Genomic DNA, 111,259 nt, shown 5'->3' with positions numbered 1-111,259 from the left:
GGTCCGAGCTGGAGGCCTATGTCGGGGACATGCTGCACACCGGGGTGATCGACGCCTTCGACGAGGTGCGCTGGGACGTCCGCCCCTCGCCACGCTTCGGCACCATCGAGGCTCGGATCTGCGACGGCTCCCCCACCCTGATGGAGGTCACCGCGCTGGCCGCACTGACGCACTGCCTGGTCGAGCACTTCTCCACCCTGCTGGATGGCGGCCACCCCCTGCCGACCATCCCGCCGTGGTTCGCGCAGGAGAACAAGTGGCGCTCGGCCCGATACGGCATGGACGCGATCATCATCACCAACGCCGCCGGTGATGAGGAGCTGGTCACGGATGCCGTCGCCCGCTTGCTGACCGAGCTGGCCCCGGTGGCCGAGCGCCTCGGCTGCGCTCAGGAGCTGGACTCCGTGCGGGTGATCCTGCGCAAGGGCGCGTCCTACCAGCGCCAGCGCGCGGTGGCCCGGCGGCACGGGGGCGAGCTGGACGCTGTGGTGGCCTCGCTGGTGGCCGAGATGCGAGCCGGGCGGCCGCTGTAGGTCACTAGTTGGCAATACCTAATAGCAGGCATTACCCTCATCGGCATGCCCGCTTCCCGCGACAGCCAACTCCTCAAGGGCGTGCTGCCCATGGTGGTGCTGGCCGCCCTCACCGAGCAGGAGTCCTACGGCTACCAATTGGTGGACCGGCTGCGTGACGCAGGCCTCACCGAGCTGACGACCGGAACCGTGTACCCCGTGCTCAACCGGTTGGAACGCGAGGGTCTGATCCAGTCACGTCTGGTGCCCTCCGCCAGCGGCCCTGCGCGCAAGTACTACCGCCCCACCGACGACGGCACCGATGACCTGTGGGCCTCCGCCGAATCCTGGTCCGCCCTGGACCGGACCGTGCGCACCCTGCTGGCCACCGCCCGCACCTCGAAGGAGTCCTGATGACTACCCTGCGTGACCACCTCCGCCGCGATCTGGTCGTCACCCGCTTCTCCTGGGCCGTGCAAGACCATCCGCAGTCGCGGCGACTGACCCGGGAGCTGCGCCGCGAACTCAAGGCCACTGCGGCCGAGGTCGGGTGGGCGCGCGCGCTCGACGATCTCGGCAGCCCCACCGCCCTCGCCCGGGGCTACCTCGCCGAGTACGACCGTCCGATCCCGCGCTGGGCCACCGGCGCGGTGTGGGGCGGGATCGTCCTGGCCTTCCTGCTCTACACCGGGATGGCCTACGGCTTCGGCACCCTGGACACGCTCAGCGACCTGGCGGTCGACGGCCCGCTGAGCGTCGAGCGCGGCATGCTCGGGGCGACCTTCACCTACACCGGCGGACCGGATGAGCTGTCGACCAGCGCGGCCCTGAGTTGGGGCTGGTTCGCCCTGCACGCAGTCGCCTTCACGGTGCCGTTCCTACTGGGTGCCCGGATCTGGCGGCTGTGGCTCAGACGGTGACCGTCTCCAGCGGCATCGCCGAGTCCACTCCGATGTCGAGTGCACTGGGCGCGATGCCACGGCGCACCACCGCCGCGCCCAGCGCCGCGATCATCGCGCCGTTGTCGGTGCAGTAGCGAATCGGCGGGATGCGCAGGTCGATCCCGGCATCGGCGCACCGCTCGGCGGCCATGTCGCGCAGCTGGGAGTTGGCGCTGAACCCACCGCCGATCACCAGGGTGTTCACCCCGTGCCTGCGGCACGCGGCGATGGTCTTGGCAGTCAGCACATCGGCCACCGCCGCGGCGAAGCTGGCCGAGACATCCGCCAGCGGGATCTCCTCCCCCGCATCCCGCCGAGCCTCCACCCACCGGGCCACCGCGGTCTTCAGCCCGGAGAAGGAGAAGTCATAGGCGTGCTTCTCCTGGTCCTTCGCGGCGGTCAGGCCGCGTGGGAACCGGATCGCCTCCGGGTTGCCCTCCCGCGCCAGTCGATCGATGTGCGGCCCACCCGGGTAGGGCAGCCCGAGTAGACGACCGACCTTGTCGAAGGCCTCACCGGCGGCATCGTCCAGCGTGGAGCCCAGCTCATGCACCCCGGTCACCACGTCGTCGATCAGCAGCAGCGAGGAGTGCCCACCGGAGACCACCAGGGCCATCACCCGCTCCGGGAACAGCCCGTCGACCAGCTCGTCCACCGCGGCGTGCCCGATCACGTGGTTCACGCCGTACAGCGGCTTGCCCAGCCCGAAGGCCAGTGCCTTGGCCGCAGCGGCACCCACCGTGAGCGAGCCGACCAGCCCTGGGCCAGCAGTGACCGCCACCGCGTCGATATCCGCCAACGTCACCCCGGCAGTGTCCAGCGAGCGCTGGATGGTCGGCAGCATCGCCTCCAGGTGCGCCCGGGACGCGATCTCCGGGATGATCCCGCCGAACCGGGCGTGCTCGTCCATCGACGAGGCGACGGTGTCGACCAGAAGTTCGCTGCGATCAGGGTGCGCGCGGACCAAGGCCACGCCGGTCTCATCGCAGGACGTCTCGATCCCCAGGACCAGGGGTGCATCAGGCATGCGGACAGGATAAGCAGCCGCGACCATGTGATGGCGCTCACGGCAATCATCTGGAACACCACACGTTCCGTCAGGTGTTCAGCACACATGACCACTGACACCGCTGCCTCCTCCGTGCATGTGCCGGAGGAGGTCACCGACCTCCTGTTCCGCTCCGCACGCACGGTGAACACCTTTGCCGAGGGCGAGGTCACCGACGATCAGATCCGCGCCGTCTGGGATGTGGTCCGCTGGGGCCCCACCGCGATGAACTCCCTGCCGCTGCGCATGTTGCTGGTCCGCACCCCGGCCGGGCGCGAGCGCCTGGTGGCGCACATGAACGACGGCAACAAGGCCAAGACCGCGCGTGCTCCGCTGTCCATCGTGGTGGCCGCCGATGTGGACTTCCACGAGAACATGCCCCGCCTGGCCCCGCACATGCCTGGCATGCGGGAGAACCTGCACCCGAACGAGGCCGCCCGCGCGGCGATGGCCCGGGACAATGCGTTCCTGCAGCTCGGCTACTTCATCCTCGGCCTGCGCGCCGAAGGCCTGCAGGTCGGCGCGATGACCGGACTGGACGCGGCCGGCCTCGACGCGGAGTTCTTCGCCGGGACCGGCTGGCGGTCACTGGCCGTGCTGAACGTCGGCCACGCCCCGGCGGATATCGAGGACTTCGGGATGCCGGCCAGCTGGCCGCGGCAGACCCGGCTCGACTTCGAGGATGTCGCCCAGACCGTCTGACACCCACGAGGGCCCGGTCACTGCACTGCGGTGGCCGGGCCCTCGTGCAGGTGCTTGCGCATCGTCCAGGCGTCGACATTCTCCGGCTGGTAGTACCGCTTGCGCAGGCCCAACTGCTCGAATCCCGCCCGGCGGTACAGCTCCAGCGCGGGCTCGTTGTCCACCCGCACCTCCAGCAGCATCGACACCGCACCCAGCTCCCGTGCGCGGGCGAGCAACGCGTCCAGCAGCATCCGGCCGATCCCACACCGCTGCGCATCCGGTCGGGTGCCCAGCGTCATCACCTGGGCGTCCACCCCGTCGAACCACAGCCCGGCGTAGCCGACCAGCTCACCGGTCGACTCCGCGCCGACGTACCAGCGCCCCGGACCCTCGATCTCCTCCGCCAGCGCGAACCGCGACCACGCACCCGGACCGAACAGGGTGTGCTCCATCGCCTCCAGGGCGTCCAGGTCGTCGGGCCCCAGCGGTCGTAGGAGCACTGTCACGCGGAGGCCCGCTTGGCCGCCGCCGACGGGACCGCATCCGGGCGGCGCAGGTAGAGCGGTTCGGTGGGCAGCAGCACCGCGGACTCCGGCACGCCGACAGCCGCCGCCAATCGGGCCTGAGCGACCCGGGCCAGATCCGCGCTGTCCACCCCGGCGACCGCGCGCGGGTCGGAGTCGACCTCGACCCCGACCTCGGCCAGCTCCGCCGCGTACAGCGCAGTACCCGGACCGACCGCCAGGCAGTCGCCCAGCTCCGCGGGCACGAGGTCCGCAGCGGGTCCGACTGCCGGACCGGCCAGCACCTCGACCGAGGGCTGCGCGCCCGCACCCACGACTGGGCGGTAGGTCGCCCAGTACACCTCGCGGCGACGCGCATCCGTCACGACCAGCACCGAGCGCTCAGCCAGGTCCGTCCGGTCGGACAGCCCGCGGTCGACCGCCGCCAACGCCAGCGCATCCAGCGACGACACCCCGTGCACCGGGATATCCAGCGCCAGGCCCAGGGTCCGGGCGGTGACCAGACCGACCCGCAGGCCGGTGAAGGGCGCGGGCCCGGTGCCGACCACGATGCCGGTCAGTTCGGCACGGTCCACCCCGGCCTCAACGAGCACCTGCTCGATCAGCGGGGTCAGCAGCTCCGCATGGCGGCGCGGTTCATCGGAAGAACGGGACGCCAGAGTCCGGCCGTCATCGTCCACAACGGCGGCAGACGCGGCGGACGAGGTGTCCAGGGCAAGCAGCGGCACGGTCTTCTCCTCAGGCGGGAACGGTGGGCAGCGGGACGTCGCGCCAGCGCTCGCCCACCGGGGTGATGGTCAGTCGTCGGGTGCCGGATGAGGCGTCCTCAGCCAGCGGATCACCGCCGTGTGGGCGAGCCAGCGAGATCTCCAACCGGTCCTGTGCCAGCTGCTCCACCAGCCCCTCGCCCCACTCGACGATGGTCACCGACTCCTCCAACGAGGTGTCCAGATCCAGGGCGTCGACCTCGTCCAGCGAACCCAGCCGGTACGCGTCCACATGCACCAGCGCCGGCCCGTCGGTCAATGACGGGTGCACCCGGGCGATGATGAACGTCGGCGAGGCCACCGTGCCGCGCACCCCCAGCCCGGTGCCGATCCCCTGGGTCAGCGTGGTCTTACCCGCGCCCAAGTCACCGGTCAGCACCACCAGGTCACCGGCGCGCAGCAGCGCCGCCAAGGACTCGCCGTACGCCCGGGTGCTGTCGGCGTCCGGGAGTTCGACCGTCTGCGGGGTCATGCGTCGCCCTTCTCGGAATCGATGTACACCCGGGGCACCCTGGCCCCGAGTCGGGTCACGATCTCATAGCTGATGGTGTCCGCCGCGCGCGCCCAGTCCTCCGCGGACGGCCCGCCCCGACCGAAGAGCACCACGGTGTCCCCCGCTACCTCCGTGGCCTGCGGACCCAGATCCACCATGAACTGGTCCATGCAGACCCGGCCCGCGATGGTCAACGCCCGACCGGAGACCCCCACCGGTGCGCCCGGTGCCCCGTCCTTCCCCGAGGCGTGCCGCGGGATTCCGTCGCCGTAGCCCAGCGGCACGACACCGACCGTGGTGTCGGTCGAGGTGACGTAGTGGTGCGCATAGGACATGCCGTGCCCGGCGGGCAGCCGCTTCACCGTGGCCAGCTCGGCCTCCACGGTCATCGCCGGGACCAGCCCGAAGTGCGCGGGATCGCCTACCTGCGGCACCGGGCTCACTCCGTAGAGCGCCAGACCGGGCCGGACCAGATCCAGGTGCAGCTCCGGGGCGGTCAGGGTGGCGGCCGACGCGGCAAGGTGGCGCAGCTCCGGCTCGACCCCCCGCGACCGGGCTACCGCCACGCAGTCGTGCAGCAGCGCCAGTTGCCGCGCCGATGTCGGATGCCCCGGAGTATCGGCGAACGCCAGGTGGGAGAAGATCCCGACCACCCGCAGCACCCCCTGCTCCTGCAACCGGGCCGCCGCATCCAGCACCGGCGGCAGCTCCGCGGGGGTCAGCCCGTTGCGGCCCAGTCCGGTGTCCACCTTCAGATGCACGCGCGCGGTTCGCCCCGTGGCTCGAGCAGCCTGGGCGACCTCGTCCAGCGCCCAGCGCGCGGCCACCGCCAGATCGATGTCCGCGGCCACCGCCAGCTCCAACGGCGCACCCGGCGCATACAGCCAGGTCAGCACCCGGGCGTCGATCCCGGCCTCCCGCAACGCCAACGCCTCGGTCAGCTGCGCGGCACCCAACCACGTGGCACCGCCCTCGACCGCCGCCCGGGCCACCGGGACCAGGCCGTGCCCGTAGGCGTCGGCCTTCACCACGGCCATCACGGCGGCACCATCGGCGATCCGACACAGGGTGCGCGCATTGGCGCGGATCGCCCCCAGGTCGACCACGGCACGTGCGGGATACAGACTCACCGAGACAGTTTCGCACCCGCGCCTCTCGGCTTCACACCATCCGCACCACCCGGTCCGCGAGCGCCGCCGTGCCCGTCACCAGCTCGGCATTGCGCTGATCGGGCCCGAGCGCCCACCGCCGTGCCGCCTCCGGGTCCTTCCCGGTGTCGATGTGCCGCCGGGTCAGCCGTTCCAGCCGCACCGCCTCGTCCAGGTCGACGAACCAACACTCATCCAGCAGCGCCCGCACCGGCCCGAAGCCGTGATGATCGAGCAGGAGGTAGTTTCCCTCCGTGATCACCAGGGGCACCTGCGCGGGCACCGGGATCGCGCCGGCGACCGCGTTGTGCAGATCCCGCCGGTACTCCGGGGCGTACACGGTGTCCTGTGCCGCACGCAGTCGACGCAGCAGCGCCACGTACCCCGCCGCGTCGAAGGTGTCCGGTGCGCCCTTGCGGTCCGCGCGCCCGAGGCGTTCCAGCTCGGACTGCGCCAGGTGGAAGCCATCCATCGGGACCACCACACACTGTCCGGGGAAGGCCGCCAGCAGCGCGGCGGACAGGGTGGACTTGCCCGCACCGGGCGCACCCGCCAGCCCCAGGATGCGCCGGGTTCCGGAGGCGATCAGTTGCTCGGCTCGGGTGGACAGCTCAGTGGGCAGGGTCGGGGCGGGCGGCTCCGTCACGACCGCACCGCCAGGAGCTCCGCCACCGTCGGGGCCACCGCCTCTGCCACGTCCAACGCCGCCACCGGCCCACCCGGATTGGCCCGCACCGCCGCCCGCCCGTGCACCAACGCCGCCACAGCCGCGAGCGCCGCTGCCGCCGACGGGTCCTCGATCACCTGGTCCGCCCGCCCGGCCAGCAGCGCCCCGAGCACCCCGGACAGCACATCGCCCGACCCGGCCGTCGCCAACCACCCCGGCGCATCCGCCTGGCTGAAGCACGCGCCCTGCGGGCCGACCACCACCGTCGTCGACCCCTTCAGCAGCACCGTCGCCCCGGTGACCTCCTGCGCCCGACGCGCCCAGCGCAGCGGCTCACGTTCCACCCCCGCACGGTCCACCGGCACCCCCCGGGCCGTCAGCAGGGTCGCGAGTTCCCCGGCATGCGGGGTCAGCACGCACCACGGTGCCAGACGCTCCGGCAGCAGCCCGAGCGCCCCGGCATCCAGCACCACCGGCTGGCCCTCGCGCAACGCCCGGTCTGCCGCCTGACGAACCCGCTCGGCCTGGTCCCGATCCCCCGGATCGACACCGGGCCCGAGCAGCCACGCCTGGACCCGACCATCGCCGTGCACCACCTCGGGCCGTGCCGCCAGCACCGCATCCACCACCCGGTCCGGACCCTGGTAGCGGATCATCCCCACCCCGGCGCGGACCGCAGCCGTCACCGCGAGCACCGCCGCCCCCGGGTACATCGCCGTTCCTGCCACCACACCGAGCACACCCCGGGTGTACTTGTGATCCCCCGACCCCGGCACCGGCCAGAGCGCCGGGATGTCCTCGGCATCCAGCCGGATCACCGCGGCCTGCTCCCGGTCCAGATCCAGCCCGATGTCGACCGGCCAGACCGTCCCCGCCACCTGATCCCCCGGCGGGAGCAGCAGCCCGGCCTTCACCCCGCCGAAGGTCACCGTCACCTGAGCGGGCACCACCTGGCCATCCTCGGGCAGCGCCCCGTCGTCCACACCAAGCCCGCTGGGCACATCGACCGCGACGACACACGGCCCGTCGTCCAGATCGGCCAACGACTGGACCAGGACCGTGGTCAGCACCCCGGCCACTCCCCGAGGCGCACCCCGACCGCCGATGCCGAGCAGGCCGTCCAGCACCACATCAGCGGCCACCGCCTCCGCCGCGGCGTCGCCGACCCAGAGCGGGGGAAGCTGATCGGGCACGGGGGTCCCGCCTGCCCCGGACTCGAGCGCGGTGCCGGTGACGCCCGTCGCGGCCTCGGCGTTGGCCGCAGCACTGGCCAGCTCCTCCACGGTGCCGGTGCCGCCCACACTCCCCTGGGCCCCGAGATCGGCCACGTGGGCGGCCTTGTCCCGCGCCCGCCCGTCAACCACCAGCACCGCGCGCCCACCGGCCCGGCTCAAGGCCGCCAGCCCCTCCGCGTGCGGATGCGGTGTCGTGCACAACGCCAGCACCCCCACGCCGCGCCCGGCCAGCAGCGCCCCCGCATGCAGCGTGTCACCCCCGTTGTTGCCGCCCCCGACCAGCAGCACCACCGACGCCCCGGACACCCGCCCCCGACGCTCGGCCAGCTCGCCCGCCACCACTGCGGCCAGCGCGAACGCGGCGTGCTGCATCAGCGGCCGACCGGCGGCCAACAGCGGCTCCTCGGCAGCCCGGATCTGTGCGGCGGCGTACCCATGGATCATGTCCCCATCCTGTCCGACCGCGTTCCGGCGCGCGCGGGGCTAGGTTCGACCCATGCGCTTCGGACTCTTCATCCCCCAGGGTTGGCGGCAGGACCTCACCGGCATCGCACCGGCCGAGCACTGGCCCGTCATGAACGGCCTCGCCCAGCACGCCGACACCGGTGACGTCTGGGACTCGATCTGGGTCTACGACCACTTCCACGCGGTGCCCGAACCCAACGGTGAGGCCACCCACGAGGCGTGGAGCCTGATCAACGCCTACGCCGCCACCACCCGCCGGGTGAAGCTCGGGCAGATGTGCACCTGCATGTCCTACCGCAACCCCGCCTACCTCGCGAAGGTCGCCACCACCGCGGACATCATCAGCGGCGGCCGGGTCCAGATGGGCATCGGGGCGGGCTGGTACGAGCACGAATGGCGCGCCTACGGCTACGGTTTCCCGCGCGCCGGGGAGCGGATCGCCGCGCTCGATGAGGGCGTGCAGATCATGAAGCAGATGTGGACCGACGGCGTGGCCACGCTGAACGGCGCGCACTACCAGGTCGACGGTGCCCAGCTGTCCCCGCTGCCGCTCCAGGTCGACGGTCCCCCGCTGTGGATCGCCGGTGGTGGTGAGAAGAAGACCCTCCGGATCGCCGCCGAGCACGCCCAGTTCACCAACTTCGACGGCAGCCCGGCCGGGTTCGCGCACAAGTCGACGGTCCTCCAGCAGCACTGCGCCGACATCGGCCGCAACTACGACGAGATCACCCGCTCGGCCAACTACAACGTCGTGATCGGGGCCACCGAGTCCGAGGTGGACGACAAGATCGCCTGGATCGAGGAGCACTACGCCAACACCGTCCCGGAGAAGGCCCCCGGTGTCGCCGAGGAGTTCCGCAACGGCCCGCTGGTCGGCACCCCGGAGCAGATCGTCGAGAAGCTCACCGAGCTGCGCGCCCTCGGCATGACCTACGCCATCTGCTACTTCGCCGACGCCGCCTACACCCGCGACTCCATCAACCTCTTCGAACGCGAAGTCACCCCCGCCCTCCGCTGACCCTCCTCGCACCCCCGCACGCCGATGGGTCACTTTCCGAGCCGCAATTCGCCCACATCGCCTCAGAAAGTGACCCATCGGCGCGAGACGGTCCCCAGGGAGCGCCGGCGGGGTGTAGGTCGGGGCGCGCGGGCATCAAGGTGGGCCGATGCAGAGGATCGTGGAGGCGACCCCATTCACAGTCGCGCAGGCTCGGGCAGCGGGTATGTTCGAGTGGCAGATCGCGCACGGGCCGTGGCGCATCCCGCACAGCGGGGTACGCGCCGTAGGACCAGCACCGTCGGACATCGCAGCGCGGTGCCGCGAGCTACTCCCCGTTCTCCCGGACGGCGTCGCATTCTGCCGGTCGACCGCCCTCGACCTGTTCGGGGTGGACCACCCGCGAGGACTGTCCCACCCCACGGCAATCCACGTGCAGGTGCCGCGGACCCGGGCCCGTCCACGCCGGACCGGTGTGATCGCCCATACGAGGGTCAACCCTCACCCGGCCACACGCACCCGACACGGCTGCCCCGTCATCTCGCCCGAACGCACCTGGATCGATCTCGCGGATGAGCTGACCGTGACCGAACTCGTCGTCCTCGGGGACGCGTTACTGCGCCGGAGCCGCCCGGTATCCCGGATCGACTTCCTCACGCTAGCCCAGGGAGAGGTGCCCGCCGGCACGAGGGGTCTGCGACGCCTTCGCGCAGCGCTCCCGCTGATTCGCGCCCGCACGGACTCATGTCAGGAGACCCGACTCCGCCTCCTGCTGAGAGACGCCGGGCTCCCCGAACCCGAGGTCAACCGCCCGATCCTCGACCGCCAGCGCATCCTGGCCATCCCGGACCTGAGCTACCCCGACGCCCGCCTCGCTATCGAGTACGACGGCGACATCCACCGGACCGACCGCCGCACCTGGACGCGCGACCTCGCCCGTCGCCGCACCCTCGAAGCGCACAACTGGCTCATCCACACCTGGACCGCCGCCGATCTCCGCGATCCGACCCGAGCCCTCGGCCACCTGCGCCGCCAACTCAGCCGCCGATGAGTCACTTTCTGAGGCGTTTCGGGCGGTTTGTGGCTCAGGAAGTGACCCATCGGTGAGCGGGCCCGCGGGGGAACAGGTCCGGCGGGCGGCGGGCGGGCGGGCGCAGTATGCGAGGGGCGCGGGGTGCGGGCGCTGGAGTGTGCGCACCCGGCGCAGGCGGTCGGGATTCGGCCGGACGGAGCGGTCGGGAAGCGGTGCGGGTGAGCGCGCAGGCCCGCGCGTACGCGGGAGTCAGGCGCGCTCGGCCACGCACATGGCGCTGGCGATCCCCGCGTCGTGCGAGAGCGAGAGGTGGAATCGGGTCACGCCCAGCTCGTCCGCGCGGGCTTGAACGGTGCCGGTCACCTCGACCACGGGCTGCGCGCCGACCACCCGGCGCACGGTCGCGTCCTGCCAACGCATGCCACCGGGCGCTCCCAGGGCCTTGGCGATCGCCTCCTTCGCGGCGAACCGGGCCGCCAGCGACGCGTCGGGCAGGTCGCGCTCGTCCGGGGTGAACAACCGGGTGCGCAGCGCGGGCACCCGCTCCACCGTGGCGATGAAGCGGGCAATGTCCACCACGTCGATCCCGACGCCGACGATCACTCGACCGTGACCGACTTCGCCAGGTTGCGCGGCTGGTCGACGTCGAGGCCGCGGGCGGTGGCCAGTTCGCAGGCGAAGATCTGCAACGGCACCACCGACAGCAGCGGGGCGAGCAGGGTCGGCGACTGCGGCACGTAGAACACCTCGTCCGCGAAGGCGCGCACCGCTTCGTCGCCCTCCTCGGCGATCACCAGGGTGCGGGCACCGCGGGCGCGGATCTCCTGGATGTTGGAGACCACCTTGGAGTGCAGCGAGTCCCGACCGCGCGGGCTGGGCACGATCACGAACACCGGCTGCCCGGGCTCGATCAGCGCGATGGGTCCGTGCTTGAGCTCACCGGCGGCGAACCCCTCGGCGTGGATGTAGGCCAGCTCCTTGAGCTTGAGCGCGCCCTCCATCGCCACCGGGAAGCCGACGTGCCGACCGAGGAACAGCACCGAGGAGGTGTCGGCCATCCAGCGGGCGATCTCCCGCACGCGCTCGGAACGGTCCAGCACCTCCTGGATCTTGCCGGGCATCGCGCGCAGGTCGCCGAGGATCTCACCGATCTCGTCGGAGAACTTGTTGCCGCGCAGCTGCGCCAGGTACAGGCCGAGCAGGTAGGCAGCGGTGATCTGAGCCAAAAACGCCTTGGTGGACGCGACGGCGACCTCCGGCCCGGCGTGGGTGTAGAGCACCGCGTCGGACTCGCGCGGGATGGTCGAGCCGTGGGTGTTGCAGATGGCTAGCACCGTGGCGCCCTGCTCCCGGGCGTGCCGGATGGCCATCAGGGTGTCCATCGTCTCGCCGGACTGGGAGATGGCGACCACCAGGGTCCGGGCGTTGACGATCGGGTCGCGGTACCGGAACTCGTGCGCCAGCTCGACCTCGACCGGGATCCGGCACCAGTGCTCGATGGCGTACTTGGCGACGTGTCCGGCGTAGGCGGCGGTGCCGCAGGCGATCACGATGATCTTGTCCACCGACCGGAGCACCGACTCGTCGATCCGCAGGTCGTCCAGGATCAGCTTGCCGGAGGTGTCCGTGCGACCGAGCAGGGTGTCGGCCACCGCCTGCGGCTGGTCGGCGATCTCCTTGTCCATGAAGGAGCGGAATCCGCCCTTCTCCGCCGCGGCGGCGTCCCAGTCGACGGTGTACTCGCGGCCCTCGGCCGAGTTCCCGTCGAAGTCGGTCACGACCACCGCGTGCGGGGTGATGGTGACGACCTGGTCCTGGGCCAGCTCCAGCGCCCGGTCGGTGCGGGCGATGAACGCCGCGACATCCGACCCCATGTAGTTCGCGCCGTCGCCGAGGCCGACCACCAGCGGGCTGTCGTGCCGGGCACCGACCACGGTGTCCGGGTGGTCCGCGTGTACGGCCAGCAGGGTGAAGGTGCCGTGCAGGCGACGCACGACGGTGCGCATCGCCTCGGCCAGGTCCTTCGACTCCTCGTAGGCGGCGGACAGCAGGTGCGCGACCACCTCGGTGTCGGTCTCGGACAGCAGCTGCACGCCCTCGGCGAGCAGCGCCTCCTTCAACGTGGCGAAGTTCTCGATGATGCCGTTGTGGATGACCGCGATCTTCCCGGCGACATGCGGGTGCGCGTTGACGTCGGTGGGTCCACCGTGGGTGGCCCAGCGGGTGTGGCCGATCGCGGCGGTCGACGGCGGCAGCGGGTGGCTCTCCAGCTCGCCGATCAGGTTCGCCAGCTTGCCGGCCTTCTTGGCGGTCGCCAGGCCCTCCGGCGTGACGAGTGCGACCCCGGCGGAGTCGTACCCCCGGTACTCCAAGCGACGCAGCCCCTCCAGGGCGACCTCCAGCGGCTGGTCATCCGGCTGGTGCGCTCCGACGTACCCGACGATTCCACACATGGCCGCGAGTCTAAACGGTCCGGATCGGGCCGCCCGCACCACAGCATCGCTCCCGGTCGGGCAGAATCATCCGGTGCGAACCGACGCAGCCGTCAGCTCCTCCCCGTTCGTCGACCTGGACCGGGAGGCCTGGGTCCGACTCTCGGAATCCACTCCCCTCCCGCTCGGCGACGACGACGTCACCCGGCTGCGCGGACTGGGCGACCCGATCGACCTGGCGGAAGTGGATGCGATCTACCGCCCGCTGTCCCGGCTACTGGACCTGTACATCACCGCTACCCGTCGCCTGCACGCGGCCTCGTCGACGTTCCTGCGGGAGGACACCCCGCGCACGCCCTATGTGATCGGGGTCGCCGGGTCGGTGGCGGTCGGCAAGTCGACCACCGCGCGGCTGTTGCGCGAGCTGATCGCCCGTTGGCCCGCGACGCCGAATGTCGCCCTGATGACCACGGACGGGTTCCTGTACCCGAATGCCGAGCTGGAACGTCGGGGCCTGATGGACCGCAAGGGCTTCCCGGAGTCCTACGACCGGCGCAAGCTGTTGCAGTTCGTCGCGCAGGTGAAGGCCGGCCACGCCGAGGTCCGCGCCCCGGTGTACGACCACCTGACCTATGACATCGTGCCCGGCGCTGAGGTGGTGGTCCGCCGCCCGGACGTGCTGATCGTGGAGGGGCTGAACGTCCTGCAGCCCGCCCGGCCGGCCAGCGCCGGCAGCACCAGCAATCTGGCGGTCAGTGACTTCTTCGATTTCTCGATCTACGTCGACGCCCGCACCGAGGATGTGCGGCAGTGGTACATCGACCGGTTCCTGTCGTTGCGCTCGACCGCGTTCAGCCAACCTGAGTCGTACTTTCACCGGTACGCCGGGCTGACCGACGACGAGGCGGTGGCGAAGGCGTCGAGCATCTGGGACGCGATCAACTCCCCGAACCTGGTGCAGAACATCCTGCCCACCCGCAGCCGGGCGACGCTGGTGTTGACCAAGGGCCGCGATCACGCCGTGCGACGGGTGCGGCTGCGCAAGCTCTGAGTCAGCCGGCGGTCTCGCGCGGGCTGATCAGGTGGACCGGGTAGTGCTCCTCGTCCACTGCGTCCAGGCTGTCCAGCGCCTCACGCACTGCTGCCGAGAGTCGCCCGCAGACCGCGCCGGGTACGGCCACCCGCACCGCGTCGCCCATCGAGTCGACCAGCCACAGGTCGGAGCGCTGACCGCCGGGGGCGCAGGTCACGCTGGGTGACGGCGACCCGACCGGGGTGAGCGCCGCGAGCAGCGGGTCCAGATCGCCCTCACGGCGGATGGCGGTCACGGCCTGCCATTGACCGGCGCTGTCGGTCAGGGTCTCCCCGGTGGTGCACTCGACCACCAGCACCGGGCTGAGGTCCTCCGGGACCGGTCCGGCGTCCGGAGCGTCCGGGTGCGATCCAGCCCGGTCCCGCTCATCAGCCTCGAAGCCGAGCACCGACAGCACCTGCGGGGCGAGGCAGTCCGGTCCGGTCATGGTCCGCGCGGAGGTGTCCGTGGGTGAGGCGCTCGGTGCCGGCAACGGACCCGCGTCCACGGTGCAGCCGCCGATGCCGACGACCATTGCCGCCGCCATCGTGATCGCGTGCACCCGCTTCACGCCCGTCCGCCTTCCGCCGTCGCCCAGACCCGGGCCCCGGCGGGGCTCGGTGGGACGACAGCGCTGTGGTCCCGGACGAGAGTAGGCAGCCCGGCGGGCGGTCGATCCCGGTGAGACCGGATCGTGACGCCGAACCCGGGGATCGTTGCCCGGCTGTGACCGCAGGGGTGAGGTGCGTCACCGGGACGCCCCGGGCCGCGGGATCAGGTGCGCGTGTTCCCGGTTGCCGACACACGGATCGACCCGTCCACCGGTGGCACCGGCGTGGCTGCCATCGTCGCCACCGGGCCGGTCACGACCTCCGGGGCGGCCGCAGTGCGCTCGACAGCGGGGTCCGCGGGCACCTCCCCGACCCGGGTGAACCGACGCAGCACCCAGTCGATGGCCAGCCCAACGATGGTGCCGACCACCACACCGACCACCACTGCGATCACCGGATGGTCCGCCAGCCAGACCCCCGCACCGAGTCCGATCAGCGTGCCGTAGGCGGCCCAGGTCACCCCGGCCAGCGCCGTCAGCCCCATGAACCGTCGACGCGGGTAGCCCAACGCTCCGGCGGTCATATTCACCGCGACCCGCCCGATGGGGATGTACCGGGCCGCGAGGATGAAGGACGACCCCCGGTGGGCGAGAGCGTGCTCGGCCCAAGCCAGCGCTTTGGCACCCCGCTCACTGCGGAAGAACCGGATCCGGTGCACATTCACCTTGGACCCGATCTGGTACGCAATCTGGTCGCCGGTCCACGCCCCGACCGCACCAGCAAGCGCGATCAGCAGCAGGTTCGGCTGCCCGTGGGACACCGACAGCGAGGCGAGGGCGATCACCACCGACTCCGACGGGATGGGCGGGAAGAACCCGTCGATCATGGCGAACAGGGTCAGCGCCGGATAGACCCACGGCGATCCGGCCATCGCGGGGATCCACCCCTCGATCGCCGTGATCCATTCCTGTAGCACGCTGGCCTCCCGTGTCCTGATTCGCTACCGCTTGCACGGTAGGTGGCCCGGCGGCTGGGTTGGCATGGGGGAACGCCCCCACACACCCCCGGTGTTCCCCCTATCGTGCCTCGGGGTCTCCCTCGGGGGAATCGGTCCGACGGCGGACATTCCGGACAGGTGGGGTCCGTCCTGGGGATGACGGTGGGTCAGAATCCGAGGATTCGGGCGGCTTCGTCCGGGTGAGGGGCACCGGCCCAGTGCCCACCGAACTCCTCAACGGTGGACAACGACCTGGTCAGCGCCCGATCCAGGTAGAGCACGCCGGCCAGGTGGTCGGTCTCGTGCTGGACGATGCGGGCGGGCCAGCCCTGCACGATCTCATCCACGGCGTTGCCGTGCTCGTCAGCACAGATCAATCGCAGTCGACGCAGTCGCGGCACCACCGCCTGGTACCCGTCGACGCTCAGGCAGCCCTCGTAGAAGGACACCGCCACCACGTCCTCACCTGGGACCGGCTCGTACCGGGGGTTCACCAGCACGCGGAACGGCAGTTCGGGGCGCTCACGCACGGCGGCCACCTCGGGGTCACCCGCGCCCGGATCGGCGATCACCGCCAGCGCGATCGGCAGACCGATCTGCGGGGCGGCCAGCCCGACACCCGGGGCGGCGTGCATGGTGCGGCGCATCACCGCGATCAGCTCGGCCAGAGTGTCCGGGTCCAGCTGCCCGGTCAGCGGCACCGCTCGCATCCGCAGCGCCGGGTGCCCGGCCTGCACGATCGGCACGATCCCGCTGGGGTCCTGCGCGGCCAGCGCGAGCACCGCAGCGACCTGCTCCCGGAGCACCTCATCGGTCCAGGTGGACTGCCGCGCCCGCTCGGACCCGGGCGCGGCGGGCCAGCCGCTGTCCTGCGCCTGGGTCGTCGCGGGTCCGTCACTCACAGCGCGAGCCGGTCCTTCACCACGTCGGCAAGCCCACCGGCGACCCGGTCGGCGTCGGCCTGGGTGGCGGCCTCGACCATCACCCGCACCAGTGGCTCGGTGCCCGAGGGCCGCAACAGCACCCGTCCGGTCTGACCCAGCTCGACCTCGGCGGCGGCGATGGCGGCCAGCAGCGGCTCGTCGACGGACGCGCGGCCCTTGTCGACACCGGGCACGTTGATCAGGGTTTGCGGCAGGCGGCGCACCACGGCGGCGAGCTCGCTGAGCTTCTGCCCGGTGCGGGCCACCCGCGCGGCCAGCTGCAACGCGGTCAGGGTGCCGTCGCCGGTGGTGGCGTGATCAGCCAGGATCACGTGCCCGGACTGCTCACCGCCCAGGGAGTACCCGTGCGCGCGCATCTCCTCCAGCACATAGCGGTCGCCGACGGCGGTCTCCACCGTGCGCACCCCGGCGGCCTGCATCGCCAACCGCAGTCCGAGGTTGCTCATCACCGTGACCACCAGGGTGTCCTGCGCCAGGTCGCCCCGTTCGTGCAGACCCAGGGCCAGCACGCCCATGATCTGGTCGCCGTCCACCAGGGTCCCGGTGTGATCCACCGCCAGGCAGCGGTCCGCGTCCCCGTCGAAGGCCACGCCCAGGTCCGCACCGGAGGCCACCACGGCGGCCTGCAACTGCTCGGGGTGGGTGGAGCCGCAGGCCTCGTTGATGTTCCGGCCGTCCGGGGAGGCGTTGATGACGACGACGTCCGCACCGGCCTCACGCAGCGCCGCGGGGCCGACCTCACTGGCGGCACCGTTCGCGCAGTCGACCGCGATCCGCAGCCCGGCCAGGGAGGTGCCGCCAATCGTGTTCACCAGATGCTCGATGTACTGCTCACCGGCACGACCGGTGTCGGTACGGATCCGGCCGACATCGGCGCCGACCGGACGGTTCCAGTCCTCGCGCAGCCGGGCCTCGATGGCCAGCTCCAGGTCGTCGTCCAGCTTGAGACCACCGCGGGCCAGGAACTTGATCCCGTTGTCCGGCATGGCGTTGTGCGAGGCGGACAGCACCACGCCGAGGTCCACATCCAGCGAGCTGGTCAGGTACGCCACCGCGGGGGTGGGCAGCACGCCGACATTGGTGACGTCGACTCCGGCGGAGGCCAGGCCCGCGCAGACCGCGGCGGACAGGAACTCGCCGGAGGCACGCGGGTCGCGACCGACCACGGCGCGGGGTCGGTGTCCGGCGAACTCACCCCGGGAACCGAGCACATGAGCAGCGGCGACCGACAGGTCCAGCGCCACCTCTGCCGTGACGTCCCGGTTGGCCAGGCCTCGCACCCCATCGGTGCCGAACAGTCGTCCCATCGCGGATCCTCTCGATCAACGCGCTGTCAGCGGCCGTCAGCGGCCGCACGACAGCATGGTGCAGAACGGCCGATGGCCCCGAGGGTCGGACCCTCGGGGCCATCGGCCGCGTGCGCTGCGATCAGCGCTTGGAGTACTGCGGGGCCTTGCGGGCCTTCTTGAGACCGGCCTTCTTGCGCTCCACGACGCGGGCGTCGCGGGTCAGGAAGCCGGCCTTCTTCAGCGCGGGGCGGTTGCTCTCGGCGTCGATCTCGTTCAGCGCACGGGAGATGCCCAGACGCAGCGCACCGGCCTGGCCGGAGACACCGCCGCCGGAGATGCGGGCGATGACGTCGAAGCGGCCCTCGACCTCCACCAGCTTCAGCGGGGAGTTCACGAGCTGCTGGTGCACCTTGTTCGGGAAGTACTCCTCGAGGGTGCGTCCGTTGATCTTCCACTGGCCGGTGCCGGGCACCAGGCGCACGCGGGCGATCGCCTCCTTGCGGCGGCCCAGGGCCTGGCCGGGAGCGGTCAGGCTCTGCCCGCGACCGGCCGGAGCGGCGGTCTCGGAGGTGTAGCTGCTGGGGGTCTCGCCCTCAAGGTCGTAGTCGACCGTGGTCTCGGCCACTGGTATTCCTCGCGTCCTGTCTTCTCGCGTCGCGGGCGTCAGCCCTGCGCGACCTGGGTGATCTCGAAGGGCTGGGGCTGCTGGGCGGCGTGCGGGTGCTCGGCGCCGGCGTAGACCTTCAGCTTGGACAGCTGCTGGCGAGCGAGGGAGCTCTTCGGGAGCATGCCCCGGACAGCCTTCTCGATCGCGCGCTCCGGGTGCTTCTCGAGCAGCTCGGAGTACGGGGTCGCCCGCAGACCACCCGGGTAACCGGAGTGGCGGTAGGCGAGCTTGGTCTCACGCTTGTTGCCGGTCAGGGCGACCTTCTCCGCGTTGATGACGATGACAAAGTCACCGCCGTCCACGTGGGGGGCAAATGTCGCCTTGTGCTTGCCGCGCAGCAGAGTCGCCACGTGGGTGGCCAGGCGGCCCAGGACAACATCGGTCGCGTCGATGACGTACCAGTTCCGCTGGACGTCGCCGGGCTTCGGGGTGTACGTGCGCACGGTCGTAGCCTTCGTCTCTTCTATCTGACTGTGTCCACGGCAGCCCGTAGAAGCCGGGTCCAGCCGATGAATGGGTCGCCGCGCGTCCGGACCGGGAGCGGGCGAGTGGGATCGCACCGGAGCTCCACGGGTGAGCGCACAACGACTCACCAGGGTAGCCGCCGCGCCCCCGGACGGTCAAAGTCGGGTGGGTCACCTGGCCCGGACCACGCGCCCGGCGTCCCAGACCGGCTCCGGAGTCTCCACCACAGCACCGTCCTCACCGAAGACCAGGAACCGGTCGAAGCCCCGGGCGAACCAGCGGTCGTGGGTCACCGCGAGCACCGTGCCCTCGAAGGCCTCCAGCCCGGCTTCCAACGCCTCCGCCGAGTGCAAGTCCAGGTTGTCGGTGGGCTCGTCCAGCAACAGCAGGGTCGCACCGCCGAGTTCCAGCAACAGGATGTGGAAGCGGGCCTGCTGCCCACCGGACAACGTCCCGTAGCGCTGCTCCGCGGAGGCCACCAGTTCGTACCGGTCCAGCGCCCGACTGGCAGCCTCACGCCCCATCCCCTGCCGACGCCCGTCCCCCGCGTGCAGGATCTCCAGCAGAGTGCGGTCGCGGAACTCGGCGTCCTGCGCATGCTGCCGGTTCTGCGCGAAGAACCCCGGCACCACCCGCGAGCCGAGCCGGACCGTGCCGCTGTGCCGCACCGGATCGATCGGCAACGAGTCCACCGGCTGCTGCTCCGGACCAGGGTCGGTGCCCCCGGCGGCCAGCAACCGGAGGAAGTGCGATTTGCCGGACCCATTCGACCCGAGCACGGCGACCCGCTCCCCGAACCACACCTCCAGATCGAAGGGGCGCATCAGACCGGTGAGTTCCAGCTGTTCGGCCACGACCGCACGCTTCGCGGTCCGCCCACCACGCAGCCGTACCCGGACGTGCTGCTCGCGCGCGAGCTGCTCCGGCGGACCGGCCTCCTCGAATCGCCTGAGCCGGGTCTGCGCCGACTGGTAGCGGCTGGCCATGTCGGAGTTGTAGGCGGCCTTCTGCTTGTACATCAGGACCAGCTCCTTGAGTTGGGTGCGCTCCTCCTCCCAGCGGCGCAGCAGCTCCTCCTGGCGGGCCATCCGGTCCGTGCGGGCCTGGGCGTAGGTGTCGAAGCGGCCACCGTGCACCCAGATCCCCGCCCCCGTCGGTCGCGGCTCCAGGGTGGCGATCGCGGTGGGGACCCGACTGAGCAGCTCGCGGTCGTGGCTGACCAGCAGGACGGTCTTCTCCGACTCGATCAACCGCTGTTCCAGCCACCGCTTGGTCGGCACATCCAGTGCGTTGTCCGGCTCGTCCAGCAGCAGCACCTCCTGCGGACCGCGCAGCAGCGCCTCCAACACCAACCGCTTCTGCTCACCGCCGGACAGTGTGCGCACCGTGCGGTGCTGGGCCCGGTCGAAGGGGATGGACAGCACCGCGTCGGTCACCCGGTCCCAGTCCGACTCGACCTCGTAGCCGCCGACATCCGCCCAGTCCGCGAGCGCCTGGGCGTAGCGCATCTGCGCGGGCTCGTCGTCGGTCTCCATCATCGCCAGCTCGGCGGCCGACAGTTCCAGTGCGGCCGCGCCCACCGCGCCGGGGGTCAGCTCGGCCAGCAGGTCGCGCACCGAACGGTCGTCGGCGATCCGCCCGACGTCCTGGCGCATCACCCCGAGCCCGCCAGACTGGGTCACGGTGCCAGTGTGGGGGATGAGCTCGCCGGTGATGATCCGCAGCAGCGTCGACTTGCCCGCACCGTTGGGGCCGATCAGCGCGACCCGGTGCCCCTCGCCGACCCGCAGGTGTACCTCGTGCAGGAGCGGACGACCGTCGGGTAAGACAAAGCCGACTCCGTTGACGTCGAGGTGTCCCATGCCGGCCAGCATGCCGTGCGCCTGCGCCGGTGGGCGAACGATTACTCCCCTGCGCTGGCGGGCCGACCTGGTCGGTGCCACGGTGGTCCAATGAGCGAGGACACCCCTGCCACCAGCACCGATCCGGCCACCGGAGCCGAGGGCGACGCCAACCAGCTGCCCGAGGAGGACACCCTGGTTGACCGGGGCGTCGACGATCTGTTGGACGAGGGCTACTCCCCGCCCGACCGCCCACGCCCGGAGGTCAGCCACTGGGGTGAGACGCCATGGGAGGAGTCCCGTGGTGAGACCCTCGACCAGCGGATCGCCGAGGAGGAGCCGGAGGTCTGGGAGTCCGACGAGCCGGTGGACCCCGCGCGGCAGCCGGACCGGGCTGGACGCCTGGCCGAGGACGACGACGCGGTCGAGGCCGGTGGCAACGACCAGTTCGCGATCGACTCCGGGGTCAGCGGGGGTGCCGCCTCCGCTGAGGAGGCCGCCGTGCATGTGCTGGACGAGGACGACGAGTTCTGACCCTCACACCCACCGCCGCTGCTCCGCCCCGATCAGTCGCCGGGACGGGGCAGCGGCGGGGCGTGCACATCAGCGGCTGACCGCGGTGCCCGGGTCTGCACCGCGCGCGCGGCCAACTCCTCGTCCGGGGGGTACAGCACCTCCTCCAGCGTGAGCCCGTGCGCGGCCACCACCGCACTGCCCGGGTCCCGCCGACCACCGACCAGCAACTCGGCAGGCCAGTCGATCCCCCGCCGGTGTTCCCCCACCGCCAGGCTCGCGCCGACCAGCGCGCGCACCATCGAGTGGCAGAACGCGTCGGCGCGGACCGTGGCCACCACCAGACCGGCGTCGAGGCCGTCGACCGGCCGCTGCCAGCTGAGCTCGTCCAGGGTGCGGATCGTCGTCGCGCCCTCCCGCGGTTTGCAGTACGCCGCGAAGTCATGCCGCCCCAGCACCCGCTGCGCCGCCGTGTGCATCGCCTCGACGTCCAGCGGTCGCCGGTTCCACAGCACGTGGCTGCGGCGCAGCGGATCGCGTAGCGCCGGGTCGTCGCACACTCGGTAGACGTAGCGCCGGGCCAGCGCGGAGAACCGCGCATCGAAGCCCTCGGCCGCTTCCCGGACACCGCGCACCACCACATCGGCGGGCAGCACCCCGGTCAGCCGGGTCAGCAAGGCCTGTGCCGGGCTCCAGTCCGAGCGCCCGGGCAGCTGCGCCCAGGTCGGCTCCGGGATGTCGACATGCAGTACTTGCCCACGGGCGTGCACCCCCGCGTCGGTCCGGCCCGCCACCGTCACCCGTGGCACCGGCTGCCCTCGGTGCTCGGTACGCAGCACCACCGCCAGCGCGTCCTCCACCACCCCTTGCACCGTGCGCAACGTCGGCTGGCGCGCCCACCCGGCAAAGTCGGTGCCGTCATAGGCCAGGTCGATCCGCACCCGGATCTGCGCGGTCATCGTTCCTCCTGCCGTGGCTGGACCACGATCCCGCCGAACCGGGCCTCCTGAGCTCGGTACTCCACCGCGTCGATCCAGACCCGCCCGTCGAGCACCGCCTGCGATGCGGTGGAACCGTCCAGATACTGCCCGGTGTAGCCGCCGCCGAAGGACGTGTTGTAGAGCCGCACCGGTCGACCGTGCTCATCGGTCACCTCGTCCGCGCACCAGGCGCACAGGTGGTCCGGATAGCGCGCGTAGGGCACGACTCGGGTCCCGCACAGCGGGCAGGACTGGACCCGCCACGGCGCCAGGGAGGGCTGATCCTCACGCTCCGCGGTGACACCGGCCTGAGCGATCGCCCGGCCCCACTCCCCGAGACGTCGGGCGTCCGCTCCGGGCCAGCCGTGGATCGCCCGCCGCATCGGCGTCGGCACGACCGAGCTCCCCTGCCATGCACCCAAGAGCCCACCGGCGATAGCCGCGACGGTGTCGGTGTCCCCGCCGAGCCGCACCGCGCGGGCCAGCCGCTCGACGAATCGCTGCGAGGACTCGGCAGGCGAGGTGCTCGGTGGGTCCTGCGGGGCAGGCACATGCCAGGTCGCCTGCAACGCGGTGACAGTGAAGCCGTTCTGAGACAAATCCACTGCGGGCTGTTCCAGTTCAGCCTGATCGATCCAGTCGGACCAGCGAGCGGCACTGTCATCGGGCAGCAGATCGAGTCCACCCCGCAGATCCAACCGCCCCTCGCTCGTGGCCACCCGGACCGCCTCGGACCACAGCACACAGGAGTCGCCAGCCAGGGGATCAGCATGGGTCAGCTCGGCCACGGCCCGGGCGGCAGCGGCGGTGTGCATCCGGTTGTTCAGCGCGACCAGTCCGACGACGGCTGTCCGCATCAGGGCACCGTTGCCCGCTGCGCGGCCCGTCTCGGCGAACTGCTTCCACGCCGAGGCGCGCAACCGTTCCGCCGCTGGACCCGTACACTCGGCCGCCCGATCCAGCACGGCGGCGGTCTGCATCCCGATGTCGCTCGCACCGCGCCTGCGCCAGTCCAGGAAGCCCTGGGCGATTTGGTCCAGCTCGGTCTCGGAGCGCAGGCCACCGCCCTGGGCCGCCACCCCGGCGATCACCGCGGCCATCTGGGTGTCGTCGCTCCACTCCCCCGGCTCATACGGCCCCAGTCCGCCGCCGATCATCTCCGGCTGCTCCCCCGGACCAGGTGGCGCGGCGAACTCGTAAGGCACCCCGAGCGCGTCCCCGCACGCCTGGCCGATCAGCACCCCGCAGGCGCGATTCAGCACGCCACGGTTCAGAGGGAGAGCGAGCACCGGATGAGCCTACGGCCCCACCACTGCTCTACCGTTACCCCGTGCCCACGCCGACCCCCAGTCCGTACACCCTGGCCGTCGACTGTGGCGGCGGCGGGATCAAGGCCTCTGTGCTCGACTCCTCCGGCACGCTGCACGCCCCCGCGGTACGCGTCCCCACCCCATACCCGCTGCCGCCGGAGCGCCTGGTCGACACCATCGCCGACATCGCCGGGCAACTACCCCCCGCGGACCGGGTGACCGTCGGGATGCCCGGGATGATCCGACACGGCGTCGTGGTCGCCACCCCGCACTACGTCACCCGTTCCGGCCCGCACACCCGGGTCGACCCGGAGCTGGTCGAGGCCTGGTCGGGCTGCGACATTCGCGCCGCATTCGAGCACCGGCTGGGTCTGCCCGCCCTGGTGCTGAACGACGCAGAGGTCCACGGGGCCGGGGTGGTCTCCGGTTCCGGGGTGGAGTTGGTGCTGACGCTGGGCACCGGACTCGGGTCGGCGCTGTTCGACGGCGGACGGTTGGCCCCGCACCTCGAGTGGTCGCATGCACCCCTGCACCGCGGGACGACCTACGACGAGTACATCGGTCAGATTCAACGGGCCCGGCTCGGCGACGCGATGTGGTCCCGGCGGGTACGCCGGATGATCGACGGGCTGCGACCGGTGTTCCGTTGGGACCGGCTCTACCTCGGTGGTGGCAACTCTCGCGCGATCACCGCGACCACCCTGGCCCGGCTCGGCGACGACGTGGTGATCGTCCCCAACCAGGCCGGGATCACCGGCGGTGTCCGGGCCTGGCAGCTGCGGACGGACTGAGCTCGACCCCAGGTCCAGCCCTCCGGCAACACGACGAGGCCCGGCCCACCCTCGCGGGTGAACCGGGCCTCGTGCCGAACAGCGGGACTCAGGCCTTCTCGGCGTCGTCCTTGGTCTCCTCGGCCGGAGCCTCGGTCGCCTCAGCAGCGGTGTCCTCGGTGGTCGCGGACTCCTCGACGGTGTCCTCAACCGGCGCCGCCTTCTCGGCAGCCTTGGTGGCCTCGCGGACCACGGACTGCTTCGGGGACAGCGGCTCGAGCACGAGCTCGATCACGGCCATCGGCGCGTTGTCACCCTTGCGGGGGCCGATCTTGGTGATCCGGGTGTAGCCACCCTGACGCTCGGCCACAGCCGGGGCGATCTCGGTGAAGAGCGTGTGCACGACGGACTTGTCGCGGATCACGGTCATCACCCGACGGCGGGCGTGCAGGTCACCGCGCTTGGCGAAGGTGATCAGACGCTCGGCCAACGGACGCAGGCGCTTGGCCTTGGTCTCGGTGGTGGTGATCCGCTTGTGCTCGAACAGCGCCGTGGCCAGGTTGGCCAGAATCAGCCGCTCGTGCGCCGGACCGCCACCGAGCCGGGGACCCTTGGTGGGCGTGGGCATGTCGTTACTCCTTGGTTCCAATGATGGGCTTGCGGGCGGCTGGCGCCCGCCACCCCGGCGTCAGTACTGCTCGTCCTCGCTGAAGTCGCCCTCGTCACCGTCGTAGTACGCGGCGGCGCTCGGGTCGAAGTCGAGCGGGCTGTCCTTGAGGGACAGGTTCAGCTCGGCCAGCTTCTCCTTGACCTCGGTGATCGACTTCGCACCGAAGTTGCGGATGTCGAGCAGGTCGGCCTCGGAACGCGCCACGAGCTCGCCCACCGTGTGGATGCCCTCGCGCTTGAGGCAGTTGTACGACCGGATGGTCAGCTGCAGGTCCTCGATCGGCAACGCCAGGTCGGCGGCCAGTGCCTGGTCCGTCGGGGACGGGCCGATCTCGATGCCCTCGGCCTCGACGTTCAGCTCACGGGCCAGACCGAACAGCTCCACCAGGGTCTTACCGGCCGAGGCCAGTGCGTCCCGCGGGGAAATGGCGGCCTTGGTCTCGACATCGACGATCAGCTTGTCGAAGTCGGTGCGCTGCTCGACACGGGTGGCCTCAACCTTGTAGGTCACCTTCAGCACCGGCGAGTAGATCGAGTCGACCGGGATCCGGCCGATCTCGGCCTCGAAGGCCTTGTTCTGGTTGGCCGACACGTAGCCACGGCCGCGCTCGACGGTCAGCTCGATCTCGAGCTTGCCCTTCTCGTTCAGCGTCGCCAGGTGCAGGTCGGGGTTGTGCACCTCGACACCGGCCGGCGGCACGATGTCCGCGGCGGTCACATCACCGGTGCCCTGCTTGCGCAGGTACATCACGACCGGCTCGTCGTTCTCCGAGGAGACGACCAGGTTCTTGATGTTGAGGATGATCTCGGTGACATCCTCCTTGACCCCGGGGATGGTGCTGAACTCGTGCAGCACACCGTCGATCCGGATGCTGGTCACGGCGGCGCCCGGGATGGACGACAGCAGCGTCCGGCGCAGGGAGTTGCCCAGCGTGTAGCCGAAGCCGGGCTCGAGCGGCTCGATGGAGAACCGGGACCGGTTCTCCGAGATGACCTCTTCGGTCAGGGTGGGGCGCTGTGCGATGAGCACTTCGGTGTTCCTCTCAGCGTGCGTCCGCCATATGACGCAGCGCAGGTACGCAAACGGTCGTGCGGGTCTCGGTCCACCCGGACGGCCAGCCACGCCGTTCCACCCTCACGTCGAGGGCAGAACGGCGTGACGACGGATCAGACGCGGCGACGCTTCGGCGGACGGCAGCCGTTGTGAGCCTGGGGGGTCACGTCCTGGATGGAACCCACCTCGAGCCCGGCGGCGGTCAGCGACCGGATCGCGGTCTCGCGGCCCGAACCCGGGCCCTTGACGAAGACGTCGACCTTCTTCATGCCGTGCTCCTGCGCCTTGCGAGCAGCAGCCTCGGCCGCCATGCCGGCAGCGTAGGGGGTCGACTTACGGGAGCCCTTGAAGCCGACGTCGCCGCCGGAGGCCCAGGAGATCACCGCACCGCTCGGGTCGGTGATCGAGACGATCGTGTTGTTGAAGGTGCTCTTGATGTGGGCCTGCCCCACGGAGATGTTCTTCTTCTCCTTGCGGCGCGGCTTGCGCACACCAGTACGGGTCTTGGGAGGCATTCGCTCGTTCTTTCTACGGGTCTACGTGGTCTGTGGGTCGCGGCGAGCCGCTGGCCCGGTGGTGCCTGATCAGCACCAGGGCCGGTGCGACTGGCTCAGCGGGCCTTCTTCTTGCCCGCGACGGTGCGCTTGGGACCCTTACGGGTACGCGCGTTGGTCTTGGTGCGCTGACCGCGCACCGGGAGGCCGCGACGGTGACGCAGACCCTCGTAGCAGCCGATCTCAACCTTGCGGCGGATGTCGGCGGCAACCTCACGGCGGAGGTCACCCTCGAGCTTGTAGTTGCCCTCCAGGTAGTCACGCAGCGCGACCAGCTGGGCGTCATCGAGGTCCTTCACGCGGACGTCCGGGCTGATGCCGGTCGCCTCGAGCGTGGCCTTGGCGCGGGTGCGACCCACGCCGAAGATGTAGGTGAGCGCGATCTCCAGCCGCTTCTCGCGGGGGAGATCAACGCCGATAAGACGTGCCATGTGCCTGACGGCTCCTGTACTTCGTCCGAAGGTCTTCCACATCGTCCTCCCGCCTGGCTGCGGGCCCCGGCCTCCGGACCGGGGGTTCACCGGGCCACCAGGGGTGGCGCGATGCGGCGATGCGCTGACGGTGACCGCAGTGGGTCACCAGGGGGCTAGTTCAGCCCTGACGCTGCTTGTGACGCAGGTTCTCGCAGATCACCTGGACACGACCGTGCCGGCGGATCACCTTGCACTTGTCGCAGATCTTCTTGACGCTGGGCTTGACCTTCATGGCCTGTTCCTCCGCCGCCGATGCGCCTGACTTCTCAGCCAAGCCGACGGCGATGCTCGATCGGTCGATTTACTTGTAGCGGTAGACGATGCGCCCGCGGGACAGGTCGTACGGGCTGAGCTCGACCACCACCCGGTCCTCGGGGAGGATCCGGATGTAGTGCTGGCGCATCTTGCCCGAGATGTGGGCGAGAACCTTGTGACCGTTCGTCAGCTCGACGCGGAACATCGCGTTCGGCAGAGCCTCGACCACGCTGCCCTCGATCTCGATGACACCGTCCTTCTTCGCCATGTCCTCCGCTAACTGTTGTGCTTCACTTCCGAACTCCCCATCCGCCTGGCCGGTGACCCGGTGGCATCGGATGTGGTGCGGGTGTCGATGCCCTCGCTCGCACCCGCGCGCAAGCCTCACCCAGGGGCGAGAAACTCACGGACGAGCATGCGGCAACATCAGGGCGCACACCCAACGGACAAGCATACGCCATCAACGCAGTTCGGAGAAACGGGTTCGTGCTTGTCGAGCGGACACGCCGAGGCCTCCCCCGGCTCGCGTCCCCGGCTCAGTCCAGCGCAGCGACCGGGACGCCCCGCGCCCCGAGCTCGGCGAGGCCACCGTCGTCCGCGGTCAGCACCCACAGACCGTCCTCGAACAACGCCACGGAGTGCTCCCAGTGCGCGGCCCGAGAACCGTCGGCAGTGATGACGGTCCAGTCGTCGTCCAGGGTCTCGGTCGCAATCGTGCCCCGGGTGATCATCGGCTCGATGGCCAGGCACATCCCCGGCTTGAGCTTGAGTAGCCGGTCGCGGACCCGGTAGTTCAGCACATCGGGCGGCAGGTGCATCTGTGACCCGATCCCGTGCCCGACGTACTCCTCGACGATGCCGTAGCCGATACCCGAGCCGTCCACGGCGTCTTCCACCGCGTCGCCGACCACATTCAGCCGATCCGCGAGACCGTCACCGCCCCAGAGCGCGGCGATCCCGTCCCACATGGCCTTGCGGGTGACCTCGACCAGCGCAGCATCGGCGGGGTCGATGTCGTCCAACACCAGGGAGAGCGCGGAGTCGCCGTGCCAGCCCTCGACGATCGCACCGCAATCGATCGACACCAGGTCGCCGGGCTGCAACACCCGGTCACCCGGGATGCCGTGCACGACCTCCTCGTTGACCGATACACAGATCGTCGCCGGGTAGTCGTAGTACCCGAGGAAGGAGGGCGTGGCACCGGCCTGAGCGATCACCGCAGCCGCAGCCCCGTCCAGATCGGCGGTGGTAGCGCCCGGGCGAGCCGCAGCCTTCGCAGCGGCCAGCGCCTCGGCCACCACCAGGCCGGCCCGCCGCATCAGTCGGATCTGCTCCGGGGTCTTCAGCTCGATCTTCTCGCGGCCGAATGCCATCTCAGCCCAGCTTCGGCTCGATGGCCGCCAGCAGGCGCTCAGTCACCTCGTCGACCTCACCGATGCCGTCCACCTGGACCAGCAGTCCCCGGGCGGCATACAGGCCGGAGATCGGCGCGGTCTCCTCAGCGTAGACATCCAGGCGGCGGCGGATCACCGGCTCGGTGTCGTCCTCCCGGCCCTCGATCTCCGCGCGCTTGAGCAGGCGGGGCACGACGACCTCGGGGTCGACGGTGATCTCGAGGGCGACGTCGAGGGAGACCCCCGCGTCGGTCAGGGTGGCGTCCAGCGCCGAGACCTGGGCCGTGTTGCGGGGGTAGCCGTCCAACAGGAAGCCCTCGGCGGCGTCGGCCTCAGCCAACCGGTCGCGGACCATCGAGTCAGTGACCTCGTCCGGGACCAGCTCGCCGCGGGAGCTGTACTCCTGCGCCAGCTTGCCCAGCTCGGTGCCGCCCTTGATGTTCGCGCGGAAGATGTCCCCGGTGGAGATCGCCGGCACACCCAACCGCTCGGCAAGCTTCGCAGCCTGCGTGCCCTTCCCTGCTCCGGGTGCGCCCAACAGGATCAGTCGTGCACTCACCGCAAGAACCCTTCGTAGTGCCGCTGCTGTAGCTGCGACTCGATCTGCTTCACCGTCTCCAGTCCGACGCCGACCACGATCAGCACCGAGGAGCCACCGAACGGGATCGACGTCCCGACACCCAACACGATGAACGCGATGGTCGGGATCAGCGCCACCAGGGCCAGGTAGATCGAACCGGGCGCGGTGATCCGGGTGATGACGTAGTCCAGGTACTCGGCGGTCGGTCGACCGGCACGGATGCCCGGGATGAAGCCGCCGTACTTCTTCATGTTGTCCGCGACCTCGTCCGGGTTGAACGTGATGGCGGTGTAGAAGTAGCAGAAGAAGATGATCAGCAGCACGTACAACGCGATGTGCAGCGGTGCACCCGGGTCAGCCAGGTTGACGGCGACCCACTGCTTCCAGCCCGCGGTCTGGTCACCGAAGCCGGCGATCAGCGAGGGCACCTGCAACAGCGACGAGGCGAAGATCACCGGGATCACACCGGCCATGTTGATCTTGATCGGGATGTAGGTGCTCGACCCGCCGTAGGTGCGACGTCCGACCATCCGCTTGGCGTACTGCACCGGAACCCGACGCTGCGACTGCTCGACAAAGACCACCAGGCCGATCACCAGGATGATGATCACCATGATGATGGCGAAGGCGCCGAGGCCACCGGAGCCACCAGCGATCGACCACATGGCGCTCGGGAACGAGGCCGCGATCGAGGTGAAGATCAGCAGGGACATGCCGTTGCCGACGCCGCGCTCGGTGATGAGCTCGCCCAGCCACATGATCAAGCCGGTACCGGCGGTCATGGTGAGGATCATCAGCGCGGTGGTCATGATCGAGCTGTCCGGGATGACCTCGACGGAGCAGCCCTGGAACAGCTGACCGTTGCGCGCGGTGATGATCACCGTCGTCGACTGCAGCACGGCTAGGCCGATGGTCAGGTACCGGGTGTACTGGGTCAGCTTCGCGGTGCCGGACTGGCCCTCCTTGTGCAGGGCCTCGAACCGCGGAATGACCACGCGCAGCAGCTGGATGATGATGCTGGCGGTGATGTACGGCATGATCCCGAGCGCGAACACCGACAGTTGCAGCAGCGCGCCACCACTGAACAGGTTCACCAGGCCCAGGACACCGCTGTCCGAGCCGGCCTGCTCGATGCAGACCTGCACGTTGGAGTACGACACCCCGGGCGTGGGCAGGAACGAACCAACCCGGAACACGACCATGATGCCGATCGTGAACAGCAGCTTGCGCCGCAGATCGGGGGTCCTGAAGGCCCGCACGAATGCGCTGAGCACCTGTCCTCCTGCTTCCGCCGTGCGGCGGGATGTCGTCCGGCGGGGCCGGTCCGGTCCGGCGTGACGCCGGTCGTACACCATCTGTTCCGGGCACAGCACCGCCCCGGACACAACTTACCTGCCGAACCTTAACGGACATCCGCCCGCACCTGGGTATCGGGACGCCCCAGTGGCTCGGCGTGGCTGAACGTGCAGACAGCAACGGGGCCGGTGGGAGATCCCACCGGCCCCGTCTACTGGCTCAGTCCTGCGCGATGCTGCCGCCGGCGGCCAGGATCTTGTCCTTGGCCGAACCGGACAACGCGTCCACCGCGACGGAGAGCTTCACGGTGAGCTCACCGGCACCGAGAACCTTGACCGGTTGGCCCTTGCGGACCGCACCCTTGGCCACCAGGTCCTCGACGGTGACCTCGCCACCGTTGGGGTACAGCGCCGCGAGCTTCTCCAGGTTCACGACCTGGTACTCCACCCGGAACGGGTTCTTGAAGCCGCGGAGCTTGGGCAGCCGCATGTGCAGCGGCATCTGCCCACCCTCGAAGCGCTCCGGCACCTGGTACCGGGCCTTGGTGCCCTTGGTACCGCGACCGGCCGTCTTACCCTTCGACGCCTCACCACGACCCACGCGGGTCTTGGCGGTCTTGGCACCGGGGGCGGGACGCAGGTGGTGGACCTTGAGCGTGCCGCCGGCACCCTCAGTGGTCGCCTCCGCCTTCGCAGCCTTGGCAGCGGGCTTCTTGGCAGCCTTCGGCTTCTCCTCGGCCGCAGCCTCGGTGGTCGCCTTGGCAGCGGCCGGCTTCTTGGCGGCGGCAGGCTTGTCGGCAGCAGCCGCCTTCGCCTTGGTCGCCTTCGGAGCCTTGGCCGGGGTCTCCTCGGGAGTCGCGTCAGCCTTCTTCTCGTCAGCCATCGTCACTCCACCTCCTCGACCGCGACCAGGTGCGTCACCGTGTTGACCATGCCGCGGATCTCGGGACGGTCCTCCTTGACGACGACGTCGCCGATCCGCTTGAGGCCCAGGGTGCGCAGCGTGTCGCGCTGGTTCTGCTTACCGCCGATGGCGGACTTGGTCTGGGTCACCTTCAGGCGGGCCATCACGCACCCACCTTCTCGGTCTTCTCCGGACGACCGGCAGCCTGTGCCCGCAGGAGCGCCGCCGGAGCGACGTCCTCGAGGGCCAGCCCACGGCGCGCGGCCACAGCGGCCGGCTCCTCCAGGCCCTTCAACGCCGCCACCGTGGCGTGCACGATGTTGATGGCGTTGGAGGAACCCAGGGACTTGGACAGGATGTCGTGCACGCCGGCGCACTCGAGCACCGCACGCACCGGACCACCGGCGATCACACCGGTACCCGGGGAGGCCGGACGCAGGAAGACAACACCGGCAGCGGCCTCACCCTGGATCGGGTGGGTGATGGTGCCCTGGATGCGGGGAACGCGGAAGAAGTTCTTCTTCGCCTCCTCGACACCCTTGGCGATCGCCGCGGGCACCTCCTTGGCCTTGCCGTAACCGACACCCACGGTGCCGTCGCCGTCACCCACGACCACCAGGGCGGTGAAGCTGAAGCGACGACCACCCTTCACGACCTTGGCGACACGGTTGATCGAGACGACGCGCTCCAGGAACGCGCTCTTCTCCTGGGCGTCCCCGCGGCGGTTGTCGCGGCGGCCACCATCGCGGCGGTCGCCACCACCCTGCGGTGCGCCCGTGTTGCTGCGCTGAGGAGCAGCCATCAGTGGTTCCTCACCTTCGATGCGGGAAATGCCAGCACGGTCGTGTTCACAGCGCCAGCCCACCCTCGCGGGCGGCGTCGGCGACCGCAGCCACCCGGCCGTGGTACTTGTTGCCGCCGCGGTCGAAGACCACTGCGTCGATGCCGGCAGCCTTGGCGCGCTCGGCGATCAGCTCACCGACCTTCTTGGCCTTGGCGGTCTTGTCGCCCTCGGCGCCGCGCAGGTCCGCCTCGAGCGACGAGGCCGACACCAGGGTGCGACCCACGCCGTCATCGACGATCTGGGCGACGATGTTCCGGTTAGACCGGGTGACGACCAGGCGCGGACGCACGGCCGTACCAGCGATCTTCTTGCGCAGGCGCAGGTGGCGGCGCTTACGGGCGATGGACTTGCCCTTGCCCTTGACGATGATCGCCATGGCTTACTTACCAGCCTTTCCGACCTTGCGGCGGACGTTCTCGCCCGCGTAGCGCACACCCTTGCCCTTGTAGGGCTCGGGCTTGCGGATCTTCCGGATGTTGGCGGCGACCTCACCCACCTGCTGCTTGTCGATACCCGCGACCGAGAACTTGGTCGGGGACTCGACGGCGAAGGTGATGCCCTCGGGGGCGCTCACGACCACCGGGTGGCTGAAGCCGAGCGCGAACTCGAGGTCCGAGCCCTTGGCGGTCACGCGGTAACCGGTGCCGACGATCTCGAGCTTCTTCTCGTAGCCGGCGGTGACGCCGACGACGAGGTTCGAGATCAGGGTCCGGGTCAGACCGTGCAGCGAGCGGGAGAGGCGCTCGTCGTCGGGACGGGTGACCACCAGGGCACCGTCCTCGTCACGAGCGACCTGGATCGGGGAGGCGACCGTGTGGGTCAGGGTGCCCTTGGGGCCCTTCACCGTCACAACGGCGCCATCAATGGTGACGTCCACACCGGCCGGGACCGGGACGGGGAGTCTGCCGATTCGAGACATTGCTTGACTTCCTTTCCGTCTCGGACTTACCAGACGTAGGCGAGGACTTCCCCACCCACGCCCTTCTGGGCGGCCTGCTTGTCAGTGAGGAGACCGGAGGACGTGGACAGGATCGCCACGCCCAGGCCGCCGAGCACCTTGGGCAGATTGGTGGACTTCGAGTACACCCGCAGACCGGGCTTCGAGACCCGCTTGATACCGGCGAGCGCACGCTCGCGGTTCGGGCCGTACTTGAGGGAGATCACGAGGTTCTTGCCCACGCGGGCGTCCTCAACGGTCCAGCTCGAGATGTAACCCTCGGCCTGCAGGATCTCCGCGATGTGCGACTTCAACTTCGAGTAGGGAATCGTGACCTCGTCGTGGTGCGCCGAGTTCGCGTTCCGCAGACGAGTCAGGAAGTCTGCGATCGGGTCGGTCATCGTCATGGGGGCGTTTGCCCTTCCTCGCCGTGGTATCCGCGGCGGGCTGTCAACTCAGTGAGCCTCAGCGCCGCCGCGGACCTGCGACGTCGTTGGTTACCAGCTGCTCTTGGTCACACCGGGGAGCTGGCCGGCGTGGGCCATCTCCCGCAGGCAGATTCGGCACAGCCCGAACTTGCGGTACACGGAGTGCGGACGACCGCACCGCTGGCACCGGGTGTAGGCCCGCACGGCGAACTTCTGCTTGCCCGCGGCCTTGTTCTTCAGGGCGGTCTTCGCCATGTCAGTCCTCCTTGAAGGGGAAGCCCAGGTGCTTCAGCAGCGCCCGGCCCTCCTCATCGGTGGTCGCGGTGGTGACGACCGTGATGTCCATACCGCGGACACGGTCGATCTTGTCCTGGTCGATCTCGTGGAACATCGACTGCTCCGTCAGACCGAAGGTGTAGTTGCCGTGACCATCGAACTGCTTGGCCGACAGTCCGCGGAAGTCGCGGATACGGGGCAGCGCGGTGGACAGCAGGCGGTCCAGGAACTCCCAGGCACGGTCACCGCGCAGCGTCACGTGGGCGCCGATCGGCATGCCCTCACGCAGCTTGAACTGCGCGATGGACTTGCGGGCCTTGGTCACCTGCGGCTTCTGACCGGTGATCTGCTGGAGGTCGCGGATCGCGCCCTCGATCAGCTTCGAGTCCTTCGCGGCGTCGCCGACACCCATGTTCACCACGACCTTCACCAGGCGCGCGACCTGGTTGATGTTCTCGTGGTTGAACTCGGTGCGGAGAGTCGACCGGATCTCCTCGTTGTACCGGGTCTTCAGACGCGGCATCGGGTAGGTGGTCTCGGCGGTCATCAGATGTCCTTACCGGAGCGCTTGGCGACGCGGACCCGCGCAGTGCGGGTACGACCGTCGCGCTCGACCTGCTCAGTGCGGTAGCCAACCCGGGTGCCACGCTTGGTCTCCGGGTCGACCAGCATCACGTTGCTGATGTGGATGGGCGCCTCGACCGTCTCGATGCCGCCGGTGCGGGAGCCGCGCTGCGACTGACCGACCTTGACGTGCTTCGTGACGCGGTGGATGCCCTCGACGATCACGCGGTCACGGTCCGTCAGCACCTCGAGCACACGGCCCTGCTTGCCACGGTCCTTGCGCGAACCCGAGATGACGACCACCAGGTCGCCCTTCTTGATCTTCGCCATGATCAGATCACCTCCGGAGCCAGCGAGATGATCTTCATGAACTTCTTGTCGCGCAGCTCGCGACCCACGGGGCCGAAGATGCGGGTCCCGCGCGGCTCGCCGTCGTTCTTGAGGATCACCGCAGCGTTCTCGTCGAACTTGATGTACGAGCCGTCCTGACGCCGACGCTCCTTGCGGGTGCGCACGATGACAGCCTTGACGACGTCGCCCTTCTTGACGTTGCCGCCGGGGATCGCGTCCTTGACGGTGGCGACGATGACGTCACCGATACCGGCGTAGCGACGGCCGGAGCCACCGAGAACACGGATGCAGAGGATCTCCTTGGCACCCGTGTTGTCGGCGACCCGAAGTCGCGACTCCTGCTGAATCATTGACTAACTCCTGTCGTCTGCCGGTTCTCACGCCGTGAGGTGCGAGCCTGGCCGAACGGATAAGGGGGGAGAGTAGGGAAGGCCTACTTCGCCTTCTCGAGGATCTCCACCAGACGCCACCGCTTGGTGGCGGACAGCGGGCGGGTCTCCATGATCACGACCAGGTCGCCGATGCCGGCCTGCGAGGCCTCGTCGTGGACCTTGACCTTGCTCGTCCGCCGAATGACCTTGCCGTAGAGCGGGTGCTTGACCCGGTCCTCGACCTCGACCACGACGGTCTTGTCCATCTTGTCGCTGACCACGTAGCCGCGCCGCGTCTTGCGGTACGGACGTGCCTCGACGGCAGTGGTCTCGTTGCTGTTCTCGCTCATCGAGTCCTCACTCGCTCGCACTCGGGGCGGTCCGGATACCGAGCTCGCGCTCGCGCAGGATCGTGTAGATCCGGGCGATGTCACGACGCACGGCCTTGAGACGGCCGTGGCTCTCGAGCTGACCAGTGGCGGACTGGAACCGCAGGTTGAACAGCTCCTCCTTGGCCTTCTTCAGCTCGGCCACGAGGCGCTCGTCGTCAAAGGCGTCCAGCTCGCTGGGAGCCAGGTCCTTGGTGCCGATAGCCATCAGTTACCACCCTCGCGAACCACGAAACGGGTCTTCATCGGGAGCTTGTGCTGCGCGCGACGCATGGCCTCGCGGGCGAGCGGCTCCGGGACACCGGCGAGCTCGAACATCACTCGACCGGGCTTGACGTTGGCGATCCACCACTCCGGGGAACCCTTACCGGAACCCATGCGGGTCTCGGCAGGCTTCTTGGTGAGCGGACGGTCCGGGTAGATGTTGATCCAGACCTTTCCGCCACGCTTGATGTGGCGGGTCATGGCGATACGCGCAGCCTCGATCTGCCGGTTGGTGACATAGGCGGGCTCGAGAGCCTGGATGCCGAAGTCGCCGAAGGCGATCGTGGTGCCACCCGTGGCCGCGCCGGAGCGCTTCGGGTGGTGCTGCTTGCGGTGCTTCAGCCGACGCGGGATCAGCACGGCTCAGGCCTCCGTTCCGGTCTCAGGAGCGGCGGTCGCTGCAGGAGCCTCGGACTCGGTCGCGCGCGGAGCCTCGGAACGCTCGTTCCGACGGCCACCACCGCGGGGACCACGGTCGCCGCCACGCTCGCCACGGCCACGGCCCTGCGAACGCGGTGCCTGCGACGCCTGCTCACGAGCGAACTCGCGCTCGGTCATGTCGCCCTTGTAGACCCAGACCTTCACGCCGATCCGGCCGAAGGTGGTGCGGGCCTCGTAGAAGCCGTAGTCGATGTTCGCGCGGAGGGTGTGCAGCGGCACGCGCCCCTCGCGGTAGAACTCGGTACGGCTCATCTCCGCGCCACCGAGGCGGCCGGAGACCTGCACGCGGATGCCCTTGGCACCGGCGCGCTGCGCGGACTGGATGCCCTTGCGCATGGCGCGACGGAAGGACACACGCGACGCGAGCTGCTCCGCGATGCCCTGCGCGACCAGCTGAGCCTCGATCTCGGCGTTCTTCACCTCGAGGATGTTCAGCTGGACCTGCTTGCCGGTGAGCTTCTCCAGCTCACCGCGGATGCGGTCCGCCTCGGCGCCACGGCGACCGATGACGATGCCCGGACGCGCGGTGTGGATGTCGACGCGAACCCGGTCACGGGTGCGCTCGATCTCCACCTTGGCGATGCCCGCGCGCTCCAGGCCGGTGCTCATGAGCTTCCGGATCTGGACGTCCTCACGGACGTAGTCGCGGTACCGCTGACCCGGCTTGGTCGAGTCGGCGAACCACCGAGAGCGGTGGTCGGTCGTGATGCCCAGGCGGTACCCGAGCGGGTTGACCTTCTGTCCCACTGTCAGGCCCTTCCCTTCGTCTCACGCTCAGCGACGACCACGGTGATGTGGCTCGTCCGCTTGAGGATCTGGCTCGCGCGGCCCTGCGCCCGGGGGCGGAACCGCTTGAGGGTCGGACCCTCGTCGACGAACGCCTCTGTGACGTACAGCGTGCCCTCGTCGAATCGCTCCCCGTCCCGCTTTGCAAGCTCGCGGGCGTTGGCGATCGCGGACTCGACGACCTTGAGGACCGTCTCACCCGCGGCCTGCGGTGCGAACTTCAGCACCTGCACGGCCTCGCCGGCCTGCTTGCCACGGATGAGGTCCACGACGCGCCGGGCCTTCTGGGGCGTGACGCGGACGAACCGCGCCTTCGCCTTGGCTTCCATTGCTGTCCTGCCTTCTTGTCTCAGCCGTCCAGGCTGTCGCTTCACTGACCCGGGGGTCAGCGGCGACGGCCCTTCCGGTCGTCCTTCTCGTGGCCGCGGAACGTCCGCGTCGGGGCGAACTCGCCGAGCTTGTGCCCGACCATCGCCTCCGTCACGAACACCGGCGTGTGCTTACGACCGTCGTGCACCGCGAACGTGTGGCCCAGGAAGTCCGGCGTGATGACCGAACGGCGGGACCAGGTCTTGATGACGTTCTTGGAGCCGGCCGCGTTCTGCGCGTCGACCTTCTTCTGCAGGTGCCCGTCGACGAAGGGCCCCTTCTTCAAGCTGCGAGGCATGTCTCCCGGCTCCTATCAGCGCTTCTTGCCGGTACGGCGGCGACGGACGATGAGCTTGTCGCTCGGCTTATTCGGCCGGCGAGTACGGCCCTCAGGCTGACCCCACGGGCTGACCGGGTGGCGACCACCGGAGGTCTTGCCCTCACCACCACCGTGCGGGTGGTCGATCGGGTTCATCGCCACACCACGGACGGTCGGGCGCTTGCCCTTCCACCGCATGCGGCCGGCCTTGCCCCAGTTGATGTTCGACTGCTCGGCGTTGCCCACCTCGCCGACCGTGGCGCGGCAGCGCAGGTCGACGTTGCGGATCTCACCGGAGGGCATGCGCAGCTGCGCGTAGGGCCCGTCCTTCGCCACCAGCTGCACGGACACACCGGCCGAACGGGCGATCTTCGCACCGCCACCGGGCCGCAGCTCGATGGCGTGGATGACCGTACCGGTCGGGATGTTGCGCAGCGGCAGGTTGTTGCCGGGCTTGATGTCGGCGCCGGGACCGGCCTCGACGATGTCACCCTGAGACAGCTTGTTCGGGGCGATGATGTAGCGCTTCTCGCCGTCCGCGTAGTGCAGGAGGGCGATGCGAGCGGTGCGGTTGGGGTCGTACTCAATGTGAGCGACCTTGGCCGGCACGCCGTCCTTGTCGTGGCGACGGAAGTCGATGACTCGGTAGGCGCGCTTGTGGCCACCGCCGTGGTGCCGCACGGTGACACGGCCGGTCGAGTTACGACCACCGGTCTTGTGCAGCGGGCGGACCAGCGACTTCTCCGGCTCCGAGCGCGTGATCTCGACGAAGTCGGCGACGGAAGAGCCGCGGCGGCCCGGCGTCGTCGGCTTGTACTTACGGATTCCCATGGGGATCTGTCCTCGTTCTGCTCTTAGGCCCGGTCAGCCGACCGGCCCGCCGAAGATGTCGATCGTGCCCTCGCGGAGGGTGACGATGGCGCGCTTGGTGTCCTTACGACGACCAATACCGAACTTGGTCCGGCGCGCCTTGCCCTTCCGGTTGGCGGTGTTCACCGAGGAGACCTTCACGCCGAAGATCTGCTCCACGGCGATCTTGATCTCGGTCTTGTTGGCGCGGGGGTCCACGATGAACGTGTACTTGCCCTCGTCGATCAGGCCGTAGCTCTTCTCGGAGACGACCGGCGCGATCAGGATGTCGCGCGGGTCCTTGGCGACCGTGGTCACTTGGTGTCCTCCTCGACCTCAGTGGACGACGCCACGGCCGTGGCCGACTTGCCCTTGGTGGGGCCGGCCAGGAACGTGTCGAGCGCACCCTGGGTGAACACGACGTCGTCGGAGACGAGCACGTCGTAGGTGTTGAGCTGGTCAGCGACGAGCAGGTGGACCCGCTCGACGTTGCGCAGCGACTTCCAGGCCAACTCGTCCTGACGCTCGACCACGACCAGGATGTGCTTGCGGTCGGACAGCTGCCCGAGCACCGCCAGCGCGGCCTTGGTCGAGGGCGCCTGGTCGACACCGAAGCCGGTGACGACGTGGACGCGACCTGCACGGGCCCGGTCGGACAGAGCACCGCGGAGCGCCGCGGCCTTCATCTTCTTGGGGGTCCGCTGCGAGTAGTCACGCGGCGTCGGGCCGTGGACGGTGCCACCGCCGGCGAACTGCGGCGCACGGGTCGAACCCTGACGGGCGCGGCCGGTGCCCTTCTGCTTGTACGGCTTCTTGCCGCCACCGCGGACCTCGCCACGAGTCTTCGTGTCGTGGGTCCCCTGGCGAGCCGCGGCGAGCTGCGCCACGACGACCTGGTGGATGAGCGGGATGTTCGTCTGCGCGTCGAAGACCTCGGCCGGAAGGTCGGCGGTGCCGGCCTTCTTGCCCGCGGCGTCGAGCACGTCGACAGTCTGGGTGGTCATGAAGCTCATGCCCCCTTCACAGCGGTACGCACGACGACGACGCCACGCTTCGGGCCGGGAACTGCGCCCTTGAGCAGCAGCAGGCCCTTCTCGGCGTCGACCGCGTGGACGGTCAGGTTCTGAGTGGTCTGACGGACGTGGCCCATACGACCGGCCATCCGCAGGCCCTTGAAGACGCGCGACGGGGTGGAGGCCCCACCGATCGAACCGGGCTTGCGGTGGTTGCGGTGCGCACCGTGCGAGGCGCTGACACCGGCGAACCCGTGGCGCTTCATGACACCGGCGGTGCCCTTGCCCTTGGTGGTGCCGATCACGTCGACCAGCTGCCCGGCCTCGAAGGCCTCGGCAGTGATCTCCTGACCGAGGGTGAACTCGGCCGCGTTCGTCGTGCGGATCTCGGCCACGTGGCGACGGGGGGTGACCCCGGCCTTCTCGAAGTGGCCCTTGAGCGGCTTGGTGACCTTGCGCGGGTCGATCTGGCCGAAGGCCAGCTGAACCGCGGAGTAACCATCAGCCTCAGCGGAGCGCACCTGGGTGACGACGTTGGTGCCGACCTGCACAACGGTGACCGGAACGAGACGCCCCTCGGCGTCCCACACCTGAGTCATGCCGAGCTTGGTCCCGAGCACCGCCGTCACGGGGCGCGCGTTCTGCTGGGTAACCATAAAGATCAGTTCCTTCCCAGCGTCAGAGCTTGATCTCGATGTTCACGTCCGCAGGCAGGTCGAGTCGCATGAGCGAGTCGACGGCCTTCGGCGTGGGATCGATGATGTCGATCAGCCGCTTGTGCGTGCGCATCTCGAAGTGCTCACGGCTGTCCTTGTACTTGTGAGGCGACCGGATGACGCAGAAGACGTTCTTCTCCGTCGGCAGCGGCACCGGGCCCACGACCGTCGCACCAGCGCGAGTCACCGTGTCGACGATCTTGCGCGCCGAGCTGTCGATGACCTCGTGGTCGTAGGACTTGAGCCGGATGCGGATCTTCTGTCCCGCCATGGCGTCGTCTACTTCTCTCTCTTCGACCTGCTTCTGTCCGACCCCCGCACTCGGGCGTGTCGCGTGAAGCGACGAACCTTTGCGCTGGTCATAGCGGTACCCCGGGGGGACTCGCTCTGATGGGATCGATGGTGATGTGGGGGCTCGGCACCGGGTGACCCCGGCCCGTCATGAGCCCACAACGCGTCATTTCCATCCCGTGCCCGCCGCGGTTGACCGCCCCGTGCGCATGCGCACAGGCAGTCCCGTCCTCGGGCAACTTGTCCAGTGTGCCAGATGCCGCGTGATCAAGCCAATCCGGGTCTACGTCACATCGGGACCGCAGGCTGCACGGCCCGCGGTCCCGATGTGACCATCAGGCGTTCAACCACTCACTCGTCGTGGCCCGCGTAGCTGCCGTCGTTCATCGAGACAATGCTCCACTCGCCGCCCGAGTAGCTGAGTTCGCTCACCGAGCCGTTGTGGATGCCACCGGACAGTTCAGCCGGGTCAGCACCCAGCGCGATCAGCGCCATCGTGATGGTCAGGCCGCTCGACACCACCAGGACGTCACCACCGCCGGCCTCGGCCTGGTCCTCGGCGATCTCGGTCAGGGCATCCAGCGCCCGCTCCCCCGCCTCGGTCCCACCCTCGTACTCCACGCCCTCGACCTGGAACTGTGGGGCGACGGTGTCGAAGATCTCCCGCATGTCGAGGTTGGCCATGTCAGCGACCAGGGCGTCGTAGTCGGCGTAGCCCAGGATCGTGGCGATCTGCGACCACATCTCCTGGTTCTTGGCGCCTTCCCACTCACCAAAGGCGATCTCCCGTAGACCCTCGTCCCGGGTGGGCACCAGCGCATCCTCGCCCATCGCGTCCAGGACGATGCTCGCGGTCTCGAAGTGGCGGAGCATGTCGGCGGAGTAGGCGGCGTCGATGTCGACGCCCGCCTCGGCCAGGCCGGCACCGAGCAGCTCCGCCTGCTCACGGCCGGTCTCGGTCAGCGGAGAGTCCGACCAGCCCTGGACCCGGTCGACGGTATTGAGCCAGGTCTGGCCGTGCCGGGTGAAGTAGACAGTCACCTCACCGGCACCGGAGGCGGTGGTCGCGCCGTCGCCGGCCTCCGCCTGCTCGGAAGCGCAGCCCGCGGTCAGCCCGAGGAGCAGTGCGGCAGTGACTCCGGCGACGAAGCGCCGCGGGGTTGCGGTGAATCGAGTCATGATCAGGCCTTTCTGATCGCGGGAGTCCCCCTGTGGTCTCCCGTGCGAGCGCGACCCTAGACCGCAATCCCTACCACTTGTGCGCGATTGGCCATCTCCTGCGATTCCCGGCGGAACGCCTGAGTCGTTGAATCCACCGCTTACATCTGAGACCCGCTCGGCACCTGGCCGAGCGATGCCTTCTCGTTCACGGCCAGGATGGTCGGGGCGTCCGCACCCGAGGCGCCGATCACAATCGCCTGCGGGGACTTCCCGCGACGTGCACAACCGAGCACCATCGGCGGCAACTCCGGTAGCAGACCGCCGACCTGGAACCCCTTCTGGATCACCCGAGCGATCTGCCCATCCCACGCCCGACGCTGTTTGCGATCCCAGGAGTTCACCTGAGCCCCCGCGCGGGCAGCGGCCTCAGCGAGCTGAGCCGGCGGCTGCCCCGGTCCGGAAAGCACCACGAGCTCCAGTCGGGCCCGGCCCGACTTCACGAAGATCCCGGTCGGCACCTGCTCGGCGAGCCAGCCGTCGGCGAGGTAGCGGTCGTAGACCTTGTCGACCCGGCTCTCATGGGTAAGCAGGTCGATCACCACCAGCACCAGGATGACCGGCAGCAGCACCACCGGCCCCCAGACCAGGACCACCAGCACCGGGTCCACACTGCCATTGGTCCCGTTGGTCACCCAGAACAGATCCCAGAACGAGGCCCACGGGTTGTCGTCCATCGACTCGGCGGCCGACCGTGCGTTGTAGATCAACAGCAGCACGAGGATCGACCCGACCACCGCCGCGATCCCACCGGCCAGCCGGGGCACCTTCGCCAGCCGGCGGAACTCTTCCAGCGTCATCTTCATGGCCGCAGCGTGGCACAACGGGCGCGCCCTGTGGACCAGCTGTACGCCACATGGACCGCGCCCATGTGAGTGTTCGCGCAGGACAGAGCGAGAGGGCCCGCACACCAGCTGGCGTGCGGGCCCTCTCGGGTCAAGCAGTGTGCCCTAGGGGCGCAAGATCACTTGATGATCTTGGTGACCCGGCCGGAGCCCACGGTGCGGCCACCCTCACGGATGGCGAAGCCGAGGCCCTCCTCCATGGCGATGGGCTGGATCAGCTGGACGCTGATCTCGGAGTTGTCGCCCGGCATGACCATCTCGGTGCCCTCGGGCAGCGTGATGACACCGGTGACGTCGGTGGTCCGGAAGTAGAACTGCGGACGGTAGTTGGAGAAGAACGGGTTGTGACGCCCACCCTCGTCCTTGGTCAGGATGTAGACCTGGCCCTCGAAGTCGGTGTGCGGGGTGATCGAACCCGGCTTCACGACGACCTGGCCGCGCTCGACGTCCTCACGCTTGGTACCGCGGAGCAGGAGGCCACAGTTCTCGCCGGCCCACGCCTCGTCCATCTGCTTGTGGAACATCTCGATACCGGTGACCGTGGTCTTCTGCGCCGGACGGATACCGACGATCTCGACCTCGGAGTTGATCGCGAGCTTGCCGCGGTCGACCTTTCCGGTGACGACGGTGCCACGACCGGTGATGGTGAAGACGTCCTCGATCGGCATCAGGAACGGCTTGTCCATGTCACGGACCGGCTCCGGGATGGACTCGTCCACCGCGTCCAGCAGGTCCTCGACCGACTTGACCCAGGTGGCGTCGCCCTCGAGCGCCTTCAGACCGGAGACGCGCACCACGGGGGCGTTGTCACCGTCGAAGCCCTGCGAGGACAGCAGCTCACGAACCTCCATCTCGACGAGCTCGAGGATCTCCTCGTCGTCGACCATGTCGGACTTGTTCAGCGCCACGAGCAGGTAGGGCACGCCGACCTGACGCGCGAGCAGCACGTGCTCACGGGTCTGGGCCATCGGACCGTCGGTCGCGGCGACCACCAGGATCGCGCCGTCCATCTGGGCGGCACCGGTGATCATGTTCTTGATGTAGTCAGCGTGACCCGGAGCGTCGACGTGCGCGTAGTGGCGCTTCTCGGTCTCGTACTCCACGTGCGCGATGTTGATGGTGATACCGCGCTGCTTCTCCTCGGGCGCCTTGTCGATCTCGTCGAACGGCGTGAAGGGGTTCAGCTCGGGGTACTTGTCGTGCAGCACCTTCGAGATCGCAGCGGTCAGCGTCGTCTTACCGTGGTCGACGTGACCGATGGTCCCGATGTTGACGTGCGGCTTGGTCCGCTCGAACTTGGCCTTGGCCACTGGGTCCTCCTCAGGACAGGTGTAGAGATTGCCGGTCGAGGCGGGGCTGGTGACCCCGCCGACGAACGGTCCTACTGGTCGGGTTGGTGATGGTGGTGACGACCGGTGGGACTACTCGCCCCGGGTCTTCTTGATGATCTCGTCGGCAACATTCCGAGGAACCTCGGCGTAGCTGTCGAACTGCATCGAGTACACGGCGCGGCCCTGGGTCTTCGACCGCAGGTCCCCGACGTACCCGAACATCTCCGAGAGCGGCACCTGGGCGCGGATCACCTTCACGCCCGTCGCGTCCTCCATGGACTGGATCATGCCGCGACGCGAGTTGATGTCGCCGATGACGTCGCCCATGTACTCCTCGGGCGTACGGACCTCGACGGCCATGATCGGCTCCAGAAGGGCGGGGTCCGCCTTGCGGGCCGCCTCCTTCAGGACCATGGAACCCGCGATCTTGAACGCCATCTCCGAGGAGTCGACGTCGTGGTAGGCACCGTCGAGCAGGGTCGCCTTGACCCCGACCAGCGGGAAGCCGGCCAGCACACCCTGCTCCATCGCCGCCTGGATACCAGCGTCGACGGACGGGATGTACTCGCGGGGGATGCGACCACCGGTGACGGCGTTCTCGAACTGGTAGAGCTCGCCCTCCTCCGACTCCAGCGGCTCGAAGGACATCTGCACCTTCGCGAACTGGCCGGAACCACCGGTCTGCTTCTTGTGCGTGTAGTCGATCTTGTCCACCTTGCGGCGGATGGTCTCGCGGTAGGCCACCTGGGGCTTACCGACGTTGGCCTCGACCTTGAACTCGCGACGCATCCGGTCGACCAGCACGTCCAGGTGGAGCTCACCCATACCGCCGATGACGGTCTGGCCGGTCTCCTCGTCCAGGCGCACCCGGAAGGTCGGGTCCTCCTCAGACAGCTTCTGGATGGCGGTGGAGAGCTTCTCCTGGTCGCCCTTGGTCTTCGGCTCGATGGCCACGTCGATCACGGGCTCGGGGAAGGTCATCGACTCGAGCACGATCGGCGCGTCCTGGGCGCACAGGGTGTCACCAGTGGTGGTGTCCTTGAGCCCGATGAATGCGTAGATGTGACCGGCGCTCGCCGTGTCGACGGGGTTCTCCTTGTTGGAGTGCATCTGGAAGAGCTTCCCGATGCGCTCCTTCTTGCCCTTGGTCGCGTTGAGGACCATGTCGCCCTGGGCGACCTTGCCGGAGTAGACCCGGACGTAGGTCAGACGACCGAAGAACGGGTGCACGGCGACCTTGAAGGCCAGCGCCGAGAAGGGCTCCGTGGCGTCGGGGTGACGCTGGAGGACCTTCTCCTCGTCCTTGGGGTCGTGACCGTCGACGGCCGGGACGTCCAGCGGGGTCGGCAGGTAGTCGATCACGGCGTCGAGCATGGGCTGCACGCCCTTGTTCTTGAACGCCGAACCACACATGACCGGGAAGGCCTCGGTGCGGATCACGAGCTGGCGGATGCCGGCCTTGATCTCCTCGACCGACAGCTCCTCGCCGCCCAGGTACTTCTCGAGCAGCTCCTCGTCGGCCTCGGCCACGGCCTCCAGAAGCTCGGCGCGGTACTGCGCCGCCTTCTCGACCAGGTCGGCCGGGATCTCCTCGACCTCGTACTTCTCGCCCATCGCGGTCTCACCGCGCCAGACCAGAGCACGCTGCTCGATCAGGTCGACCACGCCGATGAAGTCGTTCTCAGCGCCGATCGGCAGCTGGATGACCAGCGGCTTGGCCTTGAGACGGTCCTTGATGGTCTGCACGGTGAAGTAGAAGTCCGCACCGAGCTTGTCCATCTTGTTCACGAAGCAGATGCGCGGAACGTCGTACTTGTCCGCCTGCCGCCACACGGTCTCCGACTGGGGCTCCACGCCCTCCTTGCCGTCGAACACCGCGACCGCACCGTCGAGGACGCGGAGCGAACGCTCCACCTCGACCGTGAAGTCCACGTGGCCCGGGGTGTCGATGATGTTGATCTGGTTGTTCTTCCAGTAACAGGTCGTCGCGGCGGACGTGATCGTGATGCCGCGCTCCTGCTCCTGCTCCATCCAGTCCATCGTCGACGCACCGTCGTGCGTCTCACCGATCTTGTAGTTGACCCCGGTGTAGAACAGGATCCGCTCGGTGGTGGTGGTCTTGCCAGCATCGATGTGCGCCATGATGCCGATGTTGCGGACCTTGTTGAGGTCCGTCAGCACGTCCAGTGCCACAGGTTCAGCCCCTCGATTATCGAGCTCGCTCGTACCGCTGGATTACCAGCGGTAGTGGGCGAACGCCTTGTTGGACTCGGCCATCTTGTGCATGTCCTCGCGACGCTTCACCGCGGCACCCAGGCCGTTGGAGGCGTCGAGGATCTCGTTCATCAGGCGCTCGGTCATGGTCTTCTCGCGACGAGCGCGGGAGTAGTCGGTCAGCCAGCGCAGCGCGAGCGTGGTCTGGCGGACCGGACGGACCTCGACCGGAACCTGGTAGGTGGCGCCACCGACGCGGCGGGAGCGGACCTCCAGCGACGGCCGGACATTGTCCAGCGCGCGCTTCAGCACGACCACCGGGTCGGACTGGGTCTTCTCGCGCACACCCTCGAGGGCGCTGTAGACGATGGCCTCCGCGACGGACTTCTTGCCGTCCAGGAGCACCTTGTTGATGAGCTGCGTGACGACCGGGGACCCGTAGACCGGGTCGACGATCAGCGGCCGACGGGGGGCCGGACCCTTACGAGGCATCGGTTCAGCCCTTCTTCGCGCCGTAGCGGCTACGCGCCTGCTTACGGTTCTTCACGCCCTGAGCGTCCAGGGCACCACGGATGATCTGGTAGCGGACACCGGGGAGGTCCTTCACGCCACCGCCACGCACGAGCACGATCGAGTGCTCCTGCAGGTTGTGGCCCTCACCCGGGATGTACGCGGTGACCTCGATGCCGGTCGACAGGCGCACACGGGCGACCTTCCGAAGGGCAGAGTTCGGCTTACGCGGGGTGGTGGTGTACACGCGGGTGCACACGCCCCGACGCTGCGGGGAGCTCTTGAGAGCAGGCGTCTTCGACTTCTTGGTCTTCGCCTGCCGGCCCTTGCGGACCAGCTGCTGGATCGTAGGCACTACGTCTCCGTCTTGTTGATGAGTCTGGTCTGACCGGCACCCGTCACCCTGGACGGCCGGCTCGTCCCGGCTCGCTGCCCGTCGCGCAGCTACCCCGGTCATCTTGCGTCCCGCTCCGACCCCCGCGCCCGGGCGTGTTGCCCTGTGCCCGCCCTGCGGGCCCGTTCCCTCAGGAATCGACCCACATGCGCGAGCGCGCGCGAAAGCCCGACGGTGCGGGCACGGTGTCCTACGTTACCGGGCAGTCCGGAGTCGGTCAAAGTAGTTCTGCTCACGGCTCAGTACCGCCATTGGGCCATGTCCTCCCGGTACGTGCGCTGGATCGTGGGCGACATCAGGGTGCTGGGACCCGGGTGCTGCTCCGGGTTGTCCCCGCTCAACGCAGTGGTCGCGCGCAGACTGTCGCCGTCGTGGAATCGCAGGCCGGTCGGCAGCGGAGTCCGCGCCATCGGGGTCGTCTCCCCCGCGGGCAACGACAGCACGAAGCCCCACTCGCCGAAGGACGGCACGTTGACGCTGAGCGGAACGACGGTCCGTTCCGGTGTCGCCGCTTGCACCGTGTCGACCACCTGCCAGAACGCCCGCGGGGTGAAGTACGTGGAGGTCGCCTGGGTGATGGCCACGCCGCCGGGTCGCAGATGGGCCGCGACCATGCCGGCGAACTCTTGGGAGTACAGCTTGGCGAGTCGCTCGTCGGCGGGGTCGACCAGATCGACCAGCACCACGTCGAACTCGACGCTACTGCCCCGCAGCCAGCCGAAGGCGTCGGCATTGACCACGGTCACCCGGGGGTCATCCAGCGCGCCCTCATTGAGCAGGCGCAACCGTGGATCACTGCGGGCCAGGTCAGTGACCGCTCGGTCCAGATCCACCACCGTGACCTCGGTGACCGAGTCGTAGCGCAGCACCTCGCGGGTCAGCAGTCCGTCCCCGCCACCAAGGATCAGCACGGAGTCCGGCGCCTGCACCGAGGTGAGTGCCGCGTGGGCCAGGGTCTCGTGGTAGCGCGCCTCGTCCAGGGAGGAGAACTGCAGCTGATTGTCCAGGTACAGCCGTACGTCATTGCGGTAGTCCGTCACGACGATGCGCTGGTAGGCCGAAGTCTGCGCGTGCACTACCGGGTCCTGGTAGAGCCGGGCCGAGAGCACGCCCTCCAGGCGGGAGGCACTGAGGTAGAGCGCGGCGATCATGACCAGAGCCAGCACCGAAGTCCACGACCAGCGCCGGGACAGCCGCATGCGGCCGAGCATGAACACCGCCACCGCGACGTTGAGCAGAGCCATCGCCAAGGCGGTGCGCACCAGTCCCAGATGGGGCAACAGCACAAAGGGGAACAGCAGCGAGGCCACCAACGCCCCGAAGTAGTCGAGTGCGAGTACCCGGGAGAGCAGGGTGACGCCGTCGGCACTTCCCTGGTGGCGCAGCAGTGCCATCAGCAACGGGATCTCGACCCCGATCGCCGCGCCGATCGCCAGGGACAGCACCGCGAAGACCACCCAGTAGGCCGCGCTCGCCGCGAATGCCCAGTAGAGCACCAGCACCGAACAACCGCCCAACAGCGCGAGCACGACCTCGTTCCGCACGAAGTTCAATCCGGGATCGTGCTGCAACCGTCCTGCGAGGAGCGAACCGATCCCCATGCCGAACAGCGTCACCCCGGTGGCTAGCGAGTAGGCGACCACCGAGTCGCCGAACAGGGTGGAGGCGGCGGTGCCGAGGATCAGCTCGTAGACGATGCCGCCGACAGCGACCAGCAGCGCGGCGGCGAAGACGGTCGGTCGGTCGACCTCACGAGCACCGACCCCGGCACTCAGCGCATCGTCGTCCCCGAGCTCAGGAGCTGATGGTGCCGGCAATGATCAAGCCGATCGCGATCGCCACCCCGGCCAACAGCACACCAAAGGCCACGTTGTGCTCCTCGACCAGCTCACGGTGCAAGTCAAGGCGGAACATCTTGTTGGTCACCACGACGGTGATCAACAAGATCACGATGCCGATCGCCGCGTAGGCGACGGTCAGCAGCATGTCTTCAAGCATGGGATCTCCTGGAGAGTGAGGGTCATTTGCCGAGGCCGCCGCCACCGCCGCCGTAGAGCGGGCGGCGATAGCAGATCTGGTTCGCGTCGGAGGACACGACCTCGTCGGTGGTGGTGTTGGTGGTCGTGATCGCCGAGCGGGGAGTGCAGTAGGTCTCCGTTGCACGGCTGCAGCTGACCACCACACCGAGCAGCACGACCCCGATCAGCGTGATCGGCACCCATCGACGCTGTTGCGCACTGAGCCCGACAGGGGTCACCCGACGGCCAAAGAGCGCCCGCTGCCGTGCGCCGGTCAGCTCCTCGCCGAGGTAGGTGTCGACATCCCCGGACTGGAAGCTCTCGATGCTGAGCACCGCACGCCGGTCGTCCTGATCGACGAGATCGGCGTAGTCGAGCGTCATGCCGACGGCGATCACCTCGCCCACGTCGCCGACCGAACGGACGACGGTCCCCCGCCCCCGCTCGCGCAGCTCGAACCGGCGCCGTGTGCCGTCAATCACGGCCGAGTAGCTCCCCACCGACCCCGGCGACGGTGTGCCACCGGTGTTGACCGGTCGGAACAGGGTGGCTCGACGGGAGTAGTGGTCGAACTGCAACCACATGTCGTGGTCCGGTCCGCCGGACAGGCGCCACTCCTCCCAGTAGTAGTGCTGGCGGTCGTCGGCGTCCCACTCGCTGTACACCACCACCCCGGTCACGGCGAGCGCCCCCTCAGCGGTCGAGTAGGTGTGACCGACCTCGAGCCGCGCACGGGGTGCCGGTCCGCTGGCCGGTAGCGGCTCCCAGGCCGGGTCATCCGGATTCACAGTCGACCCACCGTCACCGATCCGCCCCACAAGGTGGCCAGCACGTCGGCGGCGGCCTGCTCGAACTGCGGCTCCGGAGCACGGCAGCTGACCAGAGTGAGGTACGCCGAGCCGATCTCCGGCCAGGTGTGCACCGCCACATGAGACTCCGCCATGAGCTGCACGCGGCTGATCCCGTGCGGATCGAACCGGTGCTCAGCCGGTGCCCCCACCGGGTGCAGACCCGAGAGCGCGATTACCCGGTCCATCGCCGACCTGACCCGGTCGACCTCGTCCAGGCGAGCGGCGTCGGCCCCTTCCACGTCGAAGACCACGACGAAATGACGTGACACAGAGGCAACTCCACTCGGGATCGCGGGACCGCGAGGACCGGTCGCCCTCAGCCCGTGCACTGTAGGGACGTCGGGGCCGCTCACTCACTGCATTGGGTACCAATCGCAGGCGAATACCGCAGGTCGACCAGCCAGTTCGTGGAACCTGGACACGACACGAGGGGCTCCCCACCGTGATGGTGGGGAGCCCCTCGTCGTGCCGTCAGGCGGTCAGGCCATCGATCCTCAGCGGAAGTCGCCGAAGTCGATGTCCTCGAGCGGGATCGCCTCGCCGGAGCCGAGGCCCAGAGCGGGGAAGTCGATCTCGTCGTAACCGAAGGACGGGTACAGCTCGGCCTTCGCCTCCTCCGTGGGCTCGACCACCACGTCGGCGTACCGGGGCAGCCCGGTGCCGGCGGGGATGAGCTTTCCGAGGATGACGTTCTCCTTGAGGCCCAGCAGCGGGTCGGAACGGCCCGACATCGCGGCCTCGGTGAGCACCCGAGTGGTCTCCTGGAACGACGCCGCGGACAGCCACGAGTCGGTGGCCAGCGAGGCCTTCGTGATGCCCATCAGCTCCGGACGACCGGAAGCCGGCTGGCCACCCTCCGCCACGGCCTTGCGGTTGGCGTCCTCGAACCGGCCACGCTCGGCCAGCTCGCCGGGGAGCAGGTCGGTCTCGCCGGAGTCCAGCACAGTCACGCGACGCAGCATCTGCCGCACGATGACCTCGATGTGCTTGTCGTGGATATCCACACCCTGGGAGCGGTAGACCTCCTGGACCTCGTCCACCAGGTGCTTCTGGGTGGCGCGGGGGCCGAGGATGCGCAGAACCTTCTTCGGGTCGACGGCACCCTGGACCAGCTGGGTGCCGACCTCGACGTGATCGCCGTCGTTCACCAGCAGCCGGGACCGCTTGGTGATCGGGTAGGCGATCTCCTCCGAGCCGTCATCCGGGGTCAGGATGATCTTCCGGGTGCGGTCCGCCTCATCGATGGCGATCCGACCGGAGAACTCCGCGATCGGGCTCTCACCCTTCGGGGTACGGGCCTCGAAGAGCTCCTGCACACGCGGCAGACCCTGGGTGATGTCCTCCGCGGAGGCGACACCACCGGTGTGGAAGGTACGCATGGTCAGCTGGGTACCCGGCTCACCGATGGACTGGGCGGCGATGATGCCGACGGCCTCACCGATGTCGACCAGCTTGCCGGTGGCCAGCGAACGGCCGTAGCAGCGGGCGCAGGTACCGACCCGGGACTCACAGGTGAGCACGGAGCGGACCTTGATCTCGGTGACACCGGCCGCGATCAGGCGGTCCAGCATGACGTCGCCGACATCCTCACCGGCACGGCCGACGATCTCGCCGTCCAGCTCGACATCGGTGGCCAGGGTGCGGGCGTAGACCGAGGTCTCCACCTTGTCGTGACGACGGTAGCCGTCACCCACCTTGACGCCGATCGGCATGGTCAGACCACGCTCGGTGCCACAGTCGTCCTCGCGGACGATGACGTCCTGGGAGACGTCCACCAGACGACGGGTCAGGTAACCCGAGTCGGCGGTCCGCAGTGCGGTGTCCGCCAGACCCTTACGGGCACCGTGCGTCGCGATGAAGTACTCCAGGACCGACAGGCCCTCGCGGTAGTTGGACTTGATCGGACGAGGGATGATCTCGCCCTTCGGGTTGGCCACCAGACCACGCATACCGGCGATCTGACGGACCTGCATCCAGTTACCACGGGCACCGGAACCCACCATCCGGAACACGGTGTTCCGGGCGGAGAAGTTCTCCTGCATGGCCTTGGCGACCTTGTCGGTGGCCTGGGTCCAGATCTCGATGAGCTCCTGACGGCGCTCGTCGTCGGTGATCAGACCCTTGTCGTACTGGCCCTGCACCTTGGCGGCGCGCGCCTCGTGCTCGGCCAGGATCTCGGCCTTGCCGGACGGGGCCGCCACGTCGGAGATCGCGATGGTGACACCCGAGCGGGTGGCCCAGCGGAAACCGGCCTCCTTCAGGGCGTCCAGCGAGGCGGCGACCTCGACCTTCGGGTACCGCTCGGCCAGGTCGTTGACGATGACCGACAGACGCTTCTTGTCGACGACGCCGTTCTCGTACGGGTAGTCCACCGGCAGCAGCTCGTTGAAGAGCGCACGGCCCAGCGAGGTCTCGAAGAGGAACGGCTTGCCCTCGACGAAGCCCTCCGGCGCACCCTCCTCACCGAAGACCAGACCGTCCATCCGGATCTTGACCACGGCGTTCAGGTCCAGGGTGCCCTGGTCGAAGGCCATGATCGCCTCGGAGACCGACCCGAACGCACGACCGGCGCCCAGGGCGTCGTCCTTGTCCGAGGTCAGGTGGAACAGACCGATGATCATGTCCTGCGAGGGCATGGTCACCGGACGGCCGTCCGACGGCTTGAGGATGTTGTTGGAGGACAGCATCAGGATGCGGGCCTCGGCCTGCGCCTCCGCGCTCAGCGGCAGGTGCACAGCCATCTGGTCACCGTCGAAGTCCGCGTTGAACGCCGCACAGACCAGCGGGTGCAGGTGGATGGCCTTGCCCTCGACCAGCTGCGGCTCGAAGGCCTGGATGCCGAGGCGGTGCAGGGTGGGTGCACGGTTCAGCAGCACCGGGTGCTCGGTGATGACCTCTTCCAGCACGTCCCACACCACCGGACGGGCACGCTCGACCATCCGCTTGGCGGACTTGATGTTCTGCGCGTGGTTCAGGTCGACCAGGCGCTTCATCACGAACGGCTTGAACAGCTCCAGCGCCATCTGCTTGGGCAGACCGCACTGGTGCAGCTTCAGCTGCGGGCCGACCACGATGACCGAACGGCCCGAGTAGTCGACTCGCTTGCCCAGCAGGTTCTGACGGAAGCGACCCTGCTTGCCCTTGAGCATGTCGGAGATCGACTTCAGCGGACGGTTGCCCGGGCCGGTGACCGGACGACCACGACGACCGTTGTCAAACAGCGAGTCGACGGCCTCCTGGAGCATCCGCTTCTCGTTGTTGACGATGATCTCCGGCGCACCCAGGTCCAGCAGACGCTTGAGGCGGTTGTTCCGGTTGATCACGCGGCGGTACAGGTCGTTCAGGTCGGAGGTCGCGAACCGGCCACCGTCCAGCTGCACCATCGGACGCAGGTCCGGCGGGATGACCGGGACGGCGTCCAGGACCATACCGGTCGGCGAGTTGGTGGTGGTGAGGAACGCGTTGACGACCTTGAGGCGCTTGAGCGCACGGGTCTTGCGCTGGCCCTTGCCGGTGCGGATGATCTCGCGCAGCGACTCGGCCTCGGCCTCCAGGTCGAAGTTCTCCAGGCGCTTCTGGATCGCCGCGGCACCCATCGAGCCCTCGAAGTAGTTGCCGTACCGGTCCTGCAGGGCACGGTAGAGCAGCTCATCGCCCTCAAGGTCGGCGACCTTGAGGTTCTTGAACCGGTCCCAGATGGTGTCGAGGCGGTCGATCTCCGCGTCGGCACGCTTGCGGATCTGGTTCATCTCGCGCTCGGCGGAGTCGCGCACCTTGCGGCGGGCGTCGGCCTTGGCACCCTCGGCCTCCAGCTCGGCCAGGTCGGCCTCGAGCTTGGTGGCGCGGGTGTTGATGTCGTTGTCGCGGCGGTCCGCGATCTCCTTGCGCTCCAGGTCGATCTCGTTCTGGAGGTTGGGGAGATCCTCCTGACGACCCTCGACGTCGACCCACGTGATCATGTAGGCCGCGAAGTAGATGACCTTCTCCAGGTCCTTCGGGGCGAGGTCGAGCAGGTAGCCGAGGCGGGACGGCACACCCTTGAAGAACCAGATGTGGGTGACCGGGGCGGCGAGCTCGATGTGGCCCATCCGCTCACGGCGCACCTTGGAACGGGTCACCTCGACGCCGCAGCGCTCACAGATGATGCCCTTGAAGCGCACGCGCTTGTACTTACCGCAGTAGCACTCCCAGTCCCGGGTGGGACCGAAGATCTTCTCGCAGAACAGGCCATCCTTCTCCGGCTTCAGGGTCCGGTAGTTGATGGTCTCGGGCTTCTTGACCTCGCCGTGCGACCAGGCACGGATGTCGTCGGCAGTGGCCAGGCCGATACGCAGCTCGTCGAAGACGTTGACGTCGAGCAAGGGGTCCTACTTCCTTCGCGTTCCGGAGGGGGTGTCCCCTACCGGAGGAATCTCAAAGTCGGTGTGTCGGCTCCCGACGGGCCGGACCTGCTGCGGTCCGGCCCGTCGGTGCTCGGCGTCAGATCTCGTCGACGGAGCTCGCGGCGTTCGGGCGGCGGGACAGGTCGATGCCCAGCTCCTCAGCGGCCCGGTAGACCTCGTCGTCGTTCTCGCGCATGTCGATCGAGACGCCGTCGCTGGACAGCACCTCGACGTTCAGGCACAGGGACTGCATCTCCTTCAGCAGCACCTTGAACGACTCCGGGATACCCGAGTCGGGGATGTTCTCGCCCTTGACGATCGCCTCGTACACCTTGACGCGGCCGGGGATGTCGTCCGACTTGATGGTGAGCAGCTCCTGCAGGGTGTACGCAGCGCCGTACGCCTCCAGGGCCCACACCTCCATTTCACCGAAGCGCTGGCCACCGAACTGCGCCTTACCACCCAGCGGCTGCTGCGTGATCATCGAGTACGGACCGGTGGAACGCGCGTGAATCTTGTCGTCCACCAGGTGGTGCAGCTTCAGGATGTACATGTAGCCGACCGACACCGGCTCCGGGAACGGCTCGCCGGAGCGACCGTCGAAGAGCCGGGCCTTGCCGTTCGCGCCGACCATCCGCTCGCCGTCACGGTTCGGCAGGGTGGAGCCGAGCAGACCGGTGAGGGTCTCCTCCGGCACACCGTCGAACACCGGCGTGGCGACCGGGTTGCCCGGGGTGGAGGACTTGGCGATCTCCGGGACCTGCTTGATCCACTCGAGGTCACCCTCGGCCAGCTTCACATCCCAGCCCTGCTTGGCGATCCACCCGAGGTGGACCTCCAGCACCTGGCCGACGTTCATACGTCCGGGCACACCCATCGGGTTCAGGATGATGTCGACCGGGGTGCCGTCGGGCAGGAAGGGCATGTCCTCGACCGGCAGGATCTTGGAGATGACGCCCTTGTTGCCGTGACGGCCGGCCAGCTTGTCACCGTCGGTGATCTTGCGGCGCTGGGCGATGTACACCCGGACCAGCTCGTTCACACCGGCGGGCAGCTCGTCGCCGTCCTCGCGGTTGAAGGTGCGGACCTCGATCACGGTGCCGGACTCGCCGTGCGGCACCTTGAGGGAGGTGTCACGGACCTCGCGGGCCTTCTCACCGAAGATCGCGCGGAGCAGGCGCTCCTCCGGGGTCAGCTCGGTCTCACCCTTCGGGGTGACCTTGCCGACCAGCACGTCACCGGCGGAGACCTCGGCACCGATCCGGATGATGCCGCGCTCGTCCAGGTCGGCCAGCACGTCCTCGGAGACGTTCGGGATGTCCCGAGTGATCTCCTCCGGGCCGAGCTTGGTGTCCCGGGCGTCGACCTCGTGCTCCTCGATGTGGATCGAGGACAGCACGTCGTCCTGCACGAGGCGCTGCGACAGGATGATCGCGTCCTCGTAGTTGTGGCCCTCCCAGGACATGAACGCGACCAGCAGGTTGCGGCCCAGGGCGAGCTCGCCCTCGTCGGTGGCCGGACCGTCCGCCAGCACCGAGCCGACCTCGACCCGCGCACCCTGGTCAACCAGCACACGCTGGTTGTAGGAGGTGCCCTGGTTCGAGCGGCGGAACTTCGCCACGCGGTAGGTGCTGGTGGTGGCGTCGTCGTTGGCGACGGTGATCAGGTCCGCGGAGACCTCGGTGACCACACCGGGCTTGGTCGCCACGATGACGTCACCGGCGTCGACGGCGGCACGCCACTCCATGCCGGTACCGACCAGCGGTGCCTCGGAGCGGACCAGCGGCACGGCCTGGCGCTGCATGTTCGCGCCCATGAGCGCGCGGTTCGCGTCGTCGTGCTCCAGGAACGGGATCAGCGCGGTGCCGACGGACACCATCTGCCGCGGGGACACATCGATGTAGTCGACGATGTCGGCCGGGACATCCTCGGTGTCGCCACCCTTGACCCGGACCAGCACGGTCTCGTCCACGAACTTGCCGTTCGCGTCGATGGTCGCGTTGGCCTGGGCGATGACGAAGCGGTCCTCGTCGTCGGCGGTCAGGTAGTGCACCTCGTCGGTGATCTGACCGTGCTCGACCTTGCGGTACGGGGTCTCGACAAAGCCGAAGGGGTTGATCCGGGCGAAGGTCGCCAGCGAGCCGATCAGACCGATGTTCGGACCCTCAGGGGTCTCGATCGGGCACATGCGGCCGTAGTGCGACGGGTGGACGTCACGGACCTCCATGCCGGCGCGGTCACGGGACAGACCACCCGGGCCCAGCGCGGACAGACGCCGCTTGTGCGTCAGCCCGGCCAGCGGGTTGTTCTGGTCCATGAACTGCGACAGCTGCGAGGTGCCGAAGAACTCCTTGATGGAGGCGACGACCGGGCGGATGTTGATCAGGGTCTGCGGCGTGATCGCCTCGACGTCCTGGGTGGTCATCCGCTCGCGGACCACACGCTCCATCCGGGACAGGCCGGTGCGGACCTGGTTCTGGATCAGCTCGCCCACCGCACGGATGCGACGGTTGCCGAAGTGGTCGATGTCGTCGGTCTCGACACGGATCTCGACCTGCTCACCGTTGCGCACACCCGGCAGGGTGGCGACGTCGGCGTGCAGCGCGGCCATGTACTTGATCGCGGCGACGATGTCGTCCTTGGACAGCACCGAGTCCGCCAGCGGGACGTCGATGCCGAGCTTCTTGTTCAGCTTGTAGCGGCCGACCTTCGCCAGGTCGTAGCGCTTGGGGTTGAAGTAGAAGTTCTCGATCAGCGCGCGGCCGGCCTCCACCGTGGGCGGCTCGCCCGGGCGGATCTTGCGGTACAGGTCGAGCAGCGCCTCGTCCTGGGTCTGGACGTGGTCCTTCTCCAGGGTGTCGATGACGGCCGGGAACTGCGCAAACTCCTCGCGGATCTCCGACTCGGTCATACCGAGGGCCTTGAGCAGCACGGTGGCGTTCTGCTTGCGCTTGCGGTCGACGCGGACGCCGACGTTGTCGCGCTTGTCGATCTCGAACTCCAGCCAGGCCCCACGGCTCGGGATGACCTTGACCGAGAAGATGTCCTTGTCGGAGGTCTTGTCCGGCGTCCGCTCGAAGTAGACACCCGGGGAGCGGACCAGCTGGGACACCACGACACGCTCGGTGCCGTTGATGATGAACGTGCCGCGGTCGCTCATGAGCGGGAAGTCACCCATGAAGACGGTCTGCGACTTGATCTCACCGGTGGTGTAGTTCACGAACTCCGCGGTGACGAACAGCGGCGCGGCGTAGGTGAAGTCCTTCTCCTTGCACTCTTCGGCCGTGTACTTCGGCGGCTCGAAGCGGTGCTCACGGAAGGACAGCGACATGGTCCCGCCGAAGTCCTCGATCGGGGAGATCTCCTCGAAGATCTCCTCCAGACCGGCGGTCTCCGGGACGTCCTGACGTCCGGCCTCGAGGGCAGCGGCGACCCGCGCCTGCCACCGCTCGTTGCCGAGCAGCCAGTCGAAGCTCTCGGTCTGCAGGCCGAGGAGGTTGGGGACCTCCAGCGGCTCGTCGATCCGGGCGAAGGAGAGACGGCGGGACGCCGTACGGTTCGCGATGGCTTCGGAGATGGAAGTAGGGGTGCGCGAGGCAGCCAAGAGGGGTCCTTCCCAGCAGATCGAGTTCCCTGCGGCTGACCCGGCGTTCCTCGACACCCCGCCTCGAAGCCCCGTGCATCGGATCATGACGATGTCGGTGGGTCCGGGTTATCTGGTGTCGCGGGCACAGGCCAGCGCAAAGCGCTAGCGTAGCCGACGCCAGACCGGAAGTCCAGGGCAGGATAGACACGGCCCGCGAGAGCTGTCACCTCGGCGCGCCGGGCGACGTGACCCGCCCGATAGTCTCGCGGGATGACGGAGCCCACCCCCGACATCCAGCACCTGATCGATCCCGATGACGCCTGGGCGCTGATCGAGGAGTGGCGGGCCGACTCCCCCGTGTCGATCACCGTGATGCCCGCCGACCCGGAGCGCGCCGCTCGGACGCTGGGCGGGCTGCGGGTCAGCACCCGGTCACCTCTCGGGGCGCTGGCGCTGCACTGCGGTGGGATCGTGGTGGATTCGGGCTGGTTCCGGCTGCTCGGCGGCGGGACGGCGGAGCTGCCGGATCTGATGACCGCCAGCGCGGAGCACCTGCCCGGTGCCGTCGTGGTCGGGTACGACGCGCTGGGCGGGACGTTCGCGGTGGATGGCGGCGGGCTGGGGGTGGCACCGGGCGAGGTCTGTTACTTCGGCCCGGACTCGCTGCGCTGGGGCGGGCTGGGCGGCGGGCACGGTGCCTTCGTCCAGGCGGTGCTGACCGGGGCGCTGGGGGCGGGCTTCGAGGAACTGCGGTGGCCCGGGTGGCAGGACGAGGTGGCGGCGTTGTCGCTGGACCAGGGACTGTCGCTGTGGCCGCCGCCGTTCACCGCCGAGGGCAAGGACATCGCCGCGGCATCCCGCAAGCCGGTGCCGCTGACCGAACTGCTGGGGCTCTACGCGGAGATGGCCACGCAGCTCGGCTGAGCAGCGATCAGGCGGCGCGACGACTGACGATCGCGCCGTTGTTCCGCAACGCGATCACGGCGCGGTCCGCGGTGGACTCCTCGACCCAGGCAGGCACGGTGGACGGGGCACGTTCCGGCAGGGTTCGCGCAGCCTCGGCGTCGCGGCTCGACATACGACGAGGCCCGCCCCGCGCAGTGCGGGACGGGCCTCGTGCGTAGAGCTCCGGATCAGCGGGTGACCCGGGCGCGGGTCACTTGAGGGTGACGGTGGCGCCGGCGCCCTCCAGGGCAGCCTTGGCCTTGTCCGCGGTCTCCTTGTTCACGCCCTCCAGGACCGGCTTGGGAGCGCCGTCGACGAGGTCCTTGGCCTCCTTCAGACCGAGGGAGGTCAGACCGCGCACCTCCTTGATGACGGCGATCTTGCCGGAGCCGGCCGACTCGAGGATGACGTCGAACTCGTCCTTCTCCTCGGCAGCGGCGGCGTCGCCACCAGCAGCGCCACCGGCCGGAGCGGCCACGGCGACAGCAGCCGGAGCGGCAGCGGTCACGTCGAAGACCTCCTCGAAGGCCTTCACGAAGTCGGAGAGCTCGATCAGGGACAGACCCTTGAACTGCTCGATGAGCTCCTCGGTGCTGAGCTTCGCCATGATGGCGGTTCCTTCCGTTCGGTTCCCGTCGGTCACGCCGACCGGCGAGAGAGTGTGGTGATGCGCCGAAGCCCTGGTGGCTCAGGCAGCGGTGTCGGCGGTCTCCTGCTTGGCGCGGAGAGCGTCGACCGTGCGCACGGCCTTGGAGGCGGGGGCGGTGAACATGTAGGCAGCCTGGAACAGCTTCGCCTTCATGGCACCGGCCGCCTTGGCCAGCAGGACCTCGCGGGACTCGAGGTCCGCGAGCTTGGTGATCTCCTCGGCGGTCAGGGCGCGTCCATCGAGGACACCGCCCTTGATGACCAGCGCGGGGTTCGCCTTGGAGAAGTCACGCAGACCCTTAGCGGCCTCGACCGGGTCACCGGAGACGAAGGCGATGGCGGACGGGCCCTTGAGACCGTCGACAATTCCCTCGATACCGGCATCCTTGGCCGCGATCGCGGTCAGCGTGTTCTTCACCACGGCGTAGGTTGCGTTGCCGCTGAGCGACCGCCGCAGCTCCTTGAGCTGGGCGACGGAGAGCCCGCGGTACTCGGTCAGCACGGCCGCGTTCGCGTCACGGAACTGCTCCGTGAGCTCTGCGACAGCGGCTGCCTTGTCCGGCCTCGCCATGTGGCAATCCTTCCGATGGTGGTGCCGCAGGTCCCCATCGACCCCGCACATGAGAAGAGCCCCGACGCAGGTCGGGGCTCGCATCCCGCACGCCGAAACGTGCGACCATCGATTCCTCACCTGCGCGGGCCTCCGCCGGAGCGGGACTTCGGGCGGTCTCCGACGAGCGGGGACCAGCGACCTGCGGTCTTGGGCGCGTGAAGTCTACGCGGAAGTCAGCGCCGGACTCAAATCAGCTGATGCAGCAGGACCGCGGAGTCATAGGTCTTGCCCGCCCAGTGCACCGTGTCGACGTGCTCGAAGCCCCAGCGGCCGTACATGCCGACCAGCCGGTCCGCGCTGAGTGCCGTATCCGCACCGATGGCGGTGATCTGCTCGTCCCGCGCCCAGGCCAGTGCGCCGGACCACAGTGAGCGGGCCAGGCCCTGGCCGCGGTGTTCCGGAGCGACGGCCAGCTGGTTGAGCCAGGCGCGGCGAGGTTCGCGGGCCACCGGGGTCAAGGCACGGATCCCCCGGCCAGGCGGGACGGAGACGGTGAGGGTCGCCACCAGCGCACCGTCGTCCTCCACCACCCAGCAGCGCCCGCCGTCCGCGCGGTGCCGGGTGGTCATGACGTCCTGGGTGGCGGCGGTGTAGTTCAGCCCGGTGGCAGCCAGGTCGGCGTAGGCACGGTGCAGCATCGCGGTCAGCGGCACGGCATCGTCGTCGCGGAACAGGCGGACCGTCAGGTCACCCGCACCGCTCGCCGTCATGACCCCAGGGTGTCACGCCCCGACCGTGAGGTGGTCCGCGAGCAGCTCGGCCAGGTGGACCCCGCGCACATCGGCGAGCTGCTCGGCCTGAGTCCGGCAGGAGAAGCCGTCCGCCAGGTAGACGTCGCCGGGGGCGGCCTCGCGCAGGGCAGGCAGCAGACCGTGTTCGGCGACCTGCACCGACACGTCGTAGTGGCCCTTCTCCATCCCGAAGTTCCCGGCCAGACCGCAGCATCCGGCCAGGGTGGAGAACTGCGCACCCGCGTCGGTCAGCAGGCCACGGTCGGCGGTGTAGGTCATCACCGCGTGGTGGTGGCAGTGCGGCTGGACCACAGCGGTGACCCCGGACAGGTCGGGCAGCTGCCAGCGGTCACCGGGGCCGATCGGGGCGGGGGCGGTCAACAGCTCGGCCAGGGTGTGGGTGGCACGGGAGACGGCGACGGCACGAGGATCCTCGGGCAGTAGGTCGAGCAGGTCGGAGCGCAGCACGGCGGTGCAGGACGGTTCCAGGCCAACGATGGGGATGCCGTTGACCGCGTAGGGGCCGAGCACGTCGAGCAGGTGGCGCAGGCGGTCACGGGCACCGTCGAGCTGGCCGGTGGAGATCCAGGTCAGACCGCAGCAGGCGTCGTGGTCCGGGACCAGCACCTCGTACCCGGCGGCGCGTAGCACCTTCACCGCGGCGGTGGGGACACTCGGGGCCAGGGAGTCACTGAAGGAGTCGGTCCACAGCAGCACCCGGGGACGGGTGGACAGGCCGATGGGGCGGGGGCCGTCGGTGGTGGTGGTCGCCTCGGGTGCCTCGCCGCGCGTGACGTCGTGCTGACCGCGGCGGACGGCGGTACGGAACGGGGTCGGGGCGAAGGAGACCATCGTCCGGCGCGCGTCCATGCCGCCGACCCGGAGCACGGCCTTGGCCAGCGGGCGGATGCCGAGGGCGGCGTTGGTCAGTCGGGCCAGGCCGGGGATGCCGGTGATCAATCGGGCCCAGCGAGGCAGCCACCCGAGGACGTAATGGTTGATCGGTCGCAGCTTCTTGGCGTAGGTCCGGTGCAGCACCTCGGCCTTGTACTGGGCCATGTCGACCCCGGCCGGGCAGTCCGAGGAGCAGGCCTTGCAGGACAGGCACAGGTCCAGTGCCTCGTGCACCTCCGGCGAGGACCAGCCGCGGGAGACCAGCGACCCGTTGGCCATCTCCTGCAACACCCGGGCACGGCCTCGGGTGGAGTCCTTCTCATCCCGGGTGGCCAGGTAGGACGGGCACATGAACCCACCGGTGGCGGTCGAATCGGCACGGCATTTGCCGACCCCCACACAGCGGTGCACGGCGGTGGTGAAGTCGCCGTCGTCACGGTCGAAGGCGAAGCCGGTGGCGGCGGGCAACCGGTGGGCGTGCGGGCGGCGCAGGTCGGCATCCAGCGGACGCGGGCGCACCAGGACGCCGGGGTTGAGCAGGTCATCCGGGTCGAGCAGGTCCTTGAAGGCCTCGAAGACCCGGATCGCGCGCTCGGAGTACATCACCGGCAGCAGCTCGGAGCGGGCCCGGCCATCACCGTGCTCGCCGGACAGCGAGCCGCCGTGGGCCGCGACCAGGTGGGCGGCGTCGGTCATGAACGCCCGCAGCGGATCGCCCGAGCGCTCCATCGGCACGTCGAGCCGCAGGTGGAGGCAGCCGTCGCCGAAGTGCCCGTAGGCGAGCCCGTCGACCTGGTGCTGGGTCATCAGCGCCTCGAGTTCGCGCAGGTAGGCACCCAGTCGCTCGGGTGGCACCGCGGAGTCCTCGAATCCGGGCCAGGCCTGTGCACCGGAGGGGGTACGACCGCCCAGTCCGGCACCGTCCTCGCGGATCCGCCACATCGCGGCGGCCTGCGGCCCGGGCGGGAAGACGCCGACGGCGCGGGTGCCGGAGTCGGCAGCCAGGGCGGTGGCGCGGGCCATCGCCTGGTCCAGATCGTCACCGCCGACCTCGACCATCAACCAGCCCGCCCCCTCCGGCAGCGGTGGCACGGCGGACGCACCCTTGACCCGACGGACCACGTCGACCAGGCGGGCATCCATCCCCTCGATGGCCAGCGGTGAATGCGCGAGCAGAGCAGGGACCGCATCCGCGGCGGTGGGCATATCCGGGTAGCCGAGCACCACCAGCACCGGGGCGGCGGCGATCGGCACCAGGCGGACGGTCGCACCGAGCAGGGTGACCACGGTGCCCTCGGTGCCGACCAGGGCCTTGGCCAGATCCGCACCGCGCTCGGGCAACAGGTGCTCCAACGAGTAGCCGGAGACCTGGCGTCCGAACCGACCCACCTCAGTGCGCAGCAGCTCCAGCTCGCCGCGCACCAGGGTGTCCAGGCCGGGCACCGGGTCCAGGCCCTTCCCGGCGGTGAACCTCCGACCGCGGCCGTCCACCACGTCCAGCTCCAGCACGTTGTCCGCGGTACGGCCATAGGCGACGGCACGCGGGCCGCAGGCGTTGTTGCCGATCATCCCGCCGAGCGTCGCCCGGGCCTGGGTGGAGGGGTCCGGGCCGAAACGCAGTCCGTGCGGGGCCACCTCGCTCTGGAGCATGGCCATCACCACGCCGGGGTCGACCCGGGCGGTGCGGGCCTCCGGGTCGATCTGGTGCACCCGGTTGACGTGGCGCGACCAGTCGAGCACCAGACCAGTGCCCACCGCGTTGCCCGCCACCGAGGTGCCGCCGCCACGTGAGGTCACGGGGACGCCCAGGCTGCGGGCGGTCTCCAGCGCGGCCACAGCGTCGTCCACATCCCGGGGGAATGCGACGACCTGGGGCACCACCCGGTAGTTGGAGGCGTCGGTGCTGTACTCCGCGCGACGCCGGGTGGAGGCGTCCACCGTGCCGCGCATCACCCCCCGCAGGGCGTGGACGAGGTCAGTGGTGGACACGGCGGTCAGTGTTCCACCCGGCGCAGCGGTTCGGGCGAGTTCGTCCAGCACGCGAACACCGCCGGGCCGCACGGGACGGGCTCAGTCGAGGGCGGCGTCCAGGGTGATCTCGGTGCCGGTCAGCGCCTTGGAGACCGGGCAGGTGGCCTTCGCGGCCTGGGCGGCCTGCAGGAAGCCGGCCTCGTCCAGACCGTCGACCTCACCGCGGACGGTCAGGGCGATGGCGCTAATCCGGAACCCGCCGTCGGACTGGTCCGGGCCGAGGGTGACATCCGCGGTCACGTGCAGTGCCACCGGGGTGCCGCCCGCCTCGCCGATCAGGGCGGACAGCTGCATGGCGTAGCAGGAGGTGTGCGCGGCGGCGATCAGCTCCTCCGGGCTGGTGGTGCCCTGGGCATCGTCGGCGGCACGCTTGGGGAAGGACACGTCATAGGTGCCGACCCCAGAGCTGGTGAGTTCGACCTGGCCCGACCCCTCGTTCAGAGAACCGTTCCAGGCGGTGCGTGCGGTACGGGTGGGCATGGCTGACTCCTCGCGGTCGACGACGACGGTCGGATCGACCGCCGCGCTCACGCTAGGTCGCTGATGCGCGGTGCGCACCCGCTGGTCAGGCGGTGAACTCCCAGTGCCACGGCTCGGGCTTCGAACCGTTGGCCCGCGCCCAGGACGGCAGGTCCCAGCCGAACTCCTGCGCGCGCTCGAGCAGCCAGGCGTGCTGCGCAGTGCCGAAGCTGGACAGCGCGCCGCCCAGATCGACGGCGGTCCCATTGCCGTGGTTGGAGGTGCCGGGCACCGCGCACAGGCTGCCCTTGGATGCCGAACACGCGACCTGAGCGGCGTAGGAACGGTAGGAATCGGTGATCGCGATATCCGCGCCGAACTGCGCGCGGTAGGCCTGGTTCAGCGCCTCCAACGCCTCTGCCGCGTCACAGCGCAGCTGGTGGCCGCTGGCAAAGTCCAGTCCGCACAGCGCGTCGGCGGGGATCCGGCCGTTGTCATAGGCGTCGAGGGAGGCGGCCTGGGCGGCCTTGCGCTCGGCCTCGGCGGCAGCAGCAGCGGCCTCCTCGGCCTGACGGCGGGCCTCCTCCTCGGCGGCGACCCGGGCGGCCTCGTCGGCGGCGGCCTGCTCGGTGAGCTGAGTCACCAGACGCATCTGCTCGGTCAGCGCCTCGACGCGCTCGGTGGCGGTGCGCAGCTGCGCGGCAGCCGGGTCCTCGACGGTGGAGGTGGTCGTTGCCGTGGGGTCGACGGCGCTCGCGGTGGGCTCCGGTGCGACGGCCGCCGCGGTGCTCTCAGCGGTAGCGGTGGCGGTCGGGGTGGCCGCCGGGTCGCTGACCGTGGTCTCCGGGTCGATCAGGATGGCCGGGGCGTCCTCCGCGGGTAGCTCCGGGGTGAGCTGCGTGAAGGCGGGCTGGGACTGCTGCGCCACGGCCAGCACGGTGTCCAACTCCGCCACGGCCTCGTCCAGCGAGGTGAAGTGCGGCTGGGCGACCGCGGAGGCCTGGGCCGCCTCGCGGGCAGTGACGGCCTGCGCGGCGACGGCGGCGGCGTGGTCCACTGCCTCCTGCCGCTCGCGCAGGGCAGCCGGGCTGAGCATCGGACGACGGGACTGCGCGGCGGAGGCCTCGGCGGCCAGACGCTCGCTGCGCTCGGTCGCCACAGCGAAGCCACCCACCCCGAAGGCCAGCCCCACCGCGACCGCACCCTGCGCGACCTTGGTGGCCACCCGGACTGCGGCGGCACCGCTGTCGGCACCACGCTCGCGGTGCAGGCGACGACGGTCGGCGCGGTTCAACGTGGTGGTGCCCGCGGCGCGCAGGTCGCGGCGGGTGATCGGGGCGGGGGGTGCGAGCGCGCGCAGCTGACGCCGGGTCATCGGCGGGGCGGTGGGGCATGGCGTCTGGTCGGTGGGGTGCTGCTGCGGGGAGGCCAGGGGGTCGGTCATCTGCTCCGGGGTGGTGGTGGTCTGGGGGTCGGTCACGTCGGCGCGGTCCGCACCGTCATGGCCGGAGCGGGTCAGGCGCCGCGTTCCGGTCAGGTCGCGGGGCACGGCAGAAAGGCTAGGCAGACGTTCCTCACCGTTCTGGGGACCAGGTGTCACCAGGTCGCGAAGAAGTGGTGACGACGGGCAGTCCCCGCAACCGACTCCCGGGTCGGTGAGTAGCACCCGAGGCCTCAGTAGTGACCCAAAATTCGCCAGAACAGTGACGAATCGCCCAGACATCTCTACTCTGACGCACAGTCAGCGCTCACTGTGACTGCCGTCGCTGACCTCCCGCCGGAGAACGGAGCACGATGTCCCGTCGTCCCTTGCGCACCGCCGTATCGGCCCTCGCGCTGTTCGCCCTCACCGCGACCTCAGCGACCGTGGCTCACGCCGCCGGGTCGCTGCCGGTACCCGCGACCCCACCGGTGGGCACCGCCGCCGGTGATCCGATCGCGCCAGATGATCCGCTTGCCGCACTGTCCGGCAACATCGCCCCCGGGCTGGCCGAGGCAGACGGCCAGGTCACCGCCTTCGTGCAGCTGGACACCCCCTCCGGCCTCGATGTCGCGGAATCGGGCGGGAACGCCGCCGCCGTGCAGCAGGCCACCGCCGAGGTGGAGCAGGTCGCCGAGGAGGTGGTGCCCCAGGCGCAGACCGGTGCACGCGCGGCCACTGCCACCCCGCAGCGGATCGCCACGGTGTCCAACCTGGTCTCCGGCACGTTGGTCACCGGCGACGCCGCGCAGATCCGCGCGCTGTCCGAGCAGGACCAGGTGGTGGCGATCTACCGGGTCACCACCAAGACCCCGGACAACTCGAGCACCGATGCCTTCACCCGGGCGCTCCAGGTGTGGCAGGACAGCGGACAGACCGGTGCGGGGGTGCGGATCGGAGTGATCGACACCGGACTGGACTACACGCACGCCGACTTCGGTGGACCCGGGACCGAGGACGCGTACGCGCAGGCCTACGGCGAGGACGGCACCGGACCGGTCCCGAGCGAGCTGGTCGACCCCGACAAGTACCTGGGCGGCTACGACTTCGCGGGGCCGTTGTACGACGCGGACCCGAACTCCGAGCTCCCGGGCGCCACCCTGACCCCGACGCCGGACGCGAACCCGATCGACAGCCTGTACACCTCGGACAACTCCGGGCACGGTACCCACGTGGCCGGGACTGCGGCGGGCTACGGAGTGCAGGCGGACGGCAGCACCTTCGACGGGGACTACTCGACCCTGACCGACCTGTCCGACTGGGAGGTCGGCCCCGGCTCCGCACCCGAGGCCGGGCTGTACGCGCTGAAGGTCTTCGGTGACATCGGCGGCTCGACCGACCTGACCGCCCTCGCTCTGGACTGGGCAGCCGACCCGGACGGCAACGGTGACTTCTCCGACCACCTGGACGTGGTGAACCTGTCGCTGGGTGCCCCGGCCACCCCGTCGGACGACCCCGACACGCTGCTCATCGACCGACTGTCCGACCTGGGCACTCTGGCGGTGCTGTCGGCAGGCAACTCGGCGGACATCACCGATGTGGGTGGATCACCCGGCAGCGCGGCCTCCGCACTGACCGTGGCCAACTCGGTGGGCAGCCCGCAGACCTACGACGGCGTCGAGGTGGGCGAGTCCGTCTACTCCGCGCAGAACTCGATCTCCTACACCGGAGGGGACGTCACCGCCCCAGTCAGCTACGCCGGTGACGGGGTGGACGGCTGCTCGCCGCTGGACCCATCGGTGGCCGGCACCATCGTCTACCTGTGGTGGAACGATGACGATGCCACTCGGGCCTGCGGATCGGCCGCTCGATGGAACAACGCCCAGGCCGCCGGTGCGGTCGGCGTGCTGATCGGCACTGAGAACACCGTGTTCTCCGCCGGGATCGCGGGCAATGCCACCCTGCCGGGTGCGCAGCTGACCGCCGCCTCCACCGATGCGCTGCTCCCGGCGATTCAGGCCGGTGGCGTGGTCGCGCACATCGGACCGTCGCTGGCTGCCACGGTGCAGGCCGACGAGGCCGCGGACGCGCTCAACCCCGGCTCCTCGCGGGGCGCGCACGGGTCGCTGGGGATCATCAAGCCAGACGTCGCCGCACCGGGCACGCTGATCTTCTCCGCGGCCTCCGGCACGGGTTCGGCCGCGCACTCGCTGTCCGGCACCTCAATGGCCTCGCCTCATGTGGCCGGGATCGGTGCGCTGGTCCGGGCCACCCACCCGGAGTGGAGCCCGGCACAGGTGAAGGCCGCGATCATGAACACCGCCACCCACGACGTGTGGACCGGCGCGAACCAGAGCGGCACCGCCTACGGTCCGCAACGGGTCGGCTCCGGCCGGGTGGATGCGGTGAACGCGGTGACCGACCCGGTGCTGGCCTACGCCACCGACGACCCGGAGCAGGTGTCGGTGACCTTCGGGATCGTCGACGTCGGCGACTCCACGGTCACGCAGACCCGCACGGTGACGCTCCAGAACACTGGGTCGCAGGCGGTCTCCTACGACACCGCCTTCCAGGCGTCGACCACCACGGGCGGGGCGACCATCACCACCTCACCCAGCACCGTGCAGGTCCCGGCCGGGGGCGAGGCGGAGGTCACGCTGACCCTGACCGCCGACCCGGCCACCCTGGAGCGGGAGATCGACCCCACCCAGGCCACCTCCCAGGGCGGGGTGCCGCGCGAGTACGTGGCGTCGCTGTCCGGTCGGCTGGTGTTGACCGGTGGGGTGACCGGCGAGCTGCGGGTGCCGGTGCAGGCCGCGCCGCGACTGGTCAGTGAACTGAGTGCCGGGGCGGTGGAGTTCACCGACGCCGGCGCCACCGAGGCCGCGCTCACCCTCACCGGCCGCGGTGTGGACTCCGGGGGCTGGACCTCGCTGACCGCGCCGCTGGTGCTGGGGGCGAGCAGCGATCCACTGGCCGAGATCCCGGGATTCGTCACCTCCGACTCGGCGGTGGCCTCCGGTGATCTGCGCTGGGTCGGATGGGCCTCCACCGCACCGCAACAGGCCGCGGCCGGGGGCGACCCGGCGGACGGGTACCTGGGCGTGGGCATCGCCGTCGAGGGCGACTGGGCCACGCTCGGCCAGGCGGTGCTCCCCGTGATCGACTGGGACATCGACCAGGACGGCACCGCCGACGCCCAGACCGTGGTGCAGAAGCTGTCCGAGGCCACCGATGTCACCGTCGCGGTGACCATCGATCTGGCCACCGGCGACACCCTGGACATCCAGGCGGTCAACGGGTTCTTCGGGGATGTGGACACCACGGTGTTCGACAACTCGGTGCTGATCGCCCCGGTGTCCATCGCCGCCCTCGGTCTGGAGCCCGGGGCTACGCCGAGCGCGCAGGTGTGGACCTACTCCGATTACGCCGCCGACGACTCCGGACTGGTGGACTCGGTGGAGCCGTTCACGGTGAACGCCTTCGATCCGCCGTACTGGTTCGACGCCGGGGTCACCGACGCGCTCTGGTACGTCGGTGCCGACCAGGCACAGGTCACCGTGCACCGCTCCGCGAGCGCCGGAGACGGTCAGCTGCTGGTGCTGCACAGCCACAACGCCGACCCGGCCCGCCGAGCCCAGGTGGTGGACGTGACCGTGCCCGCCTCGGTGGAGACCCGGACCGGCCTGACAGCGTCGAAGCACCCGAAGGTCGGGCAGGACATCACACTGACCGCCACCGTGGCACCCGCTGAGGCCACCGGCACCGTCCGGTTCCTGGAGGGTGACACCGAACTGGCCACCGCTCCGGTGGCCGACGGTAGGGCGACCGCTGCGGTCCGGCTCAGCGGCGGGCAGCACAGCCTGGTGGCCGAGTTCGTGCCGGACGGTGGGGCCTACGCCGGGTCGACCAGCACGCCGGTGCGGATCGAGGTGGCGGCCAGTAGCTCGACCACCCGGCTGAGCCTGTCCGAGCGTTCCGGGCGCTACGGCGACGAGGTCACCGCGACGGTCACCGTCACCGGACGCTCGGCCGCGCCGACCGGGGCCGTCGAACTCCGCGACGGTCGCACGGTGTTGGCCACCGGGGAGCTGGTCGCCGGGGAGGGCACCACCGCCACGGTGACCGTCCCGCTCCCCCGCGACCTCAAGGCCGGGTCACACCGGATCACCGCGGTGTACACCGGCAGCGCCGATGTGGCCGGGTCCGAGTCGAGTGCCACCAGCTACCGGGTCAGCCCGGTGGTGCCGCGGATCAGCCTGGACACCGACAGTTGGACGGTGCCGAAGGGCTCCACCCCGACGATGACGGTCACGGTGACCGGGCCAGAGGGTGCCCCGGTGGCCGGGGGCACGGTGACGGTGCTGGTCGGAGTGCGGGCGCTGCCGGCGGTGACGCTGGCGGACGGGTCGGCGCAGGTCACCCTCCCCGCGGTGCAGCGGACCAGCACCGTGACGGCGCTGTACACCGGTGACGGCGGGTACACCCCGACGTTGAGCATCGGGGTGCTGCGGGTGCGCTGAGCCGGGCTGACAGACCCGCGAGGCCGGGCCGGTGCGATACCGGCCCGGCCTCGTGTGCGCTGACGCTGGGCCCAGTTCGGTGGTCCGGACGCGAGGACGTGCGGGGGCTGGGCCGAGTTCGGTGGTCCAGACGCGAGGTCGGCAGCCCCGCTACCGCACTCGGGACCGCAGCCCCGAAGTCGCGGGGCCCGGGTTGAGGGTGCGGGTTCAGGCCGGGTCAGTGCTGGGCGAGGGCGGTCAGCACGCGGCGGACGGAGGACTCCAGGCCCCAGCGCTCCGTGAGGTCGACCAGGGCCTCGGGGTCCGCGGGGGTGCGCGGCAGGTCGAGAGCACCGGGGTTGTCGAGTGCGTCGGGCAGTCCGGGGCGCGGGGCCAGCTGCACGGGGGCGTCGTCCGCGACCCGCACCACGCCGGGGGCGACCGCGAGGTAGTCGGCTGCCTCGGTCAGGCGGCGGCGTTGGGTGGCGGTCAGGCCCGGGTCGTCGGCGTCGCGGGCGGCGAGCAGGGTGGGCAGGTCGCCGTAGCGGGCGAGCAGGGCGGCGGCGGTCTTCTCCCCGATCCCGGCCACACCGGGCAGACCGTCGCTCGGGTCACCGCGCAGCACCGCCATGTCGGCGTAGGCGCTGCCGGAGGCCACGGCGTACTTCTCGGTCAGGCGGGCGGTGTCGACCTGCTCGATGTCCTTGATCCCGCGGATCGTATAGAGCACCCGGACCGGTGCGTCGTCGTCGACCAGCTGGAACAGGTCCCGGTCGCCGGTGACCACCAGCACCGGGCCGTGGCCGGACTCGCGGGCGGTGAGGGTGCCGATCACATCGTCGGCTTCATACCCGGCAGCGCCGGCACGGGCGATGCCGAGGGCAGTCAGCACCTCGGCGATCACCGGAACCTGGGGGGCGAGGGTGTCCGGGACTTCCTCCTGCTCGGCGGAGCCCTCGGCCACCCGGTGCGCCTTGTACGACGGGATCGCCTGGACGCGGAACGCCGGTCGCCAGTCCTCGTCCCAGCAGGCGACCAGCCGGGTCGGGCGGTGGTCGACCACCAGGCGGGCGATCATGTCGAGCAGCCCGCGCACCGCGTTCACCGGGGTGCCATCGGGTGCCTTCACCGAGTCGGACACACCGTAGAAGGCGCGGAAGTACAGGGACGCGGTGTCCAGCAGCATCAGCGGGCCGGTGGCGGTCATGGGGGCAACCTACGCGAGCACCGGGTGCCCGGCCCCCGCAGGCCAGGCACCCGGCGGTGGTCAGTAAGTGAAGCGGGCCACCCGGGCGCGCAGATCCTCCGACATCCGGGCCAGCTCGGCGATCGCGTCGCCCATCTGACCGAGCGTCTGGCTGGAGGTGGCCGCAGCCGACGCGACGCCGGTGATGTTGGTGGCGATCTCCCCCGACCCGGTGGCGGCCTCGGCCACGGACCGGGACATCTCCGTGGTGGTCGCCGTCTGCTCCTCGACGGCGCTGGCGATGGTCAGCTGGTAGTCGTTGATGCTGGCGATGATGTGGCTGATCTCTCCGATGGCCCCGACGGCGGCACCCGTGTCGGCCTGGATCGCCTCGACCCGTCGGACGATGTCCTCCGTGGCCTTGGCGGTCTCCTGCGCCAGCTCCTTAACCTCACCGGCGACAACAGCGAAGCCCTTGCCCGCCTCACCAGCGCGGGCGGCCTCGATCGTGGCGTTCAACGCCAGCAGGTTCGTCTGCTCGGCGATGCTGGTGATGGCTTTGACGACATTGCCGATCTCCTGGCTGGACTCGCCGAGCCGGGTGACCTGGTCGTTGGTGGCGGTGGCGACGTCGGTGGCCTGACCGGCGACCTTGGCGGCCTGCGAGGCGTTCTGGGCGATCTCCCGGATGCTGGCACCCATCTGCTCGGCCCCGGCGGCGACGGTCTGCACATTGCGCGAGACCTGCTCGGCCGCGGCGGCGACTACCCCGGCCTGCGCGGAGGTCTGATCCGAACCGGCGACCACCTGGTGCGAGGCGGCGGACAACTCCTCCGCGGCAGCGGCGACGGTCTGCGCGGTCTCGACCACACCGGAGATGGTGGTGCGCAGGTTGGTCTGCGCCTCGGCCAGGGCCCGCGACATCTGGCCCAGCTCATCGCGGGTCTCGACCCTGGGGACGACGGTCAGGTCGCCGGCAGCCATCGCGGTGATCGCGTGCTGCACCTCCTGCACCTGGCGGCGGATCATCGCGGCGATCACCATGCCCACCGCGGCGACCAAGCCGATGCCGACGATCAGCAGGGTCAGCAGCAGGCGGGTCGCGGAGGAGGCCTCCTGCGCGGCGGCATCCGAGACGGTGGTCAGGTAGTCCTCCGCAGACTGCTCAGCCTGCTCCAGCGCCGTCACCATCCGGTCGATCACCGGCTGGGACTGCTCGTCGCTGACCTGCTCAAAGGCGGACTGATCGGAGCTGAACGCGGCGGGGACCAACTGGTCGTCGCGCAGGGCGGTCCAGTCCGCCCACGCTGCCTCGAAGTCGGTCCATCCGGGGACGACAGTCGTGCCGATGCCCGCCTCGAATGCCTCGGCGGCGGCGGCCAGGTCGGCATCGGTGGCGGCGATATCCGCGAGCGCGGCGTCCTGCGCCTCGGTGCCGGAGGTATCGATGGCAGCGGCCTGGGCGATCAGCATCCGGGCCTTGATCTCCTCCTGGTGCACCACGGCCAGCGGGGCGATCACGTGCTGGCTGACATCGGTGACGGTGGCGGTGGAGGCGGCCAAGGACTGGAGCCGGACGGCCGCGACCGTGCCGATCACCACCGACACCACACCCAACAGGGCCAGCAGCATGAGGATCTTGGTGCGCACCCCGCGGTTGGTGAACCAGCCGGTGGCCCGGCGTGGCCCGCGAATGCCAGCGGTGCCCGCCTCGGCGGCGGGCGCGCTGCGCTGAGTGGGGACGAGCGCGGTCGTGGTCGACGTCGCAGTCGGCATGGTCCGGTCCTTCGGTGTGTGCGATCGATCCCCCTGTGCGCGTCCCATCGACCCGCAATCGGTCGCCGTGAGGAGTGCCGCAGGGTGAGAACGACGACGGGCGGACACCCCGTGAGAGGTGTCCGCCCGTGCGACGAGTCCGGTCAGGCGGCAGTGGCCTGATCGACGTCCAGCACCAGCAGCAGTCGACCGTCCAGCTTGTGCGCGCCCAGGATCAGCGGGCGCAGCTCGGCCTCCAGGGTCTCCGGCGGAGCCTCGAAGGAATCCGGGCCGACCTCCATCACGTCGCCGATCTCGTCCACCAGCAGGCTGACCGGCTCCCCGTCGACCTGGACCACCACCATCATCGGTTCGGCGTCCTCGCCCAGCGGGGCCAGGCCGAGCTTCGGGCGCAGGTCGACGGTGAGGACCACCTGTCCGCGCAGGTTCACCAGACCGGACACCCCCGGCGGTGCCAGTGGAACGCGGGTGCGGGTGTGCGAGCGCAGGGCCTCCTGCACCCGGGTGACATCCACCCCGTACAGGCTCCCGGCCAGCGAGAAGGTCACGTACTGGCTCATCGGGCCACCCCCACCAGATCATCGGCGCTGAACTGGGTCGGCAGCACGGCCGCCTCCGCCCGCTCGTCGTAGAACGCGGCATCCGCAGCCAGGATCGCCCGGCGCACATCCAGCAACTCGGTCACCCGGTCCCCGAGCACCGTGGAGCCGACCAGACCGGCATCCTCGATGTCCGAGTGCCGCGCGGAGTCGTCGTCAACGATGTCCACGATCTCCCGGACCACCAGGCCGACACTGCGACCGGCGCGGGAGTAGACCACCAACAACAGCTCGGAGGATTCCTCCTCCCCGTAGGCACCAAGGACCCGGTCCAGTCGGGCCAGCGGCAGGATGGTGCCGCGGTACTGCACCACCTCCCGGCCACCGACCCACTCGACCTGATCGGCGCGGACATGCTCCAGCCGGGCCACCGACGCCAACGGCATCGCCACCTGCCGTCCACCGCCGATCCCGACGACCAGCACTTGCTGCACCTCATGCGCCTGTGTGTCCGTCGCGGCGGCATGGGCCTCGCGGGCAGCCAACTCGAGCTCACCGGCCAGGGCACGACGGGCGATGGCCTGCACATCCAGGATCAGCGCGACATGGCCATCACCCAGCACGGTCGCACCGGCGTAGGCACCGATCGCCTTCAACCGGGCGGACAACGGCTTGACCACGATCTCCTCGGTGTTGAGCACCCGGTCGACCAGCAGGCCGAAGCGCTGGTGGTCGGACTGCACCACCGCGATCACCTGCGCGGCACCGGTCGGCGCCACCTCCAACACGCTGGCCAGGGACACCAGGGGCAGCAACTCGCCGCGCAGCCGGTAGACCGGGGCCTCGTGGATGTGCTCGATGCCGGACTCCGAACGCTGAGAGTCCAGTGCCACCAGTTCCAGCAGATTCACCTGCGGCACGGCGTACAGGTCACCGGCGCACTCCACGGTCAGCGCGGGCATGATCGCCAGGGTCAACGGGATGCGCAGCCGCCACGTGGTGCCCCGACCGACCACCGAGTCGACCTCGACCGCACCGCCGATGGCCTCGATCTTGGTGCGGACCACATCCATGCCGACACCGCGCCCGGAGACATTGGTGACCGCCGCCGCGGTGGAGAAACCGGGCAAGAACAGCAGTTGCAGCAGATCCGACGGGCTCATCGCGTCGACCTGAGACTGGGTGCGCAGCCCGCGCTCGACCGCCTTGGCACCGATCTTCTCCGGGTCGATGCCGCGACCGTCGTCGGCGACCTCCACCACCACCTGACCGGAGGCGTGGTACGCACGCAGGGCCAGCTCGCCCTTGCCGGGTTTGCCGACCGCGACCCGGTCCTCGGCGGACTCGATGCCATGGTCCACCGCGTTCCGCACCAGGTGGGTCAGCGGGTCCTTCACCGCTTCCAACAGGCTGCGGTCCAGCTCGGTGTCCCCACCGGAGAGCTCCAGCTTCACCTCACGGTGGCAGACCGCCGCCAGGTCGCGGACCACGCGCGGCATCTTCGACCACAGGTGCTCGATGGGCTGCATGCGGGTCTTCATGACCCCCTCCTGCAACTCACCGGCGATCAGATTGAGACGCTGCGCGGACCGGGCCAGGTCGACGTCCTCGGTGCCGACGGCCAGGCGACTGATCTGATTGCGGGCCAGGACCAGCTCACCGACCTGGCGCATCAGGGCGTCGAGCAGGTCGACATCCACCCGGATCGAAGCGTCGGCGGCACCGGTGCGGAGGGTGCCGACCTCGTCAGGGGTGACGGGGTGCGGGAGCTCGGGGGTGGGTGCGGAGTCGGCGGGGCTCGCGGGGGCCTGCGCCGGGCCGGGCTGGTCGGGGGCGGCGAGGGCCTCGCTCTGCCCGGTGGTCGGTGCTGCCGGGGCTGGGGCGGGGCGGGGCTCGTCCGGCCCGGTGGGTGCTGTCCGCGCGAGGGCAGGTTGGGGCTCGACGTGCTCCTCAACGGCCAGGGCGACGACCGGGGCAGCCGTCGGAGCCTCGTCCTGCGCTGCCTGCGGGTGGGCCTGCACGGCCTCGATCGCGGCGATCACCGGGTCCACCTGGACGGCACCCTCACCGCCGGACACCTCGATGGCGCGCAGGATCTCGCGGATCGTGTCGACTAGGCGCAGCAGCACATCGGTGGTCGGCTGGTCCATTGACCGGCGGCCATCGCGCAGCTCGACCAGCAGGTTCTCCCCCGCGTGGGCCACCCGTTCCAGATTCGAGAACGCCAGGAACCCGCTGGTGCCCTTAATGGTGTGGATCGTCCGGAACACGCTGGCGATGAGTGCCCGTGACCCGGGTTCACTCTCCAGAGCCACCAGGTCCTGGTCCAGCTGGTCCAGGTTCTCGTGGCTCTCCACCAGGAACTCGCGGACGATCTCGTCCATGTCCTCCACGTCTGCCTCCTCCGGGACTCCCCGTCAGAGGTGCACATCGACCGCGTCGGTGCGCGCGTGAGGCATTCGTCGGTGCCGAGCCCGCACGGGCGGGTGAACACGCCGAGGGACGCAACAGGCCCTCTCTGCGCGACCGATCCGTCGACGTGTCAGTTCTTGAGGGACATATCGTTGGATTCGCCTCAGGAACTGACTCTTCGGCGAGCGGGAGGCCGTCGCACGATCCGGGGTTTGGAGCTACTCAGGGGTAGCTATGGGACATTGCACGATGGCCCCGGCAGACGCCACGGACGCGCATGGCGCAGCGCAGGGATTCCGTCAGGCGGGATCGCGTGGAGCGCCAGTGGCAGGGTCCGGACCGGTTGCGTCCGACCCGCTGGGCGGCACGTCGTCGCGAGGGGCGAGCAACGAGCGCAGTGACTCGGCGGCGGAGTCGTCCTCGGCGGTGCTGGCGGCTGCCTCGTTCGCGGCGGTGACGGCCTCCAAGACCTCAGCGCGGTGCACGGCGACTGAACGCGGGGCGTCGATGCCCAGGCGCACCCCGTCACCGCGCACTTCGATCACGGTCACGACGATGTCGTCCCCGATCACGAGTCGCTCCCCGACCCGTCTGCTCAGCACCAGCATGCCGCCGACCCTACCCGCCGAACTCGCCTGAAACGCCTACACGCCGCGGGCGCACAGCGTGTTCCACCCGCCCTGCGTTCGGTCGCCGGGGGCCGAGCGCGGGCACAAGCAGGCGTCCCGGGGCGGGGAGGGCCACACTCGGCGAGGGAAAGTGGAGCGGAGCGCTCCCCACCGGAGGAGGTCGGCCACCACGCATCGAGTGCAGGGCGGCGCTGGAGTCGGGGGTGGCCGCGCAGGGCGAGGGCGCTGCGGCGGGTGTGCGCCCCACGTGACGCGGACGATGCTCAGATCCAGTCTGTGCCGGACGGCCAGTGCTCGCCGAGGGGCGGCGATCAGGACCAGTCGGTGCCGGACGGCAGGTGCTCGCCGAGCGCCGCTGCCCAGGCCATCCGGGAGGCGGGGACGCCGTCGATCCACGCCACCGGCACCGGGAGCCCGAGCACCGTGCCCGGTTCGCTGGTGTCGAAGAGCCCGGTGACGGCGAGGGCATCGACCGGGCGGGCAGCACCGACGGCACCGAGCCAGCGGCTGCAGTCGCGGGGCTTGGAGCGGGCGTCGGCGACCGCCCAGAGTTGAGTGGGGGCGAGGGCGGCGATCAGGTCGGCCGCGGCGGATTCGCGGGAGCGACCGGGGCCGACGCCGACCGCGACCACGGTGAGGTCGGCCTGCGGGTCGAGGTGCTGACGCCAGCGGGTGGCGGCGGCGGGGGTCGTGAGCCGTGAGGCAGCAGGGGCGTCCAGGTCACCGGCCCGGACCACCGCACCGGAGGAAGCGTGACGCAGCACCAGGAGCTCGGCGACGCGGAGGGCGTCCTCGGGCAGACCGACGACCGCCAGCACGGTGCCGGGGTCGCGGGGCAGTGCGGGGGCGGACGGCACGGCAGCGAGCAGACGGGAGAGCTGGACCGGACCGGGGCCGACGGCGGTCAGGAGGTGTGGGGGGACGCCGAGGTCGGCCAAGTGGGCGCGGGTGACCGGGGTCGGAACAGTGGCGTTGGGCGCGGATGCGTCGGCGGCGGGCGTGGGCACGGCGGAGGCTGTGGGGCCGACGTCGGATGCGGACGCGTCGGGCGTGGCGTCCCAGGCGGGCGCACCCATCGCACGGTCGAGGGCAGTCGACACCGACCGGGCGGTGCCGAACTCCGCCACATCAAGCTCGTCGGCAGCGGTGAGGGGGTCGGCGGTCACCTCGACCACGCGGTCCGGTGTAGGCAGGCCGGACAAGGCGCGCATCTGGTCCAACAGATCGGCGAAAGCCGCCTCACCGGTGGAGACCCGGGGCGCGTCGTCGGGGCCGGAGCGGCTGGGGACGGGCTCCACCGCAGCGGCACCGTCAGCACTGTCCGCAGCGGCGAGCAGCGCGTCCATCCCGGACAGGGCAGGGCCGCTGTTCTGGGCCGCGAGCGCCGCACGTCGGGCACGAAGGCTGGGCACCGGCACGACCGGGGCGTCCGGCACGTCGATGGTCAGCTCGTAGCGCTCCCGGGCGAAGAACCCGGCCAGTCCCCCGCTGCGCACCCGCTCGGCGCGGACGATCCGGGCAGCGGGGCCGAACTCGGCGCGGACCTGGCCCATGAGTTCGGCCAGGTCGGAGCCCTCAAGCAGCAATCGCGTGGGCACCGGTCACCGCCCCGAGGGTCTCGATCTGGACGCCGCCACCGGTGACCTCGGAGTAGCTGAGCACGGGCAGCCGTTCGGTGCCGGGGCCGCCGAGCAGCATCACCTTGTGCAGGGCCGGGCGCAGGGCGGGGGCGCAGACCAGCACCACGGTGCGGCCGCTCGCCTCCGCCTCGGCGACGGACAGCCGCAGTCGTTCGAGCATGGTCTCCAGTCGGGCGGGGTCGGTGACGATCTGCACGCCGGTGTCGGAGGGTCGCAGTGCCTCCACGAGTTGCTGCTCCCACACCGGGTCAAGGGTGAGCACCCGCAGCACGCCATCCACGACGTACTGCGCGGCCAGGGCGGGGCCGAGTGCACCGCGGGCGGCCTCGACCAGCCCTTCGGGGTCGGTGGAGACCTTGGCGCGCAGGGTGAGCGCCTCGTAGATCCGGCCGAGGTCGCGGATCGGCACCTCCTCGGCGAGCAGACCGTGCAGCACGCGCTGCACTTCCCCCAGGGAGAGCAGTCCGGGGATGAGCTCGTCGACGACCGACGGGTTGACCTGCTTGACGCCCTCGGTGAGCACCCGGACGTCCTCGCGGCCGAGCAGCCGGGGGGCGTTGTGGGTGATGATCGCGCCAAGGTGGGTGATCAGCACCGACACCCGGTCGACGACGGTGGCACCGGACATCTCCGCCGCGTGCCGCAGTTCGCTGGGCACCCACTTGCCGGGCAGCCCGAACACCGGCTCAACCGTGGTCTGACCGGGCAGCGCGGCCAGGTCGTCGCCGAGCGCCAGCACCTTGCCGGAGGGGGTCTCGCCGCGACCGACCTCGACGCCGGAGATCCGGACCACGTAGGTGGAGCGGGGCAGGTCGACCGAGTCGCGGGTGCGGACCGGCGGGACCACGATGCCGAGCTCCATGGCGATCTTGCGGCGCAGACCACGGACCCGGTGCAGCAGGTCCTGGTCCGGACCGTTACCGACCAGGTTCACCAGGTCGGGGGCGAGCAGGATCTCCAGGGCGTGCACCCGCATCTGCTCGATCAGCGCCTCGGGGGTGTCCGCGTTGGCCGGGGCGGCGGTGGCGGTGATCTGCGCGGACTGCGCGGCGGCGGCGGCCTCCTTCTTCTGCGCGGAACGGACCCGCTGGGCGACCACGATCAGGGTCGCGCCGACCAGCACGAACGGCAGCTTCGGCATCGACGGCAGCAGCGCCAGGGCGATGGCACCGCAACCGGCGATCATCAGCGCGGACTGGGACTGCATCAGCTGCTTGCTGGCCGCGGTACCCATGTCGCCCTCGGCGGTGGCCCGGGTGACCACGATGCCGGTGGAGACCGAGAGCAGCAGCGCCGGGATCTGGGTGACCAGTCCGTCGCCGATGGTCAGCAGGGAGAACTTCTCCAGCGCCTCGTTGATCGGCAGGCCCATCTGGACCATCCCGATCACGATGCCGCCGATCAGGTTGATCAGCGTGATGACGATGCCCGCGATGGCGTCACCCTTGACGAACTTCGACCCACCGTCCATCGCACCGTAGAAGTCGGCCTCGGCGGCGACGTCGGCCCGGCGCTGGCGGGCGGTGTCCTCGTCGATCAGGCCCGAGTTCAGGTCGGCGTCGATGGCCATCTGCTTGCCGGGCATCGCGTCCAGGGTGAACCGGGCACCGACCTCGGCCACACGACCGGCGCCGTTGGTGATCACGACGAACTGGATGACCACCAGGATCAAGAAGATCACCAGGCCGATCACCAGCGAGCCGCCGACCACGAAGTGCCCGAAGGCATCGATCACCGCACCGGCGTAGCCGTCGCGCAGCACCAACCGGGTGGAGGCCACGTTCAGGCCGAGCCGGAACAGCGTGAACACCAGGATCAGCGAGGGGAAGACGCTGAAGTCCAGCGGGCGCTTCACGTACATGGCGGTCAGCAGGATCACCAGTGAGGCGGTGATGTTGATCGCGATCAGCACGTCGAGCAGCGCGGCGGGCAGGGGCACCACCAGCAGCAGCACGATGCCGACCACACCCACCGGGACGGCGAGCTGGGAGATCGACCGGTTCTTCATGGGATGTCCTTCAGGCGGCGGTCGTGGCGGCGCGCAGTGCCTTGCGAGCGGCCGCAGGAGTGGTGGGGACGTCCTCGGGGGCGACGGAGCCGCCGGGGATGGTGTGCTTGCCCAGCGCGGCACCGCGCCGCTTGAGCTGCATGACGAAGGCGAGCACCCGGGCCACCGCGGAGAACAGGTAGGCCGGGATCTCCTGGTCCACCTCGCAGGCGGCGTGCAGGGCGCGGGCCAGCGGGATGTCCTCGATCATCGGCACCTGCTGCTCGGTGGCGCGCTCGCGGATCTTGGCGGCGACCGCCCCGGCACCCTTGGCGACCAGTCGGGGTGCGCCGGTGCCGGGCTGGTAGCGCAGGGCGACGGCGACGTGGGTGGGGTTCACGATCACCACATCGGCGTCGGCGACGGCGGACATCATCCGGTTGCGGGACATCGCCATCTGCTTGGAGCGAATCGCACCCTTGACGTGCGGGTCGCCCTCGGTGCGCTTGTTCTCCTCCTTGAGTTCCTGCTTCGACATCCGGGTGTGCTTGCGGTTGCGGCGGACCACGACGATCACGTCGATGATCGCCAGCAGCACACCGGCGGCGACGCCGAGCCGGAGCAGCTGGGTGACGCCGTCGCCGGCCACCCCGAGGATGTGCGGCAGCGGGATGGTGCCCGACACCATCAGCTTGGGCAGCAGACCCTGGACCACGGTGTAGAGCACCACGCCCACCACCGCGGTCTTGAGCAGGGTCTTGGCGCCCTCCCACCAGGCCTGGCCGCCGAACAGCCGCTTCATCCCGTTCACCGGGTTGAACTGCTGGGTCTGCGCCTTGAACTTCTTCACGTGCACGCCGCCCTGGGCGACGGCGGTGATCAGCACCGCGAGGACGACGATGACGAACATCGGGGTCAGGGTGCCGACCACGGTGCCCATCCCGTCGAAGAGCAACTGGGTGACGGTGCCGGCGTCCGGGTCGGCGATGGCGTCGGAGATCGCGGACATCTGGTCCCGGGCCGCGGCGGAGGCCTTGTTCGCCACCATGGGCAGGGAGATCGCGGCGGCGGCCAGGCCGATCCAGGCGGACAGGTCCGTGGAGCGGGAGAGCTTCCCGTCCTGATGGACCTCCTTCATCCGTTGGGCGGAGGCCTTCTCGGTCTTCTCCCCGGAGTCGTTGCCACCGGCCATCAGGACGCCACCCCCAGCACGGAGTTGACGGCGTCGTTGGCCAGACCGTTGATCACTCCGGGCATCGCCAGGTACACGAATCCGGCGAAGGTCACGGTCATCAAGATCTTCAGCGGGAAGCCCAGCGCGAAGGCGTTGAGCGCCGGGGAAACCCGGGTCAGCAGTCCGAGGCCGACATCGGTGAGGAAGAGCACCGCGAGCAGCGGCCCGGCGATCTGGAGCGCGGCCAGGAACATCTGCCCGATCCCGTCGGTCACCGCCGAGGCCATCGACGCCAGATCCAGCGGCGCCCCCAACGGCAGCGCGTCGAAGGACCGGGCCAGCCCGGCGATCAGCACCCCGTAGCCCCCGGAGGCGAACAGCAGCGCCACCGCCGTCCACTGGTAGAGCTTCGCGAACTGCGCGCCGGCGGTCATGCTCATTGGGTCGAAGGCCTGAGCCAGCTGGAAGCCACCGAACAGGTCGATCAACCCGCCGGCGGACTGCACCGCGCTGAACACCAGAGACACCAGGAAGCCCAGTCCCCCGCCGATCACCACCTGCATCACCAGTTCGCCGAGGAACTGTGCGGTGGAGACGACCTCGTGCTGCTCCAGTCGGGGCAGCACCGCCAGCGCCATGCCGACCGACAGCATCGCCTTGACCCGGCCCGGGATGCCCCGGTGGGCGAAGGGTGGGGCGATGACCAGGAACGCCGCGAAGCGCACCCCGGCCAACATGGCGGTCTGCACGGCAGCCAGCGACAGTGTGACGTCCATCAGCCCAACAGCTCCGGGATGCGGCCGAACAGCTGGCTGGTGAAGGTGACGATCTCCGCGATCATCCAGTGCCCGCAGATCAGCAACGCCAACGCAGCGGCGATGGCCTTGGGCACAAAGGAGAGCGTGACCTCCTGGATCTGGGTCACCGACTGCACGAGGGACACTGCGAAGCCGACGACCAGCGCGGTGATCAGCACCGGGGCGCAGAGTTTGGCGGCGACCAGCAGGGCGTCCAGTCCGATGTCGAGGACGGCGGCGGTGTCCATCACCCACCACCCGTGGCGGCGCCGATCAGCGCGGTGACGATCAGCCCCCACCCGTCGACCAGCACGAACAGCAGCAGCTTGAACGGCAACGAGACCATCACCGGCGGCAGCATCATCATGCCCATGCTCATCAGCACCGAGGAGACGACCAGGTCGATCACCAGGAACGGGATGAAGATGACGAAGCCGATGATGAACGCGGACCGCAGCTCGGACAGCATGAACGCCGGGATCAGGGTCAGCATCGGCACAGAGGACGGATTGTCTGGGTTCTCAGCGTCAGCGGCGCGGGTGATCAGCGCCAGGTCCTCCTGACGGGTGTGGCCGAGCATGTACTCGCGCAGCGGCGCGGAGCCCGCATCGATGGCGGACTGGAAGTCGAGGGTGCCGTCCAGATAGGGCTGCACGCCGAGGTCGTTCACCTGGCTGAGCACCGGTGCCATCACGAACAGCGACAGGAACAGTGCCAGCCCGGCGATCACCTGGTTCGGCGGGACGCCCTGGAGACCGAGGGCGTTCCGGGTCAGCGACAGCACCACGAAGATCTTGGTGAAGGCCGTCATCATCAGCAGCAGCGACGGCGCGACGGACAGCAGGGTGATGCCGAGCAGCACCACCACGGAGCTGCTCGGGGTGCCGTTGACGCCGTTGACCGACACCGACACCTGACCGGAGCCCGGGTCGGTGGGGTCCACCGGGGCGACCGGTGCCGCAGGGTCGGCGGGCGGCACCGGGGCGGCGTGACCGGTGGTGGCGGCCAGAGTGAGCAGCACCAAAGTCAGCAGCAGGATGCCCGCGGCGATCAGGGCGGTCCGGGGCAGCTGGCGGCAGGCAGTCATCGGCGCACCGTCCGCTCGCGGAGAGCGGAGACGGCCTGTCGCCAGGTGGACGGGGCCAGGATCGACCCGTCGAGGGCGTTCCCGTTGACCACCGCCGGCTCGGGTGCCGGGGTCAGATCAGCGGGGTCGATGTCGGACACCCGGGCACCGGCGAGGCCGGGAACGGTGGTGTGCGCGCCGGGCGAAGGCTGGGTGGGGACGGCGGGAACGGAGCGGTTGGGCGTGCCTGCGCGGTCGCCGGCCGGCACCAGGCGTGCGGCGTTGGCGAGTGCGGAGTTTGCCGCGGCCAGCGCGGCGGCAGTGGCGGGATTCGGGACGGGCGGGGTGCTCTCCGGTTCGGCACCCGAATGCCGGGAGGACGCGGGTGTCGCCGGAGCGGGCGCGGAATCGACCGGCTCCATCGCGTCCAACTCGCTCAGCATGGTGACCTGCTGCTCGCCGTAGCCGACCAGCAACCGGCGCTCCCCCACCGCCAGCACCGCGACACCGGCGTGCCGACCGAGCGCCTGACGCCCCACCACCGCGATGGCCGGGCCGGTGGCCTTGCGACCGGATTTGCCCCATCCGGCCCGGCGCGCCACCACCCAGATCAGCCCGACCACACAGGCCAGGGCGAGCAGCGTGCGCCCGGCGAGCACCAGAGTGTCCATGGGTGAGGTCAGCCCTGGTTCTCGTCGCCGCGGGCGATCTCGGTGATCCGGATGCCGAACTCCTCGTCGATGACGACGACCTCACCGCGGGCGATCAGCTTGCCGTTCACCATCACATCCGCCGGGCTGCCCGCGGCGCGGTCCAGCTCCAGTACCGCGCCGGGGGTCAGCTCCAACACCTGGCGGATCGGCAGCTTGGTGCGACCGAGCTCGGCGGTGAGGGTCATCTCCACGTCGTAGAGCACGTTCAGGCTGGCGCGCTGGGTGGGCACCCCGGCGGCCTGCGGGGTCGGCTCGGCGCGCAGGCGCAGCGCGAACCAGGCCTGGGCGGCACCGTCGTCGCCGGTCAGGGCGATCAGGGTGGCGTCCGAGGCGAGGGCAGTGGCGACCGGCTCGATGCGGGTGGCCTCCAGCACACCGGCACCCAGCTCAGCGACCGCGGCCTCCAGAGCGGGGCGCAGCGCATCGGCCAGGTCCAGGGTGGCACCCTCCGGGGCTCCGGCGGTCAGGGCGTCGCGCACCGCCTGGTCGGCGACCAGCAGCACGTCGGCGCTGTTCGGGCCGACAAAGCTGGCCACCACGGCAACAGCCTCCACGGCCGGGGACTGGCCGACGGGCGCGGCAGCAGGAGTCAGCGGGGTGGCGGCGGGCAGCAACCGGGCGGCGGCGGCCGCGGCGGCCAGGGCGACTGCCCCGGTGTCGGCGATGGTCTGGGCGTTCATCAGTGCTTCTCCTCGACGGTGACGACCATGCAGGCCAGGCGGGAACCGTTGTTGCCAGCGGCGGCCCTGGCCAGGACCACGCCATCGGTCACCACATCCAGCGGCTGGGACGACGGGTGGGACAAGGGGATGACCTCGCCCACCGCCAGGTCGACGACCTGGCGGGGCCGGACGGTCACGGGGGCGAAGCGGACGGCGATCTCGATCGGCACGTCCTCGACGGCGGCCTCCAGATCGGACTGCGCGGACTCGTGGGCGCGCTGGTCCTCGGCGGAGCGACCGGAGGTGCCGTCACCGGCGCGCACCGCACCCAGCAGAAGCTCGGCCGGGAACATCACGGTGGCGGTGTCCTCACGTTCACCGATCCGCAGGGTGAATCCGGCGACCAGGACCGCATCCGAGGCGGGCACCACCTGCACGAACTGCGGGTTGTACTGCAATGCCCGGATGCTCACTTCCAGCGGTGTGATCGCGGAGAACGCATAGCCCAGGTCGCCGAGGGTGGCCTGCATCAGACCGCGGATCAGGGTGAACTCGATCTCGGTGAGCTCGCGCTCCTCGACATCGCCAATGCCCGGGCCACCCAGCAGGAAGTCGATCCAGTTCATCGTCGCGTCGAGCGGGAGCTGGACCACCGCGGTCTGCCGGGTCTGCTCGACCGTGCACAGCATCATCGTGGTGGTGCCAGGCAGGGAGCGGACGTACTCGTCGTAGCTGGTCAAGGTCAGCTGATCGAAGGTGACCGTGGCCATCGCGCGCAGCCGGGCGGTCAGCTGATTGCCCCACTGCCGGGCGAAGGTCTCGAAGGCCATCTCCAGCACCCGGGCGTGCTCGCGGGCCATCGTCATGGGCCGGCGGAAGTCGTAGGGCTCGGGCGCATGGGTGCGTCGCCTGGAGCGTGCGGGGGTCTGCCCCGGGGTGTGGACCGTCACGCTGTCCCCCATCGGCGCGCGTGCGGCCGTGTTGAGGGGTCGTCCGGAAGGTCCGAATAGCCCTGATCCACGGCACCGGCCCCTCATGGGCCGTCGAGCTCCGTGGCGATGCGGCGCCCTCCATGGCGCCCCGACTGCGGTGCGGCTACTGCGTCACGTAGTTGGTGTAGTTCACCTCCAACACGTCGTCGTGGTACGCCTCGTTCAGCAGCGCCAGGAACTCGTCCTTCAGCGCGATCCGGGAGTCACCGCCGGAGACCTCACCGACCGACTTGCCGGAGAACAGCGCGATGGCCGTGTCGACCGCCTTGGACGAATCCAGCTCGCCGTGCCCGTCCGCGGCCGCATCGGCGGACATCTGCACCGCGAACCCCAGCCTTAGGTAGTGACCGTCGGCCAGATTCAGACTGATCGGCTCGACGGTGAGGATCTCGCCGGGCTCCGGCTCGGGCTCCGCCGCGGCCTCGCCCCCACCGGGCTTCAGCACCAGGAAGTACGCCGCCGCGGCACCGATCACGACCACCAGGGCCACGATGATCAGCAGCAGCTTCTTGGACTTCTTCTTGGGGGTCTCCTCCGCCGGCTGCTCCGTGGCCGGGGCGCCCCCGATCTTGCCGCCGCCGATCTTCTGACCGCCGCCGATCACCCGCTGTTCGATGGGCATCTCACCCCTCCGTTCCGTCGGCCGCCACGGTGGGCAGCAGGGCGCGCACCGTCTCCGGTGCCGCGCTCAGGATCACGATGTCGACCCGCCGGTTGGCGGTCATGGCGTCCTCGCCCTCCCCCACGACCAGGGGACGGGTGTCGCCGAATCCGGTGGCCTCACCGCGGGCACCAGGCAGACCGTCGACCTCCACCAGGCGGCGCAGCACCTGCGTGGCCCGGTCCGAGGACAGTTCCCAGTTGGTCGGGTAGCGGCCGGACACCGGGATGGTGTTCGCGTGCCCCTCGACCGCGATCTGCTCATTCAGTCCGACGATGGTCGGGGCTGCGTTGTCCAGCACCGCTTGCGCGGTGGGCGTCAGCTGCGCGGAGGCCGGGGCGAAGAAGACGTCGTCCGCCACCAACCCGAGCACCAGACCGCGCTCGTCGATCCGGAACCGGACCGTGCCGTCCAGCCCCTGTGCGGCCAGGGCAGCGGTGATCTGCGCCTTGACCTGCTCCAGGTGCGCGGCCTCGGCCTGCGCGGCGGCGAGGGTCGCGGCATCCACCGAGGTTGCCGGGTCCGGGTTGGTCGCCGGATCAGCCGCTTGCAGACCCAGCCCCTCATCGGCGTCCACCACACCGGCGGTGCCGACATCCGGGGCATCCGCGGCGGCCGAGGTGCCATCCATGATCCCGTCGGTGCCGTCCAGCACGGACTGGTTCACCGAGCCGTCGCCGAATCCGGCCGCCAACGACGCCCGCAGCTGGACGTACTTCTCCTGGTCGACCTGGCTGATCGCGAACAGCACGATGAACAGCGCCATCAACACGGTGATCATGTCGGAGTAGGAGACCAGCCACCGCTCGTGGTTGACGTGCTCCTCCTCCTCGTGGCCGCGGCGACGACCCTTGGCGGTGGTGCTCATGCCGCTTCCTTCGCGGCGGGCTCCTCCGGCAGCAGGCTGCGCAGCCGCTCCCCGACCAGACGCGGGTTCGCCCCGGCCTGCACCGCCAGCAGCCCCTCAAGGGTGACTTCCATCTGCTGGCACTCCAGGTCGGAGAACCGCTTGATCCGGGCACCGATCGGCAGCCACACCACGTTCGCGGACAGGATGCCCCACAGGGTGGCGACGAAGGCCGCCGCGATCGAGTGCCCCAGGCTGGCCGGGTCCGAAAGGTTCTCCAACACGTGCACCAAGGAGATGACCGTGCCGATGATGCCGATGGTCGGCGCGTAGCCACCCATATCGGCGAAGTACTTCGACCAGACCTTCTCCCGCGAGCGCTTGGTGGCGATCTTGTCCTCCAGGATCAGCCGGAGGTCATCGGGGTCGGTGCCGTCGATCGCCGCCTGCAACCCGCCACGCAGGAACGGGTCGTCGATGTCCTTGGCCGCGTCCTCCAACGCCAACAGCCCCTCACGCCGGGCCCGGTCGGCCAACGACACCAGGGTGTCCACGGTCTGCGACGGGTCGGGCACCTTATTCATGAACGCCCGCGGCACGGCGGCGAAGGACGCGATCACGTCCTTGATCGTGTGCCCGGCGATGCCCACGCCGATCGTGCCCACCCACACCAGCAGCAGCGGCGCGGGCAGGAAGATCGACATCGGGTCGGCACCCTCCATGAGCAGCGCCCCGAAGATCGCCCCGAACGCGACGACCAGACCGATGAAACCTGCGGGGTCCATCAACGACTCCTCGGACGGAGGGGAACGGGATCGACGAGCGGGGCGGCATCCTCATCCGCCGAGGACTCCCGGACCAGCTCGACCGCCGGGTGCGGGTCCGCCTGGATCTCCTGCGCACGGGCCAGGAGCTGCGCGCGGTGCTCGTTCACCCGCGCGATGACCTCGGACATCGACTCCCGGACGATGTACTTGGTCCCGTCGATGAGGGTCAGGATGGTGTCCGGCGCGCTGTCCACACGCTGGAGCAGGTCCGGGTTGACCCCGAACTGGGCCCCGTTCAAGCGCGTCACGACGATCACGGCCGCATCCCCATCCTTGGTGTGTTGCACGACGACTCGGCCCGTCCGTGGGCCTTCGGTACTTTCCCCATCGGCCACCCCGGCCCCGTTCTGAGCCTCCGGCGGTCGCCGAGACTACGGATTCCGACCCGTGCAGCAGGGTTCAGCGTCGGATTCCGTAGTCTCGGCGTGGGTGCGCGGGGCTAGCGCTTGAGGTTGACCAGCTCCTGCAGCACCTCGTCGGAGGTGGTGATCACGCGGGAGTTGGCCTGGAACCCGCGCTGGGCGACGATCAGGGAGGTGAACTCGCTGGACAGGTCGACGTTGGACATCTCCAGCGCACCACCGGCCAATGAGCCACGCCCACCCGCACCGGCCACGCCGACCTGCGCGTCGCCGGAGTTGACTGAGGCGGAGAACAGCGAACCACCGGACTTCTGCAAACCCGCCGGGTTGGTGAAGTTGGCCAGGGCGATCCGGCCGATGGCCTGCTTCAGACCGTTGGAGAACGAGCCGGTGATCGTGCCGTCCGCGCCCAGCTGGAAGGACTGCAGCGTGCCGGCGGAGCGCCCGTTCTGGGTGCCGGTGGCAATGGTGTCGACGCCCGCGTAGCCGGTGATGGTCGACAGGTCGACGGTGACGCCACCCAGGGTGAAGGACCCGGCGGAGGTGAGGGCACCGTTCGCGTCGAAGGTCATCGCCTGGGTGCCGGTGGCCGGGTAGGTGGTGGTGCCGTCGGTGGCGGACATCGCCCAACCGGTGGCGGACTTGGTCAGGGTCAGGGTGATGTCCCGGGCGTTGCCCTGCGCGTCGTAGACCTCCAGGTCCAGCGACTTGGTGGTGCCGTCCGCGGCGTCCGCAGGCAGGTTGCCCAGGAAGGAGGCGGTCGTGCTGGCGACGGCACCCATGACGGTCCCGGCGGGCACCTTGAGGTCGGTGACCGGGGCGTTGGTGTCGATGACACCGTTGACGGCCATCCAGCCCTGCACCAGCGCACCGTCACCCGGCAGGGTCATCTGCCCGGTGGCGTCGAAGTCGAAGGACCCGGCCCGGGTGTAGAAGGTCTCGGCACCCTTACGCACCACGAAGAACCCGTCGCCCTGGATCATCATGTCGGTGCTGCGGCCGGTGAGCTGCGAGGCACCCTGGGTGAAGGACGTGGTGATGCCCGCGACCCGGACGCCCAGACCGACCTGCGCGGGGTTGGTGCCACCGACGCCGGCCTGGGCCGCGCCCGCACCGGTGAGGAGCTGGCTCAGGGTGTCCTGGAACTGGGTCTGCGAGGACTTGAAGCCGGTGGTGTTGACGTTGGCGATGTTGTTGCCGGTGACGTCGAGCATGGTCTGGTGGCTGCGCAGACCGCTGATGCCGGAGAAGAGTGAACGGAGCATGGTGGTTTCCCTTCGGGTGGGTCAGGAGTCGGAGGAGTCGTCGGCAGGCAGCTCGGACGGCCCACCCGGTGTGGCGACGAAGGACACGGAGTTGAGGCTGATCTGCTCCTCGCCGACCAGGACGATCGGGACAGCGCCGGAGTAGGAGACGCCGGAGACGGTGCCGTGCTGGGTCGTCCCGTCCTCGTCGGTCCAGGAGACCTGCTTGCCGACCAGCTCGGAGGCGGACATCCGCATCTGCAACGCGAAGGACTCCCGCGCGGTGCTGGTCAGCTCCTCCAGCGACTCCATCGTGGAGAGCTGGGTGGTCTGCGCCATCATCTGGGAGGTGTCCATCGGGCTGGACGGGTCCTGGTACTTCAGCTGCGCGACGAACAGGTTGAGGAACGCCTGCCGGTCCAGCTCGTTGCTGGCCGTCTTGGCAGTCGAACCGGTGGCACCGGCACGATCGGTGAGGTACGAGACATCGATGGACATGGGCTGCTCCTCAGACCAGGAGGTCGAGACCGCCGGCGGCGGACCCGGTGCGGACGATGGGGGTGGGTTCGGCGACCGGTTCAGCACCGGGCACGACCCGAGCGGCGGTGGGCGACTGTCGACCGGGCTGCTCGCGCGCAGCGCCGGTGTCGGGGTCGCCGAGGTGGACATCCGAGGCCAGTCCGCCCTGCGCCAGGTCGCGCCGCAGCTCCGGCAGCGCCGCCCGCAGCGAGTCTCGTGCCGCATCGGTAGCCCCGACCAGCTCGACCCGGACCGCCTCCGCGCTGATGTGCGCGACCACCTTCACGGTCCCGAAGTGCTCCGGCGTGACCGTCATGCTCAGCACGTGCCGACCCGGACCGGCGGACTTCAGCCCCGGCAACTGCTCGGCGAGTTTGCTGCCCAACTGGTCGGCCAGCGGGGCGGTTGCCTCCCGTGCAGCGGCGGACAGCGGGACCGAGCCGACCTGCACCGTCGGACCCGTGGTCGACCCGGTGGGCGTGGTCGCACCGGGCAGGTCGGTCGCGGACGGCTGCCCGACCCCGGTCGCGGTCTCTCGCGCCACCATCGAGTCGGCCGGGTCCACGGTCGCTGCGGTCGGCCCGACTCCCTGAGTGGCGGGCTGGGTCGGGGCGACCTGCGCGGCGGCGACGGCGGCGGTGACCTGAGTGGTCGGTGCGGCGGGCGTCGCGGTGCCGGTGCCCGTTCCGGCGACCCGGGCAGACAGCACCGGACTCTCTGAGCCCTCGGCGGCGGAGCCCCCTGTCCCACTGACGGCGGGATTCGTGGTTTCGGTCGTGGGACTCTCGGGGACGGGAGTGGCGGCGGAGGCGGACGTGGTTGCGAGCGCGTCAGCTGTGAGGGTGCCCGGCTGCCCGACCCGGGCGGCGGCCACCGGGTCCGCGTGGGCGGGCGACCCGGTGGCGCTCGCCGAGGTGCCGGGCGCGGAGTCGAAGGCATGGGCTGTCGCTGCGGTGCCGGTCAGCTCAGCCGCGAGACCGGCCTCTCCACCAGCGCCAGCCGCACCGGCAGCTTCGGTATCACCGGCTACTCCGGCGGAGCTGATGATTCCGGGACCGTTCGCGGTGGCGGCAGAGGTGGCAGCCCCGGCAGAGGCCGAGGCGTCAGATCCGGCTCCGGGTCCGACAACCGCGTCGCTGGTCGCCGCACGGTCGGCCCGGGCGCGCTCGGCAGCCGCCCTGTCGGCCCTGTCGGCCCTGTCGACTCGGTCGGCCCGGTCGACTCGGTCAGCCCGGTCGACTCGGTCAGCCCGGTCGACTCGGTCGGCCCGGTCGACTCGGTCAGCCACTGCGGCGTCCCTGCCGGAGGACTGGTCGCGGACCGCGCCGACGAGCACCGAGTCGAAGCCGCTGGCTCGGGTGCTGTTCCGTGCTTCGGCGACCACGCCGATGCGGGTCGGGGTGGTGTTCTGGACGATGGTCATGCGGTCCCTCCCAGCAGGGCGAGTGCGGCCCGACCGGCAGCCGCGCTGGCGGCGGCCCCGGACCCGGTGGTGGCGGCCGTCTCCGCGGCGGAGGGCAGGATGCGGCGGATGGTGGTCGGCTCGGTGTAGACGTCCCGGACCCGCACGTGGTCGCCGCGCTTGGGAGCGTCGATCATCTGTCCGTCACCGACGTAGATCCCGATGTGCGTTCCGCCGCCGAAGACCACCAGGTCGCCGGGGCGAGCCTGATCCAGCGACGGCACCTCCTCGCCGAGGGTCATCTGCTCGCGGGCGGTGCGCGGGATGTCCGTGACGCCGAGGTCAGCGAGGGCGCGCTGCACCAGGCCGGAGCAGTCGAGTCCGCCTTCGGCCAGTGACTCGCCGCCCCAGACGTAGGGGGTGCCCTGGTACTGCGTCGCGGCGTCGACCAGTGCCTCACCCGTCACTGTGCCGGAGACCGTTGCTGTGCTCGGGGCCTGCCCGGTGAGTGCGGCCAAAGCTCGCGCGAAATCCGTGCCGGTGGCCGAGGTGGCAGTGGTTGAGGTGGCAGTGGTCGAAGCGCCGAGGGCTGAGCGGGCCGTCGCCGCCGGGGCGACGGTGGTCAGGGTCGGAGCGACCATCGACTGGATCTCGGCGATCCGGGACTGGATGGCGGCGATGCCGGTCATGCGTCCTCCCCGGGAACGGCCGGTCGGGTGCCACCGCGGCGGCCCGCGATCTCATCCAGCACCAGCTGTTCGGCGCGCTGATCGGCCTGGGACTCGGCGGTGACGTGCTTCTGCTCGAGCTTCTCCAGCGTGCGGGTCCGAGTGCGGGCGGTGGACCAGTCCTCGGCTCGGTCGTCCATCACCTGTTGTGCGGCGGCGGTGAGCGCGCGCTGCTCGACCAGCAGACCGCTGAGTGCGAGGCGACTGGCGATCACCGCCCGCATGGCAGTGCCGTTGGTGCCGGGCGGGAACTGCGCGGCACCCAGTGCCTGCTCGGTGGCGGCGCGGCGGGCGGCGGCGGCATCCCGGGCACGGGTGGCACCGGCCAACTCGACCGCGGCCTGCTCCTCGGCCAGGGAGCGCAGCCGGAGCAGTCCGGCCAGACGGAAGGCGCTCATCGGGTCTCCCCCATCGCGTCCACCAGCGCGGCCAACCGGGACCAGGACTGCGCCGCCGGAGCGGCCTCGTCCATCCCTTGCCGCAGGAAGTCGTCGATGGCCGCGGCGTGGGTGACCGCGGCGTCGACCAGTGGGTTCGACCCGGAGACATAGGCCCCGACGTCCAACAGGTCCTGGGCCTGGCGGCGGGCGGCCATCACCCGCCGGAGCTGGGTGGCGAGCTGCTTCTGCCCGCCGTCGAGCACCCGGGAGGCCACTCGGCTGATCGAGCCCAGCGCGTCCACCGAGGGGAAGTGCCCGGCCACCGCCAACTTGCGGTCCAGCACTACGTGTCCGTCCAGGATGGACCGGGCGGCGTCCGCGATCGGCTCGTTGTGGTCGTCGCCGTCGACCAGCACGGTGTACAGCCCGGTGACCGAGCCGACCGGGCCGGTGCCCGCGCGCTCCAACAGCTGGGCGAGCAGGGCGAAGGTGCTCGGCGGGTAGCCACGGGTGGCCGGGGGTTCACCGACGGACAGTCCGACCTCGCGCTGGGCCATTGCCACCCGGGTGAGTGAGTCCATCATCAGCACCACGTCGTCGCCGCGGTCGCGGAACCACTCGGCGACCCGGGTGGCGACAAAGGCACTGCGCAGCCGGACCGCGGGCGGCTCGTCGGAGGTGGCGACCACCACCACGGAGCGGGCCAGCCCCTCCGGTCCGAGGTCGTCCTCCAGGAACTCGCGGACCTCGCGGCCACGCTCCCCCACCAGCGCGATCACGGACACGTGGGCCTCGGTGCCCCGGGCGATCATCGACAGCAGCGAGGACTTGCCGACGCCGGAGCCGGCGAACAGTCCGAGGCGCTGACCGCGACCGGCGGCGACCAGGGTGTCCAGCACCCGCACGCCCAGCTCCAATGGCTGGTCGACCCGGGCGCGGGCCAGCGGGTGCGGGGCGTGCCCGGTGACCTCCACCTGGTCGACGCCGATCAGCGGACCCTTGCCGTCGATGGGTCGGCCCAGACCGTCCAACACCCGGCCGAGCAGCCCGGGACCGACCGGGGCGCTGAGCGCACGACGGTGCGGGCGGACCCGCATCCCCGCGCGCAGACCGTGGGTGGGGCCGAGCGGCATGCAGTGCGCGGACCCGACTCCGGTGGCGACCACCTCGGCCAGCGTCTCGTCCGTTCCGGTGTCGATGCCGACCAGCTCACCGACCGCAGCACCGGTCCCGGCCACCTCGACGGTCAGGCCGACCACACCGCGGACGGTGCCGGTGCGCTCCGGGGCGGCGGCGGACAGTGCACGGTGCCAGCGCGGGGCGAGGCTCCCGGTGAGGAGGTTCCCGACTCTCGGCATCGGCGCGGCCGCACCGGACTCAGCCAGCGCCACGCGGGTCGATCCGACCCGTGTTCCGGCAGCGGACGACGGCACCTGGTCAGCCACGTCACCGCCGGCGACCGCCCCCCGCTGCTCCGGGATCATCGCCTCGCTCATCGTGCGGACACCCCCAGCTCGGCGCGGGCCCGCTCCAGCGCGGCTCCGATCCGGGCGTCCAGCACTCCGTCGGCGAACTCCCCGACCGCATCTCCGGGCGACAGCGTCGGGTCCGCGTCGAGCGTGACGCCGGTCAACGCCGGGTCACCGGTCGCGTCCAGCCGACGCAGGGTCTCCAGGTCGGCCGGGTGCAGTCGCACCGTGTGCAGTCCGGGTCCGGGCATCGCGGCCAGCACCCGGCCCAGCGCGGCCCGGGCGGAGGTCTCCGCGTCGGACAGTTCCCGGCCCAGCACTGCGGCGGCCAGCTCCAGCGCCGCACCGACCAGCGTCTGCTCCGACTCGGCCAGCACCGGCAGCGCTCGCTCGTCGGCGGCACGGGCGGCAGCGGCCAGGGTCACCAGAGCAGCCTGGTGATCGGCAACACGACGGGCCTCGGCGGCGGCCAGCTCAGTACGCACCCGCTCCGACTCCAGCTCAGCGGCATGGGCTGCCTCGCGGGCACCGGCGGCATACCCGGAGGCGTAGCCCGCGGCATATCCGGCAGCGCGGGAGTCCACGGTCTGCTGGGTCGGGGTGCTGCTCGCGAAGGCCGGGGTGAAGGTCTCAGGCGACATACTCGTCCTCGCCCTCGCGGCGGATCACGATCTGCCCGGACTCCTCCAGACGGCGGATCACCTGCACGATCCCGGCCCGTGCCTCCTCGACCTGGGAGAGCCGGACCGGGCCGAGCAGCTCGATCTCCTCCTCCAGGTTCTCCCGGGCACGCTCGGAGAGGTTGCGCAGGATCTTCTCCCGCACCTCCGGGGCAGCACCCTTGAGGGCCACGGACAGCTCGTTGGTCTCCACACCGCGCAGCACCAGCTGCATGGCGCGGTCCTCCAACAACACGATGTCGCCGAAGACGAACATCCGGCTGCGCACCTCATCGGCCAGCGACTCGTCACGGCTGGTCAGCCCCTCGAGGATCAGCTTCTCCGTGGTGGGGTCGGCGCGGTTGATGATCTCGACCAGCGGCTGCACACCACCGATCGCGGCCATCTCATTCGGGGTCAGCACGGTGGAGGCCTTGCGTTGCAGGCTCTCCGCGATCACCTGGACCACATCCGGGGAGGCGCGCTCCATCAGGGCGATCCGGTGAGCGACCTCCGCCTGACGCTCGGCGGGCAGGCCGGCCAGGATCGCCGAGGCGTGCTCCGGGCGCAGGTGGGCCAGCACCAGGGCCACCGCCTGCGGGTGCTCGCCGTTCAGCAGGGACAGCACCTGGCGGGCGTCCGCGTGTTGCAGGAACTCGAAGGGCTGCCCGGCCATCGAGGTCTGCAACCGCTCGATCATCCCGGCGGCCTCGTCCCGGCCCAGCGCCCCCTCCAACAGTTGGGTGGCCGCGCCGATCCCGCCGCCCACCGACGGACCGATAGCCGAGGCGGTGTAGAACTCCTCGATCACCTCGTCGGCGACGCCGGGGTCCAGCCGCTCCAACCGCATGATCTCCGCGGTGAGCTCCTCGATCTCGGCGGTGTCGAGCTGGGCCATCACCCGCGCGGCCCGTTCCCGGCCCAGCTGCAAGAGCAGCATCGCGGCCTTCTGGGTCCCGGTCAGCCCGAGGGTCGTCGTCGACATCAGCGCCGCCCTGCCGGGGTGCTCATCCAACCGCGGAGCAGGTCGGCCACCTCACCGGGCTGCTCGTCGGCCAGTGCGGAAATCTCGGCCCGCTTGACCGCCAACGACTCGGCCACCGGGTCCACCTCAGCGGGGCCGGGGAGCGCCGGAGGGATATCCGGGGACTCCTCCAGTTCCGGCAGGTCGGCCGGGGGCTCGATCACGGTGGTCAGCTCTCCGATGTCCAGCGCCTCGCGCTTGGCCCGGCGGGAGCGTCGGGCGAGCAGCACCGCGACGATGATCACCAGCAGGATCAACGCCCCGGCGATGGCGGCCTGCCGGATCAGTGAGGCCCGGGCGGCAGCGGCGGACTCCGCGTCGGCGGCGGCCAGCGCATCCGCGGCAGCCTGCGCCCCGGTGGTGTCGAAGGCCATCCGCTGCACGGAGATGGTGTCACCGCGTGCGGCGTCGATCCCTGCGGCGGCGGACAGCATCTCGGTCAGTTGCACCATGTCGATCCCCGCGGCGGCGGTGGTGTCCACCGCGACCGCCAGCGACTGCCGACGGACCGAGCCCGGGGCCTGCTGGGTCACCTCGGTGACCTTGTTGACCGCGTTGTTCACGTCCTCCGAAGTGCTGGTGTAGCTGCCATCGCCGGTGCCGTCCCCGTTCGGGACCGCGATGTTGTCCGGACCGAGCACGCCGGTGGCATTGCCGCTGCCGGTGCCGGTGTACTCCTCGGTGGTGGTGGAGGAGGCCAACGGCGGGACGTCCTGCGGCGCGGTGAACTCCTCGGTGGTGCGCTGGGTCTGGTCGTAGTCCAGGTCGGCAGCCATGGTGACCGCGGACTTCCCGGCTCCGAGCACCTGGTCCAGCAGCGCCTGCACGGCAGTGGTGACCCGGGACTCGTAGTCGGTGGTGGTCTGGTTGCCCGACGCGCCCGCGACCCCGGTGCCGACCGCGGACAGCACCTGCCCGCTGGCGTCGATCACGGCGACGTCGGTGGCCTTCATGCCCTCGATGCCCGCCGAGACCAAGTGGACGATGGCCTCGACCTGGTCGGTGGACAGGTCACTGCCCGCGGCGGTCCGGATGAACACCGACGCGGTCGGGTCCTGCTGCTCGGAGACGAAGACCGACTCGGTGGGCAGTGCGAGCTTCACGCTGGCGGAGTCGACGCCCTGCATGGCACCGATGGTCTTGGCCAGTTCGCCCTCGATGGCGCGCTGGTAGGTGGTCTGCTGCTGGAACTCGCTGGAGGTCATCGACATGCCGTCCAGCAGCGAGTAGCCGTCGCCGTCCTCGTTGGCGGGCAGCCCGGCCGCGGCCAGCTTGAGTCGCATCGAGTACAGCTGGTCGTTCGGCACCAGGACCGTGCTGCCGCCATCGGTGAGCTGGTACTTCACGCCCTCGGAGTTGAGCTGGTCGACCACCGCGGAGGCGTCGGTGGCGGACAGCCCGGAGAACAGCGGGCTCATCGTGGGCTTGCTCGCCCAACTGGCCAGCGCGATCCCGCCGAGCACCAGGGCGGCGACGGCGATCAGCGCGAAGGTGCGCTGCGGGAGGCTGAACTCCTTGACCGCACCGGTGACGCGGCCCCACAGGGACTTCACCTGGGCGGGCATCAGGCCTGCATCCTCATGATCTCGGTGAAGGCGTCGACCGCCTTGTTGCGGACGGCGGCGGTGAGCTCGAGCTGGAGCTTCGCCTCGGCGGAGGCCACCGTGTAGTCGTGCACGTCGTCGAGGTCACCGGTGACCGCCTTGATTGCCAGCTCGTTGCTGGTCGACTGCGCCTGGGTCAGCGAGTTCACCGCGCCGCTGAGCATGTCGGAGAAGCCGCCATCGCCCACGGGCGAGGTCGTGGTCGGAGCCGTCGCGGGGAGGTAGGAGGTGCCGGTCACACCGGCAACAGGGCTGATGCTCATGCGTTGCGTCCGATCTGGAGAGCGGCCTCGTAGGAGGCCTTGGCCCGGTCGACCACCGCGGCGTTCGCCTGGTAGCCGCGCTGCGCCATGATCAGCTGGCCCATCTGGCTGGCCATGTCGATGTCCGGGTACTTCACGTAGCCGTCGTCGTCGGCCAGCGGGTTGTCCGGCTCGTAGACCATCCGGCCCTCGCCGGAGCCCAGCGCGATGCCGCTGACCTGCACGCCACCGCCGTTCGTCGACGGGATCTCCGAGGCGACCACGTACTTGGCCCGATAGGCGTCCTCATTCGAGGCCCGCACGGTGTTCAGATTCGACAGGTTGTCCGAGACCGCGTCGATCCACTTGCGGTAGACGGTCATCCCAGTGCTCGCGATACCGATCGCGCCGAAGGTGGTCATCAGGAGGTCCTCATGGCGGTGCGGATGGCGGAGAAGGTGCCGTCGATGGCCTGCGTGGCCAGCTGGTAGCGCAGGTTGGTGTCGACGTTGAGCAGCGTCTCGGAGTCGAGGTTGACGTTGTTGCCGTCCTCGCGGGTGGGCTCCAGGGAGCGCGCGACGCTGGGCTGTGCGGCACCGCTGCCGTCACCAACCGCGCGGGTCAGGGCGTCCTCGAAGGACACTCGCTTGGCCTGGTAGCCCGGGGTCTGGATGTTCGCCACGTTCTCGGCGATGGTGCGCTGGCGCAGCGCCAGACCGTCGAGCGCACTGGAGAGCGCCACGAAGCTCACGGAATCGAACATGCCCATCGGCCAGTAGTCCTCTTCAGAGGGTGGTGCCTGGTCGGCCGATCCGTGGCCTGCTGCGCGAGCGATCCGTGCTCGATCTGCCCATCGGTCGGGGCGTGGCGGCGATGAGCCTTTTTGTCGATTGTCCGAAATGCCGTGAAAGCCGTCAGCCCTCGGCGTCCAGATACACCGGCACCGCCGGTGCCCGCGCCGTGATCTGCTGCACGACGGCAGCTTCCCGTCGACTCATCGCGGCGGCTGCGGCGGTGCGGCGGGCCAGATCCAGTTGACGGGCGAGCAATGCCTCGGCGCGGTCCTTCAGCGCCAGCGGCAACGCGCCCAGTCCAGCGGGCGGTGTCCAGCGCGGCACCTCGACCATCGGCAGGTGCGCGGCGGCGAGCAGGCGTTCTGCCTCATCCGCCGCCAGCTCCAGCTCGTCCAACGCGGTGAGCCAGGCCAGGTCCCAGTCGATCGGGTCAGCCGACACCGAGCACCCCGGTGGACGCAGGGGTCAGGGCATCCCGCTGGGTCGGCACCTCGGTGGCCATGCTGGCCGCGGCCTCGTGCCAGGTGTCCCGCAGCGGGGCGATCACCCCACGCACCCCGGCGGCCCGGTCGGCGTCACCGGTCAGGCCCGCTTCGATCAGCTCGGAGAGCGCGAAGGTGTACAGCGCGAGCAGTCCCTCGCCGCCCTCCCAGGCGTCGACGTCCAGGTCGGCGATCAGCTCGGCGACGATCTGCTGGGCGTGGGCCAGCTGCTGGGTGCCCTCCGGACGGTTGCCCGCACGGAGCGCGGCCTCGGCACGGTCCAGATCCAGCACCAGCCGGTCGTAGAGCATGGTCAGCAACTTGGCCGGTCCCGCAGTGGCGACCGCATCAGCCAGAAATCGGGATCGGTAGGCGTCGATGCCGGCCATGGTGTGCCCCCGTCAGTTCGAGTTGTTCGCGTTGAGCTGGGAAATCTGGCTGGTCAGCCAATCGGACTGCGACTGGAGATTGGACAGCGCGACCTCGAGGTTGGCGTAGGTCTTCACCAGCGCGGCCCGACGGTCGGTCAGCCGGGTGTCCCAGCTGGCGATCCGGTCGGCCAGGTCGTCGACCTCGCCCCGCCAGGTGGTGACCTGGCTGGTGAGCGTGCCCGTGGTCTCATCCGAGGCGGTGCTGGCGACCTTCTCCAGCGAGGTGGCGATCGAGGTGATGACCTGCTGCACCTTCGCCGGGTCGGCGTTCATCGCCTCGGCGAACTTCTCCGCGTCGAAGGTGAAGGTGCCGTCCTTGTTCAGCACGATCCCGACCTGCGATGCAGACGCAGTCGAGCTTCCGAAGGACGCGGAGCCGGCCTTGGACAGTTCCTGCTGCAACAGCCGGATCGTGGTGTTGCCGGAGAACAGCCCACCGGTGACCCGGGTAGTGCCGTCGGTGGCGGTGCTGGTGGATGTCGCCGTCCGGGAGCTGATCTCGGAGAGCACGGTGTTCAGGTTGTTCACCAGACCGGAGGCCAGCGAGCTGAGCGCGGTGTCGTTCCGGGTGACCGTGACGGTGATCGGCTCGGTGCCGACCTTCGCGGCGGTGACCGAGATGCCGGTGGCCAGCTTCTCGAAGACGTTCGTGGAGGAGGTCACCATCGACTCGGCATCAGTGCCGGGCCAGAGGGTGATCCTCGCGTCGGCGGCGGAGCGGATGCTCTGCGTGGTCAGGCTCGACCCGTCGAGCGGGTTATCGGCGGTGAGGGTGAAGGCGTGGGCGGCGCCGGTCTCGGTGCCGGTCAGCTGCAACCGGTACTGCGGCTCGGCGGCGGTGCCGACGTTGAGCGCGGAGGCCTTGACCCCGGTGCCGTCGGCGTTGAACGCGGCCAGCACGTCGGTGATGTTGCTGCTGGCGGCGGTGAGGGTCTGCGTCGACCCGTCCGCGGCGGTCAGTGTGAAGCTCGGAGTGCCGTCGTAGTACGCGGGCAGGGTGTACATCGTCGACTGGGACGCGGCCACGGCATCCACCCGGAAGGTCAGGGTGGACGGGGTGGCGCCCTCGCCGACGGTGGCGGTGGCGATCGCGGTGTCCGAGCTGGTGGCCTTGACGACCTGCCAACTGGTCGCGGTGGCGGCGGTCTTCGCGGCGGTGGCCAGCGAGGCGACCTTGGTGTTCAGGGTCTGGAGTGCGGTGACCAGGGAGGACGTGGTCGTCTTCTTGGACTTGAGCAGCGTCTGCTGGTTGGCCTCCACGGCCATCAGCTGGTCGATCAGTTCAGAGGTCTTCAGACCACTGACGAGTCCGTCGATGCCGAGACCGGCCATGGCGGGTGAGTCCTCTCAAGACGATGCTCGTGGGCGGTGAGCCGGAGCTGCCTCCGACTCACCGCCCACGGTGGGCTCACTGCAGGAGCTGCAGCACGCTCTGCGGGATCGACTTGGCCTGCGCGAGCATGGCCGTACCGGCCTGGGACAGGATCTGGGCCCGAGTGAACGAGACCATCTCCGACGCCATGTCGGTGTCACGGATCCGGCTCTCCGAGGCGGTCAGGTTCTCGACCGCGACGTTGAGGTTGTTGATGGTGTGGTCGAAGCGGTTCTGGACCGCACCCAGCTGGGAACGGGTCTTCGACACGTCGGTGATCGCGGCGTCGATCAGGTCGATCGCCTCGGTCGCCCCGGACTTCTGGGTGAAGGCGGGGGAAGCGGCGGCCACGGCGGAGGCGGACGCGTCCGCAGCCGGGGTGGTGCCGGTGATGACCAGGCCGTCGGTGGCGTCGAACGCGGCGGACACGCCGGCGCCGAAGGTCTTGGTCAGGGCGGCGTTCAGCACGGCCAGGTCGGCGGTGCCGGCACCCGTGGCGTCGGCCTTGCTGAAGTCCAGCGAGGCCAGGTCCAGGGACTTGGAGCCGATGGAGACGGTGCCGTTCAGGCCACCGAGCGAGGTGTCGGCGTCCAGAGCGGCGATCGCGACGGTACCGGCGGTGCCGGCGACCGCGTTGGTCACGGTGGCCGAGGTGGCGTCGGAGGCGACGGCGGTGACGTTGATGCCGTTGACGCCCAGGCCCTCCGAGGACAGCCCGTTGGTGCGGGTCAGGTCCACGGAGATCTTGTCCTGCGCCGAGGTGTTGGCGCCCACCTGGAAGGTGCCGGAGTACTTGCCGTCCAGCAGCTTGGTGCCGTTGAACTGCGTGGTGTCGGAGATCCGGGTCAGCTCGGTCTTGAGCTGGTCCAGCTCGTCCTGGATGTTGCCCTTGGCGGTGTCGGACAGACCACCGTCGTTGGCCGCCTGGACGGACAAGGTCCGCATCCGCTGCAGGATGGAGTGCGTCTCGGTGAGCGCGCCTTCAGCGGTCTGCACGACCGAGATGCCGTCCTGGGCGTTGCGCACGGCCTGCTGGGTGCCACCGATCTGGGCACGCAGGCCCTCGGAGATCGCCAGACCGGCAGCGTCGTCCGCCGCACGGTTGATGCGCAGGCCGGAGGACAGCTTCTCCAGCGAGCGGCTCAGGTCGTCCTGCGTGTTGGACAGGTTGCGGTACGAGTTCAGTGCCGCGAGGTTCTGGTTGATCGACAGACCCATGATCGTGTCCTCCGTGAGTGGGGTCGTAGGTGGCCCATCCGTGGGCTCACCCGGTCACATCGGCGGAGGTCCGGAGCGGCTGAGGAGTTTTGTCGATCAGATGTCGAAGAGCTCGGCGACCCGGTTCCGGTCGTAACCGTCGCTGCCCCGCCACTGCCCGGCGGCGGAACCCCAGTCCGACCGGCTATGCACCGAGCGGTCCATGCTCTGCGGGCGCAGCACACCGGCCACCGCGAGGATCTCGACCAGTCCCCGCAGTTCCGCCGTCGGCCCGGGCACGATGCCCCGCAACGCCCGAGTCAACGTCCCGGCGGTCGCGGTCGGCTCGATCCGTGCGACCACGTCGAGCAGATCCGTCAACAGCCGACGATCGTCCGCCACGGGCTGGCTCGGCGGCTGCGCGGCGAAGGTGTCCAGATCGAAGCGGAGGTAGTCGAGGTTCTGGTGCCGCACTCCGCCCCACGTGATCCGCTCGAAATTGAGCACGTTGCGGTCGACAGCACATGGCGCGGTCATCGGGATGACGGCGTGCGCCTGGCACTGTGCGCAGGTGAAGGTCGGGCGCATCGGACCGTCGAGTCCGTCTCGGATCTGCCCGCTCTCCAGCGCCTGGTACGGATGGTCCGGCAGATCGCGCACGATCTCCCAGGACGCCGCCGCCGACCGCCAGTCGAGCCGTCGGGTGGACAGGCTCGCCAACAGACCCGCGCCCACCCGGGCGGCCATCTCCGGCCGGCGATGGATCTGCACGGCGGCCACGCATTCGTCGTGTGTCCAGAACACCGGGTCGAACATCACGCCCTGGGCCTGGGCATAGGCGAAGTCCTCCGGGCTGACGACCCACTCGGATTCCGGCCGCCAGCCGCCGTTCTTCCAGTAGGTGCTCCGCAGTATCCGCTTCGCCTTCGCGTCCATCCGGCCAGTGTGGCAGGCCCGCAGGTCAGACCGCGTAGGTCCCCTGCTCCACCGGAGCCTCGTGTGGTGTCGGCACCGCGGGCACCGCCGGGGCCGCTGCGGACATCGCCGCACGGGAGGCCACCGCCGCGAAGTAGGACCGGCGACGACGCTCGGCCACCCCGTCCGGACGCTCGGCGGTCGGGACCAGCTCCGGGTCGAGGCTGGCGTTCAGACCGTCCTTCATCAGGCCCAGACCCTCGGTGCGCAGCTGGCTGATCCGGGACTGGGTGACACCCAGCTCCTCTGCCAGCTCCGCCACCGACCGGTCCTGGAGGAACAGGCCCTCGATCACCAGGCGCAGCCGCTCAGGCAGGGTGTCGACGGCGGCGCGCAGGTAGCGCAGGCGCTCGACCCTCAGCACGTTGTCCTCCGGGCCCGGGGCATCGTCGCGGACCAGGTCGGCCACCGGGTGCACGGTGGCGTCGATGGACAACACCCGACGCTCGGCGTCCTGTCGGGCCTGGTCGACCGCGGCCACGTCGGTGCCGAGCTCTGAGGCCAGCTCGGTGCGCGACGGGGTGCGGCCCAGGGTGGCGGTCAGCCGGTCGTGGGCGGCACCGAGCTCGCGGGCACGGTGCCGAGCGCCGCGGCTGGCCCAGTCCATGGAGCGCAGCTCGTCGATCAACGCGCCGCGGATCCGCAAGGCGGCGTACCGAGCGAAGGGCACCCCGGTCTCGGCGTCATAGGCGCGGGCGGCGAGCACCAGGGCCAGATGCCCGGCGGAGACCAGATCCTCGCGGACGACGGTGGCGGGCACCCGAGCCAGGACCTCGCTCACGTGGTACCCGACCAGGGGCATGTGGGCGACGACGAGCTCATCGACGGAGTGCGCTGCGTTGTTCACACCCCGGTTCTCGGTCGTGAGAGAAATGCGCTTGAGCGATTCACATGAAGTTCATGGCCTGTCCGATTCGCCCCACGAATACCGGAATTTCGGACACATCCGGTCGACGAATCGGACAAGCTCCCCCATTCCTCCGGGTGACACTCGACCTAGTGTGACGCAGATCACACTCCAGTGGGAGATGGTGTCGACCTTTCACATCACGGACGACCCGACCGATGAGCAGGGGGTAGCACCCCCGACCCCAGTGAAGGAGACCGGCGCGATGGCGCTCAGCGAGCTGTCCGACGTCCTGTGGACCGAGCGGAACCTGCTCGAACTCCTGCTGTTCAAGCTGGAGGAGGAGCAGCTGCTGCTGACCAGCGGCCGCACCCGCTGGCTGGCGCACGCCACCCGTGAGGTGGAGACCGTGCTGGACCAGATCCGGGACGCCGAGCTGGGCCGCGCCGCCGAGTCCGATGCGGTGGCCGCCGAGCTGGGTCTGCCGGAGGGGTCCGCCCTCGGCGCGCTGGCCGAGCATGCCCCCGCGCCGTGGGACGAGCTGCTGCGTGCGCACCGGGATGCCTTCGTCACCCTCACCACGGAGATCGCCCAGCTCGCCGACGGCAACCGCGAGCTGCTGGCGATGAGCCACCGCGCCACCCAGGAGACGTTGCTGTCGCTCCAGGACAGCGTGCACACCTACGACGGTCAGGGGCAGTCCGCTGCCGCCGACCGCACCGCCCAGCTGATCGACCAGTCGCTGTGACCGCCCGAGAGGACCCCCGACGATGAGCACCTTCTCCGGACTCGGCACCGCCCTGTCGTCGCTGATCGCGCAGCGGCAAGGGCTGGAGGTCTCCGGCCAGAACGTCGCCAACGCCAATACGGTGGGCTACACCCGCCAGCGCGCCACCCTGTCCGCGCTACCGGCCAGCTCGGTGCCGTCCATGTTCGCCACCTCCACCGGTGTGGGTCAGGGCGTGTTCACCAGCGGCTTCGAGCGGATGGGCGACATTTTCATCGACGCCCGGCTCCGCACCGAGACCTCCGGCGCGGCCTACCTCAAGCAACTGTCCGCCTCCTATATCCAGTTGGAGGACGCGGTCGGCGAGCCCGGTGACACCGGCCTGTCCAGCCAGCTGTCGCAGATGTGGGCGGCCTGGTCCGAGGCGTCCAAGTCCACCGACGGCTCCGCGGCGCGCTCGGTGCTGCTGGAACGCTCCGCCGATGTCGCCACCCGGATCGGGTCGCTGTACACCGGCGCGCAGACCCAGTGGTCGCAGACCCGGACCACCACCCAGTCGCTGGTCACCCAGGTCAACACCACCGCCGCGAACCTGGCGGACCTGAACGGTCGGATCCTGTCGATCACCAACGCGGGTGGCTCGGCCAATGAGCTGATGGACGCCCGTGACCTGCTGATCACCCAGCTCTCCGGCCTGGTCGGTGCCTCGGCCCGGATCCAGGAGAACGGCACCGTCGACGTGATGGTGGCCGGCAATGCCCTGGTCAACGGCTCGGAGTCCGCCACCCTGGAGGTCTCCGGAGCGTCGAGCTTCGAGCAGGCGATGGCCGGGGAGTCGGTGACCGTGGTCTGGTCCAAGAACGGTGCCAGCGCGGGACTGGACGGTGGCCGGGTCGCCGGACTGCTGACCGTGATGGCCCCGCCGAACACAGACGGCTCCGGCGGGCTGCTCACCGAGGCCGCCACCGGGTACAACGCCCTCGCCGCCCAGATCGCCACCCAGGTGAACGCGCTGCACAGCACCGCCTACACCGAGGCCGGCTACGCGTCCGGCACCACCGCCGGCGACTTCTTCACCCTGGCGGCCGGCAAGCCCGCGGCGCTGGGGCTGACCGTGGCGATCACCGACCCGAAGAACGTCGGCCTGGCCGCCGCCGGTGCCGGGGAGCTGGACGGATCGATCGGGGAGAAGCTGGCCGCGCTGGCCACCGCCTCCAACGGCCCGGATGCCACCTGGTCCGCGCAGGTAGTGCAGCTCGGGGTCCGGGCCGCCAGTGCCGGGTCCCGCGCGTCGGTGGCCGAGGCCGCCCGTGCGACCTCGGAGGCGCAGCAGCTGGCCCAGACCTCGGTGGACACTGATGAGGAGAGCATCACCATGCTCGCCTACCAGCGCGCCTACGAGGGTGCGGCCCGGGTGCTCACCGCCATTGACGAGATGCTCGACACGCTGATCAACCGCACGGGGGTGGTGGGCCGATGACCGCGATCGGACGGGTGACGCATCTGACGGTGCGCAACTCGACACTGAGCAACCTGCAGACCAACCTGCAGAAGATGGCCGACCTGCAATCGCAAGCCTCCTCGGGGAAGACGATCAACCGTCCCTCCGACGACCCGGCCGGTGCCTCGGACATGCTCCGCCTGCGCGGTGAGCAGCGTCAGCTGGACCAGTACTCGCGCAATGCCGCGGACGGGAACTCCTGGCTGACCACCGTCGACAACGCGCTGACCACCTCGCTGGCCGACATGCGCCGGGTCCGGGTGCTGACCCTCCAAGGTGGCGACGCCGCCCTGGGCGACACCTCCCGGATCGCGCTGGCAGAGGAGATCGACGGCCTCAAGGCGGACCTGCTCCGCCAGGCCAACACCACCTATTTGGGCCGAAGTGTCTTCGCCGGGACCAGCACCGCCCCGGCCTTCGAGGACGACGGCACCTTCCGGGGAGTGGCCGGGGGCGCGGTCACCCGCACCGTCGGCGACGCCACCACCGTCCGGGTCGATTCCACCGGCAGCGCCGTCTTCGGTGACGGGCCGGACTCGGTGTTCGCCCGATTGGATTCCATCTCCGCCACCCTGCGTGCCGGGGGCGACCCGACCGACCAGGTCGACGCCCTGGACGGTCACATCACCGCGATGCTCACCGAGGTCGCCTCGGTGGGTGCGCGCACCAACCAGATCGAGACGGCCCAGAGCCGGATCGTCGACCAGACGCTGACCAGCAAGACGCGGCTGTCGGAGATCGAAGACGTCGATCTGGCGCAGATCATCCTGGACCTGCAGACCCAGGAGGTCGCCTACAAGGGCGCCCTCGGGGCCGCTGCCAAGGTCCTCCAGCCGACCCTTCTGGACTACTTGCGATGACGACGACGCTGATGACCACTGCCCTGCCCACCGCCCTGCACCTGCGCACCCCGATGCCCGGGCTGGACGAGCACACCGCATTCGAGGTCTCCGCTTTGGACGAGACCGGCACGCTGTTCGCGCTGCGCTCCGCACCGGAGGGTGCCCGACCGGTGCGGCTGTTCGTGGTTGACCCCGAGCCGTACTTCCCGGACTACGCCCCACAGATTGGCGACACCCTGCACACCCTGCTCGGTGCCGAGCACCTGCGTGTCCTGGTGGTGGTGCGCCCGGCCCAGGGCACCCAGCCGCCCACTGCCAACCTGCTGGCCCCGCTGGTGGTCGACCCGCGCACCGGTGCCGCCGCCCAGACCGTGCTCACCGAGGACTGGCCGCTGCGTGCGCCCCTCGGCCGTCCCTGACCCGCCATGTTCTCTGGAGGTGCGATGACCCCCGTCGGCGTCGGCAAGGTGACCGTGCAGCGCCAGCCCGTGGTGCGGCCGGACCGCAGCGTCTACGGCTACGCGGTGCGGGTCCAGGTCACCGACGCCGCGGGACACGCCCTGCCCGAGGACGCCGCCGAGCCGCATGTGGACGGTGCGTACGCCGCACTGGACCTGTCCGGGCTCGCCTCGGACCAGCCGGTGCTGCTGCGCGCCACCGCCGGGGTCCTGACCGGCACCACCTCGGTCTGGGGCGCACCCGAGCGTCTGGTGCTGGAGATCTCCCCCACCCTGGCCCGCCACCCGGACATCGACACCCTGGTCGCCGCCGCTCTGGCCCGGGGTTCGCGGGTGGCGCTCGCGGACTACGACGGCTCCGCCCCACAGGACCGCCTGCTGGATCGGGTCGCCCTGGTCACGATCGATCTGGCCCGCTCCGACGACCACCTCGCCCTGCTGACCGATCGCGCGCTCCACGCCGGTGTCGCCGTGATCGCCGAGCGAGCCGATACGACCGAACGCCTGGCCCGGGCGGCCGCCCTCGGCGCGGACCTGCTCCAGGGCCCGATGTTCCAGCGGGACCAGGCCCCGGTCCGTCGCAGCTTCAACGCCGGGGAGCTCCAATGTCTGGAGCTGCTGCGCATCCTGTCCGCCGACCAGGTCGACCAGACCGCGGTGGTCACTACCGTCGCCGCCGATCCGGAGCTGTCCATGCGGGTGCTGCACCTGGTCAACTCCAGCGCCTTCGGTCTGCGCACCGAGGTCGATTCCGTGCGCCAGGCTGTGGTCCTGGTCGGCCCACGGCAACTGCATGCCCTGGCCATCGCCTCCCTGATCGACGCGAGACCGAACACCGTCGCCGCCCTGTGGAGTGTGCTCACCCGCGCCATGACCTGCCGCGCGCTGGCCGGGGACGACGCCGGCTACACCGTCGGACTGCTCTCCGCCGTCGCCGCCCAGCAGGCCATCGCGCTCACCGACCTGGTTGACCGCACCGGCGTCTCCGACCAGTTGGCCGCCGCCTTGCTCCGGCACGAGGGCCGACACGGCCAACTGCTCGCCGCGGTGCTCGCCCATGAGGAGAACAACTCCGAGGCGGTCGCCGCCACCGGTCTGGAACCGTGGGATGTGGCGCATGCGTACCTGGCGGCGGTGCCGCAGGCGCTGGCCACGGCGACGTCGCTGGCGTTCGGGGGCAACTGAGGCAGCCTTGGTGTCCCCTAGGCTGATCCCGTGCCCTCCGTCATCCAGCTCGCGCTGCGCCCCGAGCGCCGTCGCCCCACCCCCGACCCCGTCCCGGTCAGCCTGCGCCCGGTGTTCCGGGTGGGCATCGTGGTGTGGTTGCTGGCTTTGGTGGTCGCCGTGATCCTCTGGGCGAGCGGCACCACCGGCCCGCACGGGATGTGGACCTGCGGCGTCGGCGCGCTGCTCGGCGCTGCCGGTCTGCTCTGGGTTCGACAGCGACCCGGGCGCTGAGCAGCCGGCTCACTGAGCAGGCCGCAGAGGTCAGCGGGTGACGGAGATCGTCGGCAGGGAGGTCACGCCCGCCTGATCCACTCGGACCACGACCTCGCCGATCAGCTCCTCACCATCATCGAACGGCCCGATCCCCGTGCACGTCAGCGTCGAAGCCGCATACGTGCAGTTCTCATACCGGGAATCGATGCTCAAACCGGGTGGAGCGGTGACGGTCAACGTGGCACCGTCCGCACTGATGCCGGTGGCACGCACACGGAAGCCGAGGGCGACCTCATCGCCGACCTGAGCGTCGGACACGCTGGCTCCTGGCTGCCAGGACACCGTGATCGTGGTCGCGGCTGCGCTGGCGTCGCTGGCACTGATCGACTCACCGCCGTGAGCGGAGACTTTGGCGTCCGCCCCGGTGGGATAACCCGGGAACGCGACGACGAGCCCGACGATCGCGGCCGCGACCATGGTCAATCCCATACCGAAGGACACGTGGGTGCGACGGCTGGTGAGCAGCTCCCACAGCCGCCGCGACCAGCCGGGACGCTGACGGCTGAGCCCCCACCACACGGGCAGCAGCGCCCACGGTCCGAGCCCGGCCGCGCGTCGACGACGTCGCTTGCGCTCGATGTCCAGGCTCGCGAGCCGCAGCTCGCAGGGCGTGCACCGCGCCAGGTGCTTCTCGACCCGCTGCCGGAGCCGGACCCGCGCCGAACCGGTGCGGTAGCGAGCCAGCTCCAGCGACGACGGATGTCCCTCCTCCGGGTCCGGTAGATGTTCGGCCACCCACCGGTCGAAGAGCGCCGCGCGCGCGTTCGCGACCAGGTGGCTCACGGTGGTCGTCCGCAGCCCCAGCTCCTGGGCAGCTTGCTTGTAGCTCAGCCCGTGGATGTCGACCAGTTCGAGGATGTCCCGGTCAGCCGGGCGCAGCGCCTGAAAAGCGCGCGAGGCGCGGGCCTGGTCCTCCTGTTCCACAATCGAGTTCTCCACCGCGGGAACCACCAGCCGGTCGGAGACATCCATGACTGAGGCCATGTCACCCAGAACGAACTCGTGGTCGGTGGGCTTGAGTCGACGGTGCGCCTGGTGGCGCAGCGCGGTGCGCAGATAGCCCCGGACCGGGCCCTGCGGTCCGTGCCCACGCAGCAGGGTGGTCAACAGCGCGGCGAAGGTCTCCGACACCAGGTCATCGGCCTCCTCGGCCCCCAACATCCCCGCTGCGAAACCGAGCGCCCAGTCGACATGTCGGCGGTAGATCAGTTCGAAGGCGCCGCTGTCCCCCGCACGCACCCGAGCGCACAGATCCGCGTCGGTGTCCGCGGTCAGCGTCGCCACGTCCTCCATGTGTACCCCTTTCTCGGTGATCGGCGCCCTCCTGCCGGGGACGCAGCGGCGGCCGGTCCGACTGATCGGACCGGCCGCCACCGTCATGTCATGCCATCAGGACAGGAGATCCCGCCCCGCGCGTCGGGTCCGGACCATCCAGGTCCCCACTGCGATCAGTGCCGCGATCAGGAGCAGCAGCCACCAGATCGAGGCCCCGGTCACCGCCAGCACCTGGTGCAGAACGGAGTTCCCATTCTTCCCACTGCCGCCGTCGTCCGGGCCGACCACCCGCGGCGCGACGGTGACCGTCACGGTGGCGGTGGTGGTCTGACCCAGCTGGTCGGAGAACGTCACCGTGAAGGTGTCCGTGCCGGAGAAGCCCGCCGCCGGGGTGTACGTGACCACCCCGTCAGCGTTCACCGTCGCCGTCCCGTTCAGCGGCGTGCCCACCCCGGTGACGGTCACGCCCAGGCCCGTGGCGGCGTCGATCACACGCAGATCGATCGCCTTCTCATACGGGGTCTGTGCGGTGATGTCCTCCGCGGTCAGTGCCACCACCGTCACGGTGATCGTGCCGGTCGAGGTCTGGCCGAAGGTGTCAGTGACCTCATAGGTGAACGTTGCCTCACCGGTGAAGCCCGCGGCCGGGGTGAAGGTGATCGTCCCGTCCTGGTTCAACACCGTCTGGCCGGCCTCCGTCGTTCCCACCGACGTGATGGTCCACGGCGCGAGCAGCAGATCCCCGGTGTCGACCGCGGTGTTGGCCGGATCGAGGATCAGCGCCATCTCCACACCGGTGAGCTCCTCCATGCTCGGCGGCACCGGCGGCCCGTACACATCGATCGCCAGCGAGGCCTCGACGGTCTGACCCACCGAGTCCGTCGCGACGTACACCACGGTCTCGCGGCCGGAGAAACCGTCGTTCGGGGTGTAGACCAGCGACCCGTCCTCAGCGATGACGACCCGGCCGAACATCGGCTGGCGCACCTCGGTG

The 111,259-nt window shown here is 69.9% G+C and carries 122 protein-coding genes (1 of these 122 cut by a window edge); 17 read left to right on the top strand and 105 right to left on the bottom strand.

Annotated elements, in window-relative coordinates; translation table 11 throughout:
• The 3 genes in view from AB0N78_RS04830 to AB0N78_RS04820 are tightly spaced (at most 45 nt apart) and all read left to right on the top strand, a layout consistent with a single transcriptional unit that may run on beyond the window.
• Window positions 1–533, top strand: the end of a protein-coding gene (locus AB0N78_RS04830) for a glutamate--cysteine ligase (RefSeq protein WP_363386463.1). The gene continues 604 nt to the left of window position 1, outside the view; only the last 533 of its 1,137 coding nucleotides appear in the window; its start codon lies beyond the left edge, outside the window; the stop codon is at window positions 531–533.
• A 45-nt stretch (window positions 534–578) separates the two neighbouring features.
• A complete protein-coding gene (locus AB0N78_RS04825) occupies window positions 579–926 on the top strand; it encodes a PadR family transcriptional regulator (RefSeq protein WP_363386461.1) in 348 nt (115 codons plus the stop codon).
• Window positions 926–1,432, top strand: coding sequence for a hypothetical protein (locus tag AB0N78_RS04820; protein WP_363386459.1), 507 nt, complete (start codon window positions 926–928; stop codon window positions 1,430–1,432). Before AB0N78_RS04825 ends, AB0N78_RS04820 begins: the two co-directional genes overlap by 1 nt.
• Here the strand turns inward: AB0N78_RS04820 and tsaD are convergent.
• A complete protein-coding gene (tsaD, locus tag AB0N78_RS04815) occupies window positions 1,422–2,480 on the bottom strand; it encodes a tRNA (adenosine(37)-N6)-threonylcarbamoyltransferase complex transferase subunit TsaD (protein ID WP_363386457.1) in 1,059 nt (352 codons plus the stop codon). The genes AB0N78_RS04820 and tsaD overlap by 11 nt on opposite strands.
• Window positions 2,481–2,567: 87 nt before the next feature.
• Between tsaD and AB0N78_RS04810 the strand changes: the two genes are divergently transcribed.
• Window positions 2,568–3,203: a malonic semialdehyde reductase gene (locus tag AB0N78_RS04810; protein WP_363386455.1), complete on the top strand. Its 636-nt coding sequence runs from the start codon at window positions 2,568–2,570 to the stop codon at window positions 3,201–3,203.
• Window positions 3,204–3,220: 17 nt separating this feature from the next.
• Here the strand turns inward: AB0N78_RS04810 and rimI are convergent, their stop codons facing one another.
• The 6 genes from rimI to AB0N78_RS04780 are packed head-to-tail and all read right to left on the bottom strand — an operon-like array spanning window position 3,221 to window position 8,463.
• On the bottom strand, window positions 3,221–3,691 hold the full coding sequence (rimI, locus tag AB0N78_RS04805) for a ribosomal protein S18-alanine N-acetyltransferase (protein ID WP_363386453.1): 471 nt from the start codon (window positions 3,689–3,691) through the stop codon (window positions 3,221–3,223).
• Window positions 3,688–4,437 (bottom strand): tRNA (adenosine(37)-N6)-threonylcarbamoyltransferase complex dimerization subunit type 1 TsaB, encoded by a 750-nt coding sequence (gene tsaB, locus AB0N78_RS04800; protein ID WP_363386451.1) that lies wholly within the window; start codon window positions 4,435–4,437, stop codon window positions 3,688–3,690. Before tsaB ends, rimI begins: the two co-directional genes overlap by 4 nt.
• Before the next feature lie 10 nt (window positions 4,438–4,447).
• Window positions 4,448–4,948: a tRNA (adenosine(37)-N6)-threonylcarbamoyltransferase complex ATPase subunit type 1 TsaE gene (tsaE, locus tag AB0N78_RS04795; RefSeq protein WP_363386449.1), complete on the bottom strand. Its 501-nt coding sequence runs from the start codon at window positions 4,946–4,948 to the stop codon at window positions 4,448–4,450.
• Window positions 4,945–6,099, bottom strand: a complete 1,155-nt coding sequence (gene alr, locus AB0N78_RS04790; RefSeq protein WP_363386447.1) for an alanine racemase — start codon at window positions 6,097–6,099, stop codon at window positions 4,945–4,947. The genes tsaE and alr overlap by 4 nt, the downstream gene beginning before the upstream one ends.
• Before the next feature lie 31 nt (window positions 6,100–6,130).
• On the bottom strand, window positions 6,131–6,763 hold the full coding sequence (locus tag AB0N78_RS04785) for a nucleoside/nucleotide kinase family protein (RefSeq protein WP_363386445.1): 633 nt from the start codon (window positions 6,761–6,763) through the stop codon (window positions 6,131–6,133).
• On the bottom strand, window positions 6,760–8,463 hold the full coding sequence (locus AB0N78_RS04780; protein WP_363386443.1) for an NAD(P)H-hydrate dehydratase: 1,704 nt from the start codon (window positions 8,461–8,463) through the stop codon (window positions 6,760–6,762). Before AB0N78_RS04780 ends, AB0N78_RS04785 begins: the two co-directional genes overlap by 4 nt.
• Before the next feature lie 52 nt (window positions 8,464–8,515).
• Here AB0N78_RS04780 and AB0N78_RS04775 point away from each other — a divergent pair, with 52 nt between their 5' ends.
• Together AB0N78_RS04775 and AB0N78_RS04770 are read left to right on the top strand one after the other, a co-directional pair.
• Window positions 8,516–9,502 (top strand): LLM class F420-dependent oxidoreductase, encoded by a 987-nt coding sequence (locus AB0N78_RS04775; RefSeq protein WP_363386441.1) that lies wholly within the window; start codon window positions 8,516–8,518, stop codon window positions 9,500–9,502.
• 562 nt (window positions 9,503–10,064) lie between these two features.
• Window positions 10,065–10,532: a hypothetical protein gene (locus AB0N78_RS04770; protein WP_363386439.1), complete on the top strand. Its 468-nt coding sequence runs from the start codon at window positions 10,065–10,067 to the stop codon at window positions 10,530–10,532.
• 231 nt (window positions 10,533–10,763) lie between these two features.
• On the opposite strand, the gene AB0N78_RS04765 is transcribed toward AB0N78_RS04770, so the two are convergent.
• Both AB0N78_RS04765 and glmS read right to left on the bottom strand, forming a co-directional pair.
• On the bottom strand, window positions 10,764–11,117 hold the full coding sequence (locus AB0N78_RS04765; RefSeq protein WP_363386437.1) for a holo-ACP synthase: 354 nt from the start codon (window positions 11,115–11,117) through the stop codon (window positions 10,764–10,766).
• On the bottom strand, window positions 11,114–12,967 hold the full coding sequence (glmS, locus tag AB0N78_RS04760; RefSeq protein WP_363386435.1) for a glutamine--fructose-6-phosphate transaminase (isomerizing): 1,854 nt from the start codon (window positions 12,965–12,967) through the stop codon (window positions 11,114–11,116). The genes AB0N78_RS04765 and glmS overlap by 4 nt, the downstream gene beginning before the upstream one ends.
• A 73-nt stretch (window positions 12,968–13,040) precedes the next feature.
• Here glmS and coaA point away from each other — a divergent pair, with 73 nt between their 5' ends.
• Complete coding sequence (gene coaA / locus AB0N78_RS04755) at window positions 13,041–13,997, top strand: type I pantothenate kinase (RefSeq protein WP_363386433.1); 957 nt, start codon at window positions 13,041–13,043, stop codon at window positions 13,995–13,997.
• 1 nt (window position 13,998) lies between these two features.
• Here the strand turns inward: coaA and AB0N78_RS04750 are convergent, their stop codons facing one another.
• The 7 genes from AB0N78_RS04750 to AB0N78_RS04720 form a co-directional block, all read right to left on the bottom strand.
• Complete coding sequence (locus AB0N78_RS04750) at window positions 13,999–14,589, bottom strand: hypothetical protein (RefSeq protein WP_363386431.1); 591 nt, start codon at window positions 14,587–14,589, stop codon at window positions 13,999–14,001.
• 203 nt (window positions 14,590–14,792) lie between these two features.
• Window positions 14,793–15,545 carry a DedA family protein gene (locus tag AB0N78_RS04745; protein WP_363386429.1) on the bottom strand — a complete coding sequence of 251 codons (753 nt, stop codon included), beginning with the start codon at window positions 15,543–15,545 and terminating at the stop codon, window positions 14,793–14,795.
• A gap of 188 nt (window positions 15,546–15,733) precedes the next feature.
• A complete protein-coding gene (locus AB0N78_RS04740) occupies window positions 15,734–16,468 on the bottom strand; it encodes a peptide deformylase (RefSeq protein ID WP_363386427.1) in 735 nt (244 codons plus the stop codon).
• A complete protein-coding gene (glmM, locus tag AB0N78_RS04735) occupies window positions 16,465–17,817 on the bottom strand; it encodes a phosphoglucosamine mutase (RefSeq protein ID WP_363386425.1) in 1,353 nt (450 codons plus the stop codon). Before glmM ends, AB0N78_RS04740 begins: the two co-directional genes overlap by 4 nt.
• 121 nt (window positions 17,818–17,938) lie before the next feature.
• Window positions 17,939–18,424 carry a 30S ribosomal protein S9 gene (gene rpsI / locus AB0N78_RS04730; protein WP_169166324.1) on the bottom strand — a complete coding sequence of 162 codons (486 nt, stop codon included), beginning with the start codon at window positions 18,422–18,424 and terminating at the stop codon, window positions 17,939–17,941.
• Between the two features lie 38 nt (window positions 18,425–18,462).
• On the bottom strand, window positions 18,463–18,909 hold the full coding sequence (gene rplM, locus AB0N78_RS04725) for a 50S ribosomal protein L13 (RefSeq protein WP_168630743.1): 447 nt from the start codon (window positions 18,907–18,909) through the stop codon (window positions 18,463–18,465).
• Between the two features lie 192 nt (window positions 18,910–19,101).
• A complete protein-coding gene (locus AB0N78_RS04720; RefSeq protein ID WP_363386422.1) occupies window positions 19,102–20,793 on the bottom strand; it encodes an ATP-binding cassette domain-containing protein in 1,692 nt (563 codons plus the stop codon).
• A gap of 90 nt (window positions 20,794–20,883) precedes the next feature.
• Between AB0N78_RS04720 and AB0N78_RS04715 the strand changes: the two genes are divergently transcribed.
• The gene (locus AB0N78_RS04715) at window positions 20,884–21,306 is read left to right on the top strand and encodes a DUF5709 domain-containing protein (protein WP_363386420.1); all 423 of its coding nucleotides are present in this window, start codon (window positions 20,884–20,886) and stop codon (window positions 21,304–21,306) included.
• A 32-nt stretch (window positions 21,307–21,338) separates the two neighbouring features.
• On the opposite strand, the gene truA is transcribed toward AB0N78_RS04715, so the two are convergent.
• The gene (truA, locus tag AB0N78_RS04710; protein WP_363386418.1) at window positions 21,339–22,244 is read right to left on the bottom strand and encodes a tRNA pseudouridine(38-40) synthase TruA; all 906 of its coding nucleotides are present in this window, start codon (window positions 22,242–22,244) and stop codon (window positions 21,339–21,341) included.
• Complete coding sequence (locus tag AB0N78_RS04705; RefSeq protein ID WP_363386416.1) at window positions 22,241–23,554, bottom strand: ADP-ribosylglycohydrolase family protein; 1,314 nt, start codon at window positions 23,552–23,554, stop codon at window positions 22,241–22,243. Before AB0N78_RS04705 ends, truA begins: the two co-directional genes overlap by 4 nt.
• A gap of 41 nt (window positions 23,555–23,595) precedes the next feature.
• On the opposite strand from AB0N78_RS04705, the gene AB0N78_RS04700 reads away from it, so the two are divergent.
• Window positions 23,596–24,366, top strand: a complete 771-nt coding sequence (locus tag AB0N78_RS04700; RefSeq protein ID WP_363386414.1) for an ROK family protein — start codon at window positions 23,596–23,598, stop codon at window positions 24,364–24,366.
• Between the two features lie 88 nt (window positions 24,367–24,454).
• Here AB0N78_RS04700 and rplQ read toward each other — a convergent pair whose 3' ends face one another.
• From rplQ to rpoB, 42 genes are all read right to left on the bottom strand, one after another.
• Complete coding sequence (gene rplQ, locus AB0N78_RS04695; protein ID WP_363386412.1) at window positions 24,455–24,973, bottom strand: 50S ribosomal protein L17; 519 nt, start codon at window positions 24,971–24,973, stop codon at window positions 24,455–24,457.
• 60 nt (window positions 24,974–25,033) lie between these two features.
• Window positions 25,034–26,044 (bottom strand): DNA-directed RNA polymerase subunit alpha, encoded by a 1,011-nt coding sequence (locus AB0N78_RS04690; protein ID WP_363386410.1) that lies wholly within the window; start codon window positions 26,042–26,044, stop codon window positions 25,034–25,036.
• Window positions 26,045–26,181: 137 nt separating this feature from the next.
• The gene (gene rpsK, locus AB0N78_RS04685) at window positions 26,182–26,583 is read right to left on the bottom strand and encodes a 30S ribosomal protein S11 (protein ID WP_168630736.1); all 402 of its coding nucleotides are present in this window, start codon (window positions 26,581–26,583) and stop codon (window positions 26,182–26,184) included.
• A 95-nt stretch (window positions 26,584–26,678) separates the two neighbouring features.
• Window positions 26,679–27,053 carry a 30S ribosomal protein S13 gene (gene rpsM, locus AB0N78_RS04680; protein WP_363386408.1) on the bottom strand — a complete coding sequence of 125 codons (375 nt, stop codon included), beginning with the start codon at window positions 27,051–27,053 and terminating at the stop codon, window positions 26,679–26,681.
• Between the two features lie 160 nt (window positions 27,054–27,213).
• The gene (gene rpmJ, locus AB0N78_RS04675) at window positions 27,214–27,327 is read right to left on the bottom strand and encodes a 50S ribosomal protein L36 (RefSeq protein WP_013117849.1); all 114 of its coding nucleotides are present in this window, start codon (window positions 27,325–27,327) and stop codon (window positions 27,214–27,216) included.
• Between the two features lie 69 nt (window positions 27,328–27,396).
• Window positions 27,397–27,618, bottom strand: coding sequence for a translation initiation factor IF-1 (infA, locus tag AB0N78_RS04670; protein ID WP_013770189.1), 222 nt, complete (start codon window positions 27,616–27,618; stop codon window positions 27,397–27,399).
• Window positions 27,619–27,886: 268 nt separating this feature from the next.
• Window positions 27,887–28,723: a type I methionyl aminopeptidase gene (map, locus tag AB0N78_RS04665; protein ID WP_363386405.1), complete on the bottom strand. Its 837-nt coding sequence runs from the start codon at window positions 28,721–28,723 to the stop codon at window positions 27,887–27,889.
• A gap of 1 nt (window position 28,724) precedes the next feature.
• The gene (locus tag AB0N78_RS04660) at window positions 28,725–29,303 is read right to left on the bottom strand and encodes an adenylate kinase (protein WP_363386403.1); all 579 of its coding nucleotides are present in this window, start codon (window positions 29,301–29,303) and stop codon (window positions 28,725–28,727) included.
• A complete protein-coding gene (gene secY / locus AB0N78_RS04655; RefSeq protein WP_363386401.1) occupies window positions 29,300–30,598 on the bottom strand; it encodes a preprotein translocase subunit SecY in 1,299 nt (432 codons plus the stop codon). Before secY ends, AB0N78_RS04660 begins: the two co-directional genes overlap by 4 nt.
• Before the next feature lie 241 nt (window positions 30,599–30,839).
• Entirely contained in the window at window positions 30,840–31,502 is a 663-nt protein-coding gene (rplO, locus tag AB0N78_RS04650; protein WP_363386399.1) for a 50S ribosomal protein L15, read from the bottom strand.
• Between the two features lie 2 nt (window positions 31,503–31,504).
• Window positions 31,505–31,687, bottom strand: a complete 183-nt coding sequence (gene rpmD / locus AB0N78_RS04645; protein WP_168630730.1) for a 50S ribosomal protein L30 — start codon at window positions 31,685–31,687, stop codon at window positions 31,505–31,507.
• Complete coding sequence (rpsE, locus tag AB0N78_RS04640) at window positions 31,687–32,325, bottom strand: 30S ribosomal protein S5 (RefSeq protein WP_363386397.1); 639 nt, start codon at window positions 32,323–32,325, stop codon at window positions 31,687–31,689. Before rpsE ends, rpmD begins: the two co-directional genes overlap by 1 nt.
• Before the next feature lie 46 nt (window positions 32,326–32,371).
• Entirely contained in the window at window positions 32,372–32,743 is a 372-nt protein-coding gene (gene rplR, locus AB0N78_RS04635) for a 50S ribosomal protein L18 (RefSeq protein ID WP_363386395.1), read from the bottom strand.
• Window positions 32,744–32,746: 3 nt separating this feature from the next.
• Window positions 32,747–33,286 (bottom strand): 50S ribosomal protein L6, encoded by a 540-nt coding sequence (gene rplF / locus AB0N78_RS04630; RefSeq protein ID WP_363386393.1) that lies wholly within the window; start codon window positions 33,284–33,286, stop codon window positions 32,747–32,749.
• Window positions 33,287–33,312: 26 nt separating this feature from the next.
• Window positions 33,313–33,711 (bottom strand): 30S ribosomal protein S8, encoded by a 399-nt coding sequence (gene rpsH, locus AB0N78_RS04625; RefSeq protein ID WP_363386391.1) that lies wholly within the window; start codon window positions 33,709–33,711, stop codon window positions 33,313–33,315.
• A 90-nt stretch (window positions 33,712–33,801) separates the two neighbouring features.
• Window positions 33,802–33,987 carry a type Z 30S ribosomal protein S14 gene (locus AB0N78_RS04620; RefSeq protein WP_168630725.1) on the bottom strand — a complete coding sequence of 62 codons (186 nt, stop codon included), beginning with the start codon at window positions 33,985–33,987 and terminating at the stop codon, window positions 33,802–33,804.
• A gap of 1 nt (window position 33,988) precedes the next feature.
• Window positions 33,989–34,555 carry a 50S ribosomal protein L5 gene (rplE, locus tag AB0N78_RS04615; protein WP_363386389.1) on the bottom strand — a complete coding sequence of 189 codons (567 nt, stop codon included), beginning with the start codon at window positions 34,553–34,555 and terminating at the stop codon, window positions 33,989–33,991.
• Window positions 34,555–34,902, bottom strand: a complete 348-nt coding sequence (rplX, locus tag AB0N78_RS04610; protein WP_168630723.1) for a 50S ribosomal protein L24 — start codon at window positions 34,900–34,902, stop codon at window positions 34,555–34,557. The genes rplE and rplX overlap by 1 nt, the downstream gene beginning before the upstream one ends.
• A gap of 2 nt (window positions 34,903–34,904) precedes the next feature.
• Window positions 34,905–35,273: a 50S ribosomal protein L14 gene (gene rplN, locus AB0N78_RS04605; RefSeq protein ID WP_363386387.1), complete on the bottom strand. Its 369-nt coding sequence runs from the start codon at window positions 35,271–35,273 to the stop codon at window positions 34,905–34,907.
• A gap of 83 nt (window positions 35,274–35,356) precedes the next feature.
• A complete protein-coding gene (gene rpsQ, locus AB0N78_RS04600; protein WP_363386385.1) occupies window positions 35,357–35,644 on the bottom strand; it encodes a 30S ribosomal protein S17 in 288 nt (95 codons plus the stop codon).
• Between the two features lie 7 nt (window positions 35,645–35,651).
• A complete protein-coding gene (gene rpmC, locus AB0N78_RS04595; RefSeq protein ID WP_034625876.1) occupies window positions 35,652–35,891 on the bottom strand; it encodes a 50S ribosomal protein L29 in 240 nt (79 codons plus the stop codon).
• Window positions 35,891–36,307, bottom strand: a complete 417-nt coding sequence (rplP, locus tag AB0N78_RS04590) for a 50S ribosomal protein L16 (RefSeq protein WP_169166345.1) — start codon at window positions 36,305–36,307, stop codon at window positions 35,891–35,893. Before rplP ends, rpmC begins: the two co-directional genes overlap by 1 nt.
• Before the next feature lie 3 nt (window positions 36,308–36,310).
• On the bottom strand, window positions 36,311–37,135 hold the full coding sequence (rpsC, locus tag AB0N78_RS04585; protein WP_363386382.1) for a 30S ribosomal protein S3: 825 nt from the start codon (window positions 37,133–37,135) through the stop codon (window positions 36,311–36,313).
• A 2-nt stretch (window positions 37,136–37,137) separates the two neighbouring features.
• Window positions 37,138–37,503 carry a 50S ribosomal protein L22 gene (gene rplV, locus AB0N78_RS04580; protein ID WP_363386380.1) on the bottom strand — a complete coding sequence of 122 codons (366 nt, stop codon included), beginning with the start codon at window positions 37,501–37,503 and terminating at the stop codon, window positions 37,138–37,140.
• A gap of 56 nt (window positions 37,504–37,559) precedes the next feature.
• Complete coding sequence (rpsS, locus tag AB0N78_RS04575) at window positions 37,560–37,841, bottom strand: 30S ribosomal protein S19 (RefSeq protein ID WP_168630716.1); 282 nt, start codon at window positions 37,839–37,841, stop codon at window positions 37,560–37,562.
• Between the two features lie 15 nt (window positions 37,842–37,856).
• Window positions 37,857–38,693: a 50S ribosomal protein L2 gene (rplB, locus tag AB0N78_RS04570; RefSeq protein ID WP_169166348.1), complete on the bottom strand. Its 837-nt coding sequence runs from the start codon at window positions 38,691–38,693 to the stop codon at window positions 37,857–37,859.
• 33 nt (window positions 38,694–38,726) lie between these two features.
• On the bottom strand, window positions 38,727–39,029 hold the full coding sequence (gene rplW / locus AB0N78_RS04565) for a 50S ribosomal protein L23 (RefSeq protein ID WP_168630714.1): 303 nt from the start codon (window positions 39,027–39,029) through the stop codon (window positions 38,727–38,729).
• On the bottom strand, window positions 39,026–39,715 hold the full coding sequence (gene rplD / locus AB0N78_RS04560) for a 50S ribosomal protein L4 (protein ID WP_363386377.1): 690 nt from the start codon (window positions 39,713–39,715) through the stop codon (window positions 39,026–39,028). The genes rplW and rplD overlap by 4 nt, the downstream gene beginning before the upstream one ends.
• Before the next feature lie 5 nt (window positions 39,716–39,720).
• A complete protein-coding gene (gene rplC, locus AB0N78_RS04555) occupies window positions 39,721–40,380 on the bottom strand; it encodes a 50S ribosomal protein L3 (RefSeq protein WP_363386375.1) in 660 nt (219 codons plus the stop codon).
• A 22-nt stretch (window positions 40,381–40,402) separates the two neighbouring features.
• Window positions 40,403–40,711 carry a 30S ribosomal protein S10 gene (gene rpsJ, locus AB0N78_RS04550; RefSeq protein WP_012867945.1) on the bottom strand — a complete coding sequence of 103 codons (309 nt, stop codon included), beginning with the start codon at window positions 40,709–40,711 and terminating at the stop codon, window positions 40,403–40,405.
• A 371-nt stretch (window positions 40,712–41,082) separates the two neighbouring features.
• The gene (locus AB0N78_RS04545; protein WP_363386373.1) at window positions 41,083–41,910 is read right to left on the bottom strand and encodes a histidine phosphatase family protein; all 828 of its coding nucleotides are present in this window, start codon (window positions 41,908–41,910) and stop codon (window positions 41,083–41,085) included.
• Between the two features lie 140 nt (window positions 41,911–42,050).
• On the bottom strand, window positions 42,051–42,755 hold the full coding sequence (locus AB0N78_RS04540; protein WP_363386371.1) for a hypothetical protein: 705 nt from the start codon (window positions 42,753–42,755) through the stop codon (window positions 42,051–42,053).
• Between the two features lie 158 nt (window positions 42,756–42,913).
• Window positions 42,914–44,104, bottom strand: a complete 1,191-nt coding sequence (gene tuf, locus AB0N78_RS04535; RefSeq protein ID WP_363386369.1) for an elongation factor Tu — start codon at window positions 44,102–44,104, stop codon at window positions 42,914–42,916.
• A 111-nt stretch (window positions 44,105–44,215) separates the two neighbouring features.
• Complete coding sequence (gene fusA, locus AB0N78_RS04530; protein ID WP_363386367.1) at window positions 44,216–46,318, bottom strand: elongation factor G; 2,103 nt, start codon at window positions 46,316–46,318, stop codon at window positions 44,216–44,218.
• Window positions 46,319–46,360: 42 nt separating this feature from the next.
• Window positions 46,361–46,831 carry a 30S ribosomal protein S7 gene (gene rpsG, locus AB0N78_RS04525; protein WP_169166355.1) on the bottom strand — a complete coding sequence of 157 codons (471 nt, stop codon included), beginning with the start codon at window positions 46,829–46,831 and terminating at the stop codon, window positions 46,361–46,363.
• Between the two features lie 4 nt (window positions 46,832–46,835).
• On the bottom strand, window positions 46,836–47,204 hold the full coding sequence (gene rpsL, locus AB0N78_RS04520; RefSeq protein ID WP_169166356.1) for a 30S ribosomal protein S12: 369 nt from the start codon (window positions 47,202–47,204) through the stop codon (window positions 46,836–46,838).
• A 278-nt stretch (window positions 47,205–47,482) separates the two neighbouring features.
• On the bottom strand, window positions 47,483–49,060 hold the full coding sequence (locus AB0N78_RS04515) for a polyamine aminopropyltransferase (RefSeq protein WP_363386365.1): 1,578 nt from the start codon (window positions 49,058–49,060) through the stop codon (window positions 47,483–47,485).
• Window positions 49,038–49,241 carry a DUF350 domain-containing protein gene (locus AB0N78_RS04510; protein ID WP_363386363.1) on the bottom strand — a complete coding sequence of 68 codons (204 nt, stop codon included), beginning with the start codon at window positions 49,239–49,241 and terminating at the stop codon, window positions 49,038–49,040. The genes AB0N78_RS04515 and AB0N78_RS04510 overlap by 23 nt, the downstream gene beginning before the upstream one ends.
• Window positions 49,242–49,263: 22 nt before the next feature.
• On the bottom strand, window positions 49,264–50,049 hold the full coding sequence (locus AB0N78_RS04505) for a hypothetical protein (RefSeq protein WP_363386361.1): 786 nt from the start codon (window positions 50,047–50,049) through the stop codon (window positions 49,264–49,266).
• The gene (locus AB0N78_RS04500) at window positions 50,046–50,381 is read right to left on the bottom strand and encodes an S-adenosylmethionine decarboxylase (RefSeq protein ID WP_363386359.1); all 336 of its coding nucleotides are present in this window, start codon (window positions 50,379–50,381) and stop codon (window positions 50,046–50,048) included. Before AB0N78_RS04500 ends, AB0N78_RS04505 begins: the two co-directional genes overlap by 4 nt.
• A 225-nt stretch (window positions 50,382–50,606) precedes the next feature.
• Window positions 50,607–54,473, bottom strand: coding sequence for a DNA-directed RNA polymerase subunit beta' (locus AB0N78_RS04495; RefSeq protein ID WP_363386357.1), 3,867 nt, complete (start codon window positions 54,471–54,473; stop codon window positions 50,607–50,609).
• 118 nt (window positions 54,474–54,591) lie between these two features.
• Window positions 54,592–58,098 carry a DNA-directed RNA polymerase subunit beta gene (rpoB, locus tag AB0N78_RS04490; protein WP_363386355.1) on the bottom strand — a complete coding sequence of 1,169 codons (3,507 nt, stop codon included), beginning with the start codon at window positions 58,096–58,098 and terminating at the stop codon, window positions 54,592–54,594.
• Between the two features lie 252 nt (window positions 58,099–58,350).
• Between rpoB and AB0N78_RS04485 the strand changes: the two genes are divergently transcribed.
• Window positions 58,351–59,004: a DUF2625 family protein gene (locus tag AB0N78_RS04485; protein WP_363386353.1), complete on the top strand. Its 654-nt coding sequence runs from the start codon at window positions 58,351–58,353 to the stop codon at window positions 59,002–59,004.
• Window positions 59,005–59,011: 7 nt separating this feature from the next.
• Here AB0N78_RS04485 and AB0N78_RS04480 read toward each other — a convergent pair whose 3' ends face one another.
• From AB0N78_RS04480 to AB0N78_RS04450, 7 genes are all read right to left on the bottom strand, one after another.
• Window positions 59,012–59,158 (bottom strand): hypothetical protein, encoded by a 147-nt coding sequence (locus AB0N78_RS04480; RefSeq protein ID WP_363386351.1) that lies wholly within the window; start codon window positions 59,156–59,158, stop codon window positions 59,012–59,014.
• Window positions 59,159–59,236: 78 nt separating this feature from the next.
• Window positions 59,237–59,632, bottom strand: coding sequence for a 50S ribosomal protein L7/L12 (rplL, locus tag AB0N78_RS04475; protein WP_363386349.1), 396 nt, complete (start codon window positions 59,630–59,632; stop codon window positions 59,237–59,239).
• A gap of 81 nt (window positions 59,633–59,713) precedes the next feature.
• A complete protein-coding gene (gene rplJ, locus AB0N78_RS04470) occupies window positions 59,714–60,244 on the bottom strand; it encodes a 50S ribosomal protein L10 (protein ID WP_363386347.1) in 531 nt (176 codons plus the stop codon).
• Window positions 60,245–60,471: 227 nt separating this feature from the next.
• Window positions 60,472–60,996: a GNAT family N-acetyltransferase gene (locus tag AB0N78_RS04465; protein ID WP_363386345.1), complete on the bottom strand. Its 525-nt coding sequence runs from the start codon at window positions 60,994–60,996 to the stop codon at window positions 60,472–60,474.
• Window positions 60,997–61,008: 12 nt separating this feature from the next.
• Complete coding sequence (locus tag AB0N78_RS04460; protein WP_363388200.1) at window positions 61,009–63,861, bottom strand: FAD-binding and (Fe-S)-binding domain-containing protein; 2,853 nt, start codon at window positions 63,859–63,861, stop codon at window positions 61,009–61,011.
• 120 nt (window positions 63,862–63,981) lie between these two features.
• Entirely contained in the window at window positions 63,982–64,422 is a 441-nt protein-coding gene (locus AB0N78_RS04455) for an OsmC family peroxiredoxin (RefSeq protein WP_363386343.1), read from the bottom strand.
• An 85-nt stretch (window positions 64,423–64,507) separates the two neighbouring features.
• Window positions 64,508–65,950, bottom strand: a complete 1,443-nt coding sequence (locus AB0N78_RS04450) for a M15 family metallopeptidase (protein WP_363386341.1) — start codon at window positions 65,948–65,950, stop codon at window positions 64,508–64,510.
• Window positions 65,951–66,195: 245 nt separating this feature from the next.
• On the opposite strand from AB0N78_RS04450, the gene AB0N78_RS04445 reads away from it, so the two are divergent.
• Window positions 66,196–70,344: a S8 family serine peptidase gene (locus AB0N78_RS04445; RefSeq protein ID WP_363386339.1), complete on the top strand. Its 4,149-nt coding sequence runs from the start codon at window positions 66,196–66,198 to the stop codon at window positions 70,342–70,344.
• A 217-nt stretch (window positions 70,345–70,561) separates the two neighbouring features.
• Here the strand turns inward: AB0N78_RS04445 and AB0N78_RS04440 are convergent, their stop codons facing one another.
• From AB0N78_RS04440 to AB0N78_RS04265, 36 genes are all read right to left on the bottom strand, one after another.
• Window positions 70,562–71,530 (bottom strand): 5'-3' exonuclease, encoded by a 969-nt coding sequence (locus tag AB0N78_RS04440; protein ID WP_363386337.1) that lies wholly within the window; start codon window positions 71,528–71,530, stop codon window positions 70,562–70,564.
• 60 nt (window positions 71,531–71,590) lie between these two features.
• Window positions 71,591–73,285 carry a methyl-accepting chemotaxis protein gene (locus AB0N78_RS04435; protein ID WP_363386335.1) on the bottom strand — a complete coding sequence of 565 codons (1,695 nt, stop codon included), beginning with the start codon at window positions 73,283–73,285 and terminating at the stop codon, window positions 71,591–71,593.
• Between the two features lie 143 nt (window positions 73,286–73,428).
• On the bottom strand, window positions 73,429–73,845 hold the full coding sequence (locus tag AB0N78_RS04430) for a chemotaxis protein CheW (protein ID WP_363386333.1): 417 nt from the start codon (window positions 73,843–73,845) through the stop codon (window positions 73,429–73,431).
• Window positions 73,842–76,208, bottom strand: a complete 2,367-nt coding sequence (locus AB0N78_RS04425; RefSeq protein WP_363388197.1) for a chemotaxis protein CheA — start codon at window positions 76,206–76,208, stop codon at window positions 73,842–73,844. The genes AB0N78_RS04430 and AB0N78_RS04425 overlap by 4 nt, the downstream gene beginning before the upstream one ends.
• Before the next feature lie 327 nt (window positions 76,209–76,535).
• Window positions 76,536–76,844, bottom strand: coding sequence for a carbon storage regulator CsrA (csrA, locus tag AB0N78_RS04420; protein WP_363386331.1), 309 nt, complete (start codon window positions 76,842–76,844; stop codon window positions 76,536–76,538).
• A 332-nt stretch (window positions 76,845–77,176) separates the two neighbouring features.
• Window positions 77,177–78,463, bottom strand: a complete 1,287-nt coding sequence (locus tag AB0N78_RS04415) for a hypothetical protein (protein ID WP_363386329.1) — start codon at window positions 78,461–78,463, stop codon at window positions 77,177–77,179.
• Entirely contained in the window at window positions 78,441–80,513 is a 2,073-nt protein-coding gene (locus AB0N78_RS04410; protein ID WP_363386327.1) for a flagellar biosynthesis protein FlhA, read from the bottom strand. The genes AB0N78_RS04415 and AB0N78_RS04410 overlap by 23 nt, the downstream gene beginning before the upstream one ends.
• 10 nt (window positions 80,514–80,523) lie before the next feature.
• Entirely contained in the window at window positions 80,524–81,684 is a 1,161-nt protein-coding gene (locus AB0N78_RS04405; RefSeq protein ID WP_363386325.1) for an EscU/YscU/HrcU family type III secretion system export apparatus switch protein, read from the bottom strand.
• Window positions 81,684–82,442, bottom strand: coding sequence for a flagellar biosynthetic protein FliR (locus AB0N78_RS04400; RefSeq protein ID WP_363386323.1), 759 nt, complete (start codon window positions 82,440–82,442; stop codon window positions 81,684–81,686). The genes AB0N78_RS04405 and AB0N78_RS04400 overlap by 1 nt, the downstream gene beginning before the upstream one ends.
• Entirely contained in the window at window positions 82,442–82,711 is a 270-nt protein-coding gene (gene fliQ / locus AB0N78_RS04395) for a flagellar biosynthesis protein FliQ (RefSeq protein ID WP_363386321.1), read from the bottom strand. Before fliQ ends, AB0N78_RS04400 begins: the two co-directional genes overlap by 1 nt.
• A complete protein-coding gene (fliP, locus tag AB0N78_RS04390) occupies window positions 82,711–83,550 on the bottom strand; it encodes a flagellar type III secretion system pore protein FliP (RefSeq protein WP_363386319.1) in 840 nt (279 codons plus the stop codon). The genes fliQ and fliP overlap by 1 nt, the downstream gene beginning before the upstream one ends.
• Entirely contained in the window at window positions 83,547–84,200 is a 654-nt protein-coding gene (locus AB0N78_RS04385) for a flagellar biosynthetic protein FliO (protein WP_363386317.1), read from the bottom strand. Before AB0N78_RS04385 ends, fliP begins: the two co-directional genes overlap by 4 nt.
• An 8-nt stretch (window positions 84,201–84,208) precedes the next feature.
• Entirely contained in the window at window positions 84,209–84,922 is a 714-nt protein-coding gene (gene fliN, locus AB0N78_RS04380) for a flagellar motor switch protein FliN (protein ID WP_363386315.1), read from the bottom strand.
• On the bottom strand, window positions 84,922–85,854 hold the full coding sequence (locus tag AB0N78_RS04375; protein WP_363386313.1) for a flagellar motor switch protein FliM: 933 nt from the start codon (window positions 85,852–85,854) through the stop codon (window positions 84,922–84,924). The genes fliN and AB0N78_RS04375 overlap by 1 nt, the downstream gene beginning before the upstream one ends.
• Before the next feature lie 145 nt (window positions 85,855–85,999).
• Entirely contained in the window at window positions 86,000–86,518 is a 519-nt protein-coding gene (locus AB0N78_RS04370) for a flagellar basal body-associated FliL family protein (protein ID WP_363386311.1), read from the bottom strand.
• Window position 86,519: 1 nt separating this feature from the next.
• Window positions 86,520–87,425 (bottom strand): flagellar motor protein MotB, encoded by a 906-nt coding sequence (locus tag AB0N78_RS04365; RefSeq protein WP_363386309.1) that lies wholly within the window; start codon window positions 87,423–87,425, stop codon window positions 86,520–86,522.
• Window positions 87,422–88,189, bottom strand: coding sequence for a motility protein A (locus AB0N78_RS04360; RefSeq protein ID WP_363386307.1), 768 nt, complete (start codon window positions 88,187–88,189; stop codon window positions 87,422–87,424). The genes AB0N78_RS04365 and AB0N78_RS04360 overlap by 4 nt, the downstream gene beginning before the upstream one ends.
• On the bottom strand, window positions 88,189–88,488 hold the full coding sequence (locus AB0N78_RS04355) for a flagellar FlbD family protein (protein ID WP_363386305.1): 300 nt from the start codon (window positions 88,486–88,488) through the stop codon (window positions 88,189–88,191). The genes AB0N78_RS04360 and AB0N78_RS04355 overlap by 1 nt, the downstream gene beginning before the upstream one ends.
• Window positions 88,489–88,670: 182 nt before the next feature.
• Entirely contained in the window at window positions 88,671–89,858 is a 1,188-nt protein-coding gene (locus AB0N78_RS04350; protein ID WP_363386303.1) for a flagellar hook protein FlgE, read from the bottom strand.
• Window positions 89,859–89,879: 21 nt separating this feature from the next.
• Entirely contained in the window at window positions 89,880–90,335 is a 456-nt protein-coding gene (locus tag AB0N78_RS04345) for a flagellar hook capping FlgD N-terminal domain-containing protein (protein WP_363386301.1), read from the bottom strand.
• 10 nt (window positions 90,336–90,345) lie between these two features.
• On the bottom strand, window positions 90,346–91,779 hold the full coding sequence (locus AB0N78_RS04340; protein ID WP_363386299.1) for a flagellar hook-length control protein FliK: 1,434 nt from the start codon (window positions 91,777–91,779) through the stop codon (window positions 90,346–90,348).
• Complete coding sequence (locus AB0N78_RS04335; protein ID WP_363386297.1) at window positions 91,776–92,447, bottom strand: C40 family peptidase; 672 nt, start codon at window positions 92,445–92,447, stop codon at window positions 91,776–91,778. The genes AB0N78_RS04340 and AB0N78_RS04335 overlap by 4 nt, the downstream gene beginning before the upstream one ends.
• The gene (locus AB0N78_RS04330) at window positions 92,444–92,884 is read right to left on the bottom strand and encodes a flagellar FliJ family protein (RefSeq protein ID WP_363386295.1); all 441 of its coding nucleotides are present in this window, start codon (window positions 92,882–92,884) and stop codon (window positions 92,444–92,446) included. The genes AB0N78_RS04335 and AB0N78_RS04330 overlap by 4 nt, the downstream gene beginning before the upstream one ends.
• Window positions 92,881–94,224 (bottom strand): FliI/YscN family ATPase, encoded by a 1,344-nt coding sequence (locus AB0N78_RS04325; RefSeq protein ID WP_363388195.1) that lies wholly within the window; start codon window positions 94,222–94,224, stop codon window positions 92,881–92,883. Before AB0N78_RS04325 ends, AB0N78_RS04330 begins: the two co-directional genes overlap by 4 nt.
• Window positions 94,225–94,358: 134 nt before the next feature.
• Window positions 94,359–94,976: a FliH/SctL family protein gene (locus AB0N78_RS04320; RefSeq protein WP_363386293.1), complete on the bottom strand. Its 618-nt coding sequence runs from the start codon at window positions 94,974–94,976 to the stop codon at window positions 94,359–94,361.
• Window positions 94,966–95,979 (bottom strand): flagellar motor switch protein FliG, encoded by a 1,014-nt coding sequence (gene fliG / locus AB0N78_RS04315; RefSeq protein WP_363386291.1) that lies wholly within the window; start codon window positions 95,977–95,979, stop codon window positions 94,966–94,968. The genes AB0N78_RS04320 and fliG overlap by 11 nt, the downstream gene beginning before the upstream one ends.
• Window positions 95,979–97,583, bottom strand: a complete 1,605-nt coding sequence (gene fliF / locus AB0N78_RS04310) for a flagellar basal-body MS-ring/collar protein FliF (RefSeq protein WP_363386289.1) — start codon at window positions 97,581–97,583, stop codon at window positions 95,979–95,981. Before fliF ends, fliG begins: the two co-directional genes overlap by 1 nt.
• Window positions 97,583–97,885: a flagellar hook-basal body complex protein FliE gene (gene fliE, locus AB0N78_RS04305; protein ID WP_363386287.1), complete on the bottom strand. Its 303-nt coding sequence runs from the start codon at window positions 97,883–97,885 to the stop codon at window positions 97,583–97,585. The genes fliF and fliE overlap by 1 nt, the downstream gene beginning before the upstream one ends.
• Window positions 97,882–98,286, bottom strand: a complete 405-nt coding sequence (locus AB0N78_RS04300) for a flagellar basal body rod C-terminal domain-containing protein (protein ID WP_363386285.1) — start codon at window positions 98,284–98,286, stop codon at window positions 97,882–97,884. The genes fliE and AB0N78_RS04300 overlap by 4 nt, the downstream gene beginning before the upstream one ends.
• The gene (locus AB0N78_RS04295; RefSeq protein WP_363388192.1) at window positions 98,286–98,627 is read right to left on the bottom strand and encodes a flagellar basal body protein; all 342 of its coding nucleotides are present in this window, start codon (window positions 98,625–98,627) and stop codon (window positions 98,286–98,288) included. Before AB0N78_RS04295 ends, AB0N78_RS04300 begins: the two co-directional genes overlap by 1 nt.
• Window positions 98,628–98,778: 151 nt before the next feature.
• Entirely contained in the window at window positions 98,779–99,099 is a 321-nt protein-coding gene (locus tag AB0N78_RS04290; protein ID WP_363386283.1) for a hypothetical protein, read from the bottom strand.
• On the bottom strand, window positions 99,089–99,529 hold the full coding sequence (fliS, locus tag AB0N78_RS04285) for a flagellar export chaperone FliS (RefSeq protein WP_363386281.1): 441 nt from the start codon (window positions 99,527–99,529) through the stop codon (window positions 99,089–99,091). Before fliS ends, AB0N78_RS04290 begins: the two co-directional genes overlap by 11 nt.
• 12 nt (window positions 99,530–99,541) lie before the next feature.
• Complete coding sequence (gene fliD, locus AB0N78_RS04280) at window positions 99,542–100,903, bottom strand: flagellar filament capping protein FliD (protein ID WP_363386279.1); 1,362 nt, start codon at window positions 100,901–100,903, stop codon at window positions 99,542–99,544.
• A 76-nt stretch (window positions 100,904–100,979) separates the two neighbouring features.
• Window positions 100,980–102,161: a flagellin gene (locus AB0N78_RS04275; RefSeq protein WP_363386277.1), complete on the bottom strand. Its 1,182-nt coding sequence runs from the start codon at window positions 102,159–102,161 to the stop codon at window positions 100,980–100,982.
• A gap of 96 nt (window positions 102,162–102,257) precedes the next feature.
• Window positions 102,258–103,076 (bottom strand): hypothetical protein, encoded by an 819-nt coding sequence (locus AB0N78_RS04270; RefSeq protein WP_363386275.1) that lies wholly within the window; start codon window positions 103,074–103,076, stop codon window positions 102,258–102,260.
• A gap of 25 nt (window positions 103,077–103,101) precedes the next feature.
• A complete protein-coding gene (locus AB0N78_RS04265; RefSeq protein WP_363386273.1) occupies window positions 103,102–103,962 on the bottom strand; it encodes a sigma-70 family RNA polymerase sigma factor in 861 nt (286 codons plus the stop codon).
• A gap of 154 nt (window positions 103,963–104,116) precedes the next feature.
• Here AB0N78_RS04265 and flgN point away from each other — a divergent pair, with 154 nt between their 5' ends.
• The 6 genes from flgN to AB0N78_RS04235 are packed head-to-tail and all read left to right on the top strand — an operon-like array spanning window position 104,117 to window position 108,948.
• Window positions 104,117–104,710: a flagellar export chaperone FlgN gene (gene flgN, locus AB0N78_RS04260; protein ID WP_363386271.1), complete on the top strand. Its 594-nt coding sequence runs from the start codon at window positions 104,117–104,119 to the stop codon at window positions 104,708–104,710.
• Window positions 104,711–104,732: 22 nt separating this feature from the next.
• Window positions 104,733–106,169 carry a flagellar hook-associated protein FlgK gene (flgK, locus tag AB0N78_RS04255; protein ID WP_363386269.1) on the top strand — a complete coding sequence of 479 codons (1,437 nt, stop codon included), beginning with the start codon at window positions 104,733–104,735 and terminating at the stop codon, window positions 106,167–106,169.
• Window positions 106,166–107,050, top strand: a complete 885-nt coding sequence (gene flgL / locus AB0N78_RS04250) for a flagellar hook-associated protein FlgL (RefSeq protein ID WP_363386267.1) — start codon at window positions 106,166–106,168, stop codon at window positions 107,048–107,050. The genes flgK and flgL overlap by 4 nt, the downstream gene beginning before the upstream one ends.
• Window positions 107,047–107,451, top strand: coding sequence for a flagellar assembly protein FliW (locus AB0N78_RS04245; RefSeq protein WP_363386265.1), 405 nt, complete (start codon window positions 107,047–107,049; stop codon window positions 107,449–107,451). The genes flgL and AB0N78_RS04245 overlap by 4 nt, the downstream gene beginning before the upstream one ends.
• 24 nt (window positions 107,452–107,475) lie before the next feature.
• Entirely contained in the window at window positions 107,476–108,675 is a 1,200-nt protein-coding gene (locus AB0N78_RS04240; protein ID WP_363386263.1) for an HDOD domain-containing protein, read from the top strand.
• 30 nt (window positions 108,676–108,705) lie between these two features.
• Window positions 108,706–108,948, top strand: a complete 243-nt coding sequence (locus AB0N78_RS04235; protein ID WP_363386261.1) for a DUF2530 domain-containing protein — start codon at window positions 108,706–108,708, stop codon at window positions 108,946–108,948.
• A gap of 30 nt (window positions 108,949–108,978) precedes the next feature.
• Here the strand turns inward: AB0N78_RS04235 and AB0N78_RS04230 are convergent, their stop codons facing one another.
• Together AB0N78_RS04230 and AB0N78_RS04225 are read right to left on the bottom strand one after the other, a co-directional pair.
• Window positions 108,979–110,283, bottom strand: coding sequence for a sigma-70 family RNA polymerase sigma factor (locus AB0N78_RS04230; protein ID WP_363386259.1), 1,305 nt, complete (start codon window positions 110,281–110,283; stop codon window positions 108,979–108,981).
• Between the two features lie 96 nt (window positions 110,284–110,379).
• Window positions 110,380–111,259 (bottom strand): Ig-like domain-containing protein (locus tag AB0N78_RS04225; RefSeq protein ID WP_363386257.1); only part of this gene is annotated, 880 nt, incomplete at its 5' end.

The organism is Cellulomonas sp. NPDC089187 (genome assembly GCF_040685135.1).
In the GTDB taxonomy this organism is placed as follows: Bacteria; Actinomycetota; Actinomycetes; order Actinomycetales; family Cellulomonadaceae; genus Cellulomonas.
This window is presented reverse-complemented; position numbering and strand designations above follow the sequence as displayed.

Excerpts from the sequence above, each read along its gene's own strand:
- AB0N78_RS04825 (WP_363386461.1), top strand. The coding sequence starts at position 579 with ATGCCCGCTTCCCGCGACAGCCAACTCCTCAAGGGCGTGCTGCCCATG.
- AB0N78_RS04820 (WP_363386459.1), top strand. The coding sequence starts at position 926 with ATGACTACCCTGCGTGACCACCTCCGCCGCGATCTGGTCGTCACCCGC.
- tsaD (WP_363386457.1), bottom strand. The coding sequence starts at position 2,480 with ATGCCTGATGCACCCCTGGTCCTGGGGATCGAGACGTCCTGCGATGAG.
- AB0N78_RS04810 (WP_363386455.1), top strand. The coding sequence starts at position 2,568 with ATGACCACTGACACCGCTGCCTCCTCCGTGCATGTGCCGGAGGAGGTC.
- tsaE (WP_363386449.1), bottom strand. The coding sequence starts at position 4,948 with ATGACCCCGCAGACGGTCGAACTCCCGGACGCCGACAGCACCCGGGCG.
- AB0N78_RS04780 (WP_363386443.1), bottom strand. The coding sequence starts at position 8,463 with ATGATCCATGGGTACGCCGCCGCACAGATCCGGGCTGCCGAGGAGCCG.
- AB0N78_RS04775 (WP_363386441.1), top strand. The coding sequence starts at position 8,516 with ATGCGCTTCGGACTCTTCATCCCCCAGGGTTGGCGGCAGGACCTCACC.
- glmS (WP_363386435.1), bottom strand. The coding sequence starts at position 12,967 with ATGTGTGGAATCGTCGGGTACGTCGGAGCGCACCAGCCGGATGACCAG.
- glmM (WP_363386425.1), bottom strand. The coding sequence starts at position 17,817 with ATGGGACGACTGTTCGGCACCGATGGGGTGCGAGGCCTGGCCAACCGG.
- AB0N78_RS04720 (WP_363386422.1), bottom strand. The coding sequence starts at position 20,793 with ATGGGACACCTCGACGTCAACGGAGTCGGCTTTGTCTTACCCGACGGT.
- AB0N78_RS04715 (WP_363386420.1), top strand. The coding sequence starts at position 20,884 with ATGAGCGAGGACACCCCTGCCACCAGCACCGATCCGGCCACCGGAGCC.
- truA (WP_363386418.1), bottom strand. The coding sequence starts at position 22,244 with ATGACCGCGCAGATCCGGGTGCGGATCGACCTGGCCTATGACGGCACC.
- rplQ (WP_363386412.1), bottom strand. The coding sequence starts at position 24,973 with ATGCCCACGCCCACCAAGGGTCCCCGGCTCGGTGGCGGTCCGGCGCAC.
- rpsK (WP_168630736.1), bottom strand. The coding sequence starts at position 26,583 with ATGCCTCCCAAGACCCGTACTGGTGTGCGCAAGCCGCGCCGCAAGGAG.
- rpsM (WP_363386408.1), bottom strand. The coding sequence starts at position 27,053 with ATGGCACGTCTTATCGGCGTTGATCTCCCCCGCGAGAAGCGGCTGGAG.
- rpmJ (WP_013117849.1), bottom strand. The coding sequence starts at position 27,327 with ATGAAGGTCAAGCCCAGCGTCAAGAAGATCTGCGACAAGTGCAAGGTG.
- infA (WP_013770189.1), bottom strand. The coding sequence starts at position 27,618 with ATGGCGAAGAAGGACGGTGTCATCGAGATCGAGGGCAGCGTGGTCGAG.
- map (WP_363386405.1), bottom strand. The coding sequence starts at position 28,723 with ATGGCATTCGGCCGCGAGAAGATCGAGCTGAAGACCCCGGAGCAGATC.
- rplO (WP_363386399.1), bottom strand. The coding sequence starts at position 31,502 with ATGGCTGACGAGAAGAAGGCTGACGCGACTCCCGAGGAGACCCCGGCC.
- rpmD (WP_168630730.1), bottom strand. The coding sequence starts at position 31,687 with ATGGCCCGCCTGAAGGTGACCCAGACCAAGTCCGCCATCGGCGGTAAG.
- rpsE (WP_363386397.1), bottom strand. The coding sequence starts at position 32,325 with ATGGCTGCTCCTCAGCGCAGCAACACGGGCGCACCGCAGGGTGGTGGC.
- rplR (WP_363386395.1), bottom strand. The coding sequence starts at position 32,743 with ATGGCGATCATCGTCAAGGGCAAGGGCAAGTCCATCGCCCGTAAGCGC.
- rplF (WP_363386393.1), bottom strand. The coding sequence starts at position 33,286 with ATGTCTCGAATCGGCAGACTCCCCGTCCCGGTCCCGGCCGGTGTGGAC.
- rpsH (WP_363386391.1), bottom strand. The coding sequence starts at position 33,711 with ATGACGATGACCGACCCGATCGCAGACTTCCTGACTCGTCTGCGGAAC.
- AB0N78_RS04620 (WP_168630725.1), bottom strand. The coding sequence starts at position 33,987 with ATGGCGAAGACCGCCCTGAAGAACAAGGCCGCGGGCAAGCAGAAGTTC.
- rplE (WP_363386389.1), bottom strand. The coding sequence starts at position 34,555 with ATGACCGCCGAGACCACCTACCCGATGCCGCGTCTGAAGACCCGGTAC.
- rplX (WP_168630723.1), bottom strand. The coding sequence starts at position 34,902 with ATGGCGAAGATCAAGAAGGGCGACCTGGTGGTCGTCATCTCGGGTTCG.
- rplN (WP_363386387.1), bottom strand. The coding sequence starts at position 35,273 with ATGATTCAGCAGGAGTCGCGACTTCGGGTCGCCGACAACACGGGTGCC.
- rpsQ (WP_363386385.1), bottom strand. The coding sequence starts at position 35,644 with ATGAGCGAGAACAGCAACGAGACCACTGCCGTCGAGGCACGTCCGTAC.
- rpmC (WP_034625876.1), bottom strand. The coding sequence starts at position 35,891 with ATGGCTATCGGCACCAAGGACCTGGCTCCCAGCGAGCTGGACGCCTTT.
- rplV (WP_363386380.1), bottom strand. The coding sequence starts at position 37,503 with ATGGAAGCCAAGGCGAAGGCGCGGTTCGTCCGCGTCACGCCCCAGAAG.
- rpsS (WP_168630716.1), bottom strand. The coding sequence starts at position 37,841 with ATGCCTCGCAGCTTGAAGAAGGGGCCCTTCGTCGACGGGCACCTGCAG.
- rplB (WP_169166348.1), bottom strand. The coding sequence starts at position 38,693 with ATGGGAATCCGTAAGTACAAGCCGACGACGCCGGGCCGCCGCGGCTCT.
- rplD (WP_363386377.1), bottom strand. The coding sequence starts at position 39,715 with ATGACCACCCAGACTGTCGACGTGCTCGACGCCGCGGGCAAGAAGGCC.
- rplC (WP_363386375.1), bottom strand. The coding sequence starts at position 40,380 with ATGGTTACCCAGCAGAACGCGCGCCCCGTGACGGCGGTGCTCGGGACC.
- rpsJ (WP_012867945.1), bottom strand. The coding sequence starts at position 40,711 with ATGGCGGGACAGAAGATCCGCATCCGGCTCAAGTCCTACGACCACGAG.
- AB0N78_RS04545 (WP_363386373.1), bottom strand. The coding sequence starts at position 41,910 with ATGACTCGATTCACCGCAACCCCGCGGCGCTTCGTCGCCGGAGTCACT.
- AB0N78_RS04540 (WP_363386371.1), bottom strand. The coding sequence starts at position 42,755 with ATGAAGATGACGCTGGAAGAGTTCCGCCGGCTGGCGAAGGTGCCCCGG.
- rpsG (WP_169166355.1), bottom strand. The coding sequence starts at position 46,831 with ATGCCTCGTAAGGGTCCGGCCCCCCGTCGGCCGCTGATCGTCGACCCG.
- AB0N78_RS04510 (WP_363386363.1), bottom strand. The coding sequence starts at position 49,241 with ATGCTTGAAGACATGCTGCTGACCGTCGCCTACGCGGCGATCGGCATC.
- AB0N78_RS04485 (WP_363386353.1), top strand. The coding sequence starts at position 58,351 with ATGACGGAGCCCACCCCCGACATCCAGCACCTGATCGATCCCGATGAC.
- AB0N78_RS04480 (WP_363386351.1), bottom strand. The coding sequence starts at position 59,158 with ATGTCGAGCCGCGACGCCGAGGCTGCGCGAACCCTGCCGGAACGTGCC.
- rplL (WP_363386349.1), bottom strand. The coding sequence starts at position 59,632 with ATGGCGAAGCTCAGCACCGAGGAGCTCATCGAGCAGTTCAAGGGTCTG.
- rplJ (WP_363386347.1), bottom strand. The coding sequence starts at position 60,244 with ATGGCGAGGCCGGACAAGGCAGCCGCTGTCGCAGAGCTCACGGAGCAG.
- AB0N78_RS04465 (WP_363386345.1), bottom strand. The coding sequence starts at position 60,996 with ATGACGGCGAGCGGTGCGGGTGACCTGACGGTCCGCCTGTTCCGCGAC.
- AB0N78_RS04460 (WP_363388200.1), bottom strand. The coding sequence starts at position 63,861 with ATGCGCGGCACGGTGGACGCCTCCACCCGGCGTCGCGCGGAGTACAGC.
- AB0N78_RS04455 (WP_363386343.1), bottom strand. The coding sequence starts at position 64,422 with ATGCCCACCCGTACCGCACGCACCGCCTGGAACGGTTCTCTGAACGAG.
- AB0N78_RS04445 (WP_363386339.1), top strand. The coding sequence starts at position 66,196 with ATGTCCCGTCGTCCCTTGCGCACCGCCGTATCGGCCCTCGCGCTGTTC.
- AB0N78_RS04440 (WP_363386337.1), bottom strand. The coding sequence starts at position 71,530 with ATGACCGCCACCGGCCCGCTGATGCTGCTGGACACCGCGTCCCTGTAC.
- AB0N78_RS04435 (WP_363386335.1), bottom strand. The coding sequence starts at position 73,285 with ATGCCGACTGCGACGTCGACCACGACCGCGCTCGTCCCCACTCAGCGC.
- AB0N78_RS04430 (WP_363386333.1), bottom strand. The coding sequence starts at position 73,845 with ATGAGCCAGTACGTGACCTTCTCGCTGGCCGGGAGCCTGTACGGGGTG.
- AB0N78_RS04425 (WP_363388197.1), bottom strand. The coding sequence starts at position 76,208 with ATGGACGAGATCGTCCGCGAGTTCCTGGTGGAGAGCCACGAGAACCTG.
- csrA (WP_363386331.1), bottom strand. The coding sequence starts at position 76,844 with ATGCTGGTGCTGAGCAGACGGGTCGGGGAGCGACTCGTGATCGGGGAC.
- AB0N78_RS04410 (WP_363386327.1), bottom strand. The coding sequence starts at position 80,513 with ATGAAGAACCGGTCGATCTCCCAGCTCGCCGTCCCGGTGGGTGTGGTC.
- AB0N78_RS04405 (WP_363386325.1), bottom strand. The coding sequence starts at position 81,684 with ATGGCCGGTGGCAACGACTCCGGGGAGAAGACCGAGAAGGCCTCCGCC.
- AB0N78_RS04400 (WP_363386323.1), bottom strand. The coding sequence starts at position 82,442 with ATGGACGTCACACTGTCGCTGGCTGCCGTGCAGACCGCCATGTTGGCC.
- fliQ (WP_363386321.1), bottom strand. The coding sequence starts at position 82,711 with ATGGACACCGCCGCCGTCCTCGACATCGGACTGGACGCCCTGCTGGTC.
- fliP (WP_363386319.1), bottom strand. The coding sequence starts at position 83,550 with ATGACTGCCTGCCGCCAGCTGCCCCGGACCGCCCTGATCGCCGCGGGC.
- AB0N78_RS04385 (WP_363386317.1), bottom strand. The coding sequence starts at position 84,200 with ATGGACACTCTGGTGCTCGCCGGGCGCACGCTGCTCGCCCTGGCCTGT.
- fliN (WP_363386315.1), bottom strand. The coding sequence starts at position 84,922 with ATGAACGCCCAGACCATCGCCGACACCGGGGCAGTCGCCCTGGCCGCC.
- AB0N78_RS04370 (WP_363386311.1), bottom strand. The coding sequence starts at position 86,518 with ATGCCCATCGAACAGCGGGTGATCGGCGGCGGTCAGAAGATCGGCGGC.
- AB0N78_RS04365 (WP_363386309.1), bottom strand. The coding sequence starts at position 87,425 with ATGAGCACCACCGCCAAGGGTCGTCGCCGCGGCCACGAGGAGGAGGAG.
- AB0N78_RS04360 (WP_363386307.1), bottom strand. The coding sequence starts at position 88,189 with ATGGACCCCGCAGGTTTCATCGGTCTGGTCGTCGCGTTCGGGGCGATC.
- AB0N78_RS04350 (WP_363386303.1), bottom strand. The coding sequence starts at position 89,858 with ATGCTCCGTTCACTCTTCTCCGGCATCAGCGGTCTGCGCAGCCACCAG.
- AB0N78_RS04345 (WP_363386301.1), bottom strand. The coding sequence starts at position 90,335 with ATGTCCATCGATGTCTCGTACCTCACCGATCGTGCCGGTGCCACCGGT.
- AB0N78_RS04340 (WP_363386299.1), bottom strand. The coding sequence starts at position 91,779 with ATGACCATCGTCCAGAACACCACCCCGACCCGCATCGGCGTGGTCGCC.
- AB0N78_RS04335 (WP_363386297.1), bottom strand. The coding sequence starts at position 92,447 with ATGACCGGCATCGCCGCCATCCAGTCCCGGATCGCCGAGATCCAGTCG.
- AB0N78_RS04330 (WP_363386295.1), bottom strand. The coding sequence starts at position 92,884 with ATGAGCGCCTTCCGTCTGGCCGGACTGCTCCGGCTGCGCTCCCTGGCC.
- AB0N78_RS04325 (WP_363388195.1), bottom strand. The coding sequence starts at position 94,224 with ATGCCGAGAGTCGGGAACCTCCTCACCGGGAGCCTCGCCCCGCGCTGG.
- AB0N78_RS04320 (WP_363386293.1), bottom strand. The coding sequence starts at position 94,976 with ATGTCGCCTGAGACCTTCACCCCGGCCTTCGCGAGCAGCACCCCGACC.
- fliG (WP_363386291.1), bottom strand. The coding sequence starts at position 95,979 with ATGTCGACGACGACCCTCGGGCTGACCGGGACCCAGAAGGCCGCGATG.
- fliF (WP_363386289.1), bottom strand. The coding sequence starts at position 97,583 with ATGCCCGCCCAGGTGAAGTCCCTGTGGGGCCGCGTCACCGGTGCGGTC.
- fliE (WP_363386287.1), bottom strand. The coding sequence starts at position 97,885 with ATGAGCATCAGCCCTGTTGCCGGTGTGACCGGCACCTCCTACCTCCCC.
- AB0N78_RS04300 (WP_363386285.1), bottom strand. The coding sequence starts at position 98,286 with ATGACCACCTTCGGCGCGATCGGTATCGCGAGCACTGGGATGACCGTC.
- AB0N78_RS04295 (WP_363388192.1), bottom strand. The coding sequence starts at position 98,627 with ATGTTCGATTCCGTGAGCTTCGTGGCGCTCTCCAGTGCGCTCGACGGT.
- fliS (WP_363386281.1), bottom strand. The coding sequence starts at position 99,529 with ATGGCCGGCATCGACGCCTACCGATCCCGATTTCTGGCTGATGCGGTC.
- fliD (WP_363386279.1), bottom strand. The coding sequence starts at position 100,903 with ATGGCCGGTCTCGGCATCGACGGACTCGTCAGTGGTCTGAAGACCTCT.
- AB0N78_RS04275 (WP_363386277.1), bottom strand. The coding sequence starts at position 102,161 with ATGGGTCTGTCGATCAACCAGAACCTCGCGGCACTGAACTCGTACCGC.
- AB0N78_RS04270 (WP_363386275.1), bottom strand. The coding sequence starts at position 103,076 with ATGGACGCGAAGGCGAAGCGGATACTGCGGAGCACCTACTGGAAGAAC.
- flgK (WP_363386269.1), top strand. The coding sequence starts at position 104,733 with ATGAGCACCTTCTCCGGACTCGGCACCGCCCTGTCGTCGCTGATCGCG.
- flgL (WP_363386267.1), top strand. The coding sequence starts at position 106,166 with ATGACCGCGATCGGACGGGTGACGCATCTGACGGTGCGCAACTCGACA.
- AB0N78_RS04245 (WP_363386265.1), top strand. The coding sequence starts at position 107,047 with ATGACGACGACGCTGATGACCACTGCCCTGCCCACCGCCCTGCACCTG.
- AB0N78_RS04240 (WP_363386263.1), top strand. The coding sequence starts at position 107,476 with ATGACCCCCGTCGGCGTCGGCAAGGTGACCGTGCAGCGCCAGCCCGTG.
- AB0N78_RS04230 (WP_363386259.1), bottom strand. The coding sequence starts at position 110,283 with ATGGAGGACGTGGCGACGCTGACCGCGGACACCGACGCGGATCTGTGC.